Here is a 112667-nt window from a genome sequence, read left to right as displayed (position 1 = left end):
TGCCCCACAACCCCACGGCGCGCAGCCACGTGGCCCGGAGGTCCCGGTGATCGACGCGCTGACGATCGCGGTCGCGGTGACCGCTCTCGCCCTCGCCGCCTGGTGCGGCTTCGCCGCGTTCCGCGACCAGCCCACCAAGGACTGGCACTTCATCGGCATGGCTCTGGTGTCGCTGCTCGGCGTCGTCCAACTGGTCATCGCCGTCGTGCAGTTGACGCGCGGAGTGTCGCCGGACAAGGGCACCGCGCTCTTTGTCGCGTATCTGCTCGGGGCGGCCGCCTGTGTCCCGGCGACCGGGTTCATGTCGCTCTCGGAGCGCACCCGCTGGGGTTCGGCCACCGTCGCGGCGGGCGCCGTGGTGCTGGCCGTACTGGAAGTGCGGCTGTTCGACATCTGGGGAGGCGGCAGTGCCTGAGACCACGGCGACCACGGGGGCGGACGGCACCACCGTCCCCGCCCCGGCGAAGCGTTCCCTGGGCACCGGTCCCGGACGCCTGCTGGTCACGCTCTACGGCGTCTTCACCGTCGCGGCCGCCTCCCGCTCGCTCTACCAGCTCATCGCCCAGTTCGACCGGGCTCCGCTGGCCTACAGCCTTTCGGCGGTCTCCGCGGTCGTCTACGGGTTCATCACCTTCTCGCTGGTGCGCGGTGGTGAGGGCGCCCGCCGGGCCGCGTTCGCCTGCTGCGCGCTGGAGCTGCTCGGGGTGCTCGGCATCGGCACCTGGACGCTGCTCGACCGGTCCGCGTTCCCCGACGCCACGGTCTGGTCGGACTACGGCATGGGCTATCTCTTCATTCCGGTCATCCTGCCCGTCACCGGGCTGATGTGGCTGCGCCGGGCCCGTACGGAGCAGGCGGCCGCCTAGGCGGACGGGGAGGACGGGCCCGGCCATCGCACGGGCCCGTCCTCCCCTTGTCTCACGCCTGGGCGGCGAACTCCCCCTGGCTCGGTCCGTGGGATGTCCCCACGGCGGTGGCCTCGGTGCGGAACTCCTTCTCCAGCGTCACCACGCTCAGCCGGGGGGTGCGCTGCTCGGTGCCCACGGGGGCATAGCCGTGGCTGCGGTACAGCCGCAGATTGCCCTCGCTGCGGTGACCGGTGAACAGGCGGTAGCGCGTGGCCGACCGCTCGGTCGCCAGCCGCCCCTCGACGGCGTCGAGCAGCCGTCCGCCCAGGCCGTGCCGCTGCATCCGCGGGTGCACGATGAGCTTGGCTATCCGCGCGGTGCCGTCCTCGTCGACCGTGCCGCGCACGGACCCGACCACCTCCTCGCCGAGCCTGGCCACCACGACGCAGCCCTCGCCCAGTTCGGCGCGCAGCGCCTGCAGCGTCTGGGTGAGCGGCTCGATGCCGTAGTCGTCGTACAGCGCGGCTTCCTGCTGGTAACAGAGGTACTGGAGTTTGAGGATCTGCTCGGCGTCCTGGTCGGTCGCCGCAGAGATGGTCACGCTCGTGCCCATGCGCGTATGCCTCCCCTATTCGGTTCGCTGGTCCGGGCGCTGAGGGTGAGAGGGGTGCGCCCGGAACGATGTGCCCTGACAGACGGCGCCGCGGGGTACCCGTCGCCGTCATGGCGTGGCTGACACTGCTTCTTCCGGGTTCCCCGGTATGTGGCAGCGGCAATCTCCGCCGCGAGCATTCTGCGCAGGCATTTGGGACAGGCGGAACGGACCGGCACCGAGCTCTCCTGTGACATTCCCAACTCAGATGAGAGTTCAGGGGAGGTGGTGCCGGTCCGTACTCCACCGCGCAGGCGGTCCGGGCGGCGGGCGGTCAGCCCTTGCGGAACTCCGCGGCCACCAGCAGCGCGGTGTCGGGGTTGTCGGAGAACAGGCCGTCGATGCCGGTGCCCAGGAGCGCCCGGAAGAAGCGGAGGGAGTCCCCGTAGGCATTCGGGTCGGTGCCGCGACGGTAATCGGTCGGCAGGAAGGTGTTCTCGTTGCGGACCGTATACGGGTGCAGCACCAGTCCGGCGGCGTGGGCGTCCTTGACCACGGAGCTGGGCTCGCCGAGCTTGCCGTCGGCGTCCCGCGGGATGATCACGGTCAGGTCCGGGCCGATGCCCTGGGCGAAGCCGGCGAGCCACTTCAGGCCCTCGGGCTTGACGAGGTCGGCGACGGTGCGCGGGTCACCGGACGCCGTGAAGTCCCAGGGGCGGTCCTTGAGCGTGCCCAGCAGGACGACCTTGGGGCAGTCGACGAGCTTGTCCAGACGCTGGATGCTGCTGGGCTCGAAGGACTGCAGGAAGTTCGGGGAGTTCTTCCGGTGCCGGCCGTGCGCCCGCAGGGCCTTGGCCAGCCGCTCCTCCAGGCCCAGGCCGAGCCCCCGGAAGTAGGTGGGGTGCTTGGTCTCGATGTGCAGCCAGACGCGGCGGCCCCGCTTGCGGCCCTCACGCTCGGCCCACTGCAGCACCTCCTCGAAGGTCGGCACCTCCCACACGCCGTCGTAGAGGGTGTTGTGCTGACGGTTGCCCGGTATGCGCTCCTTGGCGCGCAGCGTCTTCAGCTCCGCGAGCGTGAAGTCCTCGGTGAACCAGCCGGTCAGCTTGGCCCCGTCGACGGTCTTGGTGGTCTTGCGGTCCGCGAACTCGGGGTGTGCGGAGACATCGGTGGTGGCGGTGATGTCGTTCTCGTGACGGCAGACCAGATGCCCGTCCTTGGTGGGGACGAGGTCCTGCTCGATGACGTCCGCGCCCATGTCGAGGGCGAGTTGATAGGAGCCGAAGGTGTGCTCGGGGCGGTAGCCGCTGGCGCCGCGGTGGCCGACGATCAGCGGCACCGGCAGCTCCTGGGGCACTCCGGCTCGCTGACCGGCGCTCGCCTGACCGGCCGTGCCGAAGACCGCCGCTCCCGCGCCGAGTGCCGCGGCGCCCAGCACCATCCGTCGTCCCGGCTGCTGCCGATTGTGCATGCCCACACTCCTCGCTCTAGGTGTTCTGTGGTGTTCCAGGTGCTTCCGGGTGTTTTCCGGTGTGCGGTGAGGCGTGTTGCGCACCGGCCCAGGGAACCGGGCCGATCGTAAGCACGGACGGGTCATGCCGGGGAGACGCACGACAACTTCGGAGGGAACATGGTGGTAACACACGTCAACTGTGCGTATCGACCTCGTGAACCCGATGTGCGAGCGGGAGTGACCCGCGAGTATTGTCCTGGGCTGCAGAGTTCTGCGCCCGCTTGACGTTGACCAGTCGCGACCCGGAGGGCCCGTTGTCCCGCATTGTGCTGAAGGCGATTCTCGGATTCCTTATGCGTGTCCTGTACCGCCCGAAGGTCGAGGGCATGGAGCGCATTCCGGCGACCGGACCGGTGATCCTGGCCGGTAACCACGTCACCTTCATCGATTCGCTGTTCCTGAGCCTGGTGGTCAAGCGCCCGGTGTACTTCATCGGCAAGGACGAGTACGTCACCGGCAAGGGCTTCAAGGGCCGGCTGATGGCCTGGTTCTTCACCAGCGCCGGCATGATCCCGGTGGACCGGGACGGCGGGCACGGCGGTGTCGCGGCGCTGATGACCGGCCGCCGGATCCTGGAGGAGGGCAGCGTCTTCGGCATCTACCCCGAAGGCACCCGCTCCCCCGACGGCCGCCTCTACCGCGGCCGTACCGGCATCGCCCGCCTCACCCTGATGACCGGTGCGCCCGTCGTCCCGTTCGCGATGGTCGGCACCGACAAGGTGCAGCCCGGCGGCAAGGGTCGCCCGCACATCGCCCCGGTGACGGTGCGCTTCGGTGAGCCGCTGGACTTCTCCCGCTACGACGGCATGGACCGCGACCGCTATGTGCTGCGGGCCGTGACCGACGAGGTGATGAGCGACGTCATGGAGCTGTCCGGCCAGGAGTACGTCGACATCTACGCCACCAAGGCCAGGGCCGCCTGACCTCCCCCCTCCGCCGCGCCACGGGCCCCCTCCGGTTCTCGGACGGGGCCCGTGGCGCGTGCTGCGCTTTTTTCGCTCAGGTCAGCAGGGCACCCGGAAGCCGCCCGGGGCGCGCTGGCCCTCGGCGCCGCCGGTCAGCGCCGTACGCAGCGCCGCCTCGGGCCGCGGGACCACGCTGCCGTCGGCCTGAAGCAGCTGCTGGCGCTGGGTGATGGTGCCGGTGCGGGCGCCGGGCACCCCCGCGTTCTTGGCCCTCACCCGGTTCAACGGTGCAGGCTTCAGCTGTTTCTTGGCGCGGACGAAGGAGATGAAGCTCTCGAAGTCGCGAGTGTGCCGGACCGGTGCGGTGAAGCCGGTGAAGGCGCTGAAGCCGTCCTGGTTGATGAGGGTGTACGAGGGGGCGGCGAGGCGGTAGCGGCGCGTGAGGTCGAGTGCGGTGCCGTTGATGAAGACCTCGGCCGGGTCGATCCGCCGGCCGACCGGTCCCGCGGCGTCGAAGGTGTAGCGGACGTTGCCGGAGACGGCCAGCGGTGAGAAGCCGAGGCCGCCGCCGGCGGTCGGCGCCCACTGTTCCTCCAGCGCGTCATGGATCTGCCGGCCGCTGACGGTGACGGTCAGGATCGGGTCGCCGAAGCCCACGGAGTTCCAGGCCTGCGCGAAGGTGACGGTGCCGTCCGTCTCCTGGTTGCGGATCAGATCGCCGGCGATCACCGCCTGGCCGACGCGCGGTGCGACCGCGATCACGGCAAGGTCGGCGGGGGTGTTGGGGTGGTCGGCGGGGTCGTCCATCGCACCGTGCGCCTGCCGGCCCGCCCACAGGGCCCAGTCGGCGACGAGGTTGCCCATGGTGCTCTCCCCCACCGCGTTGCGCCGCCGGGTGAAGGAGGCGGTCTGTGTGCCGATCTTGCTGCGGGCGCGCCGGGAGGCGTAGTCCGCCCAGTAGCCGGCGATCGAGCGCAGGTCCGGGTCCGGCGTCACCTCGCGGGTGTTGGGGTGGTTGGTGGAGGTGGTCAGCTCCCGGATCACCGCTCCGGTGTCCGGGTCGAGGCGCAGATTGATCTCGTTGATGAGCTGGCCGTAGCAGCCGGCCTCGACGAAGGGGCGGGGGTCGCCGTTCGGGTCGGGCAGCATCATGGTGAAGGCGCAGTGCCAGTGGCCGGTGACGATGGCATCAATGTCGGGCGAGGCGCGCAGCGCCAGTTCGTATGCGGGTCCCGAGGGGTTCTTGCCGCTGGAGAAGTCGCTGCCGGCCACCGCGCCGTCGTGCATGCTGAGCACGATCGCATGGACGCCGCGTGACTTGAGCTCCGCGGCACAGCGGTTGGCGGTCTCCAGCTCGTCCAGGGTGCGCAGTCCCGGCTGGTAGGAGCCGGGGAAGGACTCGGTGCCGATGGCGGTCAGATGGATGAAGCCGATCGCCAGCCGGCGGCCACGGCCGTTGTCGACGTACTCGATGTTGTAGGGCGCCAGTACGGGCTCGCCGGTCGCGTTCCACACCATGTTGGCGCTGTAGTAGGGGAACTTCGCGCCCTCGAACCGGCGCCCGGTGGAGTCCTTGAAGTCGTCGTCGCGTCCGACGACCGGGAAGGCGTCGCCGTCCGCCATGTGCGAGGTCAGGAAGGTCGCCGACTTGTCGAACTCGTGGTTGCCGGCCGAGGCGAAGTCCATGCCCATGGCGTTGAGCGCCTCGATGGTGGGCTCGTCGGAGAAGGAGGAGGCGTCGAACTCCCACCCGGAGAAGAGGTCACCCGGGGCGAAGAAGAACGAGTTGCTGCGGCCGTCCCTCAGCCGCTCCAGGTGGGCGGCCATATAGGCCACGCCGCCAACGGTGTACTTCTTTCCGCCGGCGCCGGTGATGAGGGAGTTGGCGCCCGGGGCACCCTGCAGATAGCCGTGCAGATCGGTGATGTTGAGGAGCTGGACGTCGACATATTCGTCGGCGGTGGCCGCGTCGCGGGCGTGGCCGGTGGCGTAGGCGTTGCTGCCGATGGCGCTCGCGGTGGCCAGAGCCCCCGCGGCGGTGAAGAAGGAGCGTCGTCCGATGTCGCGCACTGCGTCACTCTCCTGAGCGGGCCGTCCGTAGGGGGACGACGGGAGAGTCAAACGAGCCGCACGGGACGGCCGGTCACCAGAACACCTACCGGGCGTGAACGGGCGAGGGACAGTCGCCCCCAGGGCGTGTCCTGTGGATCATGGCGGGTGCATGGCACCGTGATCCACAGGACACGCCCTGAGGCGCGGTGTGTGCCCGCCGTCCGGCGGATCGGCCCTGCGGCGCTACGGACGTTCCGCCGGGCCGCCGGCCGCGGGGCCGGAGCCGCGGCCCGGCTTCCGGCCGGCCGTGGAGAGCGCCACCGTGGTGGCCGGGGCCGGGCTGTTCGCCAGCTCCTGGCCACGGAGCAGGAACCAGGCGGCCACCGCGGCGGACAGCAGGACCACCGCGCCCACCCCTGCCGCGACGTCCACCCCCTCGACGAAGGAGCCCTGAGCGGCCTTCACCAGCGCCCCGGCCTGGTCGGCGGGGAGATGGCGGGCCGTCTCGAAGGCGCCGCCGAGCGATTCGCGGGCGGCGTCCACGGCCGGCGCGGGGACCCCGGACGGGGTGGCGAAGCCCCGGTAGATGCTGGTGACGATGGAGCCCAGCAGGGCGATGCCGAGCGCGGCGCCCAGTTCGTAGGCCGTCTCGGAGACCGCGGAGGCGGCGCCCGCCTCCTCCTTGGGGACGCTGGAGAGGATCACATCGGCGGTGACGGTGAACGAGAAGCCCGCGCCGATGCCGACGACGAAGAGGATGAGGCAGAGCGCGGCGGTGCCGGTGTCGCCGTGCAGGGTGGTGCAGCCGACGAGCGAGAGCCCGACCACGGCGAGGCCGCCGGCCACCACGATCCGTACGGACAGCCGCCGGGCGACCCAGCCGGCGGCCAGTCCGGCGCCCACCGCGCCGATCGCGGCCGGGAGTTCGACGAGCCCCGCGTTCAGCGGCGAGCGCAGCTGCACCATCTGGAGGAACTGGGAGAGAAAGAAGACCAGGCCGGACAGTCCGAGGATGGTCAGCAGATCGGCCAGCACCGACCCGGTGAATCCCCGGTGGTGAAAGAGCTTCATGTTCAGCAGCGGCGAGGGGAGGGTGAGCTGCCGGCGGACGAACACGAGCAGGGCGAGCACGCCGATGACGGCCGCCAGCGCGATGTCCCAGCGGTAGCCCTCCACCGCCGCTTCCTTGATGGCGTAGACGACGGCGACGATGCCGACCAGGGCCAGCAGAACGCTGGGGAGGTCCCACGGGCCGGGATCCGGATTACGCGACTCCGGGATGACCCTGGCGCCGACGGCCACCAGCAGCGCCATCACCGGCAGGTTGATCAGGAAGACCGAGCCCCACCAGAAGTGCCCCAGCAGAAAACCGCCCAGGACCGGCCCCACGGCCATACCGGCCGAGGCCATCGCGCCCCAGATGCCGATGGCCAGGCTGCGTTCCTTGGGATCGTGGAAGAGATTGCGGATCAGCGCCAGGGTGGACGGCATCAGCGTGGCGCCGGCCACGCCCTGCAGCGCTCGGGCGACGATCATCATCTCCGGGGTGGCGGCGTACGCGGCGAGCACCGACATCGCGCCGAAGCCGACGGAGCCGATCAGCAGCAGCTTCTTGCGGCCGATGCGGTCGCCGAGGCTGCCCATGGAGACCAGCAGGCCGGCGATGACGAAGGAGTAGATGTCACCGATCCACAGCAGCTGCGTCCCGGACGGCCGGAGGTCTTCGCTGAGGAAGGGGGTGGCGAGGCCGAGGACCGTGGCGTCGACGCCGACCAGCAGTACGGCGAGGACGAGGACGGCGAGCGCGAGCCAGCGTCCCGGCCGGGGCTGGTCGTCCACATGAGCCGAACCGGCCGGTTCTGACGCTATGGTCTCGGTCATTTCTCCATGCTCCGTCGGATGCCGCCGAGCAGCAGCTCGGCGATCGAGTGGTTGAGGTCGTTGCGGGCGACCCGCCCTTCGTGCACGGCCCAGGCGCCGGCGCCGATCAGGCCGTAGAGCGCTTCGGTGAGCCAGGCGGCGCTCAGATCGATCCGGAAGTCGCCCTCCTCCTGGCCGCGTCGGAACAGGTCGGTGATCCGGCCGTCGAGCCGGGCCCAGCCGGCGTTGACCTCGGCGCCCTCGAAGAGCTGATTCTCGGTGGAGAGGAAGGCCAGCATGGCGGCGACCGGTTCGGTTTCGGCGATCAGCCGGCGCAGCGCCCCGGCGGCGTCCCCCTCATCCAGCCTCGCCGCGTCCATCGCCTGCGTGAACTGCGCGATCCCTTGCTCCTCAAGGGCTCTGATCAGGGCGTCCCGCCCCGCGAAATGCCGGTGCAGGGTCGCGCGGCTGATCCCCGCGGCCCGCGCGATCTCGTCCATCGAGGTCGTCGCCCGCCGCGTGAGCAGCGCGGCGGCTTCCTTCAGAACCCGTTCGTGGTCCACAGCCATGAGACACACACTATCCGAATGAGACGTCGATGTCTCACTGTATCTTCCGTCCCCGCACCTTTCCGCACCCCCGGACAAACGAAGACGGCCCGCCCCCGGTCTCTCCCGGGGGCGGGCCGCCTTCCACACACACTCTTACGACCAGGGCAAGTCCTACGGAAGCGCAGTGGCCTTCCTGGCCGCCGCCCACTCCTGCTGCTTCACCAGGTCGGCCCGCACCTCGGCGAGCTGGACCGCCACCGCCGAGGGCGCGGTACCGCCCCGGCCGCTGCGCGAGGCGAGGGCACCGGGGACGTTGAGGACGCCGCGGACCTCGGGGGTCAGATGCGGCGAGATCTTGGCGAACTGCTCGTCGGTGAGCTGGTCCAGCTCGATGCCGTGCGCCTCGCACTCCTTGACGCACTCGCCCGCGACCTCATGCGCCACCCGGAACGGCACGCCCTGCTTGACCAGCCACTCCGCGATGTCGGTGGCCAGCGAGAAGCCGGCCGGGGCCAGCTCTTCCATCCGCTCACGGTTGACGGTCAGGGTGGCCATCATGCCGGTGAACGCCGGGAGCAGCACCTCCAGTTGGTCACAGGAGTCGAAGACCGGCTCCTTGTCCTCCTGCAGGTCGCGGTTGTAGGCGAGCGGCAGCGCCTTGAGCGTCGCCATCAGACCGGTCAGATTGCCGATGAGGCGGCCCGACTTGCCCCGCGCCAGTTCCGCGATGTCCGGGTTCTTCTTCTGCGGCATGATCGACGAGCCGGTCGAGAAGGCGTCGTGGAGCGTGACGAAGGAGAACTCCTTCGTGTTCCAGATGATGACTTCCTCGGCGATCCGGGAGAGGTTCACCCCAGTCATCGCCGTGATGAAGGCGAACTCCGCGACGAAGTCACGGGAGGCCGTGCCGTCGATGGAGTTGCCGGCCGAGCCGTGCTCGAAGCCGAGGTCGGCCGCGACCGCCTCCGGGTCGAGGCCGAGCGAAGAGCCGGCCAGCGCGCCCGAGCCGTAAGGAGAGACCGCGGTGCGGTCGTCCCACTGCCGCAGCCGCTCCGCGTCGCGCGACAGCGACTGCACATGCGCCAGCACATGATGGGCGAAGAGCACCGGCTGGGCGTGCTGGAGGTGGGTGCGGCCCGGCATCGCGACGTCCGGGTGGGCCTCGGCGAGCTGGACCAGTGCCTCCTGGAGGTCGGCGATCAGCCCGCCGATGATCCGGGCGTGGTCACGCAGGTACATCCGGAAGAGCGTGGCGACCTGGTCGTTACGGGACCGGCCGGCCCGCAGCTTGCCGCCGAGGTCCGGGCCGAGCCGCTCCAGCAGCCCGCGCTCCAGGGCGGTGTGGACGTCCTCGTCTGCGATGGTGCCGGTGAACGAGCCGTCGGCGACGTCCGATTCGAGCTGGTCGAGCCCGGCGAGCATGCGGGTCAGCTCGTCCTCGGTGAGCAGTCCCGCCTTGTGGAGCACCCGGGCGTGCGCACGGGATCCGGCGATGTCGTAGGGGGCCAGCCGCCAGTCGAAGTGGACGGACGCCGACAGTTGGGCCAGCGCCTCGGCCGGTCCGTCGGCGAACCGGCCGCCCCAGAGCCGGACATCACCGGTGTTGCTGCTCACTGCTGCTCCTCAGGCTGCTTCGGATGTGCCACCTTCCCCACGGTCTCAAGGACCAGGGGGTGCCCCCACTCCGCCACGACGGCGGGGAGGGGGCGTCATACGGAAGTAACGAGACGGGATCAGGCCAGGTCGCGCTTGGCCGCAATCTTGCTCGACATGCCGAAGAGCTCGATGAAGCCCTTCGAGAGCGACTGGTCGAAGGTGTCGCCGGTGTCGTAGGTCGCGAGGTTGAAGTCGTACAGCGAACGGTCGGACTTCCGGCCGGTGACGACCGCGCGGCCGCCGTGCAGGGTCATCCGGATGTCGCCGCTGACCTGCTGGTTGGCCTCGTTGAGGAAGCCGTCCAGGGCACGCTTGAGCGGCGAGAACCACAGGCCGTCGTAGACCAGTTCGCCCCAGCGCTGCTCGACCTGCCGCTTGTAGCGGGCCAGTTCGCGCTCGACGGTGACGCTCTCCAGCTCCTGGTGCGCGGTGATCAGCGCGATGGCGCCGGGCGCCTCGTAGACCTCACGGGACTTGATGCCGACCAGCCGGTCCTCGACCATGTCGATCCGGCCGATGCCCTGGGCGCCGGCGCGCTCGTTGAGCTGCTGGACGGCCTGCAGGACGGTGACGGGCTTGCCGTCGATGGCGACCGGGACACCCTCCTTGAAGGAGATGATGACCTCGTCGGCCTCGCGCTGGGTGGCCGGGTTCTCCGTGTACTCGTACACGTCCTCGATCGGCGCGTTCCAGATGTCCTCCAGGAAGCCGGTCTCCACGGCCCGCCCGAAGACGTTCTGGTCGATGGAGTACGGCGACTTCTTGGTGGTCGCGATCGGCAGGTTCTTCTCCTCGCAGAAGGCGATCGCCTTGTCCCGGGTCATCGCGTAGTCGCGGACCGGGGCGATGCACTTCAGGTCGGGGGCGAGGGAGGAGATGCCGGCCTCGAAGCGGACCTGGTCGTTGCCCTTGCCGGTGCAGCCGTGGGCGACGGTGGTGGCGCCGTGCTTCCTGGCGGCGGCGACCAGGTGCTTGACGATGGCCGGCCGGGAGAGCGCGGAGACCAGCGGGTAGCGGTCCATGTACAGGGCATTGGCCTTGATCGCCGGGAGGCAGTACTCATCGGCGAATTCGTCCTTGGCATCCGCGACCTCGGCCTCGACCGCGCCGCAGGAAAGCGCCCGCTTGCGGATGACGTCCAGGTCCTCGCCACCCTGGCCGACATCCACGGCAACGGCGATGACCTCGGCGCCCGCCTCCTCGGCGATCCAGCCGATGCAGACAGAGGTGTCCAGGCCGCCCGAGTAGGCGAGTACGACGCGCTCGGTCACGGGTTTCTCCTTACGGTGCCTTCGCTGATAGGTATAAGTATGCACTCCACCGTATGTTTCGTCAACGAGCAGATGAACATGCAGGTCAGCGGGGAGGGCGACGGGACGGCACGGGCCTTACGCCCCCTCCCGCAGCACCTCCGTCAGCACGGCCGTATGACTTGCCGACACCTCCTTCGTCGCCGTCAGCAGCGTCAGCGGCCCCTGCTCGGCGAGCTCCCGCAGCCGTTCCAGCGCACGCTGCGCCGACTCCCGCGCCAGCTCCTCGCGATAGCGCTCGGCGAACGCCTCGAACCGCTCCCCCTGGTGGCCGTACCAGCGCCGCAGCTCGGACGAGGGCGCCACGTCCTTGCACCACTCGGTGAGCTGCGCATCCGCCTTGGACAGCCCGCGCGGCCACAGCCGGTCGACCAGCACCCGGGCACCGTCCGCCGACTCCGGCGGCTCGTACACCCGGCGCACACGGAGGGCGTCCTTTGCCGACATATCACCCATATGCGTATGGAATCACGTAAGCACACCCCTTGCAGGAGGCCCGAAAGGGCACGGCGAGGGACCCGCTTTGGATTCATGGCCCAGGACAGGGTATTTTTCTTCTGCACGCCCCGGCCGGGAGTCCTCCGGCCGGAATGAGCACCGGGACGTGGCGCAGCTTGGTAGCGCACTTGACTGGGGGTCAAGGGGTCGCAGGTTCAAATCCTGTCGTCCCGACGGTGTTTTCGCAGGTCAAAGGCCGCTTCCGAAATATCGGAAGCGGCCTTTGCCGTTGCTTTGGCCGCTCTCGCACGGGAGCCTCGCCCCGGCCGGCCCGGTGGGCGGACGCGGAGCGAGGCGTGCGCGAGGCCGCTGGGCGGCCCACACGGCGTGGCCGACGCCGGCCGACGCCCCGCTACGGCACGGGATCCGACACTGCACGCGGGTGCGGTATCGCTATCTCCTCCGGCTTCTGCAATGCCACGGTCCGGGCCGGGGAGGGAATCCTGATGCCCTCGGTCCGGTAGCGCTGGTGCAGGCGCTTGATGAACTCGTGCTTGATCCGGTACTGGTCGCTGAACTCGCCGACGCCGAGGATCACGGTGAAGCTGATCCGGGAGTCACCGAAGGTGTGGAAGCGGACGGCCGGTTCGTGGTCGGGGACGCCGCCGCTGATGTCGGTCATCACGCTCTCGACGACCTCGGTCGTGACCCGCTCGACATGTTCGAGGTCGCTGTCGTAGCCGACCCCCACCTGCACGAGGATCGACAACTTCTGTTCCGGCCGGCTGAAGTTGGTCATGTTGGTGTCGGCCAGCTGGCGGTTGGAGATGATCACCAGGTTGTTGGAGAGCTGACGCACCACGGTGTTACGCCAGTTGACGTCGACGACATAGCCCTCCTCACCGCTGCTGAGCCGGATGTAGTCACCGGGCTGCACGGTCTTCGAGGCGAGGATGTGCACGCCGGCGAAGAGGTTGGCGAGGGTGTCCTGCAGTGCCAGCGCGACCGCGAGGCCACCCACACCCAGCGCCGTCAGCAGCGGGGCGATGGAGATGCCCAGGGTCTGCAGGACGACGAGAAAGCCCATCGCCAGCACCACGATGCGCGTGATGTTGGCGAAGATGGTGGCCGATCCGGCGACGCCGGACCTGGACTGCGCCAGGGTCTTCACCAGACGGGTGATCACCCGGGCCGCGGTGAGCGTGACGACCAGGATGAGCAGCACGGTCAGCGTCCGGTTGACGGTGTGTCCGACCGCCTCCGTCAGCGGCAGAGCGGCGGCCGCCGCCGCCAGACCGGCAGTGATCGCCGCCCAGGGCACCACGGTCCGCAAGGCGTCGACGATGATGTCGTCCCCGCTCCACCGCGTCCTGAGCGCGTGCTTCCCCAGCCACCGCAGGGCCACGCGCAGCAACAGGCCCGCCGCGATGCCGACGGCCAGCGCGGCCCCGGCGACGATCATGTCGTGCATCGTGAAAGCCCGGTTCACCGGCCGGCTCCCGCTGCCCGGAGGAACGGATCGGCTGTCAGCCGGATGTGAAGTGTCGTCACCTGTCACCTGCTTGTCTCTGAGGCTGCGAATGCGCCGGGACATCCGCGGACACCCCGACGCGAACTGCCATCCTGCCGTATGCGGTTCGGCGTGCGGCGGGTGGCTCGGGGAGGAACCCGGCGTGACCGCCTCCCGGGGAGACGGCCGTTGCCCAGAGTGCTGGTGTGACGGATGAGCAGCGCGAAGGGCGGCCTCGCGCGCGGCTCAGTGCGGCTTCTGCGCCAGGCGCAGCAAATGGTCGGCGAGCGCCTGGCCGCCCGCCGGGTCGCGGCTGATGAGCATCAGGGTGTCATCGCCCGCGATGGTGCCGAGGATGTCGTGGAGTTCGGCCTGGTCGATGGCCGAGGCCAGGAACTGGGCGGCGCCCGGCGGGGTGCGCAGGACAACGAGGTTGGCGGAGGCCTCGGCGGAGATGAGGAGCTCGCCGGAGAGACGGCGCATCCGCTCCTCCTTGACCGACTCCCCCAGCGGTGCCCGCGGCTTGCGGTCGCCGCCCTCGCTGGGCACCGCGTAGATCAGCTCGCCGCCGGTGTTGCGGATCTTCACCGCGCCCAGCTCGTCCAGATCGCGGGAGAGCGTCGCCTGGGTGACGGACAGGCCGTCGTCGGCGAGCAGCTTGGCGAGCTGGCTCTGGGACCGGACCGGCAGCCGGTTGAGGATGTCCACGATCCGGCGGTGGCGTGCGGTGCGGGTCTGCGGTACGGCCTGGCCACCGTTGTGCGACTCGTTGTCCTGCAGCTCGGTCATCGTTGTCGTCAGTCTCCGGCTCGTCGTTCCCCGTCGGCCCCTTGGCGGGCCGTGTTCAGGACGGCGGGGAGCTTCCGGAGGAACACTTCCGCTTCGTCGTCGGAGACGATCAGCGGCGGGGCGAGCCGGATGACGTCCGGCGCGACCGCGTTCACCAGGAGACCCGCGTCCTGAGCCGCCTGCTGCACCTGCGGCGCCAGCGGCTCCGTCAAGACGATACCCAGGAGGAGGCCCGCACCGCGGACCTGGCTGACCAATGGGTGACCCAGGGCCTCGGTCCCGTTCCTCAGCCGCTCGCCGACCCGCTTGACGTTCTCCAGGATGCCGTCCGCCTCGATGGTGTCCAGGACGGCGAGGGCGCCGGCGCAGACGACCGGGTTGCCGCTGAACGTCGAGCCGTGCGAACCCGGCGTGAGCAGCTCGGCGGCCGGGCCGAAGGCCAGCGTCGCGCCGATCGGCAGACCGCCGCCCAGGCCCTTGGCGAGGGTGATGATGTCGGCCTCGACGCCCTGTGCCTGGGACTCCAGCCAGTGTCCGGTCCGGCCGATGCCGGTCTGGATCTCGTCGAGGACCAGCAGGGTGCCCGTGGCGGCGGTGATCTCGCGGGCCGCCTGGAGGTAGCCGGGCGGCGGGACGATGACGCCGCTCTCGCCCTGGAGGGGCTCCAGGATGACGAAGGCGGTGTCGGTGGTGACGGCGGCGCGCAGGGCCTCGACGTCCCCGTACGGGACGTAGTCGATGTCGCCGGGCAGCGGCGCGAAGGGCGCCTGCTTGGCGGGCTGGCCGGTGAGGGCGAGGGCGCCCATGGTGCGGCCGTGGAAACCGCCGGCCGTGGAGACCATATGGGTGCGCCCGGTCAGCCGGCCGATCTTGAAGGCGGCTTCGTTGGCCTCGGCGCCGGAGTTGGAGAAGTAGACCCGGCCGGGGCGTCCGGCCAGCGCGAGCAGGCGCTCGGCAAGGGTCACGGTGGGCTCGGTGACGAAGAAGTTCGAGACGTGGCCGAGGGTGGCGACCTGGTCGGAGACGGCGCGGACCACCGCGGGGTGGGCATGGCCGAGGGCGTTGACCGCGATGCCGCCGAGGAAGTCGAGGTACTCGTTGCCGTCGGCGTCCCACACCGTGGCGCCCTCGCCGCGGACGAGCGGGATACGGGGGGTGCCGAAGTTGTCCATCATGGCGCCCCGCCACCGTCCGGTGAGGCCTGCGTTGGTCACCGGGCCGTGGCTGTGTCCTGCGTCGCTCATGTCGCCCCCTCGATCGTGTTCGCGTCCGGCACGACCATCGTGCCGATTCCTTCGTCGGTGAAGATCTCCAGCAGGATCGAGTGCTGGACCCGCCCGTCGATGACCCGGGCGGTGTGGACGCCGTTGCGGACGGCGTGCAGACAGCCCTGCATCTTGGGGACCATGCCGCTGGCCAGGTCGGGCAGCAGCTTCTCCAGTTCGGTGGCGGTGAGGCGGGAGATCACCTCGTCGCTCTGGGGCCAGTCCTCGTAGAGGCCCTCGACGTCGGTGAGCACCATCAGCGTCTCGGCGCCGAGGGCCGCGGCCAGGGCGGCCGCGGCGGTGTCGGCGTTGACGTTGAAGACGCCGGTGGCCCCGGAGGCAGCGTCCTCCGCGTCGCTGCTGCGGGCGATCGAGGAGATGACCGGGATCCGGCCGTCGTCCAGGAGCGCGTGGACCGCTCCCGGGTCGATGCCGGTGATCTCGCCGACCCGGCCGATGTCCACCCGCTCACCGTCGATGTCGGCGAAGTGCTTGGTCGCGGTCATCAGATGGGCGTCCTCGCCGGTCATGCCGACGGCGAGCGGGCCGTGCTCGTTGAGCAGTCCGACCAGCTCGCGCTGCACCTGGCCGGCCAGCACCATCCGTACGACGTTCATCGCCTCGGGCGTGGTGACCCGCAGGCCGCCCTTGAACTCCGACTCCAGGCCGAGCAGGTCCAGCTGGGCGCTGATCTGCGGGCCGCCGCCGTGCACGACGACGGGGCGCAGTCCGGCGTGCCGCAGGAAGACCACGTCCTGGGCGAAGGCCCGCTTGAGCTCCTCGTCGATCATGGCGTTGCCGCCGAACTTGATGACGACGGTCTTGCCGTGGTGCCGGGTCAGCCAGGGCAGCGCCTCGATGAGGGTGCGGGCCTTGGGGAGCGCGGTGTGCTTGCGGGTGCTCATGCGCGGGCCTCGCTTCTGTCGGCGGGCTGTGAACACAGCACGCGCCTGTGATGGATGCGCTCGCTCATGAGGAGTACGCGCTGTTCTCGTGGACGTAGTCGGCGGTCAGGTCGTTGGCCCAGATGACCGCGGACTCGGTGCCGGCGGAGAGGTCGGCGGTGATGCGTACCTCCCGGTAGCGCATGTCGACCAGCTCGCGGTCCTCGCCCACCGAGCCGTTCTTGCAGACCCAGACGTCGTTGATGGCGACGTTGAGCTGGTCGGGCTCGAAGGCGGCGGAGGTGGTGCCGATGGCGGAGAGCACCCGGCCCCAGTTGGGGTCCTCGCCGTGGATGGCACACTTGAGGAGGTTGTTGCGGGCGATGGAGCGGCCGACCTCGACCGCGTCGTCCTCGCTCGCCGCACCCACGACCTCGATCCGGATGTCCTTGCTGGCGCCTTCGGCGTCCCCGATCAGCTGCCGTGCCAGGTCGTCGCAGACCGTGCGCACCGCCTCGGCGAACGCGGCGGTGTCCGGTACGACGCCGGAGGCGCCGGAGGCGAGCAGCAGCACCGTGTCGTTGGTCGACATACAGCCGTCGGAGTCGACGCGGTCGAAGGTGGTGCGGGTCGCGGCCCGCAGCGCCGTATCGAGTTCGGCGGCCGGCAGCTCGGCGTCGGTGGTCAGGACGACGAGCATGGTGGCCAGGCCCGGGGCGAGCATGCCGGCGCCCTTGGCCATTCCGCCGACGGTCCACCCGTCGACGGTGACCTGGGCGGTCTTGTGCACGCTGTCGGTGGTCTTGATCGCGATGGCGGCCTTCTCGCCGCCGTGCTCGGTCAGTTCGGCCGCGGCCCGGTCGATTCCGGGCAGCAGCTTGTCCATCGGGAGCCGCAGGCCGATCAGCCCGGTGGAGGCGACCGCCACCTCGCCGGCGCTGTGCCCCAGCGCCTCGGCGGCCTGCTCCGCGGTGGCGTGGGTGTCCTGGAAGCCGAGCGGGCCCGTACAGGCGTTGGCGCCACCGGAGTTGAGGACGACGGCGGAGACCGTGCCGCCCTTGAGGACCTGCTCGGACCAGACGACCGGTGCGGCCTTGACGCGGTTGGAGGTGAAGACACCGGCGGCGGCCAGTCGCGGCCCGTTGTTCACCACGAGGGCGAGGTCCGGGTTGCCGTTCTCCTTGATCCCGGCGGCGATGCCCGCCGCCGTGAACCCTTGTGCTGCCGTGACGCTCACTGCTTCTTCTCCTCCATCGCTTCTCCGGCCCCGCCGGTCACGCCTTGCCGCCCGCTGTCCGCCCGTGTCACGGGGCGACCCCCACCCTCGGGAGCCCGGTCTCCTCGGGGAGGCCCAGGGCGATGTTCATGCTCTGTACCGCGCCGCCCGCGGTCCCCTTGGTGAGGTTGTCGAGGGCGCTGATCGCGATGATCCGGCCGGCCGCCGCATCGAGCGTCACCTGGATCTGGGCGGTGTTGGAGCCGTACACGGCGGCGGTCGACGGCCACTGGCCCTCGGGCAGCAGCCGCAGGAACGGCTCGTCGGCCAGCGCCTTCTCGTACGCGGCCCGTACGGCGCCGGCGTCCACGCCGGGCTTCGCCCTGGCCGAGCAGGTGGCGAGGATGCCGCGCGACATGGGGGCCAGGGTCGGGGTGAAGGAGACACTGATCCGCTCGCCGGCCACCGCGCTCAGGTTCTGGATCATCTCGGGGGTGTGCCGGTGCCCGCCGCCGACGCCGTACGGGCTCATCGAGCCCATGACCTCGGAGCCCAGCAGATGCGGCTTGAGGGCCTTGCCGGCGCCGGAGGTACCGGTGGCCGCGACGATCACGGCCTCGGGCTCGGCGAGCCGGTCCGCGTACGCGGGGAACAGGGCGAGCGAGACGGCGGTGGGGTAGCAGCCCGGGACCGCGATACGCCGGGTTCCCTGGAGCGCGGCGCGGCCCCCGGGCAGCTCCGGGAGGCCGTACGGCCAGGTGCCCGCGTGGGCAGAGCCGTAGAACGCCTCCCAGTCGGCGGAGTCGGTGAGCCGGAAGTCGGCGCCGCAGTCCACGACGAGCACCTCGGGACCGAGCTCCTCGGCGACCGCGGCGGACTGGCCGTGCGGCAGTGCGAGGAAGACGACGTCGTGCCCCGCCAGCACCTCGGCGGTGGTCGGCTGGAGCTCCCGGTCGGCCAGCGGCGCCAGATGCGGCTGCAGCCCGCCCAGGCGCTGCCCGGCATGGGAGTGCCCGGTCAGCGCGCCGATCTCCACCTCCGGGTGCCCCAGGAGCAGGCGCAGCACTTCACCACCCGCATACCCGCTCGCACCGGCCACTGCTGCTCGTACCGTCATGGACCTCTCCTCCTTGATGGCATGACTATACGGATAGTGGCAGTTTTATGCAATGACCTGGGGCCGGGGCCGGGTCGGGGGGTGCGGTCGAGCGGCCGAGTTGGCCCACGAGCGCTTGAGCCGGCCCCGCTGAGCGTCGTCGCTGGCCCGCAGGGTAGCGGTCAGCGCCCTGACCTGCGGAAAGACACACCTTCGTCGATCAGTCGACGGACGCGGCCGACTGTCGGGCACGCCGCCCACCCCCTGCATGCCGGGTAACGCGTGGCGGGCGGATCAAGCCTCAGCCCCTGACGGCCTCCACGATCTGCAGGGCGGCCTGGGCGGGCGTGAGGTGCGTGGTGTCGACGACCTCGGCCTCGCCGTGCAGCCACGTGCGGGCCGCCTCGGCGTAGGGCTCAAGGTATTTGAGACGGAATGGGGAGTTAGGCCCAAGGACAGTGTCCTCCGCGATGCGCCCGCGGAGGGTGTCCTGGTCAGCATGGAGGACGAAGTGCCGTACCGGAATGGCATGTTGGGCCAGGCCCGTGCTGATCTCGCGCCAGTACTGCTCGACCAGGACGGTCATGGGCATCACCAGAGTGCCGCCGGTGTAGTCGAGTACGCGGCGGGCGGTCTCGACCACGAGCGGCCGCCACGGCGGCCAGTGCTGGAAGTTGTCCGTCCCGGGCAGCCCCGGCGTGATGTCCATGAGCGTCTCGCCGACCTTCTCGGCGTCGAACACCCGTGAATCCGGGATCAGCTGCTGCACGAGTGCGCTGGTCGTCGTCTTGCCTGCCCCGTGGGTGCCGTTGAGCCATACGATCATGGGCCCAACGCTAGCGGTGTGCGGGCCGTGGCCGGTGCCGATCACAAGACAAAGGCAAGGAGTTACCCACTCCTTGCCACTCTCAACATATAGCGCGCCGGGGGCCTTGCGGCAAGGCCCGGGTCGTGCTGCAGAATCTCCGCTCGAAGCCAGAAACTGCGGAAATCAGGGGTTCGCGAAGTACGTGCGCTTTTGTCGAGGCATGGGTCTCGTGCGGACGTCGAACCGCCCGTGGGACTCGCGGTGCGGTTGCGGGCACTCGGCGCGGAGGTGCGGGTGTGCGCGCCGCAGGGCCGCGCGGAGCAGCCGGCCGAAAGGCAGGCTTGCGGAACGAGGGGGATTTCATGATTGACGTGATCATTGCCGGCGGCGGACCGACCGGCTTGATGCTGGCCGGCGAGTTGCGGCTGCACGGCGTGCACGCGCTCGTGCTGGAGAAGGACACGGAGCCGACCACGTATGTCCGCGCGCTCGGCCTGCACGCGCGCAGCGTCGAGGTGATGGACCAGCGCGGTCTGCTGGAGCGGTTCCTCGCGCTCGGCCGGCAGCACCCGGTCGGGGGGTTCTTCGCGGCCCTCACCAAACCGTCGCCGGACCGGCTGGACACCGCACATCCGTACGTCCTCGGCATCCCGCAGCCCACCATCGACCGCCTGCTGACCGAGCACGCCATCGAACTCGGCGTCGAGCTCCGGCGCGGCTGCGAACTGGTCGGGCTGAGCCAGGACGACGACGGGGTGACCGTCGAGGTGGCCAGTGGGGGCACCCCTGACCGTGAGGGCGTAGCCGGCGGGGGAGGCACGCAGCTGCGCTCGCGCTACCTCGTCGGCTGCGACGGCGGCCGCAGCACCGTGCGCAAGCTGCTCGGCGTCGGCTTCCCCGGTGAGCCCACCAGGGTCGAGACGCTGCTGGGTGAGACGGAGGTGGCCGTGCCGCCGGAGACGCTGGCCGCCGTGGTGGCCGAAGTCCGCAAGACCCACCTTCGGTTCGGCGCCGGGCCTCTCGGGGACGGGGTGTACCGCGTCGTCGTGCCCGCCGAGGGGGTGGCCGAGGACCGCACAGTCCCGCCGACCTTCGAGGAGTTCAAGCAACAGCTGAGGGTGTTCGCCGGCACCGACTTCGGCGTGCACTCACCGCGCAGGCTCTCCCGCTTCGGCGACGCCACCCGGCAGGCCGAGCGCTACCGGGTCGGCCGGGCGCTGCTGGCCGGCGACGCGGCGCACATCCACCCGCCGACCGGCGGGCAGGGGCTCAACCTCGGCATCCAGGACGCGTTCAACCTCGGCTGGAAACTGGCCGCCGAGGTCAACGGCTGGGCACCGGAGGGGCTGCTGGACAGCTATCACACCGAACGGCACCCGGTGGCCGCCGACGTGCTGGACAACACCCGCGCGCAGATGGCGCTGATGTCCCCGGAGCCGGGCTCCCGGTCGGTGCGCCGGCTGGTGTCGGAACTGATGGACTTCGAGGAGGTGAACCGGTACGTGACCGAGAAGATCATCGCGATCGGGGTCCGCTATGACTTCGGCGAGGGACATGAACAGCTCGGCCGGCGGCTGCGGGACGTGAAACTGAAGCAGGGTCGCCTCTACGAGCTGATGCACGGCGGCCGCGGGCTGCTGCTCGACCAGACCGGCCGGCTCTCGGTGGCGGGCTGGGCAGACCGGGTCGACCACGTCGTCGACGTCAGCGAGGAACTGGACGTGCCCGCGGCGCTGCTGCGGCCGGACGGCCATGTGGCGTGGGTCGGTGAAGACCAGCAGGAGCTGCTCGGTCAGCTGCCCAAGTGGTTCGGCGCTTCCGTCAGCTGAGCGCATGCAGCAGGTCAGGAACGGCGAGCTCGATGTTCTGCGTCCATGAACACCCCCGGCCGGGCTCGGCCGGAACTGATCTTCGTCATCCTGCTGCGCGCCGAGGCCGTACGAGCTGAGTACGTCAGTGGGCGAGTCCCGCCCGATGGCTAGTAGTTGAGCGTGGGGAACCAGCTGCCTCGCCCTTGGCGCGTGAGGTCGAGGAGGTGCCACACCGGGCTGAGCAGGTCGATGCCCCGCTGATCGATGTCGTCGGACATCCGGGGGTGCGCCGAGTAGAAGTGGCGCAGCGACCCGTTGTCGTCGCGGGTGAACACCGACACCGTCGAGTCCTGGTTGCCCTCGGCGTCCTCGCTGCCGAGGTCGTACTTGAAGGTGCTGGAACCGGCGCTGAGCAGCCGCAGGTTCGTCCACTGCCGGCTTCGGGCGTGTGCGCGGAGGGTCGGCAGGTCGGCCGCGGCGACGATCGCGAAGTCGACGTTCTGCGCGACGTGGTGAGCGATTCCGTTGAACCCGTCGATCCACATGGTGCACATGGGGCACGCCTGAGCCTGCTGCTTGCCGTACATGAAGTGGTAGATGACCAGGTCGCGTCCGGGCCGCGTGAACAGTTCGCTCATGCGCACGGTCGATGCCGGCGCGTCACCGGCCCGCAGGTCGGCAGGGCCCTCCTCGAACACGTAGTCGTCGACGGCAGGTCCCGGGGGCAGTCGGCGGCGCAGGTCGCTGACGCGTTCGCGATGGCGCATCAGCTCGGTTTCGGCTTGTCGCAGTTCCTCGCGGGCGTCGGCGTATGCGGCCGGCTCCCCGGTGAGACGGGTTTGCTGCATCGCTACCTCCTGGGCGATGACCGATGTAGCTGACTGGTTTGCCACCTTCTGCAGTGGCCACCATTGTGTGCTGGTCCACGAGGGCCCGCCAGGCGACGACACGACCGGGCCGGGCCGCGTCTGGGCAGGTCAGGGCCGGTGAGCCGGTGCGGTCCGCAGGCGTGGGGCCCGGCCGGTCCTGGCAGGCGGGTCAGGGAGGACCGCCTGAGGTGCCGACGGCGCGGCGGCCGGGCGCCAGAGCGGTCAGGACTTCCTGGGCGGCCCGCTCGCCGGAGCGCACCGCTCCCTCCATCAGGCCGTACATCAGCGTTGCCGACTCGGTACTGGCCCAGTGGATCCGGCCGACCGGCTTGCGCAGCGCGCTGCCGTAGTTGGTCAGGACGCCGGGCGGGAAGTGGCCCACCATCCCGCCCAGCGACCACTGTTGGGAGGACCAGTCGGTCTCCAGATACTGGGTGGGGTGGCGCGCCTCGGGACCGAACCGCTCGGCCAGCGCGTCCAGCCAGATCTCCCGCCGCGCGGCAGGGGCCAGGCGCTCCAGGCGCAGGGCTCCGGTGCTGAACGCATAGCTGCTGAGCACTCCGGGGTGTCCCGACCGCGGCGTCTGGTCGATGGTGATCGGGACGGCCGAGTGGGGCGCGAGCGTCTGCCCCGACAGCTGCTGTTCGCGCCAGAACGGCTGGTCATACACCGTGTGGACCCGGATGATCGCACCCGGTACGACTCGCTGCAGCAGATGGCTGCACGCGGTGGGAAGCGGCGGGTCGAAGGAGATCCGCCCGGCCAGTACCGGCGGCGCTGCCACGATCACCCGCTGCGCCCGCACGGCGAGCGAGGAGGAAACGATCTTCACAGCGCTGCCGCCGTGGGTGATCCGCTGAACGGGGCTGGACAGGTGCACCCGCTCCCCCAGCTGCTCGGCCATGCGCCTCGCCAGTTCGGGGGCGCCGCCGTCCACGAGGTGGGATTCGGTTCTGCGGGAGTCGGTGTAGTAGCCGAAACCGCCGCCGCCCCGGGCCAGGGTGAGGGCGCCCAGCAGTGAGACCTCCGCCGGGTCGGCGCAGAACAGCAGATTCATGGTCGCCCTGAGCAGGGTGCGGGCGGTGGGCGAGGGCACGTTGAGCGGGTCGGAAAGCCACTGCCCGAGGGTGCGGGCGTCCCACGTCCGGGCACCCGGGGCGCGCCAGGGGGCGTCCGCCGGGAGGCGCCGGGCCATCAGACGCAGACGCGACAGCGCCAGGCCGAGGGCGATCAGCGTCCGCGGGCCCACGGTGGGGAGGGCACCGTGGTAACGGTGGTTGACTCCGTCCAGGCGCAGGATCTGATCGCCCCGCTCGTACTGGGGATACACCTCAAGTCCCAGTTCCCGGCAGAGCTGGAACATGCGGTCCTGCCCCTTGCCCAGCCAGGTGCCGCCGGCCGACACCACCGTCCCGTCGGGAAGCTCCCGGTTCCACACCCGGCCGCCCACCCGGTCCCTGGCCTCGACCACCACCACCTCATGGCCGGCTCGGACCAGGCGTCTCGCGGCCGCGAGTCCGGCAAAACCGGCGCCCACCACGCACACGTCCGCCTTCACCCGTTCCATGACCCACCTCCACGGCTCACCCTCGCCCACCGGGCCCGGCTCCGCCCGGCGGGTGATCCATAAGGGCGCGTCAGACTGCGGCGCTGCCGGGCCCCGAGGGCGCCTCGTCATCTGCGGGGCCGTGACGCCACCGAGCTGTGGGGGATGGTTCGGGGTGGCTAGCGGGCGGTGGTACGTCCGGCGCGGATCACATGACCGCTGAACGCGTCGGCTTCGGGCGTGGGCTCGCCGAGGTACCGGGCGAGCAGTTGTGGGCCCGCGAGGTCCTCGATGTCGTCCAGCTCCATCGCGCGCAGCTCGTCGGCCATGCGGTCAGGGGTGAAGTAACTGAGCCAGGGTTCGCCGAGCTCCGCCACCAGCGTTGTTGCGGCCCGGTGCGCGGCGCGCAGCTCTGGTGACATCGCCGGGGACGGTTCGAGGTAGTAGTCGAACACCACGTGTACCGGCGCGGTGTGCCCGGCCACGAACCGCAGTGTGGCGAGGACGGCGTCTCGTGTCAGATAGGGCGTGACCCCGAGCCACATGAAGAACGCCGCTCGGGTGCGGTCCAGGCCGGCCGAGTCCAAGGCCTCGGCGAGGGTGTCGCGTTCGAAGTCGATCGGGGCGAAGGTCAACGACGGTGGGCGGGCGATGCCGGCCGCTGCCATCTGCTGCCGCTTCCACTCCTGGGTGTCCGGGTGATCCACCTCGAACACCGTCAGGCCGGGGTGGGGGTTGCGGTAGGCGAAGGTGTCCAGGCCGGCGCCGAGGACCACGATCTGCCGGGTGCCGGCGGTCACGGCGGAGGCGAGCGAGTCCTCGGCGAAGCGGCTGCGTGCGGCGACGAACCGGGTGTTGTACCGGGCGACCGGGTCGTCGGGCAGCGGCATCGGCGCCTCGGGGCCGAGGTGGAGGATCTTCGACGCCAGGGGGTCGGTGAAGACCCGCCGGGGATCGGCCTGGTGGCGGGCACGGGCGTGCGCCGCCCGCATCGCGGTCCGACTCGGCTGACCGGCTTCCATGAGACCTCCTCGACTTCCTGCGCAGTGACCGCAGTCTTTCGTGAGTGACGCCGTCCGTACGGGCTTCGGCCGGATCCGCGCCCGCTGCGACAGCACGGACGGCAGCCCACTCGGCACGCCCCGAGGGAGCGGGTCAGCCTTCGGGGTGGGAGGCCGCCCAGCCGTGTTCGAGCAGCGCGAAGGCCTCGTCGGCGGCGCGTCGCGGGTCGGGGTGCCGCTGGATGAGCCCGCGGGCTTCCAGGGCGAAACGGGCCAGGGCGGCGCAGGTGAGGTCGTCCTCGGGGGCGCCGGCCTCGTCGGCGATGGCCCGTGCCACGGCCGCTTCGTGGCGCATCCACATGCGGTGGGCGTAGTCGCGCAGCGCCGGGGTGTCCGCCACCAGGCGCATGAACGCGGCGAACCGCGGGTCCGCGGCATGGGTCTGCGTCAACAGGACGTGCTCGCGCAGCGCTTGCGGGATCGACTGCCCGGGGGTGCGGTCCCGCACGGCGGCGACGAGCGCTGCCTCGATGTCGTCCTCCTGGTCGAAAACCAGCGCTTCCTTGCTGGGGAAGTGCTTGAACAGGGTGGTCACCGACACATCGGCGGCGTCGGCGACGTCCTTGACGCCCACCCGGTCGTAGCCGCGGTCGAGGAAGAGCTGCAGCGCGGCTTCGGCCAGGGATGTGCGGGTCTGGGCCTTCTTGCGCTCACGGCGCCCGGTCGGTTCGGTCACGGGCACACCGTATCCCGAAGTGGACCCACTGCGAAAGTTTAGTGATTGCGCTTATTTAGTGAGTGTGCTTTCTTGGTGGTGCCGGACATCCCGGCACTCACCCACCTTCCGAGGGGACAGCCCCATGAACTCCGCTCGTGACCCCCGCGTCGCGGTCGTCGGCGCCGGCCTGGGCGGCCTGGTCTGCGCCCGCGTCCTGCAGCGCCACGGCCGCTCCGTCACCGTCTTCGAACGCGAGGCTTCCGCCGCGGCCCGCGCTCAGGGCGGGACTCTCGACATGCACGCCGGCACCGGTCAGACCGCCCTGCGCGCGGCCGGCCTGCTCGACCGGTTCCACGCCCTCTCCCGTCCCGAAGGCCAGGAGTGGCGCCTGCTCGACCCCGCCACCGCCACCGCCCTGCCCCCTCAGGGGCCCCCGGCGGACCACGGCGAGGACGACCGGCCGGAGATCGACCGAGGTCAGTTGCGCGGTCTGCTCCTGGAGTCCCTCACGGCGGGAAGCGTGCGGTGGGACCGCAGCGTCAGCGGGGTCACCCCGCTCGGGGAGGGCACCGGCCGCCTGTTCTTCGGTGACGGCACCTCCGAGGACTTCGACCTGGTGGTCGGCGCCGACGGCGCCTGGTCACGGGTCCGCCCGGCCCTGTCGGACGCCACACCCGACTACACCGGTGTCGCCTTCGTCGAGGCCGGCTTCGACGACTGCGACACCCGCCATGCCGGCCTCGCGCGGATGGTCGGCGCCGGCACGATGGTGGCGAAGGGCGGTGGCAAGGCCCTGTTCGCCCAGCGCAACAGCAACGGCCATATCCGCGCCTACATAGCCTTCCGCGCCCCGGAGAACTGGCACCTGACCGCCGGTGTGGAGCTCGATGACACGGCGGCCGTGCGGACGCACCTGCTGACGATGTTCGACGGCTGGGACGAGCGCCTGCTCCGTCTCCTGCGGTACAACGACGGCGCGTTCGCCAACCGGCCGCTGTTCGCGCTGCCCGCCCCGCACACCTGGGAGCACGTCCCCGGCGTCACCCTGCTGGGCGACGCCGCGCACCTGATGCCGCCCCTCGGGCTGGGCGCCAACCTCGCCATGCTCGATGGTGCCGACCTCGCCCACGCCCTCCTCGGCGAACCCACCGTCGACGACGCCGTCCGTGCTTACGAGAGCGTCATGCTGCCGCGCTCGGCCGAGGCCGCCAAGGGCTGCGCGGAGGGGCTGGAGCACCTCATTCCGTCGACGGGCGGCTGAGCACGCCCCGCTGCCGCTGCGTACGGACGGCGCTCAGCCGTCCGTAGTGCGGGGCACGGGCCCGCCCGGCCGACGGTCGGGCAGCGAGGTCAGGAACGCGGTCCGCCGGGCTGCTCGTCCCGCGCCGCGTTCTTCTCCTTGATCCGCGCCGCCTCCTTCCGGACCTCGGCCTGGGTGGCGCGCTCCTGCTGCAGCCACTCGGGACCGTCCTGCTTCAACGCGTCGATCTGTTCCGTGGTGAGGGGCTCGGTGACACCGCCCCGCGCGAGGCCCGAGATGGAGATGCCCAGCTTCGCCGCGACCACCGGCCGGGGGTGCGGGCCGTTGCGTCGCAGGTCCTGCAGCCACTGGGGCGGATCGGCCTGCAACGCGTTCAATTCGGTGCGCGAGACGACACCCTCCTGGAACTCGGCGGGGGTGGCCTCGAGGTACACACCCAGCTTCTTCGCCGCGGTCGCGGGCTTCATCGTCTGGGTGGTCTGGTGCGACGTCATGGTGTCAAGGGTATCGATCGTGTGCGCTACCTCCGACCACGACCGGTAGCCTGTCCACGTGACTGGCTCGGAAGTATCCCCTTCGTTCCGGCTCGCGTACGTCCCGGGGGTGACGCCCGCGAAGTGGGTGCGGATCTGGAACGAGCGGCTGCCCGACGTCCCCCTGACCCTCGTCGCGGTGTCCGCCGCCGAGGCGTTCGACGTCTTGCGGGGCGGTGGCGCCGACGCGGGTTTCGTGCGGCTGCCGGTCGACCGGACGGACCTCAGCGCGATCCCCCTCTACACCGAGACGACCGTGGTCGTGATCCCGAAGGACCACGTCGTCACGGCCGCCGACGAGGTGTCCGCCGCGGACCTGGCCGATGAGATCGTGCTGCATCCCCTCGACGACACCCTCGACTGGGAACACCGTCCGGGACGGCCCGCGAACGAGCGCCCCGCCACGACGGCGGACGCCGTGGAACTGGTGGCGGCAGGAGTGGGAGTCCTCCTCGTCCCGCAGTCCCTCGCCCGACTGCACCACCGCAGGGACCTCACGTACCGGCCGGTGTCGGACGCCCCGGCGTCACGTGTCGCGCTGTCGTGGCCGCAGGACGAGACCACCGATCTGGTGGAGGACTTCATCGGGATCGTCCGCGGGCGGACCGTCAACAGCTCGCGAGGGCGCCGCCCCGGCCCGGCCCCGGCGCAGCCGAAGGGCAAGCGCCCCGATACGGGCGGTGCGCGGCGCAAGCCCGCGGCCGGCAAGTCGGCCGGCAAGAGCCCCCGGAGCGGTGCCGGCGGTGCGAAGGGCGGCAAACGCGGCAAGCCTCGCCGCCGTTCGTAGCCCGCACCCGCCGCGGTACGTACGCTCGCCCGCACCCGGACACCAAGGGGCCGCCGCCCCGGGTCAGGGGCGGCGTGCCGCTGTCCCGCACCTCAGGCGTGCTGCGGTACCTCGTCCTTCATGGACGCCCTGATCTGTTGCCGCAGCTCCGGGCTGTCCTCGTGCCCGTGGACGGATATGGCGTGCTCGCTGGCGGCGCGGACCACTTCCTCCTCCTCGCCGGCGATGACGAGGGTGCAGTTCATTTCACTGGGGTAATCCCGGCAGTCGACCTTCTTGCGCATGGTGCACCTCCTCCCCTCCAGTGTCGGCCGCTGCCGTCACCTCGCCGTATACGGCGAATCCCGTATGGCGCGCGGGGCGGCCGCCCTGCTGCAGTGAGAGGACGAGGAAGTGGGAGAGGGAGGTGAGAGCCATGACGACCTCCGCCGATGTCACACCCGGCGTGGTGGACGAAGACCGGGTGCAGCAGTTCCTGGAGAAAGTGATCACCGACAGCGGGGCCGCGGTCGCCGGCCTGTGCACCTCGCTCGGCGACCGGCTCGGCCTCTACAAAGCCATGGCGGGCGCCGGTCCGCTCACCTCCGCACAGCTCGCCGCCCGCACCGGGCTGAACGAGCGCTACGTCCGCGAATGGCTCGCCGCCCAGGTCGCCGGCGAGTACCTCGACTACGCGCCCGGCACCGACACGTATCTGCTGCCCGACGAGCACGCCGCCGTGCTGGCGGACCCGGAACGGGCGACGTACGCGGCGGGCTTCTTCACCGTGCTGCAGGCGCTCTACGCCACCGAGGACACCCTCATGGAGGCCTTCCGCACCGGCGAGGGCGTCGGCTGGGAGGAACACGGCCCGGCGCTGTTCGCCGGCACCGCGAAGTTCTTCCGCCCCGGTTACTCGGCCGCGCTGGTACCGGAGTGGCTGACCGCGCTGGACGGCATGGTGGAGAAGCTGGAGCGTGGCGCGCGCGTCGCGGACGTCGGATGCGGCTACGGCTACTCCACGACGCTCATGGCACAGGCCTTCCCCCACTCGCACTTCGAGGGCTTCGACTTCCACCGCCCGTCCATCGAAGCGGCCCGCGACATCGTGGCCGAGCAGGGACTGGACGACCGGGTCAGCTTCCGGGTCGCCACCGCCCAGGACTTCCCCGGCGAGGACTTCGACCTGATCACGTTCTTCGACTGCCTGCACGACACCGGCGATCCGGGCGGCGCACTGCACCACGCCGAGCAGGCACTGGCCGACGGCGGAACATGCATGGTCGTCGAGCCGAACGCCTCGGCGAACGCCCAGGAGAACGCCAACCCCATCGGCCGGGCGGCGACCGCCTCCTCGGTCGCCATCTGTCTGCCGTCCGCGCTGGCCCAGCACGGTCCGCAGGCACTGGGAAACCACGCGGGTGAGGAGGCGATGCGGCAGATCGCCGAGGAAGCCGGGCTCCACCACTGGCGACTCGCCGCAGAGAGCCCCGTCAACCGCGTCTATGCCGTCGGGCGTTAACCCGCCTGACGCGCCCCCGGCCGGTCTTCCCCCGGCCGGCCGGGCGGCCCTCGCTTGACTGGCCCGGACCCCCTCGGCACGCTGGATGTATGAGCGCGGCCGCGGAGGCCGGCCTGCGACGCATTCTCGCCGTCGTGGACCTCCTGATCGATGCCGTCGACGAGGACACCCTTGTCCCGGCACTGCTGCCGCTGTTGCTCGGTGCGGTTCCCGGCGACAGCATCATCTGGTCCCCCCGCGCCGGCTCCGCCGACCGGCCGCTCACCCTGCCCGCAGACCTCCTGACCCAGGACGTACGGGACGCCTTCGCCCGCGAATCGGCGGCCGACTCCCTCGTCACCCACACCACCCTCGGCTCCGGCACCCCGATGCGCCGCTCGACGCTGCAGACCCGCGGCGAATTCCACGCCCTCGCCGCCTATACCGATGTCTACCGGCCGCTGGACGCCGAGCAGCAGCTCGCGATGTCGTTCCCGGCGGGCTACGCCGCCGGCGTTCCGCGGAAGGTGTGCGTGGCGATCAGTCGCAGCGGCAGCGACTTCTCCGACGACGATGTGGCGGCCGCCGCCCTGCTGCGCACCCGGCTCAGCCACGTCCTCAACCGGCTCGCTCCGCCGACGTCTCCGCCGTCCCCCGTCACCCACCGCGAATCCGCCGTACTCGCCCTGCTCGCCCGCGGCCTGACGAACCAGCAGATCGCCAGCCGACTGGCGATCAGCCCGCGCACCGTCGACAAGCATCTGGAACACGCCTACGCAAAGCTGCAGGTGGGCGGCCGGGTCGAGGCGGCGAACGCCTGGCTGACCCGGGGGCCGGCGGCGGTGCGGCTCGCGCCGTAGGGCCGGCCCCGCCGCACGTGGTTCCGCCGAGGCCCGAAAGCGCTCCCGCCTAGGCGCAGGCGTCTACCCGTTGCACGGAGATTCCGGGCGCCGCGGCGCCGTCCGACGGGAGGGCCCCTCATGACCACCGACATCGCACGTAAAGCGGACGAGGCGCAGATCAGGGAGCTGCTGGAGGACCGGGCGGCCGCAACTACGGAGCGGGACGCGCGGCGGTTCCTCTCCTCCTGCGCGCCGGACATGGTGGACTTCAGCCTCGCCCCTCCGCTGCAGTTCACGGGTCCGGAGGCGCTGGACCGACATGCCGTCGAGGCCTGGTACGCGACCTGGAAGGGTCCGATCGAGGTGTCGCTGACCCAGGTCGAGATCACGGTCGGCGACGATGTCGCGTTCAGCCACAGCATCAACCGGATGCACGGGACGAAGGCGGACGGCTTCGAGGTGGAGCTGTGGAGCCGGGCCACCGTCGGACTCCGCAAGATCGACGGCACCTGGAAGATCACGCATACGCACAGCTCGGTGCCGTTCCTGATGGACGGGTCGGGACTGGCTGCCCTGGACCTCACGCCATAGGGCGACCGGGGCCTCCTTGCGCCCCGGCGGCCGACGCCGCTCAGCGCGGCAGCGAGTGGCGCCGGTAGGTGACCTGATTGTGGCGGACGCGGGTGACCTCGACGGTCAGGTGGCGGTCCTGGCCGAGCGGGAAGTGCGCCGTACAGCGCACCTCGGCATACGGCACGGGCCGGAGGTCGTCGGAGCAGTGCACCGCGTCGGGCCCGTTGCGGAAGGGCAGGGTGAGCTGGCCGCTGAGCGTTCTGGCGATCTCGGTGCGCAACACGGTGTGGGTCCCGCCGTCGAGTTCACTGGTGGCGTCGCGGTCGCGGAGACGGACGGCGGCGAACGCGAGCACGCCCGCCATGGCGAGGGCGGTGACGAGGCCGAAGACGAGGCCGCGCCGTGGTGGATCTGCGAACACCGCCGTCAGCTCCGGGTGCCGCGGGTGCGCCCCCGGCGGGCGAGGGCTCCCCAGCCGGCCGCGGCCAGCAACAGCACACCGCCCAGGGTCGTGGCGGCCCGGCCGGTGCCGGCCGCGCCGCCGAGGCCGGTGTCCGCGCCGCCCTGGGGCACGACCTCCTCGGCACCGGAGACCATCATGGTGCCGGTGAGGGTCTTCCGGCCGTCGCCGGATTCCTGCCCGTGCCCCTCGTCGCGTCCGCTGCCGTGGTCGTCGCCGTCCGCGCTGCCGCGTGCCTCGCCTTGTTCCTCCTCGCCCGCCGGGCCGGTGTCCAGGGCGCTCTGCCGGGCTCCGGAGGCGCTGCCACAGGTGACGGTGACCTGGTAGGAGCCGGGCGCGGTGCCCTCCGGCACGACCGCGGTGCCACCGAGCCGGCTGCTCTGGGCGGAGAGCTGCATCGTGGGGATGTCCGCGTCGTCGAAGGTGACCTCCGCGGTGTCACCGGAGCAACTGCCGCCGTCGGAGACGGAGAAGGCGGCGCCCGGTGCCACCGGGTCGGGCTGGATGACCACCGCATTCGCGGTGACCGGCGCGGGGCCGGCCTCGGCCGCCGTCCCGGTGACGGCCTCGGTGGCGGCGTCGGCACCGTCGCCGTCACCGAAGAGCGTGACGGACAGCGCCAGGGCGCCGGCCGCCAGCGCGTAGAGAGGAATGTGGCGTATGTGCATAACCCGAGACAAGCGCCCGCCCCGGCGGTGCGCACCTCGATGGTGTGCCGCGTCCGGGGCAACTTCCGGGGAAGACGCCGTAGTGCCGACTGTTCTCGCAGGTCACACGGGTGCGTACGCCCCGGACGGCGGAACGTGCGGGATGGGCTTTCCGGGTGGTGCACCAGGGCGGCCCCGGGACGTGCACCTCACACCGCGTGAGGATGCCCCGCCGCTCACGCCTCCAGCTGGAGGTCCCATTTGCCGGACCGGCCGGTGAGCGTGGTCACCGACAGCGGCCGGACGTCTATGCGCCAGTACGAGTGCGGTGGCGCCTGGAGCGCATAGACCAGGGCGGCGCGGACGACACCGGGCTCGGCGACCGCGAGCAGCCCGTCGGCGTCCTCGACGGGCCGGGTGTCCAGCCAGCTGCCGACGCGGGTGATGAAGGCCAGCAGTGACTCCCCGCCGTGCGGTGCGGAGCGCGGGTCGGCCAGCCAGGCTTCCACCGCGCGCGGTTCGTCGGCGGCCACCTCACCCAGGGTGCGGCCGTGCCAGCGCCCCATGTCGCAGTCCCGCAGCGACGGCTGGGCCAGCGGGCCCAGGCCGAGGGCCTCGCCGGTGTCCCGGCAACGGGCGGACGGCGAGCAGTAGCGCAGTTCGGCGGCGGCGAGCCGGCACAGGACGGGCGCGGCCCGCTCGGCCTCGTGCCATCCCGCGGCGTCGAGCGGACGGTCGTCGCCGAACCGCGTGCCGAGCAGCGAGGAGCTGCGGCCCGCGGCGAGCAGCTTGAGTCGGACACTCATTCGCCGATGGTAAGAGCAGCACCGTCCGAGCGACCCCGGTTGATCAGATCTCGACAGGCCCCGGGTCGATCAGCCCCAGGGTCATCCACTGCTCCGGGGACACCAGGGTCCGGAAGCCGACCTTCTCGTACACGCCGTGGGCGTCCTTGGTGGCGAGCGTCAGCCGGCTCAGCCCGCAGGGCGTCATATGGTCGGCGATGGCCTCGACCAGGGCGGTGCCCAGGCCCTTGCCGCGGTCGTCACGGCAGATGTAGACGTCGCAGAGCCAGGCGAAGGTGGCATGGTCGGTGACCACCCGGGCGTAGCCGGCCTGACGGCCGGAACCGGCCTCGTACAGACCGAAGTTGAGCGAGCCCGCGACGGCGCGGTCATGCAGCTCCCGGGGCCGGTCCACGGCCCAGTAGGAGTCGGTGGACAGCCAGTCGTGGACCAGGCCGGCGTCCAGGCGCGCCGGATCGGTGGAGATCTCGAAGCCGTCGAGGGCGTGATCGTTCATGGCGGGAGGTTCGCAGAAGGGCGGGGGCGGCGTCGAGCCGATTGCCGACGGGCACGGTGCCGGCGGCCCGCCGCGCCCGCGCACCGCCGCCTCCTCCCCGCCCGGCCCGTCAGCGCGCGGGAACGCCCAGCTCCTCGCACGCCGTACGGAGCCTGCGGACGCCTTCGGTGATCTCGCCGGTGCCGGACGCGGCCGCGAAGCTCAGCCGCAGATGCGCGGCCGGCGGCTCGGCGGCGAAGTACGGCCGGCCGGCCGCGACCGCGACGCCCGCCCGCAGCGCCGCACCGGTCAGCGCCGCCTCGTCGGTGCCGTCCGGCAGCCGCAGCCAGAGGTGGTAGCCGCCCGGCGGGAGGTAGGGGCCGCCGGGCGCGGGGTCGTGCCCGTATGCCGCCCCGTGCGCCGGGCCCCGCTCGGCGAGCGCGGGCAGCTGCTGGTGCAGGGCCGCGGTCAGGGCATTCCGGCGGGCGGTCAACTCGGCGGCGATCAGCCGCAGATGGCGGGCCCAGGCGGGCGATCCGACGAGTTCCAGGGCGGCTTCCTGGAGCGGGCCCGGCACGAAGAAGCTGTCGACGACCTGGATGGCGCGGAGCCGGTCGAGAACCGGGCCGTGGGCGGCCAGGGCGCCCACCCGCAGGTTGGGCGAGGTCGCCTTGGTGAGCGAGCGGACATGGACGACCGTGCCGTCCCGGTCGTCCGCGCTCAGGGTCGGCGGCAGCACGGGAGCGTCGTCGTGGACCAGCAGCCGCGCGAAGTCGTCCTCGACCACGAAGGCACCGGCCGCGCGCGCCACTCGCAGCACCTCGCGGCGCCGCTCGGCGGCCAGCACCGCGCCGGTCGGGTTCTGGAACAGCGGCTGGCAGACGAACACGCGCGCGCCGCTGGCACGGAAGGCGTCGGCGAGCAGATCCGTACGGACCCCGTCAGCGTCCACCGGTACGGGCACCGGCCGCAGCCCGGAGGCGCGGGCCACGGCCAGCATGCCCGGGTAGGTCGGGGACTCGACGAGCACCGGGGCGCCGGGCGCGGCCAGGGCGCGCAGCGCGGCGGTCAGCGCGCTCTGGCCGCCCGCGGTGATCAGGACGTCGCTGGCCGCGAGCGGGCCACCGGGGCCGGTGATCTCCCGTGCGAACCAGGCGCGCAGTGCGGGCACGCCCCCGACCGGTGGCCGCGCCCAGGCACCCGGCCGGCGTCCGGCCCGTGCCAGTGCGGCGGCGAGGGCGCGTTCGGGCTGCAGATCGGGGTGCAGATAGCCGCCGTTGAGTTCGATGACGCCGGGGGCGGGGGTGGCGAGCGTGGCCAGCACTCCCGAGGCGTCGACGCTGCGTGGCACCTGGTCGCCGGCCGGCTCCGCGCTCAGCGCGATCTCCTGCCAGGAAGTGTCGGCCGGCCGGGGTGCCTCGCTGCGCGGCTCGGCCCGGAAGGCCCCCGCGCCGGGCCGGGTCACGACCAGGCCCTCCGCCGTCAGCTCGGCGAGCGCCCGGGAGACGGTCACCGGGCTGACGCGATGCCGCTCCACGAGGACACGACTCGAGGGCAGCTTCTCTCCTGGAGAGTAGCGGTTCAGCTCTCTGCGGAGAGTCGCGGCCAGTTCTGCCCCACTGCTACGCTCTTGCATGAGAGACAACGATAGCGCTACCGCTCCGGTCGCGATAGCGGTCAGCACCCCGGGCGCCCCGGCAACTCCCGCCCCGTGCACCCCGCAGACCGCCGCCACCGCCCGCAGCGCCCTCGTCGGCCGTGGCGCCCTGCTCGCCGCACTCGGCGTCGCCGCCTTCTCCCTCACGTTCCCCGCGACCGCATGGGCGCTGGAGGGCATGGGCCCCTGGACGGTGGTGATGCTGCGCAGCGTGCTGGCCACCGTGCTGGCCGGCGGCGCACTGGCCGCGTTCCGGGTACGCCTTCCCGAGCGGCGCCACTGGTCGGGCATCGCGGTCGTCGCGGGCGGTGTGGTCCTCGGTTTTCCGCTGCTGACCACCCTCGCGCTGCAGACCTCCACCACCTCGCACGCGGCCGTCGTCGTCGGCCTGCTGCCGCTGACCACCGCCGCCTTCTCGGCCGTACGGACCGGCGCCCGGCCCTCCCGTACGTTCTGGGTCGCCTCGCTGGTCGGCGCCGTCGTCGTCATCGGTTTTGCGGTGCAGCAGAGCGGCGGGGCGCCGGGTCGCGGCGATCTGCTGCTGTTCGCGGCCCTGCTGGTGTGTGCGGCCGGCTACACGGAGGGCGGCCGGCTCGCCCGCCATATGCCGGGCTGGCAGGTGATCGGCTGGGCGCTGGTGCTGGCGCTTCCGGTGACGGTGGCGGGCGCGGCGCTCGCACTGTCCACGGAGCCGCTGCGGCTCACGGTGCACTCGGTGGGCGGGCTGCTGTGGCTGGCGTTCGGCTCGCAGTTCCTCGGGATGGTCGCCTGGTACCGCGGGATGGCCGCGATCGGCATCTCCAAGGCGAGTCAGCTGCAGCTCGCCCAGCCGCTGCTGACCCTGGTCTGGTCCGTGCTGCTGCTCGGCGAGCGGCTGCCACCGGCCGCCCCCGCGGCGGCGCTGGCGGTCCTGGCGTGCATCGCGGTCACCCAGCGGGCCCGTGGCTGACCGGCCGCCGGGAGGGGATGAGACTGGCGTTACCGGGTGCGGGCGCGGTCCGCGGACGTAAACTTGCCGCGACGGCAGGTACCGCCGTCCGGGTCACGCCAGGCCCGCGAACCGTGGAAATCGTTGGCCGTTCAACCGTCGGCCGTCGCACTGTCGGCTACCGGTCGTACGGCCACCCCGAGGCGGGGAGGACCCTGATGCATGCAAACAGGGGCGACCGGCTGGTGGTGCACGGCAGGACCGTCGGGCATCACGACCGGGTCGTCGAAATAGTCGAAGTCATGGGAACGAACGGCGATCCGCCCTACCGCGTCCGCGCCGAGGACGGACATGAGGCGATCATCTCGCCCGGCCCCGACTCGGTCGTCCGGCACGGCGAGGTCAAGGACGTCAACCCTGACCGGTAGCCACCGGAGCCGGCCGGCAGGCACCGGCCCCGGCCGGTAACGGAAAACCCAGGCGGACCGTCTCAGCGGCCCGCGCGGATCCTTCCGGCACCCGCGCGGGCCGCCCTACGTCCGCGCCGTGGCGGTGTAGTGGTCGCGCACGATCCTCGCCATGGCCCCCGCCCGGTCCTTGGCCACCTCCTTCGCCGAGAAGTAGACATGGCCGCCCACCTGCGGATAGCCGTGGGCGAAGGTGAGATGGCGGGAGAGTTCGGCCGGGTCCTTCCAGGCGGCGGGCTGTGCGTCACCCGCCTTGTAGAGGGCCTCGCCGATGTAGAGGTCCACATCCGTGCCGTCGACGGTCCGCGCCCACCAGGGCACGAGTTCGGCGTAGTCGGCGGCCGTGAAGCCGAGGGGCCAGTAGACCTGCGGCACGATGTAGTCGAGCCACCCCTCGCGCACCCAGCGGCGGGTGTCGGCGTACAGGTCGTCGTAGGTCTGCACCCCGGCCTGGGTGCGGGAGCCCTGCTGGTCGGTGGTGCGATTGCGCCAGACCGCGAACGGGCTGACACCGAACCGCACCCGGCGCCCGGCCCGCCCGCTCCCGTCATGGAGCCTGGTCGCCATCTCGTACACCAGCCGGTCGATGTTGTCCCGGCGCCAGGCCGCCCGGCTCTCGAAGCCGCTGCCGAACTCGTCGAACGCCGCATCGTCGTCGAACCGCTGGCCCGCGACCGGATACGGATAGAAGTAGTCGTCGAAGTGCACGCCGTCGACGGGGTAGCGCTGCACCGCGTCGAACATGGCGTCCTGGACGAAGCCGCGCACCTCCGGCAGGCCGGGGTTGTAGTAGAGCTTGCCGCCGTACGGGAGGACCCAGCCGGGGTGCCGGCGGGCGGGGTGGTCGGGCGTGAGCCGCTTGGGATCGGTGTGGTTGGCGACCCGGTACGGGTTGAACCAGGCGTGAAGTTCGAGATTGCGCCGGTGGGCCTCGCGGACCGCGAAGTCGAGCGGGTCCCAGCCGGGGTCGCGGCCCTGCTGCCCGGTCAGGTACTGCGCCCATGGCTCGTACGGGGAGGGCCACAGGGCGTCCGCGGTGGGCCGCACCTGGAAGAACACCGTGTTCAGCTTGCGGGCGACGGCCGTGTCGAAGTGGGCGCGCAGTTCGCGCTGTTGCTCGGCGGGCTGGAGCTTCGCGCTGGAGGGCCAGTCCAGGTTGGCGACCGTCGCCAGCCACATGCCCCGCATCTCGCGTCGCGACGCGCCGTCCGCGGGCGTCGCCGCCCCCGTGGTGAGCAGCGAAGAGGCCGCGCCCAGCGCGGCCACCGCGAACCCTCTGCGTGTGATACGCCTCATCAAAAGTCCCCAGGTTGTCCGGTTTATCCCTTCCTGAGGGCTCAGAATGCCCGCCCCGGCACCCTTAGCACAGCACCGCGCGGAGTAACGTCGGGCCCGAGGCGGGCGCCGGACCCTTACGGCGTACCGCCGGTCCTGAAGATCAGCGAAAGGCACGATGTGACCGACATCGAACGCGTCGGAGTGGTCGGTTGCGGCCAGATGGGCGCAGGCATTGCCGAGGTGTGCGCCCGCGCCGGACTGGACGTCATGGTCGCGGAGACCACCGGCGAAGCTCTGGAGCTGGGTCGCACCCGTTTGACCAACTCTCTCGGCAAGGCCGCCGAGCGCGGCAAGATCACTGCCGCGGAGCGCGACGCGACGCTCGACCGCCTCAGCTTCACCACCGACCTCGGTGAGTTCGCCGACCGCGATCTCGTCATCGAGGCCGTGGTCGAGAACGAGCAGGTCAAGACCGAGATCTTCCAGGTCCTCGACCAGGTGATCACCCGGCCGGACGCCATCCTGGCGTCCAACACCTCGTCGATCCCGCTGGTGAAGCTGGCGGTCGCCACCTCCCGCCCCGACCAGGTCATCGGGATCCACTTCTTCAACCCGGCACCGGTACAGAAGCTCGTCGAGCTGATCCCCGCCCTGACCACCGGCGAGGAAACCATCAAGCGCGCCGAGGCCCTGGTGCAGGACGTGCTGGGCAAGCATGCGATCCGTGCCCAGGACCGCTCGGGCTTCGTCGTCAACGCCCTGCTCATCCCGTACCTGCTCTCCGCGATCCGGATGTTCGAGTCGGGCATCGCCAGCCGCGAGGACATCGACAACGGCATGGAGCTGGGCTGCGCCCACCCGATGGGCCCGCTCAAGCTGACCGACCTGATCGGCCTGGACACCGTGGCCTCGGTCGCCGCCTCCATGTACGAGGAGTACAAGGAGCCCCTGTACGCCGCTCCCCCGCTGCTCGCGCGGATGGTCGACGCGGGCCGGCTGGGCCGTAAGTCGGGGTCGGGGTTCTACTCGTACTGAGGGAGCGCGCCGGCACCGCCAAGTGGCGCTGTTCCAGGGTGAGTTCATTCTGGAACAGCACCGACGGCCGGCCCGCCCCGGGTGGCTCTTCGCCGCCTGTGCGACCACACGGGGCCGCGCTCTGGCCGGCCGCGAGCTCTACCTGCCCAAGTCCTGGACCGGCGACCGCAAGCCCTGCCGTGCCGCCCGCGTTCCCGGCGAGCGCAACTTCGCCCTCAAGGGCAACCTTGCCCGCGCCATGATCGGACGCCCCGCGGTCTCCCCGTTCCCCATCGCCTGGGTCACCGCCGATTGCGCCTACGGGAAGGACTCGCGTCCTCTCCCGATTCGCGGGGATCGCAGATGTCGATCTAGTATCTGACCTGCTCATGCCATGTGGTGACTGACGTACCGAGCTGCCTGGCATGCGCCGAAGTCGTGACAGGTCGACACAAGCGGGGGCGGAGCCGGATGGGCAGCGAGCTGTCGACCGGGACGACGGAACTGCGCGCGCAGATGGCCGCGTTCCTACGGGGTGAAGGGGATCCGCAGGCGCTGGTCGAGGCCGCGCAGGGCGCGGAGCTTCTGCTCCCCCTGCTCGGTGAAGGCGCCGTGTGGAGTGGCGAGTTGGACGACCTTCGCTGGCTGTTCGCGTTCACCAGCGCAGGTGAGATGCACGCCTTTCTGCAGCAGAAGTGGGAGGCAGCCGAGCCCGGCGAACTGCCCGCCGAACTGGCCCGGTACGCACGCTACCTGCGCGTGAGCGGTGAGGAGCTGTTGCAGGAGCTGCTTCCTGAGCTGGTGGAGCGGGACCGGGTGCCGATGGGGGTCGTGGTGGACGTGTCCTCCGGACTTCGCGCCTTCCTGCCACCCGTGTCCGGAATCGTGCCGGACGGTATTGCGCTCGACAAGGAATCCGTCGTCAAGGGGGAGCTTGCCGCATGGTGAGCGGTGGTGGTTTCGGGGTCGATCCGCAGATCCTGAAGCAGGTGTCCAAGGGCATCAACGATGCGCTGGACGAGCTGAAGAAGATCACGGATGCGACTGAGGCGTCCACGGGTCAGGGCTTCTCCGATCTGTCGGTGTCGCCGACCGTGATGGGGCACTCCGTTGCTTCTCAGATGCTGGACGACTTCGCCGAGCGTTGGGGCTGGGAGGTCCAGGCGCTCCTGGACGAGGGCGACGACGTGGCCGGGACGTTGGATCTGAACGCGGGCTACTACCAGGAGGCGGAAGAGTACGGCACGGGCGTCCTCAAGGACGTGGTGCTGTCCGCGACCGCGGACCCGACGCTGACCTCGGAGAAGGCGGAGAAGATGTCCTGGAGCCAGGTGGGCGGCAAGATCGAGGACGCCTACACCCCCGACTACTCCATGGACAGTTTCAAGGACGCTTCCCAGGAGAGCCGGAAGAACCTCTCCCACGCCTGGACGGACGTCACTGAGACCGGAGTGGTCGGGAGCCACATCGGGGTGGTGAAGGCCGTCGGCTCAGCAACCTTCAGCGGTGACGACGACGGGCAAGACGCCGGCACTTCGGCGAAGGAGAAGTGATGGGCTTCTTCGACGATGTGGACCGCGTCACCCAGTCGGCCCGCGACACGTTCGCCGACGGGGTGCAGACCGTCGCCCACGGTACTGCGGTGATGCTTGATGACGTGGGCGCACACGGCTGGGCGGACAAGGCCGACGCAGCCGGCTCCTGGGCGGCCGACAAACTGGGTGCCCAGACCCGCGAGCTCGAGCTGAACGAGACCGACGACCCCGCCCTGCTGCTGCACGGGGACGCCAGCAGCATCCGTAAGTCCGCCCGGCAGGTGAAGAAGTTGGGCGCGGCCTTCGAGCGTACCGGCCTTGCGCTGCGGAAGATGGATCCCTCGGACTGGCACGGAAAGGCCGCTGACCGCTTTCGCGAGAAGGTGCAGACCCACCCCAAACGCTGGCTGAGCGCCGCCGACTCGTTCGAGGACGCGGCCGATGCGCTGGATCACTACGCCGACACGGTCGAGTGGGCGGGTAAGCAGGCCCGCGAGGCGGTCGAGCGTTGGAAGCAGGCCCAGAAGCAGACCGCGGCGGCCCTGAAGCAGTACCAGCGCAAGGTCGACGAACACACCCAGCAGGCCAACGCCGCCGGGCACCAGCCGGCGCAGGAGCCGGACCCGTTCCACGACCCCGGCACCGAGGGACGCAAGTCCGCAGAGCACCTGCTCAAGACGGCCCGCAGCCAGCGCGACAGCGCCGGCGCCCAACTGACCGCGAAGCTCGCCCGAGGCATCGGCCGGGCACCTGCCGAACCCCAAGGCTTGGACCGCCTCAAGCGCGAAGCCGGCAACATGGTGAAAAACCAGCTGGTCGGGGCCGAGCACCAGCTGGGCGGCATCGTCAAGACCGGCACCTCGTTGCTGCGCCTGGTCCGCACGGTCAACCCCCAGGACCCCTACAACCTGACCCACCCGGCCGCCTACACCACCCACCTCACCAGTGTCGCCGGCGGCCTGATTCACACTGCCAACCACCCCACCGAGCTGGTCAAGGGCCTCATCGGCGAGGGTTGGAGCACCGACCGCAACCAGGCCATCGGCGCCTTCGCGACGAACTTCCTCGGCGGCGGAGGCGCCGTGAGCAAGGTCGGAGCCAAAGCCGTCGCCCACGGCATGGAAAGCGCTGCCGCCAAAGACGCCGCCAAGACCGCCGCCAAGGACTCCGCCGGCGTTGCCAAGCACGCCGATGACGCGGCCGACGCAGCTCGGCACGCCGATGATGTGGCAACGCATTCCGATGATGTGGCCGAGCACCCCGATGATGTGGCCGAGCACCCCGATGATGTGGCCGAGCACCCCGATGACGCCGCCGGGGCAGGTAAGGATCTGGACCCGGACGACCCTCGCAGCCTTCCCGCAGCCGCGGACAAGAACGTCGACGTCGACAGCATCAGCCACACGCCGGTGTGGCGCGAAGACCACGAGCCGCTGTACCGCAACGACAGCCGCCATCCCCAGGAGATCTTCGACCAGGGCTTCCATCCACGCGACCCGTCCAACGCAGACCTTTATGGCTATGTGGAGGGCAACCAGTCGTCGGCCTTTGTGGGCACCACCAAGGACGCCGATGCCGACTGGCTGACCAAATACCGGTACGAGGTGGATGCTCCCGGCGGCATCGACGTCAACCAGACCTTGCCGAACAACAAGTACCGAGGTGAGGAGGAGATCGCCTTCGCCGGCGGCATCGACCGCAAGCACATCAAGGGAGCCTGGGAGATCGACCTCCGCACCGGAACCAAGGGAGAATGGATACCGAACCCCCACTACGAGCCTCATATCCCCAAAAAACCCGTCGCTCCCGCCCCTGAAGCACCGCCCTCCAGTCAACTGCCCGAAGGATGGACCCAATGAGTGGCCACCAGGTCCCCGACCGTTTCGACGTCCTCGCCTTCAACGGCGACCAGCAGGCCGACGCCGTCCTGTGCTGGGAGGGCGAAAACTACGATTTCACCGTGACCGCCGACGGCCCTTGGGGGCATGTCACCGGCAGAGCGGATGACTGCTTCGAGGCGCTCACCCGCACCCGCGAGCAGATCGAACCCCAGGGGTGGCTCCTGGGTGTCAACGGCTCGCGTCGCGACACCTGGCCCTCCGGGATGTGCCGTGACATGGGGGGTTTCCTCGTCTACCGGCTCAGGCCCGGGCTTCGCCCCACCAGCGCCGATCGCATCCAGACATTCCACCCCGCATCCCGCGAGACGCTGGCCACTGTCGCCGAGCAGATCGCCTTCGAAGAGCAGTGGAGCCAGTCGCTGTGACCACCCCGGCCGGCCCTGCCCCCGCCGTTCCCCCGGTCACCGAGGCTCTGCGCGCCCAGGCCGCACAGCAGCGCGGCGGCTACGTGTACGCGATCGACCCGTGCTTCGACCCCGAGGGCGCCGTCCCCCCGTACGGCATCGTCGGCGGCTGGTCCGTCGGCAGCTCCGGCCAGCTCGTTTCCTTCACGCACAACCAGAACTACCGCCCGTCGCCGATGGCGTTGGAGTTCCCGTCCCCTGTCACCGCCCTGGACGAAGCCCTGCAACGCGCCGTCACCGGTTACGGCAGCGAGCAGGAACTCCTCACGGCCTTCCGCGACGCCACGCTCCTCCTGTTCGCCCAGGAGGGGCAGACCGGCTTCTACACCGTCGTCGAGGACGACGGCAGCCGCTACATCCCGGCCTTCACCCACCCCACCCATGCCCCCGACACCTGGCACCAGTGGCAAGAGACCACCGGCCGTCACCTCTCCGCCACCGGCCTCCCGGTCCGCCTCAACCCCGGCCACCGCATCAGCCTGACCATCCCGGGCGAGGCCGGGAATCAAGCCGGTGGCGAGAACGCCGGCCCCAACTCGTCGTCCCCCACCTCGTCCTCCGGCCTCCCCGAAACCCTCGTGGATGCCCCGCTGCTCGCCGCCGGCCTGCTCGCGGCGCTCGGCCGCCGACGCCGCACGGCCCTGTGGCAGTCCGCCATGGGCGCCAGGGGACGTCGCACCCCGGAGCTTCGCCGGCCAACGGGTGTCGCCGCCGATACCCAAGATGCGCTGCTCGTCGGGGCCGACCCGCAGGCCGTACGCGATCTCGACCATGCCCTGCGGGGACTGGCGTCGGCCTTGACCGTCGAATCGCGCACCCTGCCGACCGTCTATGTTGCCTGGCTCACCGACAGCGAGCTCACCCTCCAGCTCGCCCATCCCGCAGGTAAGCCCCCAGCGCCATGGCAGCTCGGTCAGGACGAGACGATCTGGCGCATCCAACGGGCCGACATCCCGGTGCACGAAACAGACACCGGCACTGCCGCCCCCTACCCGGGCCTGGTCAGCCTCGGCAGCCTCGACGGCGCGCGCCTGCTGCTGAACCTCGAAGCCGCCCCCGGACTCGTCTCACTCACCGGCACGCACGCGGACCAGAGCGCCGTCCTCACGTCGGTCGCCGCGGAACTCGCCACCAGCGGCTGGTCGGACCCAATGACAGTCACCCTCGTCGGCTTCGGCACGGAACTCACCACGCTCGACCCCACCCGCGTCCGCCACTTCGACGACATCGAAGCCCTCCTGGTAACCATGGACGCTGAAACCCGGCAGCGGCGCGGTGCCCTCGCCACGGCGGGCCACGACTCCGTACTCACCGGCCACGCCGGCTCCGCACAGCAGACCCAATGGGCGCCCCACCTGGTCCTCCTCGCCGCACAGCCGACCGAGGATCAGGCAGCGAAGATCGCCGAGCTCGTTGCCGACTCCGGCCGACTGGGCATCAGCTACCTGGCCGCCACCGAGGAGAACGGCCTGCCGGGCGCGACCTGGAAACTCGAAGTCACCCCCGACGGACGCCTCCTGGCCCCGCTCCTCGGCCTGGAACTGCAAGCACAGCTCGTGCCCCGGGCCCAGTACGATGCCGTGGTCCAGCTCTTCGCCGGCGCCACACCCGACGACGGCCGCGACCCGGACCCCAGCACCCCGCAGTTCATGGTTGACATCACCCCGAGCGGACGACCCGCGGTGTACGCACGGCTGGTCGGCACCTACGAGATCACCGGTCTCGACATACCTGACGCCGAGCACAGCCCGCTTCTCCACGAGGCGCTGGTCATGCTCCTGCTCCATCGCGAAGGCGTGCACCCGCGCGTTCTGGCCTCCGGGCTGTGGCCCAGCGGCGTAACCGAGGATGTCCGTGACGCCCTCATCGAACGCCTGCGAACCTGGCTGGGGAGCGACCCCGACGGAACCCCGCGGCTCGGCACCGACACCACCGGTCGGCTCACCCTCGCGCCGTCCGTGGTCTCCGACCTCGACGTGCTCCGCACCCTCCACTACGAGGCCACCGCGGGCAGAGGCGCAAGTAACGCACACATACGGGAACGCCTGCTCAACGACGCCCTGGCACTCGCCCACGGCCCCCTGCTCGCAAACCGCCCACAGGTCCGCTACACCTGGCTTTCCCACGAGATCAGCGAGGCCCAGCTGCCCCTACTGGTGGCAGACGTCGCACTGGCCCTGTCCGCCCACCACTTGGAGGCCGGCAACCCGACACCAGCGCTCAACGCCCTCAACACGGCCTTGACCACCACGCCGACGGACGAGCGACTCTGGAACGAACTTCTACGCGCCGCACACGCCACAGGCGATGCGGCCAAGCTCGAATCGACAGCAGCATCGCTCATTGCCCGCAATCACGAGCACAGCGGCGGCGCCCGTAGCCTCCCGCCCCGCACCGAGGCCCTCCTCGACGAGCTCTTGCCGTCCTGGCGTGACGCCCGGTCTACTGCAGACTGATGCCCCATCTGCAGCAGAACCGCGCGCAGTGGCTTGGGCACACCTCGCCGTAGGCTGGGCCGTAAGTCCGGGTCGGGCTTCTCCTCGTACTGAGCCCCGGGGCCGTCCGCCCGCCGCTCGGGGGAAAACCGGCGGGCGGACCCCGGGCCGGCGGGCGCCCGTCCGCCGGCGTCGGCCCCCGTGGCACCTTCGAGTCAACTCCCGTGCGGGCGCGTACGGGAGCGTGTGAACCGCCCCGGCCGGAGTGCGCTCTTCACACCCCGTACGAATGAGGCCCGTCCGTCACCCCGCGTCACTTCACACGGGGTGCGAACCGCAGACCCGCATATCCCCGCCGCACACGCTCCCGTCCTTCACCGCAGCGCAGTTGACTGATGCCCGTACGGACAACGAAGTCGCTGACTGAAGGAATGAGGAGCGGACCGTGACCGCCCACCCCGAACGCGATCTGGTCACCGCCGACTTAGCGGAGCTGAGGCGTCTCCTGGACGTCCGCACCGCCCGGGTCGACGGCCAACTCGCGCTGCTTGCCCAGCGCTCCGAGCAGAACACACGTGACGCGGACGACGTGCAGGTCCGCGTCACACGTTTGGAGACCACCCGCTGGCCACTGCCGTCCCTCGCCGCGCTCACGGGGCTCGCGGCGCTGGTGGTCGCAGTGTGGCAGGCCATGGGCCGATGACCGCCGGCCGCAGTCACCGGCCAGGTCCGCTCAGCCCAGCCGGATGTGATGCAGCATCAGCAATGCGGCGGCCATGTTGGCGGCCGGCACCTCCCCTCGGGCCACCATGTCGGGTACCAGCTTCAGTGACACCCACTCCCGTCGCTCGGATTCGAAACCGTCCTGGGGCGGGCCGGTGTACGCGCCCTCCTCGGACCAGTAGATGTGATGCCGTGCATCGGTGAGGCCGTTGGAGGGCTCCACCGTCAGGAGATGGTGGAGGGGTCCCGGGCGCCACCCGGTCTCCTCCTCCATCTCCCGGGCGGCCGCCGCCGCGATGTCCTCGCCGTCCTCGACGACACCGGCGGCCAGCTCCCAGCCCCAGGTGTCGGTGATGAACCGGTGCCGCCACAGCAGCAGCACCTCGTTGGCCTCATTGACCACCGTGGCCACGGCGACCGGCCGCATCCGGATCAGATAGTGATCCAGGTGACGGCCGTCGGGCAGTTCCACATCGGCCAGATTGACCCGGAACCAGGGATTCTTGTAGACGGGCTTTTCGCTGAGATTGTTCCAACGCACGTAACTGCCACCTTCCGCTGAGGAGCCGGCAAGGTGACACGAGCCCGGTCACAGCGGAACGCGCAGCACCTCGTCGATGAGATCGGCAGCCTCGTCCGTCGCGGAGCTCCCGGTCTCCGCCAGATGCTCGCGCACCGCCCGCAGCCGGTCCCGCAGCCGTTGCGACTCCATGCCCCGAGCCTGCTCCGTCATCTGCGCGGCATTGGCCACGGCCCGGTCCGCATCGCCTTGGCGCAGCTCGATATGGGTGAGCATGGCCAGCCGGTGGACCCGGCCGCGGTCGTGTGCGGGGGTGTCGACGGCGGCGTCCGCCTGCTCCCGTGCGGCCCGCAGGTCACCGAGGCTGAGCAGCGCCTCCGCCACTTGTACGTTCACCAGGCCGGGCTGGACGTAGCCCGTCTCGGCCGGCTCCAGTCCGGGCCGGATGCGCTCCGCAGCCGCCTCCGCACGCCGGATGCACGACAGCGCGCTGGCGCCGTCGCCGAGCCGGGCGTAGGACTTGGCCTGCATCGCGTAGAGGTCCGCGGAGAGCGCCGGGGTGATCTGCGGACCCGCGGCCCGCAGCGCCGCCTCCGCGAAGGCGACCGCCTGGCGGTATTCCCGTACGAAGAGGGACTGGTTGACCAGCAGCGCGATGACATACGCGCCGAGGCCGCGGTCCCCGCTGGCCTTGGCCAGCCGTAACGCCTGGTGTAAATAGCGCTGGGCCAGCCCGAGAGCGTCCGAGTCGTACGCGCAGATGCCCGCGACCGCGACCAGCCCGCCGGTCGCCCGGTGGAGCTGACGCCCCGTCGCATCGCTGTAGCTGCCCCGCAGCAGCGGCGCCGCCTCGGCATTGAGGAACCCCACGATGCGTGCTCTGGTAGCGATACCACCCGCCTTCCGGTACATCGTCTCGTAGTGCGTCCGCGCGGCGCGCAGCATCTCGATGTCGGCCATACCGACCCTCGTCACCCCGTCGCGCGACACATCGGCGTCCTCGGGAGGGTTCTCCCACTCCCACACGGGGATGACCGCCGACGTGCCGGTGAGCGCCGGGGCGTCGAGGATGTGCGGCCGTTGCTGCTCATCGGACCGCCACAGCGCGGTGGCCCGCTCGACGAAACCGGACAGCGGGGTATCGGCGGCACGCCGCGACCCCGGACCGCTGAACCCGATGTCGTCGAGTCCGACCGGCCGGTGCAGCCGTTCGCCGAGGATCTCGCAGATGAGGTCCGGCACCTGCCCGCGGGGCCGCTGCCCCTTCAACCACCGTGCCACCGCCGTGTGTTCGTACCGCAGTGCCAGACCACGACACCGGCCGAGCTGGTTGATGCGCGCCGCGAGCCCGGCATGCGAGATACCGGCCTCGTCGAGAATCGCGTCGAGCAGGGTATTGGGCTCCATACCGGCCTCCCGGTGAGCCGGGCCCGCCCACGGACCATCAGCTCATGGCCTTGTCGACTTCACCACTCCGTCAGATGAGCGTAGTCAAGCGCCCCTCACACGGGGTGTGAAGGGCGTCGACACTCAACGCGGCGCGCAACCCCGCAACATGTACGCGATCACCGCATCGAGGCCGGACTCGACCTCCTCGGCGGAGAGCACACTGCTCACCGCGAAGCTGGCGAAGCCGTGCAGGGTGGTGAACACCGGCATCCCGATGCTCTCGACGGGCCCTTCCCGCACCTCACCGCTGCGCTGCCCTTCGGCGACCAGCTCCGCCGCCATCGCCCCCAGCCGCTGCGCCGCCGTGATCAGCGCCTCGGACGCCGCCGGATCGTGCTTGACCGTGTACATGAGGTCGAGCAGCTCGGCGTTGGCGATGGCGAAGTCCACATAGGCGCGGACGAAGCCGCCGAGCCGGTCGGCGAACGTCTCGCCCGCCGACGCCCCGGACGCGGCCAGGGCCTCGTCCAGCCGCTCGAACCCGGCCAGCGCCAGCGCGTCGAGCAGCGCCTGCTTGTCCTTGAAGTGCCGGCTCGGCGCGGCATGGCTGACGCCGAGCTCACGGGCCAACTCCCGCAGGGACAGGGCGCCCGGTCCCTTCTCGCGGAGCGTCTGCTCGGCGCGGGTGAGCAGCGCGGCGCGCAGGTCTCCGTGGTGGTAACGACGAGTCTGCATGACCGCCATCCTATCCCCCGTGTATGCACTGGCTACATTGTTGGCATTGACAGCATTGTTGGCGTTGCCTACATTGGGCCCATGACTCACACCCCGAAATGGAACGCAACCGACATTCCCGACCAGACCGGCCGCACCGCGGTAGTGACCGGCGCCAACAGCGGCCTCGGCATCGCCACCGTCGACGCCCTCACCCGGGCCGGCGCCCATGTCGTCCTCGCCGTACGGGACACCGCTCGAGGGGAGGCCGCCGCCGGCACCGTGCGGGGCGCCCGGGGCAGCGTCGAGGTCCGCCGCCTCGACCTGGCCGACCTCGCCTCCGTACGCGAGTTCGCCGCCTCCTGGCAGCGCCCGCTCGATCTGCTGATCAACAACGCCGGCGTCATGAACATCCCGGAGTCCCGGACCAAGGACGGCTTCGAGATGCAGTTCGGCACCAACCACCTCGGCCACTTCGCGCTCACCGGCCTGCTGCTGCCCTACGTCACCGACCGCGTGGTGACCGTGGCCTCCGGAGCCCACCGGATGCCCGGCAACCGCATTCACTTCGAGAACCTGAACCTGACCGGCGCCTACCGTGCCGTCACCGCCTACAGCCAGTCCAAGCTGGCCAACCTGCTGTTCACCCTGGAGCTGCAACGCCGTCTCACCGCCGCGGGATCGCCGGTGCGCGCCCTCGCCGCGCACCCGGGCTGGGCCGCCACCAACCTCCAGGGCGCCGACGTCAGCGTGCTGCGGCGTGCGGTGATGCGGGTGGGCAACCGCCTGGTCGCCCAGGACAACAAGGCCGGTGCGCTCCCCACGCTCTACGCCGCCACCCAGGACCTGCCCGGCGCCTCCTACCTCGGCCCCGACGGGCTCGGCGAGATGCGCGGCGCACCGACGATGGTCGGCAGGACGGCCGCGGCCACCGACCCGGTGAACGCCAGGCGCCTGTGGCAGGCGTCCGAGGAACTGACCGGCGTCACCTTCCCCCCGTCGATCGGCCAGGAGGTCACCGCGGAAGGCGCACGCCAGTAGGCGGGGCGCCGGGCGGCTGCGCCGGCACCCGCACCCGGTCATTGCTCAGCATCACCAACGCCACGTCATCGGTGAGGCGCCCGCCCGCATGCCGCAGCAGCGCCTCCCGCACCTCCCCGACCACCCCCGCCGGCGAGGGTCCGCACGGCGCCGCGGCCGCCTCGACACTGCTGCGCAGCTGCTGCGCCAGCGGGAAGAACTCCCCCGTCGCATCCCGGGCGTCGGCCGCCCCGTCGGTGTGCAGAAACAGCCCCTCACCGGGACGCAGCCGCCCGCACCGCACCGTGGACAGCTCCTCGGGCAGCGGAAACAGCCCCAGCGGCGGCATCGGCTCGGCCGGTGCGACCGGGGCGACGGCCTGGCTGGCGACCCGGTAGGGCCATGGATGCCCGCAGTTCAGCGCCGTGACGGACCCGTCCCCCGCCACCTCCAGAAGCAACAGGGTCACGAACTCCTCCGCGAGCACACCCGCCGGCTCCCCGCCGCCGGCCGCCGGCCACCCGACGAGCGCCCGCTCCCGCAGATGCCGCTGGTGCGACCGCTCCAACCGGCGCAGCACCTCGCCCAGTTCGGGCTCGTCGTGCACCACCTCACGAAAGCTGCCGAGTATCGCCGCGACCGTACCTATCGCCTCCAGGCCGTGCCCGCGCACATCTCCGATCACCGCCCGCACCCCGTGCCGGGTCCCCACCACCTCGTACAGATCCCCGCCGACCATGGCCCCCTCGCTCGCGGACAGGTGGTCGGCCGCCAGCAGCACACCGTCGATGCGCCGGGGTAACGGCCGCAGCACCACCCGCTGCGCGGCAACGGCGACCTCCCGGGTGCGCTCCAACTCCCGTATCAGCCGCAGCCGCCGCCCGGCCGTCAGATAGCTGGCACCGATCACCGCGAGGATCGCACCGCAGGTCATCATCCGCGTCCCCGCCCCGGCCCCGGGCTCCACCTCGCCGAACGGCACCAGCGCGAGCAGCGCGCACAGCCCGCCGAGCAGCACACACTGGCGACGGCCGGTGCCCGCGCAGGCGATGGCCGGTGCGGCGGCGAGCAGTTGCAGCAACTGGCCGCTGGTCGGACGGCACAGCTCCCAGGCCACCACACCGAGTACCCAGAGGCCGGGCAGGACGAAGACGAAGGCGCGCCGGGCGGTTGCCGCTCCGGCGCGTGCTCCGCCCTTCGCCCAGGTTCGGATCATGCCGATGGCCCCCCTAGCCGGTGGTCCCCTAGCAGGCGTTGAGCGGGTCGGTCGGGCTCACTGCCGCGCTCACGCGGGCCGCCTCGACCGGGTTGATTCTCGCGACGTTACGTGGCCGTCCGACGACGATCCGTACACCATCACCCGATTGAGTGATGGTGTACGGATCTGATCGTCTGGCTGGGGCCGGCGGGCACGCCCACGGTGGCCACGAGGGCCGTCAGCGCACCCCGGCCCGCCCCACCGTGCTCACCGGACCCGCCTGCCGCACAGCGAAAAGGGTGTGGGCGCGAACGGTCTCACCGTCCGCGCCCACACCCTTCCGGCACGCCGTCGCGGGCCACGCCCACGCTCAGCCGCGCAGCGCCGCCCCCGTCCGCTCCACGGCTGCCGCGACCGCCGCGTCACGGGCCGCCGAGGCCTCCTCGGCCGTCAGCGTCCGGTCGGCGGCGCGGAAGCGCAGCGCATACGCCAGCGACTTCTTGCCCGCGCCGATCTGCTCACCGGTGAAGACGTCGAACAGCCGCAGCGACTCCAGCAGTTCACCCGCACCGTCGCGCAGCGCGCCCTCCACCTCCGCGGCCGGAACGGTGTCGTCGACCACGAGGGCGACATCCTGGGTCGCGACCGGGAACGCCGAGATCTGCGGGGCGCGCAGCGGTCCGGCGCCGGCCCGCTCCAGACGGTCCAGGTCGATCTCCATCGCGCAGGTGCGCTCGGGCAGGGCAAGCGTCTTGATGACCCGCGGGTGCAGCTCACCGGCGTTGCCCACGAGGATCTCCTCACCGTCGGCGACGGCGAGCAGCGCCGCGCAGCGGCCCGGGTGGAACGGCGCATGCTGATCCTGACGGACGATCAGCTCGACCCCCGCCTCCCGCGCGACCGCACGGCCTGCCTCGACGGCGTCCGCCCAGGTCGCCGGGTATCCGCCGCCCCACCAGCCGGCCTGCTCACGAGCTCCGGCGAGTACCACGGCGGCGCGCCGCGGCTGCTGGGGAAGGGAGGCGTCCAGCGAGGCGATCTCGTCGTCGGTCGGCCGGCGGTCGACGACCAGCCGGCTGGCCGGCTGCTCGTCACCGGTCGCCCGGAAGACCGGTCCGGTCTCGAAGAGCGCCAGATCGTGCGTGCCCCGGCCGTAGTTGCGGCGCAGCGCGTTCAGCAGACCTGGGATCAGCGTCGTGCGGAGGTCGGGCTCCTCGTCGGAGAGCGGGTTGACGAGGGTGACGGCCGCGCGGCGCGGGTCGTCGGGCTCGATGCCGAGCTGGTCGAGGACGTGCGAGCCGGTGAATGGGTAGTTCAGCGCCTCGACGTAGCCCGCGCCGGCCAGCACCCGGCCGACCCTGCGGTGCAGCCGCTGACGCTCGGTCAGCCCCCGGCCGGCCGGCGGCTTGGGGAGGGTGGAGGGCAGGTTCTCGTAACCCTCCAGCCGGATGACCTCTTCGGCCAGGTCGTTCGGCTCGCTGAGGTCCGGCCGCCAGGACGGCACGGTCACGACCAGCTCGTCCTGCCCGTAGACGTCGCAGCCGACCTGCTGGAGGCGTCGGACGACGGTCTCCCGGCCGTAGGCGACACCGGCGACCTTGTCCGGGTGGTCGGCGGAGACGGTGATCGTGCGCGGCCCGCGGGGCGTGACGATCTCGGTGACGCCTTCCTCGGCGGTGCCGCCCGCGAGCAGCACCAGCAGGTCGACGGTGCGCTGCGCCGCGGCGGAAGCGGCCTCCGGGTCCACCCCGCGCTCGAAGCGCTTGGCGGCCTCCGAGGAGAGCTTGTGCCGACGGGCCGTACGGGCGATGGAGAGCGCGTCGAAGTGCGCGGCCTCGATCACGACGTCGGTGGTGCCGCTGAGCTGACCGGTCTCGGAGTCGGTGGCCGCACCCGCGATCTCGGTGTTGGCGCCGCCCATGACACCCGCGAGGCCGATGGGGCCGCGGTTGTCGGTGATGACCAGGTCAGCGGCGTCGAGCACCCGCTTGGTGCCGTCCAGGGTGGTCAGCTTCTCGCCGGGGTTCGCCCGCCGGACGCCGATCGGGCCGTCCACGCTGGTGCGGTCGTAGGCGTGCAGCGGCTGGCCGAGCTCCAGCATCACGTAGTTGGTGATGTCGACGGCCAGCGAGACCGGACGCATCCCGGCCTTCTGCAGCCGGCGCTGCATCCACAGCGGGGTGCGCGCGCCGGGCTCCAGGCCGGTGACCGTACGGGCGGTGAAGCGGTCGCAGCCCATCGGGTCGGAGACCTGGACGGGGTAGCCGGCCGAGTTGGGCGGCGGCACATCCAGCAGCGCCGGGTCGCGCAGCGGCAGGCCGTAGGCGGTGGCGGTCTCACGGGCGACACCGCGCATCGACAGACAGTAGCCGCGGTCCGGGGTGACGGCGATGTCCAGCACCTCGTCGACGAGCTCCAGCAGCTCGATGGCGTCGGTGCCCACCTCGTGCTCGGGCGGCAGCACGATGATGCCGCCCGAGCCGTCGTCGCCCATGCCCAGCTCGTCGCCGGAGCAGATCATGCCGTGCGAGGTCTTGCCGTACGTCTTACGCGCGGCGATCTTGAAGTCGCCGGGCAGCACGGCGCCGGGGAGCACCACCACGACCTTGTCGCCGACGGAGAAGTTGCGGGCGCCACAGACGATCTCCTGCGGCTCACCGGTGCCGTTGGCGTCACCGACGTCGACGGTGCAGAAGCGGATGGGCTTCTTGAAGCCCTCCAGCTCCTCGATGGTCAGCACCTGGCCGACGACGAGCGGGCCCTTGAGGCCGTCGCCCACCCGCTCGACGGTCTCGACCTCCAGGCCGACAGCAATGAGCTTGGTCTGTACGTCACGGCCGGACTCGGTCGTCGGCAGGTCGACGTACTCCCGCAGCCAAGAAAGCGGGACCCGCATCAGATCTCCATCCCGAACGGCCGGGTGAACCGGACGTCGCCTTCGAACATGTCACGCATGTCTTCCACGTTGTGCCGGAACATCAGCATCCGGTCGATGCCGAACCCGAAGGCGAAGCCGCTGTACTTCTCCGGGTCGACGCCGCAGGCGATGAGCACCTTGGGGTTGACCATTCCGCAGCCGCCGAGCTCGATCCAGCCTTCGCTGGAGCAGGTGCGGCAGGGACGGTCGGGGTTGCCCACGGACGCGCCACGGCAGACGTAGCAGACCATGTCCATCTCGGCGGACGGCTCGGTGAACGGGAAGTAGTTCGGCCGCAGCCGGGTCTTCATGTCCGGGCCGAACAGCGCCCGGACCATGTGGTCGAGGGTGCCCTTGAGGTCGGCCATGGTCAGGCCCTCGTCGACGGCGAGCAGCTCGATCTGGTGGAAGACCGGGGAGTGCGTGGCGTCCAGCTCGTCGGTGCGGTAGACCCGCCCCGGGCAGACGACGTACACCGGCGGCTCGCGGTCGACGAGCGTACGGGCCTGGACCGGCGAGGTGTGGGTACGCAGCACGACGCCGGACTCGTCGTCGGTGCTGTTGCCCTGGACGAAGAAGGTGTCCTGCATCTGGCGCGCCGGGTGGTCGGGCACGAAGTTGAGGGCGTCGAAGTTGAACCACTCCGCCTCGACCTCGGGGCCCTCGGCGACCTCGTAGCCCATGGCCACGAAGACGTCCGCGACCCGCTCCATGAACGTGGTCAGCGGGTGCCGGGCACCGGCCGGGGTGCGGTCGTAGGGCAGCGTGACATCCACCGCCTCCTCGACCAGCACGCGGGCGTCGCGCTCCGCCTCCAGCTCCTCCTGGCGGGCCTTGAGCGCCTGGTTCACCCGGCCACGGGCCTGGCCGACGCGCTTGCCGGCGTCCGCCTTGGCGTGCGGCGGCAGGGCGCCGATCTCACGGTTGGCGAGCGCGAGCGGCGAGCGGTCGCCGGTGTGCGCGACCTTCACCTCACGCAGCTCCTCAAGATCGGCCGCGGCGGCGATGGCGGCCAGCGCCTCGTCCAGCCGTGCGGTGATCTCTTCCGGTTTCAGGGCTTCGACCTCGACAGGGTCGTACGACTTATTGGGTGCGGACATCTCTTCCCGTGCTTCCGGTGGACTGGCTTGGCTTGGCTCGCGTCGCCTCGGCTCCTCGATCACAAAGGCCGGAGGCCGAGCCCGCGCTGTGCCCGCGATGCCTGTGCGCCAAAGGTGCCAATGGTCAAGTCTAAGGGGGACGGGCCGCGCGGCCGGCCCGCACCCCGTGCGGGGCGCCCGCCGCTTCCTCCTCAGGCCATGAAGGCCGGGGCCGCGACGGGCAGGCTAAATCGGAACTGCGCGCCGCCGGCCGGCGCCCGGCCGACCGTGATCGTCCCGCCGTGGGCCTCGACGATGCCCTTGACGATGTAGAGGCCCAGGCCCGTGCCGCCGCGCTTGCTGCCCCGCCAGAAGCGGGTGAACACGCGGCTCATCGATTCCTCCGGGATGCCGGGGCCCTCGTCGCTCACGGTGACGCTCGTCCCCTCCACGCTGGTCGCATCCGATACCGGTCCGACCTCGATGGTGACGGTTCCCTCGCCGTGGCGCACCGCATTTTCCAGCAGGTTGCCCAGCACCTGGTCGACCTTGTCCGGGTCCGCCCACAGATCGGGCAGCGGTTCCAGCATCCGGATCAGGAAGCGGTCCGGGCGCTGGCCCGCCGTGGTCTGCGCCTGGACGTGCCGGCGGACCGCGGCGCTCATGTCGACCCGCTGGCGGCGCACCTCCAGCCGACCGGAGTCGATCCGGGAGATGTCCAGCAGCTCGGCGATCAGGCGGGTGACGCGGTTGGCGTCGGCGTCCACCGTCTCCAGCATCAGCCGCTTCTGGTCGTCGGTGAAGCGTTCCCACTTCTGGAGGAGGGTGGCGGTGAAGCCCTTGACGGAGGTCAGCGGCGAGCGCAGTTCATGGGCGACGGTGGCGATCAGCTCGGCGTGGCTGAGCTCCGTACGGCGCCGGGCCTCGGTGCCGCGCAGCGCGATCACCAGCCGCTGCACGGGACCCGTCGGCCGGCTGCGGACATAGCGGGCGGAGACCAGCACCTCCCGGCCGCCGAGCAGCAGATTGCGCTCGGGCTGGCCGCGGCGGATGGCGAGCCCGCCGTAGGGATCGGTGAGCCGCCACCAGCGGCGGCCCTCGATGTCCTGCAGCGGCAGGGCGTGCTCCAGGGGGCGGCCGAGCGCGTCCTCGGGGGTGATGTCGGTGATCTTGGCGGCCGCGGAGTTGAAGCAGATCACCCGGCCGGTCTCGTCGGCGACGACCAGACCGTCGGGCAGATCGTCGGGATCCAGCCCCAGACCGGCTCCCAGGGCGTCCGGTCGCGCGGCGGTGGCGGGCGACGGCCCCCGTTCCGGTCCGTCGGACGGGCAGCTGTCGGCCGTCACTGCGGTGCCGGAAGTCCTCACACTCATCCCCGTTACCCCCTTCCGGGCCCCCGAGCACGCAAGCCTACTAGCTCGGATCGGAAGTGCCGCGGAGTTCCGGAGGACGCCCCTCAGGCGGGTGACACCGCGCGGCATCCGCCGGGGCTGCGCTGGGCCCGGGCGGAGGCGTAGAGGCAGACCGCGGCGGCCGTCGCGAGGTTGAGGCTCTCGGCCCTGCCGTGGATGGGGACCCGCACCACCGCGTCCGCCAGCGCCCGGGTCTCCTCCGGCAGCCCCCATGCCTCGTTGCCGAAGACCCAGGCGGTGGGCCCGCCCATCGAGCCGGTGTCCAGCTCGGCGTCCAGGTCGCGGTCCCCCGCACCGTCGGCGGCGAGGATCCGTACGCCGGCGGCCTGGAGCCCGCCCACCACCCGCTCGACCGGGACGCCCACCGCGACCGGGAGGTGGAAGAGCGAACCCACCGAGGCCCGTACGGACTTGGGGTTGTACAGGTCCACGGAGGCGTCGGTCAGCACGACGGCGTCCGCGCCCGCGGCGTCCGCGCAGCGCAGCACCGTGCCGGCGTTGCCGGGGTCGCGGACGTTGGCCAGCACCGCGATCAACTGCGGGCGGGCGGCGAGGATTTCCTCGAACGGCGAGTCGAGGAACTCGCAGACGCCGAGAAGGCCCTGCGGGGTGACCGTCTGGGAGATGTCGGCGACGGTCCTGTCATCGGCGAAGTGGACCCGCACCCCGCCCGCGCGGGCCGCCTCGACGATCTCGGTGTGCCGGTCGGCGGCCTCGACGGTGGCGAACAGCTCGGTGAGCGTGGGCGCGCCGCCCGTGCGGTGCGCGATCGCCTCGCGTACGGCCTGCGGGCCCTCGGCGATGAACCGGCGCTCCTTGCCGCGGAAGGCGCGGCGGGCCAGCCGCCGGGCGGCGGTGACACGCGGGGAACGCGGGGAGATCAGCTCGGGGGTGCCCATGGGCGGCGGCTCGCTTCTGTGGTTCGGTGCGTGGGGGCCCGGCCCGTCGGGAGCGGGGGGGGGGCGGTTGGGTTGGGGGGGGGGGGGGGGGGCCGCCGCGCCGGGGGGGGGCGCGGCGGCCCGCGCCCACCGGGCGCCCCCCGGGCGGGGGGGGCCGGCGGCCCCCCACCACTACGTCGTCAGACCGAAGTTCAGGCAGCCTTCGGGGCGTTGACGTCGCTCGGAAGCGCCTTCTGGGCCACCTCGATGAGCGCGGCGAACGCGTTGGCGTCCGTCACCGCGAGGTCGGCCAGGATCTTGCGGTCCACCTCGACGTTGGCGGCCTTCAGACCCTGGATGAAGCGGTTGTACGTCATGCCGTTGGCGCGGGCAGCGGCGTTGATGCGCTGGATCCACAGCTGACGGAAGTCGCCCTTGCGCTTCTTGCGGTCGTTGTAGTTGTAGACGAGGGAGTGGGTGACCTGCTCCTTCGCCTTGCGGTACAGGCGGGAGCGCTGGCCACGGTAGCCGCTGGCCTGCTCGAGGATCGCCCGGCGCTTCTTGTGGGCGTTGACTGCCCGCTTGACGCGTGCCACTTGTTAACTCCTTGTAGCGGGGCCGTGGCTGTCGTCACACGGCCCGAATCGATTGAGTCCCGGTCCGAGTCGCGCGCCCCCTCTTGTCAGTGGGGCGCGGCGGCTCACTTGCCGAGAAGCTTCTTGATCTTCGCGGCGTCGCCCGGGGCCATCTCGGCGTTGCCGGTGAGGCGACGCGTCACGCGGGACGACTTGTGCTCGAGCAGGTGGCGCTTGCCGGCGCGCTCACGCAGCACCTTGCCGGAGCCGGTGATCTTGAAGCGCTTGCTGGCACCGCTGTGCGTCTTGTTCTTCGGCATGCGCCGTTCTCTCCTCGTCAGTGGCGCCCCCACCGGCACGGACCGGGCAGGCGGGAGCGTCATGTATCGATTGGTGTCCGGGCGAGGTGCCCCGGCGGCAGCCGGGGCTCACGCCTCGGGGATCACGCCTGGGCGTGCTCCTCGGTGGGCTCCTCGGCGGGCTCCTCCACGGACTGGTCCGCGGCGACTCCGCCCTGGCGCTCCGCCTTGCGGGCGGCCTGCGCCTCGCGGGCCTCGGCCATCGCCTCGGTCTTCTTCTTGTGCGGACCGAGGACCATGATCATGTTTCGGCCGTCCTGCTTCGGATTCGACTCGATGAAGCCGAGGTCCTCCACGTCGGACGCGAGCCGCTGCAGCAGCCGGAAGCCCAGCTCGGGGCGGGACTGCTCGCGACCACGGAACATGATCGTGATCTTGACCTTGTCACCCTGCTTGAGGAACCGGACGACGTGACCCTTTTTGGTGTCGTAGTCGTGCGGGTCGATCTTCGGCCGGAGCTTCATCTCCTTGATGACCGTGTGCGCCTGGTTCTTGCGCGCCTCACGGGCCTTCATGGCCGACTCGTACTTGAACTTCCCGTAGTCCATGAGCTTGCAGACGGGCGGGCGAGCGTTCGCCGCCACCTCGACCAGGTCGAGGTCGTACTCCTGAGCAAGCTCAAGGGCCTTGGCAAGCGGAACAATCCCGACCTGCTCGCCGCTGGGACCGACAAGTCGCACTTCGGGAACGCGAATCCGGTCGTTGATGCGGGGCTCGGCGCTGATGGATCCTCCTCGGTAGCACCACGCGACGGCCTGGCGGACTGCCGCGTAACGTCTTATTCGGTGTGACCAACCGCGCCGGTACATGAAAAACGCCCCGGACGGGACACAGGCGGGGCTCCACATAGATCTGGAGCACCGTCGCGAAGTCTCCGCGGGGCGCAGCCGGACCGTTGACCCGCCAACCTGAGGTCGGCCGGGTGGGAGATCGGAGCCTCCACTTGTGGGCCGGTCACATGCGTGTCCGGCCGGTCGGAACACCAGAATACACGAGTCAAGGGGGTGGCACCCACTCCTGTGCTGACGCGGCCGCGCCCCGCGTCCAGGATGACACTCCCGGACGCGGGGCCCGGTCTCCCTGCCCATAGGCTGGAGCCGACCCCTCAGCAGGAAGAAGCCCGAAGACATGAGCGACCAGACACCGCAGCAGCCCGACGTGCCGAACGCGGCGAACCCTGACTTCGACTCCATGACCCGTGACATCGCCGAGGTGCCCGCGGTCGAGGTGATCACCACGGTCGCGGTGCATCTGATGAGTTCGGCGGCGGTCAACCTCGGACTCGCCGAGGAGGGCGCGGCGCACAAGGACCTGGACGAGGCGCGCAAGCTCATCCAGGCGCTGGCCGGGCTGGTCACCGCCAGTGCCACCGAGATCGGCTCGTACCACGCGGCGCCGCTGCGGGACGGTCTGAAGTCGCTGCAGCTGGCGTTCCGCGAGGCCTCGGTCGTGCCGGACGAGCCGGGTCAGGGCCCCGGGGAGAAGTTCACCGGCCCGGTCCACGGCTGAGCCGCGCACCGAGATCGGCGGACGACGAGCCCCGGCCGGGGAACGGCCGGGGCTCGTCGTGTGTGGGGCGTCCGCCGGGCGTGCCCGTCAGTCGGATTCCGTCGTGGGTTGGTGCGGCATCGAGTCGTCGGCGACGAGGACCGGCTCGTGCGGCGGGTGGGTGATCTGGTGGACCACCGCCGCGATGGCGCCGCCGATCAGTGGCGCGATGATGAACAGCCACAGCTGGGTGATGGCCGCGCCGCCCGCGAACAGCGCCGGGCCGATGGAGCGTGCCGGGTTCACGGAGGTGCCGTCCAGGGGGATGCCGATGAGGTGGACGGTGGACAGGGCCAGGCCGATCGCCAGACCGTTGAAGCCGATCACGGCCACCTTGTGGGTGACCGACAGCCACACGTAGACCAGCAGGAAGGTCATCACTATCTCGGCGACGAACGCACCGCCGAGGTTGAGGTGCACCGCCGAGCGGTCGCCCCAGCCGTTCGTGCCGAAGGACGCATGGGTCTGCAGTCCCGGGACCTGCCGGGCCACCAGGAAGAGCAGCGCCGAGCCGACGATGGCGCCGACCACCTGGGCGATCCAGTACTCGGCGGCCGTCCGCAGCGTGAGCCGGCGGGCCAGCAGCATGCCGAGCGTCACGGCGGGGTTGAGGTGGCAGCCCGAGATCGGGCCGAGGGCGTAGGCAAGCGCCACCAAGGTGAAGCCGAAAGCCAGGGCGATGCCGAAGGTGCCGATGTATTCGCCCGCCAGCACGGCCGAGCCGACGGCGAAGAACACCAGGAGCAGCGTGCCGAGGAACTCGGATACGACCGTGCGGGTCAATACCCTCGAGATCTCCGTTTTCTCCATGGGGGGCTCTCCTCGCGTGGATCTTGAGCTCTCCTCGCATTGTGCGGCCCTGGAGACGAACCCGCCCGTCGGCGGACGGGAGCCCGGCCGTCGCACCCGCGCCCCGGCCGTGGTGGGTCAGCGCCGGTAGAGCGGTTCACCGGCCGTCGTGGCACCGGGCGGCAGCAGGGCCAGATCCAGGCCGCGTACGAGCCGGGCGCGCAGGACCTCGTCGGCGGCCAGTACCCGGGCGAGGCGCTGGGCGACCTCGGCGGCCGGGGCGTCGGGGGCGAGGCCGAGGGCGAGGGTGGCGTCGGTTTCGGCGGACGGCGCGAGACGGGCGACGAGCACACCGGGCTCGGCGTCGAGCAGGGCGCGCAGGGCGTCGGTGACGGCCGGGTCGGCGAGCGGGTCGGCGCTCGTACGGCCCTCGGCCAGTGCGCGCAGGGCCGGTCCGGTGAGCTGGTAGGTGACCGGGCCCGCCAGGTCGACGACGACGGTGTCGGCCTGCTCGTGGGAGGCGGCGAGCAGGGCCTGCGGCAGCGGGACGGCGACGGGGCGGGCGTCGGCGCGCCAGCGCTGCAGGGTCTCCATGGAGGTGAAGGCGGGGAGGGCGCGGCGGCCGTCCGGGGCCTGGAGGGTGGGGACGGCCATGTCGCTGGTCTTCTCGCGGCGCAGGCCGTCGGGTCCGGTCTCGACCTCGCCGAGGACGGCCACCACGGGCACGAGGACGCGTGCGCCGGCCAGCGCCGACAGGAGCTCGGGCTCGGTGCTCCGGTCGGATCCGTACGCCGCCAGGGCTGCCGCGAGCGCGGGGTCGGCGGAGCCGTCGTCGTCGGAGAAACCGGGGTCCGGGATGTTCTTCTGCACGACGTGAGCGTATCGGCCGGGGGTGGAGCCCTTGCCGTGCGGGCCGGTGGGGCGCCCGCGGTGGGCGGGTACCGGTCAGTGCTGCGCGGGGCGGCGGCGCCAGAGGACGACGGCGGCCGTGAGGAGGACCAGGCCGGCGGCGCCGGCGGTCCAGGGCAGCCAGGTGGCGGAGGTGTCCTCGGCGTCGTCGGCGGTGGGACCGGGGCCGAAGTAACGGGTGGCGTAGCCGGCGGGGGCCGGCTTCTGCGGGGTGGGCTTGAGGTCTGCCGCGGCCTGGAGGGCGGCGGCGGGGTCGATCAGGCCGGCGCCGTAGTCGTCGTCGCGGCCGCCCTCGGGCTTGTCCTGGGCGGTGGAGGTCAGCAGCCGGCGGATCTGGGCCGGGCTCAGATCGGGGTGTGCGGAGCGGATCAGGGCGACGGCGCCGGAGACGAACGCGGCGGCGGGGCTGGTGCCCCAGCCCGAGAGGTAGCCGTCGTCGGTGTCGGCCATGACGATGTCGAAGCCGGGCGCGCTGACCGTGGCGTACCAGTGACGGGTGGAGAACCGGGCCCGGCCCCCCAGGTGGGTGACGGCGGTGGCCGCGATCACGCCCGGGTAGGCGGCCGGGTAGGAGACGTGGTTGCCCTTCAGGCCGCCGTTGCCCGCGGAGGCGACGACGGGGATGCCCTTCCCGAGGGCGTACTGGATGGCGGCGTCCTCGCGCGGCTCGGGGTGCGCGGATTCGCTGTCGTCACCCAGCGACATATTGATCACGTCGGCGCCGTGGTCGGCGGCCCAGCGGATGCCGTCGGCGAGCGCGCCCGCCTTCTCGGTGCGGGCCCGCTCGCGCTGGGAGTCGCTGTCTTCGAGGATCACCCGTACCGGCAGGACCTTGGCGGCCGGGGCGAGTCCGAGCACTCCGTTCTCGCGGCCCGCGCCATGGCCGTGCCCCACGATGATGCTGGCCATTCCGGTGCCGTGCCGGGCCCAGGCGGAGTCCCCGGGTCCGGCGCCGAAGCCGACCAGGTCCTGCTCGGGCCGTACCTGGCCTTCGAGGTCGGGGTGGTTGGCGTCCACACCGGTGTCAAGGACCGCGACGGTGACGCCCTCGCCCTTGGTGGTGCGCCAGGCCTGCTGGGCGTGGACGGCCTGGAGGGCCCACTCCTGGGCGCGCAGGGCGTCGGCCTGTGCGGGGACGGCGGGCAGTACGGCGAGCGCCGCGGAGCCCAGGGCAAGGGCGGTGCCGCGCAGCACGGTCTTCGTCATGACGAGGCGTCCCTTTTCTGTGTCGGGCTGCCGGCCGCCTTGCGGAAGTCCGCCTCGATCCGGTCCGCCAGGTCCTTCGCGTCGTGGCCCAGGCCGGATTCGGCCGGGGCGGTGGTGGTGCCGGGCCGGATCGCGGCCTCGGCGGGCTGCGGCTCGCTGAACGTGCGGCCGTCGGCGAAGCCGGAGACGGCGTAGACGACGGCCGGGATGTCGGTGAGCACCCGGACGGTCCAGCTGGCCCGCTGGGCGCGCCCGAAGTCCGCGGCCGGGGTGTCCTTGGCCGCGTACGGCAGCGGCATCAGGTCCGTGCGGATGCCAAGGTTCTTGGTGCTGAAGCGGGTGTTGAGGGCCATCATCCCGGCCTGGTCGGCCTTGGTGATCTGCGCGCCGACCGTGATGACCGCGCTGCGGGTGGCATCGGCGTAGGTGGCGCGCAGCAGACGGACGCAGCCTGCCGGGGCGAGCGCGGTGGCCAGCTTCGGGTCGTACGCGCCGGTGCAGCCGCTGTCGGGGGCGACGGCGATCCGGGTCCAGGTCCGGTCGGCGCCGCCGGGGCCGACGCCCAGGCCGTTGACGGTGCGCGGGAAGAGCGTGTCGACGGGGGTGTCGTGCCAGACGTCCCGGCCCTTGGCGAAAACGGCCTCGGCCGTGGGCGGGGCGCCGGAGGCGTCCTCGGTGAGCCGGCTCCCGGCGACCGCGCCGCCGATGAGGCCGATGCCGAGGACCAGGCAGACCGCGGCGGCGGGCACCTGGCGGCCGGGACGGCGGGAGGGGGCGGGCGGTGCGCCGGGGGCGGGCACAACTCCCTGCGGAGGGAGCGGAGTCCGGGGCCACGGCACCGCTGACGGGCCCCCTGCCGCCGGCCTGGGCGGCACGCTGCCGGGCGCCGCGGGCGGGGTGGCGGAGGCGGACCTGCGGGTGCGCGGCCCAGTGCCCGGCCCGGCACCGGCGCCGCGTTCACCGGCCCCGCTCCACAGCTCCTGGCTGTTGGCCAGATGGAAGGCGGCGGTGTCGCGGAAGGCGGCGGGTTGTGAGCGGCCGGGGCCGGCCGGACCGGGGGCCGAGGGGCCGGGTGCGCGGTCCGGGCGGGGCGGCAGCGGCGCACCGGCGGCGGGTGGCCGGACACGGGGCGGGGCGGTGGGGCGGGGCGGGACGGTGTGCGCGCCGGGGCCGGACGGGGCGGCGGGCGCGGACGGCGGTACCGGCGGCTCGGGCGGCACCTGGCGCAGCACGGCCGTCTGCGGGTCCTCGGCCGGCTCCGGCGCCGCGGCAGCGGAGGGCCGCCGGGGTGGCTGCGGGGGTATGGGTGGGATGTGTCGCGCATCGGCGAATTCAGCGTCGGTGCTCACCCGCGCTCCCCCTTGCGCCGCTGACCTCCGGGCCCGATCCGCAATCGGGGCACGGTGGTTCGTATCCGGACAACACGCCGCTGACCTGCTGTTGCGGTGTCGAGCCACTCTAAGGGCTGGCGCCGTCGGCGCTCCAACCCATGTCCGCTCTGTCGCAATCTCCCCCCTACCCAGGGGTGGGGGTACCTCCTACACCCTTCTGGTAGTGGGGGAGGTTCTGGCAGGCTGCGGCCATGCCCCCGCACACAGTCGATACGTATGGCGACAAAGCCCGTTACGACCGGGCCACCGCCCACCTCGACGCGCCGCTGGCCGTCGTCGACCTGCAGGCCTTCGACGCCAACGCCGCCGATCTGGTGCGCCGTTCGAAGGGGAAGCCGGTCCGGGTGGCGAGCAAGTCGGTGCGCTGCCGGGCGCTGCTGGAGCGGGTGCTGGCGCGGGACGGCTTCGCGGGGGTCATGAGTTTTACGCTCGCGGAGTCGCTGTGGCTGGCGCGCTCGGGCTTCACGGACATCCTGCTGGCCTATCCGTCGGTGGACCGGGCGGGCTTCGCCGAGCTGACCGGTGACCCGAAGCTAGCCGCCGCGGTGACGGTGATGGTCGACGATCCGGCGCAGCTGGATCTGATCGATGCGGCCCGGCCGGCCGGCGGGGCGGGCGAGGAGGTGCGGGTGTGCCTCGAACTCGACACCTCCTACCGACTGATGAGCGGGAAGGTGCGGGTCGGCGCGCGCCGTTCACCGCTGCGGGCGCCCGCCCAACTGGCCGCGCTGGCCCGGGCGGTGGTGCGCCGGCCCGGTTTCCGGCTGGTGGGACTGATGGCGTACGAGGGACATGTGGCCGGTGTGGGCGACGAGGTCGCCGGCAAGCCGGTGTTCTCGCGGGCGATCCGGGTGATGCAGGCGGCGGCGCGCAAGGAGCTGGCGCAACGACGCTGGGAGGCCGTACGGGCGGTGCGGGCGGTGGCACCGCGCCTGGAGTTCGTCAACGGCGGCGGGACCGGCAGCGTGCAGCACACCGCAGCGGAGGCGGCGGTCACCGAGATCGCGGCCGGGTCGGGGCTGTACGTTCCGCGGCTGTTCGACAACTTCCGTTCGTTCAGCGGGCGTCCGGCGGCGCTGTTCGCCCAGCCCGTGGTGCGCCGCCCGGGTGCCGGAGTGGTCACGGTGCTGGGCGGCGGCTATCCGGCGTCGGGGGCGGCGGGTCCGGACCGGCTGCCGGTGCCGTATCTGCCGGCCGGGCTGCGCTACGACCCGCAGGAGGGCCCCGGCGAGGTGCAGACCCCGTTGCTGGGCCCGGCCGCCGACGGGCTGCGGATCGGCGACAAGGTGTGGTTCCGGCATGCGAAGGCCGGTGAGCTGTGTGAGCGGTTCACGGAGCTGGCGCTGATCGACGGGGACCGGGTGGTGGAGACGGTGCCGACCTACCGCGGAGAGGGCCACGCCTTTCTCTGACCTGGCGCGGCCCTCGCCCTGCGAGCGGTGCGCTCAGTACACCGTGTCCTTCTGGTCCGGGATCACCGAGCCGCCGGGGCGGTGGACCGGGCCGAGGGTGCCGTCCGGCCGGGTGTAGCCCGTGGTCGCGCACGGGTACGGGTCGGCCTGGCGCTTCTTCGGCTCGATGAACATCGGGTTGACGAGCCAGCGGTGGTCGCTGTTGTCGTACGCCCGGCACATCAGCTCGGCCTTGTTGCGGTTGATGGCCAGGTGCCCGGCGGTGGCATCGCCGACGAAGGTCACATCGGTCTCGGCGTCGCCCGCCGCGAAGGCGGGACGGTGCGCCCGGTCCTGCTTCTGCCAGGCCTTGGCGCCCTTGACGTGGAAGATCTCCTGGTTGATCCAGCAGCGCTTGCCGTCCATGTACGTCAGGACCTCGCCGTTGGTGCCCTTGACGTCGCCGCAGCCCTGGACGCCGGTGGTGAGCCGGCCGTCGCGGACGAGGTTGCGGATGCCGATGGTGTGCTCGCGGTCGATTCCCACGCCGGGCGCCCAGGCGCGGACCAGCGGCTCTGCCGAAGCGGAGACGATGTAGACGCGGAAGCCGGCCTTCTTGAGGGTGTGGATGAGGTCGCGCTGCTGGTCGTAGTAGCGGACGTACCCCTCCATCGTGTGCGTGCCGACCTTCTGCTGCGTACCGATCGGCGCGGCGAGGTTCTGGGCGCGGGCGGCGCGGGCGAACCCGGTCAGCTGCGCGGGGCTGTGCCCGGCGAACAGCTGGGTGATCCAGACGTACTCGGGGACGGTGCGGCGGTGGTTCCACTCGCCGGTGAACGCCTTCTTGCCGGTGGAGGTCTTGGCGTCCTGGTAGACGTCGAGGATCTCGTCGGTGCAGCCGGTGTCGGTCGACGTCGGCAGCGGGTGGCCGGCGGGCACGGAGGTGCCGCAGGCCTTGGTGAGGGCGCGGGCGGCGTCAGCGGTCAGCCACTTGTTGGTGGCCTTCCAGCTCGCGGGGCGCAGCACCTTGTCGTGCCGCAGCATCCAGGCCAGCGTGGCGTCGGAGATGTCGTTCTTGACGACGGTGTTGTCCCAGTCGAAGGTCGCGACCGGCCGCGCGCCGTCGGAGCCGGTGCAGGTGCCGCGCTCGTCGATCATCTTCTGCAGCTTGGCACGGTTGTCGCCGTACCAGCCCTTGGTCACATGGAGGGTGGGGCAGTGGCGCGGGGCGGGGCCCGCCGTGGCCGTTTGGGCGGCCACGACGCCGCCACCCACGACCGCGAGGGCAGCACCCGCTGCAAGCCAGCGACGCTTGGTGAGCATGGAACGCACTCCTGTCGAACGAGGATCCGAAGGCGGACGCTAGCGCATGGCGGCCGGGCGTCGTGCGACGTCCGGCCGCCATGGTGCTGACGCAGGTGAACGGCGGCCGGTTACACCGGGGTGACGTACGCGCCCGCGATACCGCCGTCGACCAGGAACTCGGCGGCGTTGACGAACGAGGAGTCGTCGCTGGCGAGGAAGGCGACGGCGGCGGCGATCTCCTCGGGCTCGGCGAACCGGCCGACGGGGACGTGCACCAGGCGGCGCGCGGCGCGCTCCGGGTCCTTGGCGAACAGCTCCTGCAGAAGCGGGGTGTTGACCGGTCCGGGGCACAGGGCGTTGACCCGGATGCCCTCGCGGGCGAACTGCACGCCCAGTTCGCGGGACATGGACAGCACGCCGCCCTTGGAGGCGGTGTAGCTGATCTGGGAGGTGGCGGCGCCCATCACGGCCACGAAGGACGCGGTGTTGATGATGGAGCCGCGGCGCTGGTCGCGCATGTAGGGCAGCGCGTGCTTGCAGCAGAGGTAGACCGAGGTGAGGTTGACCTCCTGGACGCGCTTCCAGGCGTCCAGTCCGGTGGTGAGGATCGAGTCGTCGTCGTCCGGGGAGATCCCGGCGTTGTTGAAGGCGATGTCGACCGAGCCGTAGGTGTCGAAGGCGGTCTTGTAGAGCGCCTCGACCTGGTCGGAGTCGGTCACATCGACCTGGACGAAGAGGCCGCCGACCTCCGAGGCGGCGGCCTTGCCCGCCGCCTCGTCGATGTCGGCGCAGACGACGTTGGCACCTTCGGAGGCCAGTCGGCGGGCGGTGGCCAGGCCGATGCCGCTGCCGGCTCCGGTGATCACGGCGGTACGGCCGACGAGGCGGCGGCACACTGCGGTCTGGTCGGTCACTTGGTCTCCTCTGTGCTGATGAAGATGTTCTTGGTCTCGGTGAAGGCGGTCAGCGCGTCCGGGCCCAGTTCACGGCCGAGGCCGGACTGCTTGAACCCGCCGAAGGGGGTCCAATAGCGCACCGCGCTGTGGGAGTTGACGGAGAGGTTGCCGGCCGCGACGCCGCGCGAGACCCGCAGGGCGCGGCCGACGTCACGGGTCCACAGCGAGCCGGCCAGGCCGTAGTCGCCGGCGTTGGCGAGCCGGACCGCGTCGGCCTCGTCGTCGAAGGGGAGGACGACGGCGACCGGGCCGAAGATCTCCTCGACGGCCGTACGGTCCTCGGGGCGTCCCTCCAGGACGGTGGCCGGGTACCAGAAGCCCTTGCCCGCGGGGGCCTCGCCGCGGATGGCGGCCGGGGCGTCCTCGGGGACGTAGGACCGCACCCGCTCGCGCTGGGCGGCGGAGATCAGCGGGCCCATCCGGGTCGCGGGGTCGGCCGGGTCGCCGGCGGTGAACGCCTTGACGGCGGGCTCCAGCAGCTCCATGAAGCGGTCGTAGACGGAGCGTTGGACGAGGATGCGGCTGCGGGCGCAGCAGTCCTGGCCGGTGTTGTCGAGGAAGGAGCCGGGCGCGGCGGCCGCGGCCGCTTCGAGGTCGGCGTCGGCGAAGACGATGTTGGGGCTCTTGCCGCCGAGTTCGAGGGTGAGCCGCTTGGTCTGCGCCGCGCAGCGGGCGGCGATCTGCCGGCCGGTGGTGGTGGAGCCGGTGAAGACGACCTTGGCGACGCCGGGGTGGTCGACCAGCGCGGTGCCGGTGACCGGTCCCTCGCCGGGCAGGACCTGGAAGAGGCCCTCGGGCAGCCCCGCCTCCAGGGCGAGCTCGGCGAGCCGGAGCGCGGTGAGCGGGGTGGTCTCGGCGGGCTTGAGGAGAACGGCGTTGCCGGCCGCGAGCGCGGGGGCGGTGCCCCAGGCCGCGACGGGCATCGGGAAGTTCCAGGGGGCGATGACGGCGACGACGCCCAGCGGCTCCTGGACGGTGATGTTCAGGCCGCCGGAGACCGGGATCTGGGTGCCGTTCAGGCGCTCCACTCCCCCGGCCGCGAAGTGCAGCAGATCGCGGACGTTGCCCGCTTCCCACCGGGCGTTGCCCAGCGGGTGGCCGGCCTCCTTCAGTTCGAGCGCGGCGAGCGGCTCGATGTGCGCGTCGACGACCTCGGCGAAGCGGCGCAGGATGCGGGCCCGGTCCCCGGGTGCCACCGCCGCCCAGGCCTCCTGGGCGGCGGCGGCCCGCCGGACCGCGGCGTCGACCTCTTCGGGGGAGGTGGTGGGGACGGTGGCCACCACCTCCTCGGTCGCCGGGTTGAGGATGTTCAGCTCGTGCAGACCAGTGGACACGGTCAGGTTCCTTACATGCGCTCGAAGGAGCGGAAGCGCTCCCAGTCCGTGACGGCGGCGTCGTAGGCGTCCTGCTCGACGCGCGCCATGTGGCGGTAGTGGTCGACGACCTCGTCGCCGAACGCCGCCCGGGCGATCGGGCTCTGCTCCCACAGCTCGGCGGCCTCGCGCAGCGTCGTGGGGACGTGGGCGGCGTCGCCGGTGTAGGCGTTGCCGGTGGTCGCCTCGGGGAGAGCCAGCTCGTGCTCGATGCCGTACAGGCCCGCCGCGACCATGCCGGCGACCGCGAGGTAGGGGTTCACATCGCCGCCGGGCAGGCGGTTCTCCAGACGGTGGGCGCGGCCGTGGCCGACCACCCGCAGGGCGCAGGTGCGGTTGTCGGGGCCCCAGGCGACGGCGGTGGGCGCGAAGGAGCCGGGGCGGAAGCGCTTGTAGGAGTTGATGTTGGGCGCGTAGAGGAGCGTGAAGTCACGCATCGCGGCGGCCTGGCCCGCCAGGAAGTGCTGCATGGTCTGCGACATGCCGTACGGGCCGTTCTCGTCGGCCAGCACCGGGCGGCCGTCCGCGTCCTGCAGCGAGAGGTGGATATGACAGGAGTTGCCCTCGCGCTCGTCGTACTTCGCCATGAAGGTGAGCGACATGCCCTCCTGGGCGGCGATCTCCTTGGCGCCGGTCTTGTAGATGGAGTGCTGGTCGCAGGTGGTGAGCGCCTCGTCGTACACGAACACGATCTCGTGCTGGCCGAGGTTGCACTCGCCCTTGGCGGACTCGACGGTCATGCCGGCCGCGCCCATCTCGTTGCGGATCCGGCGCAGCACGGGTTCGACCCGGCCGGTGCCGAGGACCGAGTAGTCGGCGTTGTACTGGTTGGCCGGGTTCATCTCGCGGTAGCCGCGTGACCAGGCGTCTTCGTAGGTGTCCTTGAAGAGCATGAACTCCAGCTCGGTGCCCGCGTGGGCGCTCCAGCCGCGCTCGGCGAGCCGGTCGAGCTGGCGGCGCAGGATCTGCCGCGGGGAGGCGACGACCGGCGAACCGTCGTGCCAGGCCAGGTCGGCGGTGATCAGGGCGGTGCCGGGGTTCCAGGGGGTACGGCGCAGCGTGCCGGGGTCGCCGTGCATGGCGAAGTCGCCGTAGCCGCGTTCCCAGGAGGACATCGCATAGCCCTCGACGGTGTTGAGGTCGACGTCGACGGCGAGGAGGTAGTTGCAGCCCTCCGTGCCGTGTTCGAGGACGGTGTCGAGGAAGTATCGGGCCGCGAACCGCTTGCCCTGGAGCCTGCCTTGCATATCGGTGAAGGCGAGGACGACAGTGTCGATCTCCCCGGCGTCGACGAGGACCCTGAGCTCCTCGACGGAGAGTGGGGGCGTGCGGTCTGCCACGGTATTGCCTCCTGTCACTGCATCCGGAGGTCATAAGGTAGGCACACGAACCATTGATTGGGAAGGGGTATCGATGGACGAGGCGGCTGACCGGCTGGCACCCGTACTGCGGCCGGTGCGGGCGGGCAACGGTTTCGAGGAGGCGCTGGAGCAGATACTCCAGATCGTCCGGCTCGGTCTGGTACCCCAGGGCGAACGGCTGCCCGCCGAGCGGGAGTTGGCCGAACGGCTGCAGATCAGCAGGGTCACCCTGCGCGAGGTATTGAAGGTACTGCAGGACGAGGGCCTGGTGGAGAGCCGGCGCGGGCGCTACGGCGGCACGTTCGTACGGGTGCGCACGGAGAACCACGGCGAGGCCGAGCTGCGGCGCCGGATCGAGAAGATCGACGTCGAGGACACCCTGCGCTTCCGGGAGGTGCTGGAGGTGGGCGCGGCCGGGCTGTGCGCGGCCCACGGGCTGTCCGACGAGCAGAGCGGCCGGCTGCGGGCGGCGCTCGCGGCGACCCAGGACGCGCCGCTCGCCGACTACCGCCGGCGCGACACCCTGCTGCATCTGACCCTCGCCGAGCTGTCCGGCTCACCCTCGCTGGCGGCGCAGTACGCGGCGGTACGGGCGGGCGTGAACGATCTCCTCGACTGCATTCCGCTGCTCGTCCGTAACCTGGAGCATTCCCAGACCCAGCACACCGCGCTGGTGGAGGCCGTACTGGAGGGCGATGCGGACGGCGCCCGTGAGGTGATGCGCGAGCACTGCGGCGGCACGGCGGCACTGCTGCGCGGCTTCCTCTCGTGAGGCGCGCGAAACCCGCCTGTTACGAGATTTTCCCGCCGGGGCCTTGCGCTCAGCCGACCCGGAGACAAAGGTATCGGCCCATACCTTTGTTGCGGGGCTGGTAGCGGTTCCCGTACCTGCCGCGGATTATCGAGGCCCTCGGAGGCGTTGTGTCGACCAACGAGCATGTGACGAGCCCGGACCAAGAACATCGAACCCCTCAGCTGTCCAGCGACGAACAACGCCTCCACGAGCTCGGCTACGCCCAGGAGCTGGCCCGCTCGATGTCGGCGTTCTCGAACTTCGCCGTCTCGTTCACGATCATCTCGGTCCTCTCCGGCTGTCTGACGCTGTACGGCTTCGGCATGAACACGGGCGGGCCCGCCATGATCACCTGGGGCTGGCCACTGGTCGGCCTCATGACGCTGTTCGTGGGCCTGGCGATGGCCGAGGTCTGTTCCAGCTTCCCAACGGCGGGTGGCCTGTACTACTGGGCGGCGAAGCTGGCCCCCTCGCACGGCCCGGCGTGGTCCTGGTTCACCGGCTGGTTCAATTTCCTCGGCCAGGTCGCGGTGACCGCGGGTGTCGACTTCGGCGCCGCGTCCTTCATGAACGCGCTGCTGGACCTGCAGTTCGGCTTCACCGCCACCCCGGCGCACACCATCCTGCTGTTCGGCATCGTGCTGCTGGCCCACGGCCTGCTGAACACCCTCGGCGTGAAGCTGGCCTCCCTCCTCAGCAACATCAGCGTGTGGTGGCACGTCTTCGGTGTGCTGGTCATCGTGGGCGCCCTGGTCGTGGTGCCCTCGAAGCACCAGTCCGCCTCCTTCGTCTTCACCCACTTCACCAACAACACCGGCTGGCACTCCAGCCTCTACGTCGGACTGCTGGGGCTGCTGCTCGCGCAGTACACCTTCACCGGCTATGACGCCTCGGCGCACATGACCGAGGAGACGCACGACGCGGCCAAGGCCGGCCCCCGCGGCATCGTGATGTCGATCCTGGTCTCCCTGGTCGCCGGCTGGGTGCTGCTGGTCGGCATCACCTTCGCCATCCAGAACTACGACGGCGCGCTGGCCAGCAAGACCGGCGTGCCCCCGGCACAGATCTTCATCGACGCGCTGGGCGCCACCGGCGGCAAGCTGCTCCTCCTGGTCGCCATCGGCGCCCAGTTCTTCTGCGGCATGTCGTCGGTCACCGCCAACTCGCGCATGATCTACGCCTTCTCGCGGGACGGCGCGCTGCCCGGCTCGCAGCTGTGGCACCGCATCAACAAGCGGACCAAGACGCCGACCAACGCGGTGTGGCTGGCCGCCGGCGGCGCCTTCGTGCTGGGCCTGCCGTACCTGTGGAACGCCACGGCGTACGCGGCCGTCACCTCGATCGCCGTGATCGGCCTCTACATCGCCTACGTCCTGCCGGTCATCCTCCGCCTGCTCCAGGGCGACCGCTTCGAGCGCGGGCCCTGGCACCTCGGCCGCTGGAGCAAGCCCATCGGCGTCATCGCCGTCGGCTGGACGCTGATCATCTCCGTCCTCTTCATGCTCCCGACCACCAGCCCGGTCACGGCGGAGACCTTCAACTACACCCCGCTCGCCGTCCTCCTGGTCCTCGGCTTCGCCGGCACCTGGTGGCTGGTGTCGGCCCGCAAGTGGTTCACCGGCCCGAAGGTCCAGGGCACGGCGGAGGAGCTGGCCGCCATCGAGCACGAACTGGAATTCTGACGGCCGAGCCGGAACGCAGAGCAGGAACGCACCAGCGCCACATCGGAGGATCCGTGTCCCAGCCCCTCATCGGCATCAGCACGTACCAGGAAGAGGCCCGGTGGGGGGTGTGGACCCTGCCCGCCGCTCTGGTGCCCGCCGGATATCCGAAGCTGGTGCAGCGCTCGGGCGGGCTGGCCGCGCTGCTGCCGCCGGGCGATCCGGCCACGGCCGCCGCGGCCGTGGCCCGCCTGGACGGGCTGGTGATCGCCGGCGGCGCGGATGTGCAGCCGGCGCGCTACGGCGCGGAGCCGCACCCCAGGACCGGCCCGCCCGCCCTGGACCGGGACGCCTGGGAACTGGCCCTGATCGAGGCCGCGTTGGCGGGCGGAGTACCGCTGCTGGGCATCTGCCGCGGGCTCCAGCTGCTGAACGTGGTGCTGGGCGGCACCCTCGTCCAGCACCTCGACGGGCATGCCGGTGCCCCCGGAGTCTTCGACCGGCACGACATCAAGCCGGTCCCCGGGACGCTGCTCGGCCGGACGCTGCCCGAGCCGGTCTCCGTGCCGACCTACCACCACCAGGCCGTGGACCGGATCGGCCGCGGGCTGGTGCCGTCCGCCCATGCGGAGGACGGCACCATCGAGGCGCTGGAACTCCCGGGCGCGTACGGCTTCACCCTGGCGGTGCAGTGGCACCCGGAGGCCGGGGACGACACCCGGGTGATGGACGCCCTGGTGGCGGCGGCGCGCGGGGCGGCCCCCGGGCAGTGACCGGGACGGGCCGGTCCGAAGGGCCGCGGCGGCCCGCTCACGGCGCCCGGCGGGTCAGCCCCAGCAGCTCGCGGGCCGGTCCTGCGGGCCGCTGACCGGCGGGCCACACGGCGCGCAGCTCGCGGGCGAGCCGCAGCTCGCGCACCGGAATCTCGACCAGCCGACGAGCGGTCAGCTCCTCACCGACGGCGAGCTCGCTGAGGACGGACGGTGCCGCCTCGCTCACCACGGCCGCCTTCACGGCGGTGGTCGAGGCGAGTTCGAGGAGCGGTTCGGCCAGCCCGCCGTGCCGGGCGAGCGCCGCATCCAGTACCTGGCGGGTCCCCGAGCCCCGCTCGCGCAGGATCAGCGGGGTGGCGGCGAGTTCGGCGGCGGTCAGGTCCGTCCGGCGCCGGGCCCAGGGGTGGGACGGGGCGGCGACCACGACCAGCCGGTCATGCCCGATGACCGTCCCGTCCAGCCCCGCCGGGATCTGCAGCCCCTCCACGAATCCGAGGTCCGCCTCACCCCCCAGCAGCCGCTCGGCCACCGCGCTGGAATTGCCCGCAAGCAGCGATACGGCGGTCCCGGGCCGCTGCGCGCGCAGGGCGATCAGCCACCCCGGGAGCAGATACTCGGCGATGGTCATGCTGGCCGCGACCCGCAGCCGCGAATCGCGCTGCCCCCGCAGCGCCTGCGCACCGGCGTCGAAGGCCTCGGCGGCCTCCACCACCCGGCGCGCCCAGTCCGTCACCAGGGCGCCGGCGTCCGTCAACCGGGAGCCGCGCGGCGAGCGTTCGACCAGCGCCACCCCCAACTGCCGCTCCATCGACCGGATCCGGCTGCTGGCCGCGGGCTGGGAGATGCCCCGCGCCCTTGCGGCCCGCCCCAGACTGCCGAGCCGGGCGACGGCGAGCAGCAGCTCCAGCGCACCGAGATCCGGGACCCGGTGCGACAGCGACACGACGGCGGGCTCGGCCTCACCACCCATAAGTCCCCCTGCACATAACCCCAGCTTATGCCCTCATAGACACGAGGTCCCTGGTGGCGGCCGTTCGGGGCGACGACGCTGTTCTCATGGCAACCCTCGCGCAAGCACCTTCCCGCAGCACCGCCGCCACCGGTCCCCGCGTACCCGGCTCCGCGGCCTCGGTCCGCCATCTCGGGCCGAACTGGTACGCCGCCGTCATGGGCACCGCGATCGTCGCCAACGCCGGCGCGGTCCTGCCGCTCACCGCACCCGGCCTGCATACCGCCTACCAGGTCGTCTGGGCCCTGTCGGCGCTGATGCTGCTGACGCTGCTGACCGCCCGAACCGTGCACTGGGTCCGCCACGGCGACCAGGCGCGCCGCCATCTCCTCGACCCGGCCGTCGCCCCCTTCTACGGGTGTCTGGCGATGGCGCTGCTGGCGGTGGGCGGCGGCACCCTCACCGTGGGCCGGGAGGTCATCGGCGAGCCGGCCGCGCTGGCCGCCGACGCCGTCCTGTGGACCCTGGGCACCCTCGTCGGCCTCACCTGCGCCGCGGCGATCCCGTACCTGATGGTGACCCGGCACCGTATCGAGACCGGCAGCGCCACTCCCGTCTGGCTCCTGCCGCTGGTCGCCCCCATGGTCTCGGCGGCGCTGGGCCCGGCCCTGGTGCCGCATCTGCCGGGCGGCCAGTGGCAGGCGGCCCTGCTGTTCGCCTGCTACGCCCTGTTCGGGATGTCCCTGCTGGCCACGCTGCTCGTCCTGCCGCTGATCCTTTCCCGGCTGATCCACCACGGCCCCCTCCCCCTGGCGCTCACCCCCACGCTGTTCCTCGTCCTGGGCCCCCTGGGGCAGTCCACCACCGCGCTGGCCAACCTCGCCCATGTCGCACCGGGCGTCGTGGACGCCTCCTCCGCACACGCCATGGGCGCCTTCGCGGTGCTCTACGGCATCCCGGTGATGGGCTTTGCCCTCCTCTGGCTGGCGATCGCGACCGCGCTGGTGGTACGCGCCTTCCGCAACGGCATGGGTTTCGCGCTGACCTGGTGGGGGTTCACCTTCCCCGTCGGGACCTGCGTCACGGGCGCCGCGGGCCTGGCCCGCCGCACCGGCCTCGACGCCTTCGACTGGCTCGCGGTGGGCCTGTTCGCGCTCCTCGTGGCCGCCGTGGCGGTGGCCGGCACCCGCACCGTCGTCGGCCTGGCCCGCGGACGCCTGCCGGCGCCGCCCCGGCCGGTCACGGCGTAGCCGTCGCCCGCCCCCTCAGCGGGCCCCGGCCAAGGCCTGGGCCAGGACGTCCGGAGCACACCCCAGCGACGGCCCGTACCAGGTCAGATACCGGCCGCTGACCAGCGCGGCGGGCAGGCCGGGGAACGCCTCGGGACCGTCCTCGGCGCTGAAGCGGTACGGCTCGTCGGGCAGCACCACCAGGTCGGCGGCGCAGGCGTGGAGGACGTCCAGCGGGACACGGGGGTAGCGCTCGGCATGGTCCGCGTAGAGATTGCGCACGCCCAGGCGGGCCAGGACATCGCCGGCGAAGGTGTCCCGGCCCAGCACCATCCACGGGCGGCGCCAGACCGGCACCACCGCGGTCCGCTCCGCCGTCCGGGCCGGCAGCTCCCGCCAGGCGGCCTCGGCGGCGTCCAGCCAGCCGGGCCGGGCCAGCCCGCAGCCGTGTACGAGGACCCGCTCCAGCTCCCGGAACGCCTGCGGCAGGGTCCGTACTTCGGTGACCAGCACCGCGATCCCGGCGGCGCGCAACGCGGCGAGATCCGGCTCCCGGTTCTCCTCCTCGTTGGCGATCACGAGGTCGGGGGCGAGGGCGGCGATCCGCTCCGTGTCGGGGTTCTTGGTGCCGCCGACGCGCACCACATCGAGTCCGGCCGGCTCGCTGCACCAGTCGGTGGCCCCCACCAGCAGGCCGGGCGCGGTGCGGGCGACCGCCTCGGTCAGTGAGGGAACGAGCGAGACCACGCGGCGTGGCGGAGTGCGGCTCATCATGGTGCCAGCGTACGCAATTCACCGTCGGCGACGGGTGGTGATGCACCATCGGACAATAGCGGCGGAAGTCCTCGCGTCCTTAGGATGACGGTGAGTTGATCAAGCATCCGCAAGGGAGAACAGAGGGATTTTCTGCATGCACAGCCACCGCCGAAAGGGCACTCTCCTCAGCGTGTTGGCCACGGGCTTCGCGCTCGTTTCGCCTTTGGCTCTCAGTGCGCCGGCGCATGCCGCGCCGGTCAAGGGATTCCATTCCAAGTCGGACGGCACGGGCTGCCCGGCCGCCGATGACACGGCGTTCATCTACGTCAAGGGCGCCGCGAAATTCCGGGTCAGCTGGCGGGTACCCAGCGGGAAGGTGCACACCCAGGAGTACTGGAACGACCCCGCCGGTATCTCGTCCAAGGCCATTCCGACCTGGCGGCACCAGGTCTTCTGGAAAGTGACATCGGTCTGGGGCACGAAGAAGAACCTGGTCAAGGTGTACGGATTCTGCAGCGAGAAGGGAAACCGGTGACGCCCCGCACGAAGAAGAAGTTCACTGCGGTGCTGGCCGCCGCCGGTGCCACGCTGCTCCTCGCACCGGGCGCCGCGCACGCCACCGAGAAGGAAGGCGGCTACAAGCGCTGCGGCAAGGGCCAGGAAGTCATCATCACGTCCAAGGCCGTCGGCCACATCGTGCACAAGTTCAAGATCCCGGGTAAGGGACACCACGTCTACACCCAGGATTTCGGCCGCAAGAGCTATCTGCTCTCGGACCGGCCCACCCCGACCGGACTGCGTTCGGTGAAATACCGGATCTATGCGCTGGACGTGCCGGGAAAGTTCGACGGGGCCAAAGTCCAGAGCTTCAAGCTGCTGTGCCGCACGTTCTGAGGAATGTCCCACCGCACCGCTGATCCGTGCGCACCGCATCGCGCACCGCGGGCCGGAAACAGCCGGGCCCCGCCACCGAAGTCCGGTGGCGGGGCCCGCCGTGGCGAAGTGGGAGCCGATCAGGCTTACTTCACGGGTGCCATCTTGTCGACGATGCCCGGATGGGCATCGATCCACTTCTGGACGCCCTTGTCCTCGTTGCCCTTGCCGGCCGCCTGAATATCCTTCTCCAGGCTGCCGAGCTCATCGGAACTCATCTTCCAGTTCTTCAACCAGCCGTTGAACTCCTGGAATTTCTTCGGGAAGCTCTTGTTGCCGATCGTCTTGATCTGGTTGTTGGCGCCCCACGTACCCTGCGGGTCCTTGAGCTTGGTGAGGTGGTACTTGCTGTACGCCCAGTGCGGGGACCAGAGGACCACCGCGATGGGCTCCTTCTGCGCGTAGGCCCGCTCCAGCTCGGTGAGCATGGCGCTGGTGCCCGCCTCGGTGACGTCGAAGCCGCCCAGACCGTACGCGGGAGACACCACGCTCTTGAGGCGCTTCATCTCGCCGGTGCCCGGCTCGATTCCGATGATCTTCCCGCCGAAGGTGTCCTTGTGCTTGCGCAGATCGTCGAGGGTCTTCACGCCCTTGACGTAGGACGGTACGGCGATCTCCAGTGAGGTCTTGTCGTACCAGGCGCCGACATCGACAAGATCGTCTTTGTACTTGTCCCAGTACTGCTTCTGCGCCACCGGAAGCCAGGCGTCGGTTTCGACGTCGATCTGCCCCGTCGACAAGCCGGTCCACATCGGGCCGACATCGAGGTTCTGCATCTTCGGCCGGTAGCCCCGCTTCTCCAGAATGTTCTTCCAGAGGTAGGTGGTGGCAATGCCCTCGTCCCACGCCGGGTAGCCCATGGTCGGGGTCTTGCCCGCGTCCTTGCCCTTGGCGTAGTCGGCCTTCGCGGACGGCGCCAGCTTGTTGACCATGCCGGGGTGCTGCTTGAGCCAGGCGCGCACGCCCTCCTGCTCATGCCCCGTACCGGCGTTCTTGACCTCGCTCTCCAGGCTGGTGAGCTGCTTCTCGTCCAGATGGAACTTCTTCATCCAGGCGGCGACCTGCGGCTCGTCATGGGAGAAGCCCTTGCGGCCCAGCATGTGCAGGCTGTCCCCGGAGCCGAAGGAGCCCTTGGGGTCCTTGAGCTTGGTCAGCTTGTACTTGTCGTAGGCCCAGTGAGGCGACCAGAGGGTGACGGCGATCGGCTTCTTGTCGTGGATCGAGCGGTCCAGCTCGGTGAGCATGGAGGAGGTGCTCGACTCCACGACCTTGTACTCGCCGCCGAGGCCGTAATCCTTGAGGACCTTGTCCTTGAGGATCTTCATCTCGCCCGCGCCCGGCTCGATACCGACGATCTTGCCGCCGAACGTGCCGCCCTTGCCCTTGAGGTCGTCCAGGGTCTTGACGTCCTTCATGTAGGACGGGACCGCGATCTCCAGGGAGGTCTTGTCGTACCAGGCGCCCAGGTCCTCGAGCTTGTCCTTGTACTTCTTCCAGTACTCCGCGTGGGTCGTCGGCAGCCAGGCGTTGGTCTGCACGTCGATGTCACCACGGGCCTGGCCGGTGAAGAGCGGGCCGGCGTCCAGGGCCTGGGCCCTGGGCTTGTATCCGCGCTGTTCGAGGATCTCCTTCCACAGGAACGTGGTGGACTTGCCCTCGTCCCAGTTGACGTAACCGAGGCTGATCGGCCGCCCGTTGCCGTCGGTGCCCCCCGCGCCGCTGCCGCTGTCCTTGCCGAAGACACTCAGCCCGCCGGCGACCAGCGCGAGCACGACCACGGCGACCGTCGCCAGGGAAGTGGCGGGCTTCCAGTGGAGGAACTTCAGACCGCCGAGCGCGGCCTGCGCCTTCGCCAGCGCGCGCCGGCCGAGCGGGGAGACCCGCTGGTTGAGCGCGCTGGTCATCCGGTCCAGGTACACCGCGAGGATGACGACCGCGAGACCGCCCTCCGCGCCCAGCTTCACATCGACCGAGCTGAGCGAGAGGTAGACGGTGCCGCCGAGACCGGCGCCGCCGACCATGCCGGCGATGACGACCATGGACAGCGCCAGCATGATGACCTGGTTGATACCGGCCATGATCGTCGGCAGGGCGAGCGGCAGCTGTACGCGGAAGAGCGTGCGCCGTGGGTGCGTACCGAACGCGTCGGCGGCCTCGACCAGTTCACCGTCGACCTGCCGGATGCCCAGTTCGGTCATGCGGACCGCGGGCGGCATGGAGAAGACGATGGTCGACACGATGCCGGGCACCGCACCCAGGCCGAAGAAGAGGATGCCCGGGATCAGGTAGACCATCGCGGGCATCGTCTGCATCAGGTCCAGAACCGGACGCACCGCTCCGCTGACGGCGCGGCTGCGGGCCGCCCAGATACCCAGGGGTACGGCGACCGCGATCGTGATGATGCAGGCCACGAGCACCAGCGAGAGCGACTGCACGGTCTGGTGCCACTGCTCGATCGAATCGATCAGCGCGAAGCCGATGAACGTCAGCAGGGCGGCCGGCAGACCCCGCAGCCACCAGGCGATCACCGCGAAGATGCCCGTCAGGAGCAGCGGCGCGGGACCGGAGAGGACCGTGAGGATGGCGTCGTAGAAACCGCCCAGCACGGTCGTGACGAAGTGGAAGAGCCACTCGGCATGGTCCCGCAGCCATTCGACCAGGCTGTCGGCCCAACTGCCTATCGGAATCCTAGGCACCGGCGCTCACCTTGTCCTCGGGGTCGTTGTCGCCCGTGTTCCCGGAGGTGGGCACGGATGTCTTGTCCGCCGGGGTCGCGTCCGCGGGTATCGCGTCGCCGGTCCCGTCCTGGCCGGGGACGGCCGGCGTCGGGCTCTCCTCCGCGGATTCACCGAGGACGGCGAGCAGTCGCTCGGCCGTGACGGCACCGACCAGACCGCCCTTGTCATCGATCACGGCGACCGGAACGGTGCTGGCCGAACAGGGCGTGAACAGCTCGACGAGCGGGGTGTCCACACCGACCGTCGCAGGCGCGGCGGCCCGGAACTCCGCCGCGGTGGCGAGCTTGTCGCCCTCCGGGGTCGTGGCGCCGAGCACGGTCCCGACCTCGGCCATGATCGCGCCCGCGGTCAGCACCCGGGAACGGTCCACGTCCTGGGTGAAGGAGGCGACATAGTCATTGGCCGGTGTGACGAGGATGTCCTCGGCGCTGCCGATCTGCACGATCCGGCCGTCGCGCATCACGGCGATCCGGTCGCCGAGCCGCATGGCCTCGTTCAGGTCGTGGGTGATGAAGACGATGGTCTTCTTCAGCGACTTCTGCAGCTCCAGCAGCTGGTCCTGCATATCGCGGCGGATCAGTGGGTCGAGCGCGCTGAAGGACTCGTCCATCAGCAGCAGATCGGCGTTGGTGGCCAGCGCACGGGCCAGGCCCACGCGCTGCTGCATGCCGCCGGACAGCTCGTCGGGCCAGGACTTCTCCCAGCCCTTGAGGCCGGTGAGTTCGAGCGCTTCGGTGGCGCGCGCGATGCGCTCGGCACGCGGTACGCCCTGCACTTCGAGGCCGTAGGCGGCGTTCTCCAGGACGCTCCGGTGCGGGAAGAGCGCGAAGTGCTGGAAGACCATGGAGATCTTCTCGGAGCGGACCTTGCGCAGTTCCCTGTCGCTGAGCGAGGTGAGGTCCTGGCCGTCGATGCGGACGGTTCCCGAGGTCGGCTCCAGCAGCCCGTTGAGCGTGCGCAGCAGCGTGGACTTGCCCGATCCGGAGAGACCCATGACGACGAATATCTGGCCTTCATCCACCTCGATCGAAGCGTCGATCACCGCAGCGGTGGTGCCTTCGGCCCGCAGCTCCTCCCGGCTCGCGCCGGCTTCGAGCCTGCGGACCGCGTCCTCCGGTCGTCTGCCGAACACTTTGTACAGGTGCTCGGCTTGCAGCCTGGACACATATGCCTCTCTTGTCGATCGAGTGACGACCTGCCACCCCCGTAGCCAGGTCGTGGAGCGGCACGGATTCCGCCCGCCTTTACCGGTCGAATAGTTGAATCCCGACCGGGTCCACTCCGGATGCGCGCCTGCCCTTCTTTATCTGGCTCAAACAAGGCAGTGATCCAGCTCACATCCGCGTGACGTATGGGGCATACGGCAAGATGCGGGATGTGACTCGACGCCTGATGCTCCTCGACACCGCCTCTCTCTACTTCCGCGCCTATTTCGGAGTACCGGAATCAGTCAGGGCCCCGGACGGCACCCCGGTGAACGCGGTACGCGGCCTGCTGGACTTCATCGCCCGGCTCGTCCAGGACCACCACCCCGATGACCTGGTCGCCTGCATGGACTTCGACTGGCGCCCCCAGTGGCGGGTCGATCTGATCCCCTCCTACAAGGCGCACCGGGTCGCCGAGGAGGCCCCGGCGGGCTCCGCGGAGCCCGACGAGGAGGAGATCCCCGACACCCTCTCGCCGCAGGTCCCGGTCATCGAGGACGTCCTGGACGCCCTGGGCATCGCCTGTATCGGGGCGGCCGGCTACGAGGCCGACGACGTCATCGGCACCCTGACCGCTCAGGCGAAGGGCCCGGTGGACATCGTCACCGGCGACCGCGACCTCTTCCAGCTCGTCGACGACCGGCGCGGCATCCGCATCCTGTATCCGCTCAAGGGCGTCGGCACCCTCCAGATCACCGACGAGGCGCTGTTGCGCGAGAAGTACGGCGTGGACGGCCCCGGTTACGCCGATCTGGCGCTGCTGCGCGGCGACCCCAGCGACGGCCTGCCCGGCGTACCGGGGATCGGCGAGAAGACCGCGGCCAAACTCCTGGCCGGCTACGGCGATCTGGCGGGCATCATGGCCGCCGCCGACGACCCCGCCTCGAAGGTGACCCCCGCTCAGCGCAAGCGGCTGCTGGAGGCGCGCCCCTATGTCGCGATCGCGCCGAAGGTCGTGAAGGTGGCCACCGACGTGCCCGTCCCCGCCCTCGACCACGCCCTGCCGGCCGAACCGGCCGACCCCGAGCGCCTGGAAGCACTGGCCGCCCAATGGGGCCTCGGCGGCGCCCTGCAGCGCCTGCTCCTCACCCTCCGCCGATGACCTGTTAAGTTAGGTATACCTAATAAATATCGCGTCAGGGGAGATCGCCGTGGCAGCAGAGCGTCCGTCCCGCAAGAAGCCCACCCTGCACCTCGCCCGGGTGCAGCGCACCGAGCAACTCACCCCGCACATGGTCCGCGTGGTGCTGGGCGGTGAAGGGCTGGCGGAGTTCACGGCGGGCGAGTACTCCGACCATTACGTCAAGCTGGTCTTTCCGCTGCCCGGCGTGCGCTACCCCGAGCCGTTCGACATCACGCAGATCCGCGCCGAGTTCCCGCGCGACCAGTGGCCCAGAACCCGTACGTACACCGTCCGCGCCTGGGATGCCGAAACCCGCGAGCTGAGCGTGGACTTCGTGGTGCACGGCGACGAGGGCCTGGCCGGCCCGTGGGCAGCCGCGGCGAAGCCGGGCGACGAGATCCGCTTCCTCGGCCCCGGCGGCGCCTACGTCCCGGAGGCCGGCGCCGACTGGCATCTGCTGGCGGGCGACGAGAGCGCGCTGCCGGCCATCGCGGCCTCCCTGGCCCGGATGCCCGCGGGCGTGCCGGTGCACGCCTTCATCGAGGTGGCGGGCCCGGAGGAGCGCCAGGAACTGGACGTACCGGCCGGCGCCGAGGTCAGCTGGCTGTACCGCGGCGCCACACCGGTCGGCCGCGAACTGGCCGCCGCCGTACGGGCGCTGGAGTTCCCGGCCGGCCAGGTCCAGGCGTTCGTGCACGGCGAGGCCGGCTTCGTGAAGGAGCTGCGCCGCCTGCTCCGCGTCGAGCGCGAGATCCCCCGCGAGGCGCTGTCCATCTCCGGCTACTGGCGCACCGGTCACGACGAGGACGGCTGGCAGGCCGCCAAGCGCGACTGGAACCAGCAGGTCGAGGCGGAGCAGGAGTCCGCGACAGCGGCGGCCTCCTGAACCGGCCACCTCCGGGCCGACATGACGGCCACCACCCGGACGGACGGATTCCGCTGCCCCCACCGCCGGCCATGTCGGCTGGCCCTCTCCACGGCCTTCCGCCCCGCCTCCGCGCCGCCTCCCGGTGCGGAGGCGGGGCGGTCGGCCGATCGCCCCTCCCCCGCGCCGGGCCCGTGCCCGGCGCTTCGTCGTTTCCGGGGCGCGCCGACCGGCCCTCTCACACCCCATGCCCCTCATGCCCCGGCAAGCTCCCCACCGGCATCCACACCGACAACATTTTCAATCCTTGACAAGAAAGTTTTTCGGTCGCACTCTGAGGGCGTGATGGATGTAGCAGTGATCGACGACCCGGCCGCCGCCGGAGTCTCGCTGGATCCGGTGCGGGCGCGGCTGCTGGCCCTGCTCGCCGCACCGGGTTCGGCGACGACGCTGGCCGCGCAGGCCGGACTGTCCCGGCAGAAGGTCAACTACCACCTGCGGGCCCTGGAGCGGCACGGTCTGCTCGAGCTGGTCGAGGAGCGCCGCAAGGGCAATGTCATGGAGCGGATCGTGCAGGCGACGGCCGCGTCCTATGTGATCTCGCCCGCCGCGCTGGCCGACGTCGCGCCCGACCCCGGCCGGGCGCCGGACCAGCTCTCCGCCCGGTGGCTGCTGGCTCTCGCGGCCCGGCTGGTGCGCGAGGTGGGTGAGCTCATCAAGCGCTCGACCAAGGCCGAGCAGCGGCTGGCGACCTTCGCCATCGACGGCGAGATCCGGTTCGCCTCGGCCGCCGACCGGGCCGCGTTCGCCGAAGAGCTCGGCGCCACCGTGAACCACCTCGTCGCCAGGTACCACGACGAAAAGGCGGCGGGCGGACGGAAGCACCGCCTGATCGTCGCCCTGCACCCCAGCATCACCCGCCCCGCCGACGGGCCCGGCCCGGCCGCCGCGCCCGGCCCCACCGCACCCACCGAGGAGTAGTCATGCCCAGAGAGTTCGAGCTCCGCCGGGAGGTCGTGCTGCCGGCCGCCCCCGAAGAGGTCTTCGCGGCCGTCACCACCGGCACGGGCGGGTGGATGTTCCCCACGGAGAAGGTCTCCGGCGTCGGGGGCAGCGGCCCGGAGGACTCCCCGGTCACCGCCTGGGAGCCGCCGCACCGTTTCGCGGTCCGTGTGGAGGGTGAGGACGGCTGGTTCAACGCGCTGGAGTACCTCATCGAGGCCCGCGATGGCGGCACCGCCGTACTCCGTTACGTCCACAGCGGCGTGATGAACGACGACGACTGGGACGGCCAGTACGACGGCGCCTCGCTGCACACCGACTTCTATCTGCACACCCTCGGGCAGTACCTCCGGTACTTCAGCGGCCGTCCCGCGGCCTTCGCCGACATCCAGGGCCCGGCGGCGTCGCTCACCCACGACGGGTTCGAGGTGCTGCTGCGCGCCCTGGGCGTCACGGCCGCGATGGCGGCGGGCGACCGACTGCGCGTCGAACTGCCGGGCGTGGACCCGCTGGACGCGGTCATCGACTACCGCACCGAGCACTTCCTCGGCCTGCGGACCGAGGGCGGGCTGTACCGCTTCTTCGGCCGCAACGCCTTCAAGGCACCGGTCGGCATCTCGCTCCATCTGTTCGACGGCACCGGCGACCGCGAGAAGGCGGGACAGGCGTGGCAGAGCTGGCTGGACGGGGTCTATGCGACGGACAGCACCGGCTGACGGGCCGCGCACCGGGCGCCGGGCCGGGTGACACGCGCGCAAGCAGAAGACGCACGTTCACCGAAGAACGGCGGGCGGCGTGGCCGGCGCACCTGGACCGGGATCGCCACGCCGCCCCGGGGGGGGCCGCCGCGGGGCTACGGCGTATGACAGACCGCCTCGATGTTGTTGCCGTCGGGGTCACGGACGAAGGCCCCGTAGTACGACGCGTGGTACTCGGGCCACAAGCCTGGCGCGTGCAGGGACTCGGCGCCGGCCGCAACGGCGGCGGCGTGGAAGGCGTCGACGGCCGGGCGGCCGGCAGCGGCGAAGGCGAGGTGCACCTCGCGGGCCGGGCCGTCCTCGGTGGCAGGGACGAGCCAGAGGGTGTGCCCGGTGGTACCGAAGCTGATGAACTCGCCGAACTCCTTGGTCCGTTCGCCCCCGAGCGGCGCGAGGACACGGTCGTAGAAGTCCGCGCTCGCCGCGACATTGCTGACCTGGATCGCGATGTGATCAATCATGCCGTCAGCGTTTCACCGGCCCCGGGAGCCTGTCGCGGCGTTTTCCGCCGGGGACGGCACCGGCCGGCTCAGTCGTGGTGGAAGACCTCCCGCATCGGCGTCCACCACTCCCCCGGTACGGCGCCCGCGGTCTGCTCCTGACAGGGGTCGGTGAGCTGCCACCACCGCCGGGTCACGGGGTCGGCGGCCATCCTCGCCATGTCGGCGGCGTAGTCCTCACCGACGTACTCGGCATACGAGAACAGCACCTCGCCCTCAAGGAAGATCGAGTAGTTGCGGAGATGGCAGGCGCTGATCATCTCCAGCACCTCCGGCCAGACCTCCGCATGCAGCCGCAGATACTCCGCACGCTGTTCCGGGCGCAGCTTGATGAGCTTTCCCAGGCGCCGCACCGGGGCGGCGCCCTCGTCGCTTGTCGCAGGCATGGCGGCATCCTCCCCCACCGCCCCGGACACCGCACCCGGTCGTCCGAACCGCCGTGAACTCATCGCGCCGCGGCAGGAATTGGTTGACGGCACATACATCTACCTGTTCCACTGAGCCCATGCGTCCTCAGCAGCGGCTGGTCACCCGTGACCACATCGACTTCGGTCGGGTGTGGTCGGCCTCCTGTTGCCGCTGACTTCTTCGTAGCGCAGCACCCCCTCCCCGTACGGCGATTCCGTACGCCCGCATGCCCCACGCGCATGCCCATGAGCGCACGACCTACGAGAAGACGAGGCCCTACCCATGCCTGTCGAGTTCCTCGGCATTGCCGCCACCAACGACGGTTCCGAAGTCACCCCCCGCTCCGGGGCATCCTTCGACAAGGACTACACGCTGAAACTGGCCCGGGCCCACGAGGAGTACGGCTGGGACCGGGTCTTGTTCGCCTACGGTTCCGGCTCCCCCGATCCCTCCCCGGCCGCCGCCTATGTCGCGGCCCGCACCGAGACCCTGCAGATCCTGGTGGCGCACCGCCCCAACGTCTCGTATCCCACGTTCGCCGCGAAGACCTTCGCGACGCTGGACCGGATCAGCGACGGGCGGCTCGCGGTGCACTTCATCACCGGCGGCAACGACCACGAGCAGGGCCGGGAGGGCGACACGCTCACCAAGGACGAGCGCTACGACCGCACCCGCGAATACATCCGCCTCGTCAAGAAGATCTGGACCACCCACGAGCCCTTCGACCACGAGGGCACCCACTACCGCTTCCATGACTTCGTCTCGGACACCTTCCCCGTCCAACAGCCGCACCCGCAGGTGTCGTTCGGGGGTTCCTCGGCGGCGGCGTACGCGGCGGGCGGCGCCGAGGCGGACATCTACTGCCTGTGGGGCGAGCCGCTGGCGCAGACCGCCGAACAGATCGCCTCGGTGCGGGCCGCGGCGCAGGCGGCGGGCCGCAGCGAACTGCCCAGGATCCAGGTCGCGTTCCGGCCGATCATTGCGCCCACGGAGGAGCTGGCCTGGGAGAAGGCTCATCGCACCCTGGAGCGGATCAAGGCCCGCAAGGCGGGCGGCACGCTCAGCCGCCGGCACCCGCTGACGAGCCCGCAGAACGCCGGTTCACAGCGGCTGCTCGCGGTGGCCGCCGAGGGCGAGCGGCACGACCGGGCGCTGTGGACCCCGACCGCAGCGGAGACCGGCGGCGCGGGCAACTCCACCGCCCTGGTCGGCACGCCGGAGACCGTCGCGCGGGCCCTGCTCGACTACTACGACCTGGGCGTGGACATCCTCTCCGCGCGCGGCTACGACCTGCTCGACGACGCCATCGACTTCGGCCGGAATGTCATCCCGCTCGTACGCGAGGAAGTCGCCAAGCGCGACGCGGAGCGGGCGGCCACCGACGGCCGGCAGGCGTCGTAACGTCCCTTTGGCGACAGCAGTCGGCGCCGCACCCCGCCGAAGGGGGGGGGGGCGCCCGTGGCCACGCCGGGGCGGGCCCCGCCCCGGGGGGCAGCGCCCCCCCCAAAAACCCCCCACCCCCCCCCCCACCCCCGGCCGAAGGGGGGTGCGGCGCCGTTGCACTGCCAGGGCCGGGCCCGGCCCTGGGGCTCAGCGCACCGACGAATACGCCACCACGCCGCGCAGCACGCCGTCCACGGCCTTGCGGGCCGTACGCGCCACCGTGCCGCCGGGCGGGGCCGCCGCCGCGATCTGGCCGAGGACATCGATCAGCTGCTTGCACCAGCGGACGAAGTCACCGGCCGGCATCTCCGCCTCCCTGAGCACCTCGTCGAGGCCGAAGCCGGAGGCCCAGCGGTACGCGGCCCAGGCGAAGCCGAGGTCCGGCTCGCGCTGGCCGACGCCCTCCGCCTGGTTGATCCTGTGGTCCTCCTCCAGGGCGTCCAGGCGGCCCCAGATGCGGACCATCTCGCCCAGCGCGTCCCTGGCCTTGCCGGCCGGCAGCTTGGGAGCCACCGCATCGTCCGCCTGCCGTGCCTCGTACACCAGCGCCGAGGCACAGGCCGCCAGCTCCGCCGGGCCGAGGCCCTCCCAGACGCCCTCGCGCAGGCACTCGCTCGCCAGCAGATCCAGCTCGCCGTAGAGGCGGGCCAGCCGGCGGCCCTCGTCGGTGACCGTGTCGCCTTCGAGGTAGTCCAGCTCGGTCAGCAGGGCGCAGATCCGGTCGAAGGTACGGGCGATGGTGTTCGTCCGGCCCTCGATCCGGCGCTCCAACTGGCGGGTGTCCCGCTGCAGCCGGTGGTAGCGCTCGGCCCAGCGGGCGTGATCCTCGCGCTCGTCACAGCCATGGCAGGGATGCGCCCGGATCTCCGTACGCAGCCGGGAGATCTCCCGGTCGTCGGCCGCCACCGAACGGGGCTTGCGATGCCGCGACGGCACGACATGGCCGGCCTTCGTCCGCAGCGCGGACGCCAGATCGCGGCGCGACTGCGGGCTGCGGGCGTTGAAGGACTTGGGGATCCGCATCCGGTCCAGCGCCTCGACCGGCACCGGGAAATCGATCGAGGCCAGCCGCTTGACCTGCCGCTCGGCGGTCAGCACCAACGGCCGGGGGCCGTCCTGCGCGTCGAAGCCGCGATGGCCGTTCGTCCGTCCCGAGGGCATACCGGGGTCGAGGACCAGCGCGAGGCCCGCGTACTTGCCGGTCGGCACATGGATGACGTCGCCGGGCTTCAGCTTCTCCAGAGCCGTCGCTGCCGCCACCCGCCGCTGTGCCGCGCCCTGCTTGGCCAGCTCCGTCTCACGCTCCTTCAACTCCCGCCGTAGCCCGGAGTACTCCTCGAAGTCGCCGAGGTGACAGGTCATCGACTCGCGGTAGCCCTCGAGCCCCTCCTCGTTCTTCTGTACCTGCCGCGAGATCCCGACCACCGACTTGTCGGCCTGGAACTGCGCGAAGGACATTTCCAGCAGCTCCCGCGAACGGTGCCTGCCGAACTGCGAGACGAGGTTGACCGCCATGTTGTACGACGGCTTGAAGGAGGACCGCAGCGGATACGTACGTGTCCCGGCGAGCCCGGCCAGCGCGCCCGGGTTCATCCCCCGCTGCCACAGGACCACCGCATGGCCCTCGACGTCGATCCCGCGACGCCCGGCGCGGCCGGTCAGCTGGGTGTACTCGCCGGGCGTGATGTCGGCGTGCTGCTCGCCGTTCCACTTCACGAGCTTTTCCAACACCACGGACCGCGCGGGCATGTTGATGCCCAGGGCCAGCGTCTCGGTGGCGAAGACGGCCTTGACCAGCCCCTTCACGAACAGCTCCTCGACGACCTCCTTGAACGTCGGCAGCATGCCGGCGTGGTGCGCCGCGATGCCCCGCTCCAGGCCCTCCAACCACTCGTAGTAGCCCAGCACATGGAGGTCGTCGTCCGCGATTCCGGCCGTCCGCGCCTCCACTATGCGACGGACCTCCTCGCGGCCCTCCTGGTCATTGAGCCGCAGGCCCGAATACAGGCACTGCTGGACGGCGGACTCACAGCCGGCGCGGCTGAAGATGAAGGTGATCGCGGGCAGCAGGCCCTCGTTGTCGAGGCGGTCGATGACCTCGGGACGGCTCGGCGTCCAGATCCGGGCACGCTGGCGCCGCTCACGCTCGCGGTCCGCCTCGCGCAGATTGCGGCCCCGGCGCTTGTCCCGGCCGAACGTCGGCCGGCTGTTCTCCATCCGCGCCAGCCGCTCCAGATCGGGATTGACCTCGCGGCGGCCGCCGCTCTGGCCGTCCCGCTCCTCGAACAGGTCGTATATCCGGCGGCCCGCGAGGACGTGCTGCCACAACGGCACCGGCCGGTGCTCGGAGACGATCACGGCCGTGTCGCCACGGACCGTGTCCAGCCAGTCACCGAACTCCTCGGCGTTGGAAACCGTCGCCGACAGCGAGACCAGCGTCACCGACTCGGGGAGATGGATGATCACCTCTTCCCAGACGGCGCCACGGAAGCGGTCGGAGAGGTAGTGCACCTCGTCCATGACCACATAGCCGAGGCCGGCCAGCGACCGGGAGCCGGCATAGAGCATGTTCCGCAGCACTTCGGTGGTCATCACGACCACCGGAGCCTCGGAGTTGACACTGTTGTCGCCGGTCAGCAGACCGACCTTCTCGGGGCCGTAACGCTTGACCAGGTCCTGGTACTTCTGGTTGGACAGCGCCTTGATGGGCGTGGTGTAGAAGCATTTTCGGCCCTGCTCCAGGGCCAGGTGGACGGCGAATTCGCCGACGATCGTCTTTCCGGATCCGGTGGGGGCCGCGACCAGCACGCCCTTGCCGGCCTCCAGGGCCTGGCACGCCTCGACCTGGAACCGATCCAGACCAAAGTCGTACATTTCCCGGAAAGGGGCGAGTGCGGTGGCCTGCTCGGCCGCCCGGAGCTTGGCGGCGGCATAGCGCTCAGCAGGGGACATGTCCTCGGTCATCGTGTCTACGAGCCTACCGGCCGCCTCTGACAACGACCCGATCTTTATGTCGGCCCGTTACCGAGTGGGCTCCACCGGGTCGCACACTGCCACGTTGGCCTGGACCGGGGCGGATGCTTCGCGGCAGGAGTCGAAGTGGGTGCTTCGCGGCAGGAGCCGATACACGTTGTGTACCGCCGGGGCTGTTGCGGCTGCGGTGGTATGTGGCTGAAGGCGGGGCGAGGCTGTCGCTTCACGGTCGGGGCCGGTGGCCGGGACCGGGGCAAAGTCGCTTCGCGGCTGGGGCTGGTGCACGTTGCCGGTGGCCGGGGCCGGGCGCCCAGTCATCGTGAGTGGTGGGTTGGAGGGGACGCCCGGTAACCCGTCCTCGGCGCGGGCGGCTCTGGTCCATAGGAAAGGAGCCCCGGCGTTCGCTCCGGTCCTGCGGGCGGGTCACCGGACATCCCCTCCAACCGCCGCACGTTGGCGGCTCTCCCGCCGTACCCATGACCGTCACAACCCCCATCGGCAGGTCCTGGCAGGAACCGGCCAGACGCCGCGCCCGGGAGCCGCCAGCCACGCCGACCATCCCCGCCCCGGGCTTTGGGTCGGCCGGGGTCCGGCAGAGCACTGGGCGATGGCCGGACTCGACCCGCACCAGGACGTGTCAGGGCACTGGCCGGGCAGGAGGGACCGCAACCTCAGGTAGGGAACACGGCCGGCTCGGGCACGGGTGATGCTGGGCCGGACCAGGGCTTGTGGTCGGTGACGGACGGTGCCGCCGGGCTGCAGCCGGGGACGGGCTTAGGCCGGAGGGGATGTACCGGGGACCGCCCGCAGGACCGGAGCGAACGCCGGGGTGCCTTCTGCTCGTACCAGGGCCGCCCGCGCCGAGGACGGGCCCCGGTGCGTCCCCTCCGGCCCCCGAGGCAACCACCAACCCCGCACGCCCCCGGCCCCCACCGACCCCACGCCCCCCACGAAACCCACGCCCAATGCGCCGGCCCCCACGAACCGGACGGCCAAACGGGAACCACACCCAGTACACCGGCCCCCACCCCACCGGAGGCCACACGAAACCCCACGCCCCCACCCCCACCAGCCACAAGGGCACAAGCCACACACAGCCCACCCAAGCAAACGACCCCCGGGCTCAAAGAGCACAGGGGCCGTCCGCACACAACCAGGGCGCCGGATGACGCCGGGTAACCAAGCGTCACGTAACGTCGTCGTAGCCACCGGGACGTCGCGATTCGCTGTCGGCCGCGTCACCGCTCGCCTGCTCCGGCAGCATCCGGCCGGAGGAGACCGACTCGATCTCGCCGACCGCGGAGGGTGCCAGATCGAGCTCAGAGGCCTCGTCGTCGCTCAGCCCGGCATCGGGATTGCCCCGCTTGCGGCGGCGGTCGTTGAACAGGCAGATGCCGACGGCACCGAAGTACAGCACCACGATCGGAGCGGCCAGCAGCCCCATGGTCAGCGGGTCACCGGTCGGGGTGGCGATGGCCGCGAAGACCGTGATGCCCAGCACCATGAACCGCCACCAGCTCAGGATCCGGTGCCCGGTCAGCACCCCTCCGAAGTTGAGCAGCACCAGGAGCAGCGGCAGTTCGAAGGCGAGACCGAAGACCACGATCATGCGCGTGACGATGTCGAAGAAATCGTCGGCAGGGAAGAAGTTGGCCCAGTCGTCAGGGGTCAGGCCGACCAGGGCACCGGCCGTGGTGGGCAACACCGCGTAGGCAAGGTAGGCGCCGGCGAGGAAGAGCGGTACTCCGGCGCCGACGAAGCTCAGCGCGTACTTCTTCTCGCTCCTGTGCAGACCTGGCGCGAGGAAGGCCCAGAGCTGGTAGAGCCAGACCGGGCTGGCGCCGACGACGCCTGTCGTGAGGGACAGCTTGAGCAGGATGGTGAACGGTGCCAGCAGGCCGTTCGCCGTGACCTGCGCACACGGGTGATCGCGCGGGGTGGTGGCCGTGGTACCGCGGGGACAGCCGACCGTGTCGATCACCGGCCCCGTGATGAAGTGGGCGATGGCGTCGTACTGCCACATCGCGATGGCGGTGATCACACCCATCGCCAGCACCGACTTCAGCAGCCGGTTGCGCAGCTCACGCAGATGCGCCGCGAGCGGCATCCGCCCCTCGGGGTCCTTCTCCTGCTTGCGGGCAGACTTCGGCAACCCACGTCCTCGTCTCGTGCGTCAGCCTGTCCCGAAACGGATCGGTGCGGCTGGATCGGTTCGGCTCAGCTCTGGTTGGTGCGGTGCGGCTCGGCCACCGGGCGCGAGCTGTTCACATCACCGGGAGCTGCCTGAATCGTGCGAGGAGCCTGCTGCGCGGCGTCGGCGGGCGCTTCGGACGTGGTGCCGGTCGTGGCACCGTCCGTCTCACCCTCCTTCTTCATCGCCTTGGCCTCACTCTTGAGGATGCGGGCCGACTTACCGAGCGACCGCGCCATGTCAGGCAGTTTCTTCGCGCCGAAGAGCAGCACAATCACGACGAGGATCAGGATGATCTCGGGGGCCCTCAGGTTGCTGAGCATCTGCGACTACCTTCTCGCCGGGGCGGCGTCTGCTGTGGTGCCTGCCGATAGTGGTCGGACTGGCGTCCTGGTGCTAGCTCGATCGTAACGTTCGGTGGTGAACGCCGGGCAATCCCCTCACATACTCCCGATTGCCTCGACCGCCGCGCTGTCTGAACCGCGGATGCAGCGTACCTCTCCGCCCAGCCCCGCAGCAGAGGGCCGACGCCCTGGGCCACCTCTTCAGTCCCTGCCGGTCTCGTGCGTCCGGGACGCGAGCGGAACGGCCGCCCGCTCCAGGTCCTCGGCGGCCCGCTGGATCCGCTCCGAGGACGCACCGACCTGACGGGCCAGCCGCCGCACCTCGGCGAAGACCCGGACGGCCAGGACACCGAGCACGGCGATCCCGGCGAAGCCGAGGGCGATTGCGATCATGGGCCAGAGCATGGGGCGAGCCTATCCGTCAGCCCGTGTGCAGCCGCAGCGTGCGGACCCCGCCGCCGGTGAGCAGCTCGATGATCCGCTCGCCGGCCGGTTTGCGCACCGCACGGCGGCAGTCGGGGCAGGTGAAGGAGTAGAACGTGGTGCGGCTGCTGGCGCCGATCGCCAGCCGGAAGGCCTCCGAGGCCAGTTCGAAGCGGCCCCGGCAGTCCGGGCAGGCCGCTTTGAAGAGCACCGGAGCGGTCGTGCCCGCCAGGGCGGTGGTCGCCATCGTGGTCGTCATCCTTCGCTGCCTCCTCCTTCTCCCCCCGCGGAACGGCGCGCCGCCCGGTTCGCCGCGTTCACTCGCCGTACGCCGCGAGCGCCTGGTCGGCGGCCTGCCGCGCACTGTCCGCGAGCTCCTGCGGCGCCACGATCCGCCCGTCGCGGCCCAGTCGCAGCGCCAGCCGCCGCAGCGAGGCCGGGTCGGGGGTGCGCAGGGTGATGCGCAGTCCGCCGTCGGGGAGCTCCTCGGCGCTGTCGTGCGGGTAGTACTCGGCGACCCAGCGGCCACCGGGCCCGACCTCGATGGACACCTCGGGGTCCTCGGCCGCGGGCTGCACCAGTCCCTCCGACAGATCGCGCAGCTCGACCGGCGGCGGGTCGGACGGGGCGTCCAGCAGCTTGATCTCGGCGACCCGGTCGAGCCGGAAGGTCCGCCGGGCCTCCGAGAGCCGGCACCACGCCTCCATATAGGTGTGGCCGACGGCGAACAGCCGGATCGGGTCGACCTCGCGCTCGGTCAGCTCGTCGCGGGCCGGGGAGTAGTAGCGCAGCCACAGGCGGCGCCGCTCGGCGATGGCGCGGTCCACGTCGGCGAAGACCCCGCCCTCGGACTCGAAGGTCACCGACAGCCGGGCGCTGGCGCCGGCCGCCTCTCCGGCCGCCGCCTCCAGCTTGGCGGTGGCACGCAGCAGCGCCTGCCGGTCGCCCTCGCGCAGCCCGGGGAGGGTGGCCACCGCGCGGGCCGCGACCAGCAGGGCGGTCGCCTCGTCGGCGGCCAGCCGCAGCGGCTCGGCGACATCGTCGGGGTTGTGCCACCAGATGCGGTCGCCGTCGGTGTCGATGTCCAGGAGGTCGCCGCCGCGGAAGCTCGTACCGCACATCGGCAGGACGTCGAGGTCGGCGATCAGCTCGTCCTCGGTGATGCCGAAGGCGCGGGCGACATCCCCGACGCGGGCGCCGGGGCGCTCACGCAGATAGGTCACCAGGGACAGCATCCGGCGGGTCTGGTCGATCGCGTTCGTCGCCATGGTCTCGTATCCCTCTCAGCCCTTGGCCACGGCACGCAGCCGGTCGATGACCTCGGCGCGCAGTTCCGCGGGTTCCAGTACGACCACATCAGGCCCGAACTCCACCAGCCAGGCGTCGAGTCCATGGCCGCTGGGGATCTCCAGCTCGTCCCAGCCGCCGCCCAGCTCGCGGACGCTGAGCGCACGGGCGCGCAGCGGATAGCCGTGCTCGGCGCGGAGCTTGATCCTGGCGGTGCCGGTCGCGGTCTCGCCGGCCCAGCTCTCGACGGTCTCGCGGACGGTGACGTGATCGGGCACCGGCGCGGTGAACGCCCCTTGCCGGGAACGGACCTTGCCGGTGATCCGGGAGAGCCGGAAGACCCGCTCCGCCTGTCGCTCGCGGTCCCAGCCGGCGACGTACCAATGGCCCCGCCAGCATTCGAGGATCCACGGTTCGACCTGCCGCTGCTCGGGGCGGGCGGCATTCGACTTGTGGTAGTCGAAGACGACCGGGCGGCGGTCGCGGCAGGCCAGCATCAACGGCTCGAAGGCGGCTTCATGGGCGGGGATACGGGGTTCCAGAGCGCTGTGCGGCTGCCCGGCGTCGTAGTCCGGGCCGTCCCCGAGCGGCATACCGGCCGCGCGCAGCTTCTGGAGCGCACCGCTGGCGGCACCGGCCAGCCGGGCCTGCTGCCAGATCTTCGCGGCGAGCCCCAGGGCGGCGGCCTCCTCGGCGTCCAGCGTGATCGGGGGCAGCCGGTTGCTGTCGCGGCGGGCGAGATAGCCGATGTCGCCCTCGATGCCTTCGACGGTCTCGATGACCAGGCCGAGCTCGCGCAGATCGTCCTTGTCGCGCTCGAACATGCGGTTGAAGGAGTCGTCGCTGTTGGCCTCGATATAGGCCTCGATGGACGACCTCAGCTCACGCTTGGTCAGCGGGCGTCGCGTCCCCAGCAGGCACAGCGCCAGATTCATCAGCCGCTCGGCCTTGGCAATGGCCATCGACGCCCTTTCTCGTTGAACTCCCGATCGTTGACCGTACCGCTCGGGGAGGTCAGGGCAAAAGCCGGACGGGTAAGCCCTCCCTCCCTTCATCCGCCCGCAGGGCCGGAAGGGAACGAGGGCTTACCCGTCCCGGGGCCCGTGCCATCGCGGCACCGGCCCCGGAATACGTCAGCAGCGGGCGCGCACGGCGACCGGCAGCGGTCTCAGACGGAGACCAGGTCGCAGACGAAGATCAGCGTCTCGCCCGGGGCGATCCGGCCGCCGCCGGCGCCGCGGTCGCCGTACGCGAGGTGCGCGGGGATGGTCAGCCGGCGACGGCCGCCGACCTTCATGCCCTGCACGCCCTGGTCCCAGCCGGCGATGACCTGGCCGGCGCCCAGCTGGAACTGCAGCGGCTTGCCGCGGTTCCAGCTCGCGTCGAACTCCTCGCCGGTGCTGAACGACACGCCGACGTAGTGGACGGAGACGGTGTCCCCGGCCTTGGCGACCGGCCCGTCGCCCTCCGTCAGGTCCACGACCTCGAGCTCGGTGGGAGCCGGGCCCTCAGGAAAGTCGATCTCGGGCTTGTCGATGCTCACGAATGTGCTCCTACTTACGAATCTTTACGATTACCGGGCCAGTCTTGCAGATCTTGTAGGTGCCGCCGTCAGACCGTGCCGACGATGTCGACCGAGAAGACCAGAGTGTTCTTGTCCAGCCCGCTCTGCGGGTTCCCGCCGTAGGCCAGCTTCGGCGGAATCACGATCTCCACCCGGTCACCGACGTGCTTGCCGACCAGCGCCTTGTCCCAGCCCGGGACGACGCTCCCGGTGCCGATCTGGAAGGCGGTCGCGCCACCGTGGTCCCAGGACGAGTCGAACTTCTTGCCGTCCTCCCACTTCACACCGGTGTACTGCGCGATCAGCCCCTCGCCCGCCTTCACCTCGGGGCCCTTGCCCTTGATCAGGACCTGCTCCTTGAGGCCCGTGGGTGCCTTCTCCCCCTTGGGAATGGTGATCTTCGCGGCCTTCTCGTCCGCGGCCGTCACCTCGGGCATCCCGCTCTCCGGCGCCGCCTGCTCGCCCTCGACCTTCGCCTTCTTGTTGATCTTCTTCGCGCCGACCACATCGATGACCCACACCAGGCCGTCCGACGGCTTGATACCGGACTTCGGGTTCAGGCCCGCACCGATCAGCGCCTTGGCGGTGCCCTCGACCTCGAAACGGCTGCCGACCTTCTGCCCGGCGACCGCGGACATCACCTTCGGCGGCAGCATCTGCTGCGTCGGCTGGTCGGAGACCTCCCCGACAACCTGGGTGCGCGGGCCTCCCGGCTTGGCACCGGGCCGCGGCGCCCAGCTGCTGCCCAGGTTCTGACCCTTCATCGACTTCGCCGCGAAGTCCAGCCGGACCACATCGCCCTTCTTGACCGTGGCGCCCTTGCCCTCGACGAGGGTCTTGGTGACGACCTTGTCGGACGGCTTGGCGCCCTTGGGCACCGTAATCTTGGGCTCTGCCCCTGCCTTGCCCTCGACCTTGACGACGGCATCGCCCGACGTGCTCTTGCTGTCCTCGGACCCGCAGGCGGCGGTGAACAGCAGGATGGGCACGGTCAGCGCAGCGGCGGCGGCGCGACGGGTGTTCTTCGTGAGGTTCATTCGACCAACTCGGGCTCGTGGGGTGGGTGGGCAATGCCTGCCACTCTACGACCTGACCCGCCGGAGGATTCTCAGCACAACACGGCAATGTGCCGGGAGCTTCCGCTCCCGGCACACCACCGCATTCCCCGCGGGTCACATACCTGCGATCAGCTTCTCCACCCGGTCGTCCACCGAGCGGAACGGGTCCTTGCACAGGACCGTGCGCTGCGCCTGGTCATTCAGCTTGAGATGCACCCAGTCCACGGTGAAATCACGGCGCTGCTCCTGCGCCCGGCGAATGAAGTCACCACGCAGCCTGGCGCGAGTGGTCTGCGGCGGCACCGACTTGCCCTCGAAGATCTTCAAGTCGTTGCAGATCCGCGCCGCTTGCCCCTTCCGCTCCAGGAGGTAGTAAAGCCCCCGGCGGCGGTGGATGTCGTGATACGCGAGGTCTATCTGCGCCACCCGAGGGTGGGACATGGTGATGTTGTTCTTTGTGCGATAGCGCTCGATGAGCTGATGTTTCATCACCCAGTCGATCTCGGTGGAGATACGGTCGAGATCCTCGTCCCGGATGGCCTCGAGCGTACGGCCCCACAGTTCGAGGACCCGCTCGACGGTGCCCGTACGGATTCCGCGACGGTCGCAGAAATCCACGGCCTTCTCGTAGTACTCCTGCTGGACTTCGAGCGCCGATGCCTCGCGCCCACTGGCCAGCCGCACCTTGCGCTGGCCCGTAATGTCATGACTGACCTCACGGATGGCCCGGATCGGGTTCTCCAGCGTCAGATCCCGCATGACCGTGCCCGCCTCGATCATGCGCAGGACGAGGTCGGTGGCGCCGACCTTCAGCATCATGGTCGTCTCGGACATATTGGAGTCACCGACGATGACATGCAACCGGCGATAACGCTCGGCATCCGCATGCGGTTCGTCGCGGGTATTGATAATCGGCCGGGAACGGGTCGTCGCCGACGAGACACCCTCCCAGATGTGCTCCGCACGCTGGCTGACGCAGTAGACGGCGCCCCGCGGAGTCTGCAGCACCTTGCCCGCGCCGCACAGCAGCTGACGGGTGACGAGGAACGGAATGAGGATGTCCGCGAGCCGGGAGAACTCACCATGGCGGGCGACGAGGTAATTCTCGTGACACCCGTAGGAGTTTCCCGCCGAATCGGTGTTGTTCTTGAAGAGATAGACGTCGCCCGCGATTCCCTCCTCATGCAGGCGGCGCTCGGCGTCGACGAGCAGGCCTTCGAGAATGCGCTCGCCGGCCTTGTCGTGAGTGACCAGTTCGGTCACGTTGTCGCACTCGGGAGTTGCGTATTCCGGGTGCGAACCCACGTCCAAGTACAGGCGGGCGCCGTTCCGCAGGAAGACATTGCTGCTGCGGCCCCATGACACGACACGGCGGAAGAGGTACCGCGCCACTTCGTCAGGCGACAGTCGGCGCTGTCCCCTGAACGTGCACGTGACGCCGTACTCGTTCTCCAGCCCGAAAATGCGGCGGTCCATGACTGAACATTACGCCTGATGCCCTGCTCTGAAACCGGGTTCGACGGCCTCGTTTCGATCATTTTCCGCCGGGGCCGCATCCGCCGTACGCAGCACGGGATCCCCGAGAAATCGCTTCGTCGACAAAAGGACGAGCAGCGCGGCGAGCCCACCGGCGCCGGCCACCGCGAAACCCGCCACCGCGCCACCGTTCTCCACGGCCGGACCCACCACCGATGCGCCCACCGCCGACCCGACACCGAACGTCGTCACCAGCCAGGAAAACGCCTCCGTCACCGTGCCCTGGGGCGCATGACGGTCCACCACCACGAACGCACAGGCCAGGGCCGGCGCCAGGAACACCCCCGCGACACCGGTCAACGCCGTCATCCCGACGACACCCGGCACCAGCACCAGTGGCAGATACCCCAGCGCCAGCAGGCCGATCAGCAGCCGCAGCCGGCTCTCCGGCCGCCCCGGCCACTCGCGGGCGCCGTAGACGAGGCCACCGGCCAGCGCGCCGAAACCGAGCGCGGACAGCAGCCAGCTGGAGACCATCCCCCCGCCGTGCTCATCGGCGTACGCCACCGCCGCGACCGCGATCGACCCGAGCGCCAGCCCCACGAAGAAGAACGCCCCGATCAGCACCAGCATCCCGGCCGAGCGCAATGCCCCCAGCCAGTGCGCCTCACGCGGCCCGCTGCGCCACCGCCGGGACGGCTCGGAGACGACCACGGAGAGCGCTCCGAGCACCCCGAGCAGGTTGATCACCAACAGTGCCGCCCCCGCCGACCAGGCCGCCACGCACAGCGTCACCAGCAGCGGTCCCACCGCGAACATGAGCTCCTGCGCCACCGCGTCCAGCGCATAGGCGGCGTGCACCCGGTCCGCGCGCTGGAGGACCCCGGGCCACAGTGCCCGCAGGCCACCCTCCAGGGGCGGGGTGAAGAAACCGGCGATCACCATGGCGGCGTAGGCCAGCCACAGCACGTCCAGGCCGACGGCCGCGAGCAACGCCATACCGAGCGCCGAGAGCACCGAGGCGGGCAGCATCACTCGCGGCTGGCCCCAGAGGTCCACCGCCCGGCCCAGCAGCGGCTGGCCGATGGCGTTGCAGACGCCGTAGACCGCGGAGAGCGCGCCGGCCAGGGCGTAGCTGCCGCCCTCGGCGCGCACGAAGAGCACCACGGCCAGCGCCGCGGTGGCGTTCGGCAGCCTGCCGACCAGAGTCCCCGTCAGGAGCCGGGCCGCGTGCCGGGTTCTGAGCAGCTCCGCATATCCCGCGGCCATCCCTGCCCCTTTCCCGCCCGGACCGGCCGGACGTGTTACGTATAACCTGTGCCGTTATACGTACCATGACCTTCACCCGCAGTCCACCCCGCAACGGCCGAACGCGAGGAGCGAAACACCCGGTGACCAGCAACGAGACCACCACGCCCGGCCGGCGCCCGGCCGGCGGCCGCACGACCAGCCGGGACGTGGCCCGCGCCGCCGGGGTCTCCCAGGCCACCGTCTCACTCGTCCTGGGCGACAAATGGCACGGCCGGGTCTCCCCCGCCAAGGCCGAAGCCGTCCGCACCGCCGCCCGCGAGCTGGGCTACCGCCCCAACCTCGCCGCCCGCAGCCTGCGGATGGGCCGTACCCGCACCGCACTCCTGGTCGTCCCCGCCCTGACCACCGAATTCTTCGCGCGCGTCTACACCGGCGCGGCCCGGGTCGCCGCCGACCACGACTTCGGAGTGGTCCTCTACCCCTCCCCCGAGGGCATCGGCCCGGCCCGCGACCCCTTCGACTCCGCCGCGGCCACCCTGGACGGCGTGATCGCCTCCTCCATGGCCGCCGAGGCCCTCACCGCGCTCCGCGACGCGGACCTGCCCCTGGTCATGCTGGACAGCGACCCCGACGACGACCGGGCCACCGCCACCGTCAACCTCGACATCGCCGACGGCGTACGACAGTTGACCACCCATCTGACGGCCCTGGGCCACCGCCGCATCACCCACCTCGCCGCCGATGTGGACTCCTGGACCTTCGAGCTACGCGCCCGCGCCGTCACCGAAGCACTGGAGGGCATCCCCGGCGCGGTGCTGCGCCGGCAACCGGCCGCCCTCGGCGTCGATGCCGGGCTGCACGCCGCACACGCCGCCCTGACCGCCCCCGGTCCCCGCCCCACGGCGCTGCTCTGCGACGACGACATCATCGCCGCGGGCGCCTGCAAAGCCGTTCGCCGACTGGGCCTGCGGGTCCCCGAGGACGTCTCCGTCACCGGCTTCGACGACCTGGCCCTGGCCCTCGCCGTCGAGCCGGAGCTGACGACCGTACGACTGCCCGCCGAGGAGTTCGGCGAAGCCGGGATGCGGGCCCTCATGAGCGTGCTCGACGGCCGCCCGGCCGAGGCCCCCACCCTGCCGGTCGAACTGGTCACCCGCGGCTCCACCGCCCCGCCCGCAACCGCCCCCGCAAACGCAGCGCGCCCCGGCGGGCAGTGAGCCACCGGGGCGCGCGATCGGGGCACACAGCCCCTCAGCAGTACGTCAGAGCAGGGGCTCCCCTTCGGGGCCGTCCTCGCCCGAAGCACCCTTGCTCTTGCTTCCGTTGTCCTTGCTTCCGTTGTCCTCGGAGCCCTTGCCCTTGTCGCCGGCTGCCTCGGCGGTGGTCCCGGACTCCCCGGCACCGGCGCCCTCATCGGCGTCCGCGTCCCCGGCGGCCGCTCCACCGCTCTCGTCCAGCAACCGGGACAGCTGCCGGCCCAGGATCCGCTTGAACTTGCGCTGCTGCGGGCGCGTACGGTCCAGCGTCGCGACCTCCAGCTGCTCGGCGGTCAGCGTGCGCTCACCGCCGTTGTTGTCGCGCGACAGCGACTCCATCGCCAGCTTGAGCGCCTCGGCCAGCGTCATACCGTCGCGGTGGCGTTGGTCGAGATAGGTGCTGATCTGGTCCGCATTGCCGCCGACGGCCACCGAGCCGTGCTCGTCGACGATCGAGCCGTCGTGCGGCAGCCGGTAGATCTGGTCGTCCTCGGCGGCCGCGCCCACCTCGGCGACGATCAGCTCGACCTCGTACGGCTTCTCGGCGGCGCTGGAGAAAATCGTGCCCAGCGTCTGGGCATAGACATTCGCCAGGCCCCGCGCGGTCACATCCTCACGGTCGTAGGTGTAGCCCCGCAGATCGGCGTAGCGCACACCGCCGATCCGCAGATTCTCGAACTCGTTGTATTTGCCGACCGCCGCAAAGGCGATCCGGTCATAAATCTCGCTGACCTTGTGCAGGGCGCGGGAGGGATTCTCGGCGACGAAGACCACGCCGTCGGTGTACTGCAGCACCACGACACTGCGGCCCCGCGCGATGCCCTTGCGGGCGTACTCGGCACGGTCGGCCATGGCCTGCTGGGGTGAGACATAGAACGGCGTCGACACCGGCTATCCGTCCCTTCCTGTCAAAAGCTCTCTCGGTAGCTGGGGGAGCATTGCGGAACATCCGTCCCGTCAGAGCAGCGCGGCGCGCGGGCCGTCGGGCTGTTCGAGGCGGCGTTCATGCACGGCACGGGCGATCTCCGAGACCTCGTCCTCGGTGAGCCTTCTGAAGCCGTCTTCGGTGATCACCGTGACGATGGGGTAGATCCTCCGCGCCATATCGGGTCCGCCGGTCGCGGAGTCGTCGTCAGCCGCGTCATAGAGCGCCTGGACGACAGCGGTGGCGGCCTGCTCCTCCGTGAAATCTTCCCGGAAGAGCTTCTTCAGCGCGCTGCGCGCGAAGACCGAGCCGGAACCCGTCGCCGCGAAGCCGTGCTCCTCCGAGCGCCCGCCGGTCACGTCGTACGAGAAGATGCGGCCCTTCTCGCGGTCGAGGTCATAGCCGGCGAACAACGGCACCACGGCCAGGCCCTGCATGGCCATCCCCAGATTGCTGCGAATCATCGTCGACAGACGATTCGCCTTGCCCTCCAAGGAGAGTTGGGCACCCTCGACCTTCTCGAAGTGCTCCAGCTCCAGCTGGAAAAGCTTGACCATCTCCACCGCGAGGCCCGCCGTACCCGCGATGCCGACCGCCGAATACTCGTCGGCCGGGAAAACCTTCTCGATATCACGCTGCGCGATGACATTGCCCATCGTCGCCCGCCGGTCGCCGGCGAGCACCACGCCTCCGGGGAACCCCGCGGCAACGATCGTCGTGCCGTGCGGCGCCTCAATGGCACCCTGCACCGGCGGCAACGGGCGGTTGCCCGGCAGCAGGGCGGGCGAGTGCTCGCCGAGGAAATCCATGAAGGACGAGGATCCAGGCGTCAGGAAGGCAGCTGGTAGACGCCCGGTGCTTCGAGTATTGGCTTCCACACGATTCCTTCCAGATATGCGATCGCCCCCGAGCGTGGCGCCGGGGACATCCCTCAACTTGCCGAGTGCCGAGTCGCAGTTGAAGCACAGTACGACTCGGACCTTACCCGTATCGCGGTCGTGATCCACCTGCCCGGGCACCGGCCCGGGGCGGATCGCGAACTGCTCCTTGCTCACTGCGTCACGCCCGGTCACGACGGTGCCGCGGGGCACCGGGCCGGCAGCCCCTCGCAAGCGGAGCCGTTCCGGTGCCCTGCGGTGTACCGAGCGAGTGCGCCGCGGGTGACCGGGTGCCCGTGGAGGACCGGCCGGCAGCGCACGGAATCCTTCGCCCGTACGCCCGTCCCGCGCCGAAATGCTTTTCCGGACGGGCGCCACGCGGCGGCCCTGACGGTCGTCGGGCCCCCCGCCTGTCGCCCGAAGGCCGCGCACGGTCAGGCTTTCCCGCACCGCGCGCAACGCTTCGGCCCCCCTGAATCGAGCACGTCCGGGTCGCTCTACTCCCCGCCCTTTTGCACGAAGCTTCGAACGAAATCCTCGGCGTTCTCTTCGAGTACGTCATCGATTTCGTCCAGGACGGAATCCACGTCGTCCGACAACTTTTCCTGGCGTTCCTTGAGGTCCTCCGAAGCCTGCGCGTCCTCGGTCTGTTCCTCGACCTCTTCGGTGGAACGCGTGGCCTTGGCCTGTCCGCCGCCGCTGTCCTTGGTCGCCATGTCCCTCACCCCGCTCGGTTCGCCCCGCTCGATGTGACCTTCAAGATCCGACCCTACAAGCAGGGTCCGACATCGGCCCTGCACTTGGTGCAAAGCCCGGGAGTCACCTCGATGATTCCCGCACCGCGACGATTTCAGCCGCGGATCGGCTGTGGATCGTGACGAATTCTGTCGTGCACCTGCCGAAGCTCAGCGGCCGGACAGCGTCCTCACCAGCTCCTCTGCGGTACGGCAGCGGTCCAGCAGCTCCTTCACGTGCTTACGGGTCCCCCGCAGTGGCTCCAGCGTGGGAACCCGTTGCAGGGAGTCACGTCCGGGCAGGTCGAAGATGACCGAATCCCACGAGGCGGCCGCGACATCGTCCGCGTACTGCTCCAGGCAGCGACCGCGGAAGTAGGCCCTGGTGTCCTCTGGGGGCTTCTGCTCGGCCCGCTGCACCTGTGGCTCGTCCAGGAGCCGCTTCATCTTGCCGCGGGCCGCCAGACGGTTGTACAGGCCCTTCTCGGGCCGTACGTCGGCGTACTGCAGGTCGATGAGGTGCAGTCGCGCCGCGTCCCACTCCAGGCCGTCGCGGCGCCGGTAGCCCTCCATCAGCTCCCGCTTGGCGACCCAGTCCAGCTCACCGGACAGGCTCATCGGATCGTTCTCCAGCCGGCCGAGCACGTCTTCCCACCGGGTCAGGACGTCCTTGGTCTGCTCGTCCGCATCCGCTCCGTAGCGGTCCTCGACATATTTGCGGGCCAGCTCGAAGTACTCCATTTGGAGCTGTACGCCGGTGAGCGTGCGGCCGCTGCGGAGCGTGATCAGATGTTGCAGGGTCGGGTCGTGCGAGACCTGATGGAGGGTGCGGACGGGCTGGTCGACGGCCAGGTCGACGGCGATGAAGCCGTCCTCGATCATGGAGAGCACCAGCGAGGTGGTGCCCAGCTTCAGATACGTCGAGATCTCGGAGAGGTTCGCGTCCCCGATGATCACGTGGAGCCGGCGGTACTTCTCCGCGTCCGCGTGCGGTTCGTCGCGGGTGTTGATGATGGGCCGTTTGAGGGTCGTCTCCAGCCCGACCTCCACCTCGAAGTAGTCGGCGCGCTGGCTGAGCTGGAAGCCGTGATCGTGGCCGTCCTGGCCGATACCGACCCGTCCGGCGCCGGTGACCACCTGGCGGGAGACGAAGAACGGCGTCAGGTGCCGCACGATGTCCGAGAAGGGGGTCTCCCGCTTCATCAGGTAGTTCTCGTGCGTCCCGTAGGAGGCGCCCTTGTTGTCGGTGTTGTTCTTGTAGAGGTGGATGGGCTGGGCGCCGGGGACCTGGGCGGCCCGTTCGGCCGCCTCGGCCATGATCCGCTCGCCGGCCTTGTCCCACAGCACGGCGTCACGCGGATTGGTGACCTCGGGGGCGCTGTACTCGGGGTGGGCGTGGTCGACGTAGAGCCTGGCGCCATTGGTCAGGATCACGTTGGCCAGGCCGATGTCCTCGTCCGTGAGCTGGCTGCCGTCCGCATTTTCGCGTGCGAGGTCGAAGCCGCGGGCGTCACGCAGCGGGTTCTCCTCCTCGAAATCCCAGCGGGCACGGCGTGCCCGGTGCATCGCGGCCGCGTAGGCGTTGACGACCTGGGACGAGGTGAGCATGGCATTGGCGTTCGGGTGGCCGGGGACGGAGATCCCGTACTCCGTCTCGATTCCCATTACTCGCCGTACGGTCATGCGGCCCTCCTTGCCCGGCGACGCCCCCGGATGGGGTCGGCGCTCAAGTACCGCTGCGCTTCCGGTCCGTGTGCGTGCCCCACGCCCGCACAGCGTGACGCAGCGGTACCGAAGAGCCTAGAACGCCTTTGCGGCGCTGTGGAGATCATTACAGTCATTGCTCCAGTCCGGTTTTCCCTGGTCCACCGCGCCCTTATGGGGTGCGGCTCTGGCGCCCCCGGAAAAGCGTCCGGCTGCGGACGCCCCGTGCAGGACATCCGCAGCCGGAGAGCGGTGTTACAGGTATTGGCCGGTATTCGCCACCGTGTCGATGGAGCGACCGGTGTCTGCGCCCTGCTTTCCGGTGACAAGCGTACGGATGTATACGATCCGCTCGCCCTTCTTTCCGGAGATCCGGGCCCAGTCGTCCGGGTTGGTGGTGTTGGGCAGGTCCTCGTTCTCCTTGAACTCATCCACGCAGGCCTGGAGGAGGTGGGAGACGCGAAGCCCCTTCTGATTGTGTTCGAGGAAGGCCTTGATGGCCATCTTCTTTGCGCGTCCTACGATGTTTTCGATCATCGCGCCGGAATTGAAGTCCTTGAAGTAAAGGACTTCCTTGTCACCATTGGCGTAGGTGACCTCCAGGAAGCGATTCTCCTCGGATTCCGCGTACATCTGCTCAACGACCGATTGGATCATCCCGCTGACCGCGGCCTTCCGCGAGTCTCCGTGCTCGGAGAGATCGTCGGTGTGCAGCGGCAGACGCTCCGTGAGGTACTTGGAGAAGATGTCCTTGGCGGCCTCCGCGTCCGGACGCTCGATCTTGATCTTCACGTCGAGACGGCCGGGGCGCAGGATCGCCGGGTCGATCATGTCCTCGCGGTTCGAGGCACCGATCACGATCACGTTTTCGAGGCCCTCGACGCCGTCGATCTCGGAGAGCAGCTGCGGGACGATGGTGTTCTCCACGTCCGAGCTGACACCGGACCCCCGGGTACGGAAGAGGGAGTCCATCTCGTCGAAGAAGACGATGACGGGGGTGCCCTCGCTCGCCTTCTCCCTGGCGCGCTGGAAGACCAGGCGGATGTGCCGCTCCGTCTCACCGACGTACTTGTTGAGCAGCTCGGGGCCCTTGATGTTGAGGAAGAAGCTCTTCCCCGCGGGCTGCCCGGTCACCTCGGCGACCTTTTTGGCAAGGGAGTTGGCGACGGCCTTGGCGATGAGAGTCTTGCCGCAGCCCGGCGGGCCGTAGAGCAAGACGCCCTTGGGCGGGCGGAGTTCGTGCTCCTTGAAGAGGTCGGGGTAGAGGTACGGAAGCTCGACCGCGTCCCGGATCAGTTCGATCTGGCCGCCCAGACCGCCGATCTTGGTGTAGTCGATGTCCGGGACCTCTTCGAGGACGAGTTCCTCGACCTCGCTCTTCGGGATGACTTCGTAGACGTAGCCGGAGCGGGGCTCGAGGAGCAGGGCGTCCCCGGGCCGGATGGTGATGTCCAGCAGTGGCTCGGCGAGCCTCACCACTCGTTCCTCGTCGGTGTGCCCGATCACCAGGGCGCGCTCGCCGTCCTCAAGGATCTCCTTGAGGGTGACGATGTCGCCGGCGCTCTCGTACCTCATGGCCTCGACCACGTTGAGCGCTTCATTGAGCATGACCTCTTGGCCACGCCTGAGGTCCTCGGTCTCCACACTGGGGCTGACGTTCACCCGGAGTTTTCTGCCTCCGGTGAAAATGTCGACCGTGTCGTCCTCGTTCGCCTGCAGGAAGACACCGAAGCCGGCCGGCGGCTGCGCGAGCCGGTCGACCTCCTCCTTGAGCGCGACGATCTGGTCGCGGGCCTCGCGGAGAGTATTGGCGAGACGCTCGTTCTGCGCCGAGACGCCGGCCAGGTTGGTCTGCAGCTCGACGATCCGCTCTTCGAGAATCCTCGTGTGACGCGGAGAGTCGGCGAGCTTGCGTCGCAGGACGGCGATCTCCTGCTCGAGATAGGCAACCTGACCGGCGGGATCTTCAGACCCTCGCCCCGGCCGGATGCCGCGGTTGATGTCGTCGTCGTGGGCTGCCACGGTCCTCACCTCCTCCAAGGAGCTGGACGCTTCCTGACCCTACCTGGGCCGGTGCAGGTTGAAACCCCTAGATCGAAAAGACTGTCGGGGTGTGTCCGATCTTCACCCTTGCGCACGTCCTCACGCCAAGGGAATACCCACCCAACAACATCGGAAAGCGAGCGGTTGTATCGTCGAGTCGGTCAACACCCGTCAGGGCTGGCGCCACTTAGGCAAAAACGGTTCACGTACGCAGGAACGGCAGGCGAGATGACCGCGCAGGACGAAGCCCCAGAGCTGGAAGTGTGGATCGACCAGGATCTGTGCACCGGGGACGGCATCTGTGCGCAGTACGCGCCGGAGGTCTTCGAGCTCGACATCGACGGGCTGGCTTATGTGAAGAGCACCGATGACGAGCTGCTGCAGGACAAGGGCGCCACAACGCCCGTCCCGCTGAAGCTGCTCAATGACGTCCGGGACTCCGCGAAGGAGTGCCCCGGGGACTGCATCCACGTCCGCCGCGCCAAGGACCTCGTCGAGGTCTACGGCCCGGACGCGGAGTAGCCGGTGCGGCGCGGAACGCGTCGGCCGGGCACATCATGTGACCGGTTACACACGACCAGTACTCATGGCCGCGGGGGGTTCGCTCTGAACGAACTTCCCGCCCTTCCATTGCCACTTGACGCTCTTGTGCACGTCCGGGCAGCAGCGCGGAACGTCGAGCGTGGAGTAGCCCAGGAGGGCCGCTGAGATCGCGCCATCCTTGATGGTGAGGGTTTGGACGCTGCGCTGCCGGGCGGGCGCGAGGAGTGTCGCCACGATGCGTGGAGCGGCCTTGGCCTCGGTCGGCTGCGCCAGGACGTAGACGCCGCTGGGCGGGGTGCCGGTCCCGCTGTGACAGCGGACCACCGCAACGGTCTCGGTCGTCCCGTCGCCGTCGAGGTCGCCGGAGGCCTTCTTCACCACGTCGAGGCGGTTGGGCCCGCAGTCGACCGGAAAGGTCACCCTGCTCGGGTCAGGGGCGGCCGTGAGGCGGTGGCCGGACGTGGCATCGGGGGAGGTCGTGGCCTTGGCGTCGGGGGGCTGGATGAAGGACGCGGCCGCGACGACCGCCGAGACGGCAGTGGCGGTGGCGAGCCAGTGCATGGGGCGCGGCTGGGTGTGCATGAGGTCCTGGCCTGCCATGGGCTGCACGCGGGGTAACTCCTGTGAAGTGCTGTACCGGTGGGAGTGCCCAGCATCGTTCCACAGGAGGGTGCGCCAAGGAACCGGCCGGGCCGGAGTTTTCCGTGCAGATCCGGTGGTGGAAACGAAGGGGCGCCGCCGGCGGTTCCCGGTGCGGGAACTCGTCGGCGGCGCCTGATGGTTCGATGGCCGGATCCGGGCGGTCAGCCCTGCTCGGCGGAGCTGTCTCCGGAGGCGGCTGCCTGGTCCTTGGCGGGGGCGGCGGCCGCGGCTGTCTCCCGGCCGCCCGACGCGGCTGCTTCCCGCCCACCCGACGCGGCTGCTTCCCGCCCACCCGACGCGGCTGCTTCCCGCCCACCCGGCCCTGTGTAGTCCTCGCCGTAGGCGCCCTTGGCGGGGCGGCGGCGGCGCAGCGGGGGCTCGACGCCGTCGGCGAGGCGGCGGGCGGTCAGCAGGAAGCCGGTGTGGCCGATCATGCGGTGGTCGGGGCGGACGGCGAGGCCCTCGACGTGCCAGGTGCGGACCATGGTTTCCCAGGCCGACGGCTCGTTGAAGGTGCCGTGCTCGCGGATCGCCTCGACGGTGCGGGCCATCTGCGTCGTCGTCGCGACGTAGGCGCAGAGGATGCCACCGGGGACCAGGGCCTTGGAGACGGCCTCCAGGCACTCCCAGGGGGCGAGCATGTCGAGAATGACGCGGTCGACGTCGGCGTCGGAGAGGTTGTCCTGGAGGTCACCTACGGTGAGCGTCCATGCGGGGTGCGGGCCGCCGAAGTAGCGCTCGACGTTCTGCGTGGCGATCTCGGCGAAGTCGGCGCGGCGCTCGTAGGAGTGCAGCATGCCGTCGTCGCCGATGGCGCGCAGCAGGAAGCTGCTGAGCGAGCCGGAGCCCACACCGGCCTCGACGACGCGGGCGCCGGGGAAGATGTCGGCCATCGCCAGGATCTGCCCCGCGTCCTTGGGGTAGACCACGGCGGCGCCGCGGGGCATGGACAGGACGTAGTCGGGGAGCAGCGGGCGCAGCGCGAGGTAGGCGACGTTCCCGGTGGTACGGACAACGCTGCCCTCGGGAGCACCGATCAGCTCGTCGTGGGGGAAAGCTCCCTTGTGGGTGTGGAAGCTTTTTCCCTCTTCGAGCGTGAAGGTGTAGTGGCGTCCCTTGGGATCGGTGAGCTGGACCTGGTCCCCGACCTTGAAGGGCCCGCGACGGCGGGCGGCACCGGTCGGTTCGGACATGTGACCAGCCTACCGGCCCGTTGGGACGCGGCGGACCAGTGGGCGGCCCGGAGGCGGCCGGCGGGGGGTCAGGGCTTACGGGCCATGGCGGAGACGAAGGCCCGCTCGACGTCGGCGGTGGACAGCACGCCGTAGATCTCACCGGTCTCCTCGACGACGAGGTACTCGGTGGCGGGGGTGGCGCGCAGGTACTCCAGGAGGTCCTCACCGGCGAATTCGGCGGAGACCCGCATGCCCTCCTTGAGGTCCTGGGCGAGGGTGCCCACGAAGACCCAGGGGCGGCGGTGGTCGGGGACGCCGACGATGGCTGCCTCACGGACGAGGGCGGTGGGGGTGCCCTGGCGGTCGACGACGACCAGGGCGCGGGCCCCGGAGTCATTGGCGCGGCGCAGCGCCTCGGAGAGCGGGGTGTCGGCCTCGACGGGTACGGCGCGCCGGGTCAGGGTGCGGGCGGTGAGGTCGGGGAGCCGTTCCCGGAGCCGGGCCATGCGCAGGCTGTTGCCGGCGCCGGTCCAGATGATGGCGGCGAGGATCGCGGCGAGCAGGGCGTCGGTGAGCGAGTCGGCGCCGCCGATCTCGGGGCGGGCGGTGCCCAGGACGCCGGTGTGGGTGAGCAACGGCAGGCCGATGAGGACGGTGACGGCGAGCGCGCGGCCGACCCAGGCGGCGGCGATGGTGCCGCTCATGGGCCTGCCGGTGATCTTCCAGACGATGGCGCGCAGCATCCGGCCGCCGTCCAGGGGGAGGCCGGGCAGCAGGTTGAAGATCGCGACGATGAGGTTGGAGATCATCAGGCCGGCCACCAGGACGCCGGGGACGGTGCCGGGTTCGACCAGCTGCATCCCGGCGTAGAAGACCCCGGCGAGGGCGAGCGAGAGCAGCGGGCCGACGAAGGCGAGGATGAACTCCCTGCCGGGGGTCTCGGTCTCCTTCTCGATCTCCGAGACGCCGCCGAAGAACTGCAGCTGGATGCGCCGTACGGGGAGTTTGAAGCGGAGCGCGGCGACGGTGTGGGCCAGCTCGTGGACGAGCACCGAGGCGTAGAAGGCGACCGCGAAGAAGAGCGAGACGAGGTAGCGGGCGGCGCCGAGCTCGGGCAGTACGCGCTCCAGCTGGCCGCCGAAGACCCAGGTGATCAGGGCGGCGACGAGGAACCAGCTGGGGGCGACGTAGACCGGTACGCCGAAGGGACGGCCCATCAGGATGCCGCCGCCGCTGCCCTTCTTCCTGCCCGGTGCGGGTGCCTTGGGCTCCTTGCCGTTCTTGGGCGGCTCGGGCGGCTCGGGCTGCTCGGGCGGCTGGGGCCGCACGGACTCCTCGGGGTCCTGCGACTTCCCGCTCTCGTCCACGGCGTCCCCTCATCGAATACGGCATTCGCCCCTGCTCGGCCTGATATCCCGATCAGACAGGGCGCAGGGGTCCAGGCTCGATGGTATGCGGAGTGCCCTGCCCCGATCCGCTGCGGGGCCCTGCGCCGGTGACCCGTCCGCGCTTGTCAGTGGCGGGCCGTAGGGTTTTGTGGCATGGGATGGAGCACGGAGCAGGCCGAGGCGGGCACACAGGGTGGGGAAGCCGGGTCCGGCGGGGAGGCTGCCGGGGCGCAGGCGCGGAGCGAGGTGCAGCCGCGGCCGCCGGTGGCACTGTCGCCGTCGCGGGCGAGCGATTTCATGCAGTGTCCGCTGCTGTACCGCTTCCGGGTGATCGACAGGCTGCCGGAGAAGCCGAGCGCGGCGGCGACGCGCGGCACGGTCGTGCATGCCGTGCTGGAGCGGCTCTTCGACGCTCCGGCGGCGGAGCGTACGGCCGTCGAGGCGCGGGCGATGGTGCCGGGCGAGTGGGAGAAGCTGCTGGCCAAGCGGCCGGAGCTGGCAGAGCTGTTCGCGGACGACGCGGAGGGCGAGCGGCTGGCGCAGTGGCTGGCGGAGGCCGAGGCGCTGGTGGAGCGGTGGTTCTCGCTGGAGGATCCGACGCGGCTGGAGCCGGCGGACCGTGAGCTCTATGTCGAGACGGTGCTGGATTCGGGGCTGCGGCTGCGGGGGTTCATCGACCGGGTCGATGTCGCGCCGACGGGTGAGGTGCGGATCGTCGACTACAAGACCGGCAAGGCCCCGCGGCCGCAGTTCGCCGAGGGCGCGCTGTTCCAGATGAAGTTCTATGCGCTGGTGGTGTGGCGGCTGCGCGGTGTGCTGCCGCGACGGCTGCAGCTGGTCTATCTGGGCAGCGGCGATGTGGTGACGTACGACCCGGGTGAGGCCGATCTGCGGGGCGTGGAGCGGAAGTTGCTGGCGCTGTGGGAGGCGATCCAGCTGGCGACGGCGACCGGTGACTGGCGGCCGCGGCCGACGAAACTGTGCGGCTGGTGCGACCACCAGGCGCACTGCCCGGAATTCGGCGGTACTCCCCCGGTGTATCCGCTCCGGGTCCGCCCGCCGGAGGGCGGCGGGGTGCCGCAGGGCAGAATGGGAGACATCTAGGCGCTGATCGCCCGGACAGGCCTATCAAAGGAGAGCTCGTGGCCATCCGCGTCCTGCTGGTCGACGACCAGCCCCTGCTGCGTACGGGATTCCGGATGATTCTGGAGGCGGAGCAGGACCTGGCAGTCGTCGGGGAGGCCGGTGACGGTCTGCAGGCGCTGGAGCAGGTGCGGGCCCTGCAGCCCGATGTGGTGCTGATGGACATCCGGATGCCGCGGATGGACGGCGTCGAGGCGACCCGGCAGATCACGGGTCCGGCGAAGGACGGCCCGGCGAAGGTGCTGGTGCTGACGACCTTCGACCTGGACGAGTATGTCGTCGAGGCGCTGCGGGCGGGGGCCAGCGGCTTCCTGCTCAAGGACGCGCCGGCCAACGAACTGGTACAGGCGATCCGGGTGGTGGCGGGCGGCGAGGCGATGCTCGCGCCGAGCATCACGCGCCGGCTGCTGGACAAGTACGCCGGGCATCTGCCGTCGGGCGAGGAGCCGGTCCCGGACACCCTGCACACCCTCACCGAACGCGAGGTGGAGGTGCTGAAGCTGGTGGCGCGCGGGCTGTCGAACGCGGAGATCGCCGCGGATCTGTTCGTGAGCGAGACGACGGTGAAGACACATGTGGGGCATGTGCTGACGAAGCTGGGGCTGCGCGACCGGGTGCAGGCGGCGGTGTACGCGTACGAGAGCGGGCTGGTGCGCCCCGGCGCCCAGTAGCCGGGCGGCCGCTGACAGCCCGTCACGCGCACGACGGCGGGGCCGGACCGGGTTTTGGCGGTGCCGGCCCCCACACGTGTTACACAGTACGGTCACGCCACGGACAACAATGATATAACACAGAAAAG

General features: G+C 70.8%; 107 protein-coding genes, 1 tRNA gene and 1 pseudogene. 38 read left to right on the top strand and 71 right to left on the bottom strand.

Features of this window, described 5'->3' with window-relative positions:
• Window positions 1–46 precede the first annotated feature (46 nt).
• Both ACWGI6_RS17875 and ACWGI6_RS17870 read left to right on the top strand, forming a co-directional pair.
• A complete protein-coding gene (locus ACWGI6_RS17875; RefSeq protein WP_453268382.1) occupies window positions 47–415 on the top strand; it encodes a hypothetical protein in 369 nt (122 codons plus the stop codon).
• Window positions 408–866, top strand: coding sequence for a hypothetical protein (locus ACWGI6_RS17870; protein WP_453268381.1), 459 nt, complete (start codon window positions 408–410; stop codon window positions 864–866). Before ACWGI6_RS17875 ends, ACWGI6_RS17870 begins: the two co-directional genes overlap by 8 nt.
• 52 nt (window positions 867–918) lie before the next feature.
• Here ACWGI6_RS17870 and ACWGI6_RS17865 read toward each other — a convergent pair whose 3' ends face one another.
• Both ACWGI6_RS17865 and ACWGI6_RS17860 read right to left on the bottom strand, forming a co-directional pair.
• Window positions 919–1461 (bottom strand): GNAT family N-acetyltransferase, encoded by a 543-nt coding sequence (locus tag ACWGI6_RS17865; RefSeq protein ID WP_453268380.1) that lies wholly within the window; start codon window positions 1459–1461, stop codon window positions 919–921.
• 313 nt (window positions 1462–1774) lie between these two features.
• Complete coding sequence (locus ACWGI6_RS17860) at window positions 1775–2911, bottom strand: glycerophosphodiester phosphodiesterase (RefSeq protein WP_453268379.1); 1137 nt, start codon at window positions 2909–2911, stop codon at window positions 1775–1777.
• A gap of 296 nt (window positions 2912–3207) precedes the next feature.
• On the opposite strand from ACWGI6_RS17860, the gene ACWGI6_RS17855 reads away from it, so the two are divergent.
• Window positions 3208–3876, top strand: a complete 669-nt coding sequence (locus tag ACWGI6_RS17855; RefSeq protein WP_453268378.1) for a lysophospholipid acyltransferase family protein — start codon at window positions 3208–3210, stop codon at window positions 3874–3876.
• Window positions 3877–3957: 81 nt separating this feature from the next.
• On the opposite strand, the gene ACWGI6_RS17850 is transcribed toward ACWGI6_RS17855, so the two are convergent.
• From ACWGI6_RS17850 to ACWGI6_RS17825, 6 genes are all read right to left on the bottom strand, one after another.
• Entirely contained in the window at window positions 3958–5928 is a 1971-nt protein-coding gene (locus ACWGI6_RS17850; RefSeq protein WP_453268377.1) for a bifunctional metallophosphatase/5'-nucleotidase, read from the bottom strand.
• A gap of 225 nt (window positions 5929–6153) precedes the next feature.
• Window positions 6154–7791, bottom strand: coding sequence for an MFS transporter (locus ACWGI6_RS17845; protein WP_453268376.1), 1638 nt, complete (start codon window positions 7789–7791; stop codon window positions 6154–6156).
• Window positions 7788–8339: a TetR/AcrR family transcriptional regulator gene (locus ACWGI6_RS17840; protein WP_393906139.1), complete on the bottom strand. Its 552-nt coding sequence runs from the start codon at window positions 8337–8339 to the stop codon at window positions 7788–7790. The genes ACWGI6_RS17845 and ACWGI6_RS17840 overlap by 4 nt, the downstream gene beginning before the upstream one ends.
• A gap of 153 nt (window positions 8340–8492) precedes the next feature.
• Window positions 8493–9935 carry an argininosuccinate lyase gene (gene argH / locus ACWGI6_RS17835; protein ID WP_453268375.1) on the bottom strand — a complete coding sequence of 481 codons (1443 nt, stop codon included), beginning with the start codon at window positions 9933–9935 and terminating at the stop codon, window positions 8493–8495.
• Between the two features lie 119 nt (window positions 9936–10054).
• Window positions 10055–11248: an argininosuccinate synthase gene (locus ACWGI6_RS17830; RefSeq protein WP_453268374.1), complete on the bottom strand. Its 1194-nt coding sequence runs from the start codon at window positions 11246–11248 to the stop codon at window positions 10055–10057.
• Between the two features lie 117 nt (window positions 11249–11365).
• A complete protein-coding gene (locus ACWGI6_RS17825; RefSeq protein ID WP_453268373.1) occupies window positions 11366–11743 on the bottom strand; it encodes a DUF488 domain-containing protein in 378 nt (125 codons plus the stop codon).
• A 142-nt stretch (window positions 11744–11885) separates the two neighbouring features.
• Here ACWGI6_RS17825 and ACWGI6_RS17820 point away from each other — a divergent pair.
• Window positions 11886–11959, top strand: a tRNA-Pro gene (locus ACWGI6_RS17820).
• 178 nt (window positions 11960–12137) lie between these two features.
• On the opposite strand, the gene ACWGI6_RS17815 is transcribed toward ACWGI6_RS17820, so the two are convergent.
• From ACWGI6_RS17815 to ACWGI6_RS17785, 7 genes are all read right to left on the bottom strand, one after another.
• The gene (locus ACWGI6_RS17815) at window positions 12138–13214 is read right to left on the bottom strand and encodes a mechanosensitive ion channel family protein (RefSeq protein WP_453268372.1); all 1077 of its coding nucleotides are present in this window, start codon (window positions 13212–13214) and stop codon (window positions 12138–12140) included.
• Window positions 13215–13481: 267 nt separating this feature from the next.
• Window positions 13482–14024 carry an arginine repressor gene (locus ACWGI6_RS17810; protein ID WP_453268371.1) on the bottom strand — a complete coding sequence of 181 codons (543 nt, stop codon included), beginning with the start codon at window positions 14022–14024 and terminating at the stop codon, window positions 13482–13484.
• 8 nt (window positions 14025–14032) lie between these two features.
• Entirely contained in the window at window positions 14033–15268 is a 1236-nt protein-coding gene (locus tag ACWGI6_RS17805) for an acetylornithine transaminase (RefSeq protein ID WP_453268370.1), read from the bottom strand.
• A complete protein-coding gene (argB, locus tag ACWGI6_RS17800) occupies window positions 15265–16194 on the bottom strand; it encodes an acetylglutamate kinase (protein WP_453268369.1) in 930 nt (309 codons plus the stop codon). The genes ACWGI6_RS17805 and argB overlap by 4 nt, the downstream gene beginning before the upstream one ends.
• A 64-nt stretch (window positions 16195–16258) precedes the next feature.
• Window positions 16259–17410, bottom strand: a complete 1152-nt coding sequence (gene argJ, locus ACWGI6_RS17795) for a bifunctional glutamate N-acetyltransferase/amino-acid acetyltransferase ArgJ (RefSeq protein ID WP_393909453.1) — start codon at window positions 17408–17410, stop codon at window positions 16259–16261.
• A gap of 67 nt (window positions 17411–17477) precedes the next feature.
• Window positions 17478–18506 (bottom strand): N-acetyl-gamma-glutamyl-phosphate reductase, encoded by a 1029-nt coding sequence (gene argC / locus ACWGI6_RS17790; protein WP_453268368.1) that lies wholly within the window; start codon window positions 18504–18506, stop codon window positions 17478–17480.
• A 280-nt stretch (window positions 18507–18786) separates the two neighbouring features.
• Entirely contained in the window at window positions 18787–19311 is a 525-nt protein-coding gene (locus tag ACWGI6_RS17785) for an ATP-binding protein (protein WP_453268367.1), read from the bottom strand.
• Between the two features lie 344 nt (window positions 19312–19655).
• On the opposite strand from ACWGI6_RS17785, the gene rox reads away from it, so the two are divergent.
• Complete coding sequence (gene rox, locus ACWGI6_RS17780) at window positions 19656–21122, top strand: rifampin monooxygenase (protein ID WP_453268366.1); 1467 nt, start codon at window positions 19656–19658, stop codon at window positions 21120–21122.
• A 149-nt stretch (window positions 21123–21271) separates the two neighbouring features.
• Here rox and ACWGI6_RS17775 read toward each other — a convergent pair whose 3' ends face one another.
• The 4 genes from ACWGI6_RS17775 to ACWGI6_RS17760 all read right to left on the bottom strand — a co-directional run bounded on the left by ACWGI6_RS17775 (window position 21272) and on the right by ACWGI6_RS17760 (window position 25256).
• A complete protein-coding gene (locus ACWGI6_RS17775; protein WP_453268365.1) occupies window positions 21272–21952 on the bottom strand; it encodes a DUF899 family protein in 681 nt (226 codons plus the stop codon).
• Window positions 21953–22142: 190 nt separating this feature from the next.
• Entirely contained in the window at window positions 22143–23540 is a 1398-nt protein-coding gene (locus ACWGI6_RS17770) for a flavin monoamine oxidase family protein (protein WP_453268364.1), read from the bottom strand.
• A gap of 158 nt (window positions 23541–23698) precedes the next feature.
• Window positions 23699–24541 carry a class I SAM-dependent methyltransferase gene (locus ACWGI6_RS17765; protein ID WP_453268363.1) on the bottom strand — a complete coding sequence of 281 codons (843 nt, stop codon included), beginning with the start codon at window positions 24539–24541 and terminating at the stop codon, window positions 23699–23701.
• 133 nt (window positions 24542–24674) lie between these two features.
• A complete protein-coding gene (locus ACWGI6_RS17760) occupies window positions 24675–25256 on the bottom strand; it encodes a TetR/AcrR family transcriptional regulator (protein ID WP_453268362.1) in 582 nt (193 codons plus the stop codon).
• Window positions 25257–25380: 124 nt separating this feature from the next.
• Between ACWGI6_RS17760 and ACWGI6_RS17755 the strand changes: the two genes are divergently transcribed.
• Entirely contained in the window at window positions 25381–26499 is a 1119-nt protein-coding gene (locus tag ACWGI6_RS17755) for an FAD-dependent oxidoreductase (RefSeq protein WP_453268361.1), read from the top strand.
• Window positions 26500–26588: 89 nt separating this feature from the next.
• Here the strand turns inward: ACWGI6_RS17755 and ACWGI6_RS17750 are convergent, their stop codons facing one another.
• Window positions 26589–26993: a DUF5997 family protein gene (locus ACWGI6_RS17750; protein ID WP_453268360.1), complete on the bottom strand. Its 405-nt coding sequence runs from the start codon at window positions 26991–26993 to the stop codon at window positions 26589–26591.
• 58 nt (window positions 26994–27051) lie between these two features.
• Between ACWGI6_RS17750 and ACWGI6_RS17745 the strand changes: the two genes are divergently transcribed.
• On the top strand, window positions 27052–27819 hold the full coding sequence (locus ACWGI6_RS17745) for a LysR family substrate-binding domain-containing protein (protein ID WP_453268359.1): 768 nt from the start codon (window positions 27052–27054) through the stop codon (window positions 27817–27819).
• A 92-nt stretch (window positions 27820–27911) separates the two neighbouring features.
• Here ACWGI6_RS17745 and ACWGI6_RS17740 read toward each other — a convergent pair whose 3' ends face one another.
• Window positions 27912–28103: a DUF1059 domain-containing protein gene (locus ACWGI6_RS17740; protein ID WP_393909462.1), complete on the bottom strand. Its 192-nt coding sequence runs from the start codon at window positions 28101–28103 to the stop codon at window positions 27912–27914.
• Window positions 28104–28234: 131 nt separating this feature from the next.
• Here ACWGI6_RS17740 and ACWGI6_RS17735 point away from each other — a divergent pair, with 131 nt between their 5' ends.
• The 3 genes from ACWGI6_RS17735 to ACWGI6_RS17725 all read left to right on the top strand — a co-directional run bounded on the left by ACWGI6_RS17735 (window position 28235) and on the right by ACWGI6_RS17725 (window position 30732).
• Window positions 28235–29320: a class I SAM-dependent methyltransferase gene (locus tag ACWGI6_RS17735; protein WP_453268358.1), complete on the top strand. Its 1086-nt coding sequence runs from the start codon at window positions 28235–28237 to the stop codon at window positions 29318–29320.
• Window positions 29321–29409: 89 nt separating this feature from the next.
• Entirely contained in the window at window positions 29410–30159 is a 750-nt protein-coding gene (locus tag ACWGI6_RS17730) for a helix-turn-helix transcriptional regulator (protein WP_393909464.1), read from the top strand.
• A gap of 120 nt (window positions 30160–30279) precedes the next feature.
• Complete coding sequence (locus ACWGI6_RS17725) at window positions 30280–30732, top strand: YybH family protein (RefSeq protein WP_453268357.1); 453 nt, start codon at window positions 30280–30282, stop codon at window positions 30730–30732.
• Between the two features lie 40 nt (window positions 30733–30772).
• Here the strand turns inward: ACWGI6_RS17725 and ACWGI6_RS17720 are convergent, their stop codons facing one another.
• The 5 genes from ACWGI6_RS17720 to ACWGI6_RS17700 form a co-directional block, all read right to left on the bottom strand.
• Window positions 30773–31135 (bottom strand): DUF4333 domain-containing protein, encoded by a 363-nt coding sequence (locus ACWGI6_RS17720; protein WP_393909466.1) that lies wholly within the window; start codon window positions 31133–31135, stop codon window positions 30773–30775.
• Between the two features lie 5 nt (window positions 31136–31140).
• Window positions 31141–31842 (bottom strand): hypothetical protein, encoded by a 702-nt coding sequence (locus tag ACWGI6_RS17715; protein WP_453268356.1) that lies wholly within the window; start codon window positions 31840–31842, stop codon window positions 31141–31143.
• A gap of 215 nt (window positions 31843–32057) precedes the next feature.
• On the bottom strand, window positions 32058–32627 hold the full coding sequence (locus ACWGI6_RS17710) for a histidine phosphatase family protein (protein ID WP_453268355.1): 570 nt from the start codon (window positions 32625–32627) through the stop codon (window positions 32058–32060).
• 43 nt (window positions 32628–32670) lie between these two features.
• Entirely contained in the window at window positions 32671–33123 is a 453-nt protein-coding gene (locus ACWGI6_RS17705) for a GNAT family N-acetyltransferase (protein WP_393909469.1), read from the bottom strand.
• Between the two features lie 109 nt (window positions 33124–33232).
• On the bottom strand, window positions 33233–34738 hold the full coding sequence (locus ACWGI6_RS17700; RefSeq protein ID WP_453268354.1) for an aminotransferase-like domain-containing protein: 1506 nt from the start codon (window positions 34736–34738) through the stop codon (window positions 33233–33235).
• On the opposite strand from ACWGI6_RS17700, the gene ACWGI6_RS17695 reads away from it, so the two are divergent.
• Both ACWGI6_RS17695 and ACWGI6_RS17690 read left to right on the top strand, forming a co-directional pair.
• A complete protein-coding gene (locus ACWGI6_RS17695) occupies window positions 34737–35708 on the top strand; it encodes a DMT family transporter (RefSeq protein ID WP_453268353.1) in 972 nt (323 codons plus the stop codon). The two genes, ACWGI6_RS17700 and ACWGI6_RS17695, sit on opposite strands and share 2 nt — an antisense overlap.
• 197 nt (window positions 35709–35905) lie before the next feature.
• Window positions 35906–36115 (top strand): DUF1918 domain-containing protein, encoded by a 210-nt coding sequence (locus tag ACWGI6_RS17690; RefSeq protein ID WP_453268352.1) that lies wholly within the window; start codon window positions 35906–35908, stop codon window positions 36113–36115.
• A gap of 105 nt (window positions 36116–36220) precedes the next feature.
• On the opposite strand, the gene ACWGI6_RS17685 is transcribed toward ACWGI6_RS17690, so the two are convergent.
• Window positions 36221–37450: a glycoside hydrolase family 10 protein gene (locus tag ACWGI6_RS17685; RefSeq protein ID WP_453268351.1), complete on the bottom strand. Its 1230-nt coding sequence runs from the start codon at window positions 37448–37450 to the stop codon at window positions 36221–36223.
• A 159-nt stretch (window positions 37451–37609) separates the two neighbouring features.
• On the opposite strand from ACWGI6_RS17685, the gene ACWGI6_RS17680 reads away from it, so the two are divergent.
• The 8 genes and pseudogenes from ACWGI6_RS17680 (at window position 37610) to ACWGI6_RS17645 (ending at window position 45424) form a co-directional block, all read left to right on the top strand.
• Entirely contained in the window at window positions 37610–38467 is an 858-nt protein-coding gene (locus tag ACWGI6_RS17680) for a 3-hydroxybutyryl-CoA dehydrogenase (RefSeq protein WP_393909474.1), read from the top strand.
• Between the two features lie 85 nt (window positions 38468–38552).
• A pseudogene (locus ACWGI6_RS17675) lies at window positions 38553–38783 on the top strand (transposase); the annotation flags it as partial.
• Between the two features lie 134 nt (window positions 38784–38917).
• Complete coding sequence (locus ACWGI6_RS17670; protein ID WP_453268350.1) at window positions 38918–39394, top strand: hypothetical protein; 477 nt, start codon at window positions 38918–38920, stop codon at window positions 39392–39394.
• Window positions 39388–39999: a hypothetical protein gene (locus ACWGI6_RS17665; RefSeq protein ID WP_453268349.1), complete on the top strand. Its 612-nt coding sequence runs from the start codon at window positions 39388–39390 to the stop codon at window positions 39997–39999. The genes ACWGI6_RS17670 and ACWGI6_RS17665 overlap by 7 nt, the downstream gene beginning before the upstream one ends.
• The gene (locus tag ACWGI6_RS17660; protein WP_453268348.1) at window positions 39999–41840 is read left to right on the top strand and encodes a putative T7SS-secreted protein; all 1842 of its coding nucleotides are present in this window, start codon (window positions 39999–40001) and stop codon (window positions 41838–41840) included. The genes ACWGI6_RS17665 and ACWGI6_RS17660 overlap by 1 nt, the downstream gene beginning before the upstream one ends.
• On the top strand, window positions 41837–42247 hold the full coding sequence (locus ACWGI6_RS17655) for a hypothetical protein (protein WP_453268347.1): 411 nt from the start codon (window positions 41837–41839) through the stop codon (window positions 42245–42247). The genes ACWGI6_RS17660 and ACWGI6_RS17655 overlap by 4 nt, the downstream gene beginning before the upstream one ends.
• Complete coding sequence (locus ACWGI6_RS17650) at window positions 42244–44742, top strand: type VII secretion system-associated protein (protein ID WP_453268346.1); 2499 nt, start codon at window positions 42244–42246, stop codon at window positions 44740–44742. The genes ACWGI6_RS17655 and ACWGI6_RS17650 overlap by 4 nt, the downstream gene beginning before the upstream one ends.
• A gap of 424 nt (window positions 44743–45166) precedes the next feature.
• Complete coding sequence (locus ACWGI6_RS17645) at window positions 45167–45424, top strand: hypothetical protein (RefSeq protein WP_453268345.1); 258 nt, start codon at window positions 45167–45169, stop codon at window positions 45422–45424.
• A gap of 30 nt (window positions 45425–45454) precedes the next feature.
• Here ACWGI6_RS17645 and ACWGI6_RS17640 read toward each other — a convergent pair whose 3' ends face one another.
• The 3 genes from ACWGI6_RS17640 to ACWGI6_RS17630 all read right to left on the bottom strand — a co-directional run bounded on the left by ACWGI6_RS17640 (window position 45455) and on the right by ACWGI6_RS17630 (window position 48088).
• Window positions 45455–45985 carry an NUDIX domain-containing protein gene (locus ACWGI6_RS17640; RefSeq protein ID WP_393909484.1) on the bottom strand — a complete coding sequence of 177 codons (531 nt, stop codon included), beginning with the start codon at window positions 45983–45985 and terminating at the stop codon, window positions 45455–45457.
• Between the two features lie 48 nt (window positions 45986–46033).
• On the bottom strand, window positions 46034–47371 hold the full coding sequence (locus tag ACWGI6_RS17635) for a transcriptional regulator (RefSeq protein WP_453268344.1): 1338 nt from the start codon (window positions 47369–47371) through the stop codon (window positions 46034–46036).
• A gap of 123 nt (window positions 47372–47494) precedes the next feature.
• On the bottom strand, window positions 47495–48088 hold the full coding sequence (locus ACWGI6_RS17630; protein ID WP_453268343.1) for a TetR/AcrR family transcriptional regulator: 594 nt from the start codon (window positions 48086–48088) through the stop codon (window positions 47495–47497).
• A gap of 81 nt (window positions 48089–48169) precedes the next feature.
• On the opposite strand from ACWGI6_RS17630, the gene ACWGI6_RS17625 reads away from it, so the two are divergent.
• Window positions 48170–49108, top strand: coding sequence for an oxidoreductase (locus ACWGI6_RS17625; protein WP_453268342.1), 939 nt, complete (start codon window positions 48170–48172; stop codon window positions 49106–49108).
• On the opposite strand, the gene ACWGI6_RS17620 is transcribed toward ACWGI6_RS17625, so the two are convergent.
• From ACWGI6_RS17620 to infC, 8 genes are all read right to left on the bottom strand, one after another.
• Window positions 49083–50303 carry a PP2C family protein-serine/threonine phosphatase gene (locus ACWGI6_RS17620; protein WP_453268341.1) on the bottom strand — a complete coding sequence of 407 codons (1221 nt, stop codon included), beginning with the start codon at window positions 50301–50303 and terminating at the stop codon, window positions 49083–49085. The genes ACWGI6_RS17625 and ACWGI6_RS17620 overlap by 26 nt on opposite strands.
• 352 nt (window positions 50304–50655) lie before the next feature.
• Complete coding sequence (pheT, locus tag ACWGI6_RS17615; protein ID WP_453268340.1) at window positions 50656–53181, bottom strand: phenylalanine--tRNA ligase subunit beta; 2526 nt, start codon at window positions 53179–53181, stop codon at window positions 50656–50658.
• Window positions 53181–54302, bottom strand: coding sequence for a phenylalanine--tRNA ligase subunit alpha (gene pheS / locus ACWGI6_RS17610; RefSeq protein WP_453268339.1), 1122 nt, complete (start codon window positions 54300–54302; stop codon window positions 53181–53183). Before pheS ends, pheT begins: the two co-directional genes overlap by 1 nt.
• 191 nt (window positions 54303–54493) lie before the next feature.
• Window positions 54494–55654 carry an ATP-binding protein gene (locus ACWGI6_RS17605; protein WP_453268338.1) on the bottom strand — a complete coding sequence of 387 codons (1161 nt, stop codon included), beginning with the start codon at window positions 55652–55654 and terminating at the stop codon, window positions 54494–54496.
• An 83-nt stretch (window positions 55655–55737) separates the two neighbouring features.
• Window positions 55738–56592, bottom strand: a complete 855-nt coding sequence (locus tag ACWGI6_RS17600) for a TrmH family RNA methyltransferase (RefSeq protein WP_453268337.1) — start codon at window positions 56590–56592, stop codon at window positions 55738–55740.
• 191 nt (window positions 56593–56783) lie between these two features.
• Window positions 56784–57167 (bottom strand): 50S ribosomal protein L20, encoded by a 384-nt coding sequence (rplT, locus tag ACWGI6_RS17595; protein WP_329152794.1) that lies wholly within the window; start codon window positions 57165–57167, stop codon window positions 56784–56786.
• A gap of 104 nt (window positions 57168–57271) precedes the next feature.
• Window positions 57272–57466, bottom strand: a complete 195-nt coding sequence (gene rpmI, locus ACWGI6_RS17590; protein WP_006607578.1) for a 50S ribosomal protein L35 — start codon at window positions 57464–57466, stop codon at window positions 57272–57274.
• A 122-nt stretch (window positions 57467–57588) separates the two neighbouring features.
• Window positions 57589–58314, bottom strand: a complete 726-nt coding sequence (infC, locus tag ACWGI6_RS17585) for a translation initiation factor IF-3 (RefSeq protein ID WP_453268336.1) — start codon at window positions 58312–58314, stop codon at window positions 57589–57591.
• A 319-nt stretch (window positions 58315–58633) separates the two neighbouring features.
• Between infC and ACWGI6_RS17580 the strand changes: the two genes are divergently transcribed.
• The gene (locus tag ACWGI6_RS17580; RefSeq protein ID WP_393321909.1) at window positions 58634–59014 is read left to right on the top strand and encodes a DUF1844 domain-containing protein; all 381 of its coding nucleotides are present in this window, start codon (window positions 58634–58636) and stop codon (window positions 59012–59014) included.
• Between the two features lie 87 nt (window positions 59015–59101).
• On the opposite strand, the gene ACWGI6_RS17575 is transcribed toward ACWGI6_RS17580, so the two are convergent.
• The 4 genes from ACWGI6_RS17575 to ACWGI6_RS17560 all read right to left on the bottom strand — a co-directional run bounded on the left by ACWGI6_RS17575 (window position 59102) and on the right by ACWGI6_RS17560 (window position 63306).
• A complete protein-coding gene (locus tag ACWGI6_RS17575; RefSeq protein WP_393909495.1) occupies window positions 59102–59863 on the bottom strand; it encodes an MIP family channel protein in 762 nt (253 codons plus the stop codon).
• Between the two features lie 117 nt (window positions 59864–59980).
• Window positions 59981–60712 carry an SseB family protein gene (locus tag ACWGI6_RS17570; protein ID WP_453268335.1) on the bottom strand — a complete coding sequence of 244 codons (732 nt, stop codon included), beginning with the start codon at window positions 60710–60712 and terminating at the stop codon, window positions 59981–59983.
• Window positions 60713–60787: 75 nt separating this feature from the next.
• Complete coding sequence (mycP, locus tag ACWGI6_RS17565) at window positions 60788–61957, bottom strand: type VII secretion-associated serine protease mycosin (protein WP_453268334.1); 1170 nt, start codon at window positions 61955–61957, stop codon at window positions 60788–60790.
• Window positions 61954–63306, bottom strand: a complete 1353-nt coding sequence (locus ACWGI6_RS17560) for a hypothetical protein (RefSeq protein WP_453268333.1) — start codon at window positions 63304–63306, stop codon at window positions 61954–61956. Before ACWGI6_RS17560 ends, mycP begins: the two co-directional genes overlap by 4 nt.
• Before the next feature lie 233 nt (window positions 63307–63539).
• Between ACWGI6_RS17560 and ACWGI6_RS17555 the strand changes: the two genes are divergently transcribed.
• A complete protein-coding gene (locus tag ACWGI6_RS17555; RefSeq protein WP_453268332.1) occupies window positions 63540–64760 on the top strand; it encodes an amino acid deaminase/aldolase in 1221 nt (406 codons plus the stop codon).
• A 33-nt stretch (window positions 64761–64793) separates the two neighbouring features.
• Here the strand turns inward: ACWGI6_RS17555 and ACWGI6_RS17550 are convergent, their stop codons facing one another.
• The 4 genes from ACWGI6_RS17550 to ACWGI6_RS17535 all read right to left on the bottom strand — a co-directional run bounded on the left by ACWGI6_RS17550 (window position 64794) and on the right by ACWGI6_RS17535 (window position 69713).
• Entirely contained in the window at window positions 64794–66062 is a 1269-nt protein-coding gene (locus tag ACWGI6_RS17550; protein WP_453268331.1) for an HAD family hydrolase, read from the bottom strand.
• Between the two features lie 110 nt (window positions 66063–66172).
• On the bottom strand, window positions 66173–66958 hold the full coding sequence (locus ACWGI6_RS17545) for a 3-oxoacyl-ACP reductase (RefSeq protein WP_453268330.1): 786 nt from the start codon (window positions 66956–66958) through the stop codon (window positions 66173–66175).
• Window positions 66955–68334, bottom strand: a complete 1380-nt coding sequence (locus ACWGI6_RS17540) for an aldehyde dehydrogenase family protein (protein WP_453268329.1) — start codon at window positions 68332–68334, stop codon at window positions 66955–66957. The genes ACWGI6_RS17545 and ACWGI6_RS17540 overlap by 4 nt, the downstream gene beginning before the upstream one ends.
• Window positions 68335–68345: 11 nt before the next feature.
• Entirely contained in the window at window positions 68346–69713 is a 1368-nt protein-coding gene (locus ACWGI6_RS17535) for a glutamine synthetase family protein (RefSeq protein WP_393909503.1), read from the bottom strand.
• A 73-nt stretch (window positions 69714–69786) separates the two neighbouring features.
• Here ACWGI6_RS17535 and ACWGI6_RS17530 point away from each other — a divergent pair, with 73 nt between their 5' ends.
• The 3 genes from ACWGI6_RS17530 (at window position 69787) to ACWGI6_RS17520 (ending at window position 72961) form a co-directional block, all read left to right on the top strand.
• On the top strand, window positions 69787–70506 hold the full coding sequence (locus tag ACWGI6_RS17530; protein ID WP_453268328.1) for a FadR/GntR family transcriptional regulator: 720 nt from the start codon (window positions 69787–69789) through the stop codon (window positions 70504–70506).
• A gap of 263 nt (window positions 70507–70769) precedes the next feature.
• The gene (locus ACWGI6_RS17525; protein ID WP_393909543.1) at window positions 70770–72209 is read left to right on the top strand and encodes an amino acid permease; all 1440 of its coding nucleotides are present in this window, start codon (window positions 70770–70772) and stop codon (window positions 72207–72209) included.
• 53 nt (window positions 72210–72262) lie between these two features.
• Entirely contained in the window at window positions 72263–72961 is a 699-nt protein-coding gene (locus tag ACWGI6_RS17520) for a gamma-glutamyl-gamma-aminobutyrate hydrolase family protein (RefSeq protein ID WP_453268327.1), read from the top strand.
• A 37-nt stretch (window positions 72962–72998) separates the two neighbouring features.
• On the opposite strand, the gene ACWGI6_RS17515 is transcribed toward ACWGI6_RS17520, so the two are convergent.
• Window positions 72999–73931: a LysR family transcriptional regulator gene (locus ACWGI6_RS17515; RefSeq protein ID WP_453268326.1), complete on the bottom strand. Its 933-nt coding sequence runs from the start codon at window positions 73929–73931 to the stop codon at window positions 72999–73001.
• Window positions 73932–74017: 86 nt separating this feature from the next.
• Between ACWGI6_RS17515 and ACWGI6_RS17510 the strand changes: the two genes are divergently transcribed.
• Window positions 74018–75160 (top strand): TDT family transporter, encoded by a 1143-nt coding sequence (locus ACWGI6_RS17510; RefSeq protein WP_453268325.1) that lies wholly within the window; start codon window positions 74018–74020, stop codon window positions 75158–75160.
• Between the two features lie 15 nt (window positions 75161–75175).
• Here ACWGI6_RS17510 and ACWGI6_RS17505 read toward each other — a convergent pair whose 3' ends face one another.
• Window positions 75176–75913, bottom strand: coding sequence for a helical backbone metal receptor (locus tag ACWGI6_RS17505; protein WP_453268324.1), 738 nt, complete (start codon window positions 75911–75913; stop codon window positions 75176–75178).
• A gap of 136 nt (window positions 75914–76049) precedes the next feature.
• Between ACWGI6_RS17505 and ACWGI6_RS17500 the strand changes: the two genes are divergently transcribed.
• Both ACWGI6_RS17500 and ACWGI6_RS17495 read left to right on the top strand, forming a co-directional pair.
• Complete coding sequence (locus ACWGI6_RS17500) at window positions 76050–76430, top strand: hypothetical protein (protein WP_453268323.1); 381 nt, start codon at window positions 76050–76052, stop codon at window positions 76428–76430.
• Window positions 76427–76789, top strand: a complete 363-nt coding sequence (locus ACWGI6_RS17495; RefSeq protein ID WP_453268322.1) for a hypothetical protein — start codon at window positions 76427–76429, stop codon at window positions 76787–76789. Before ACWGI6_RS17500 ends, ACWGI6_RS17495 begins: the two co-directional genes overlap by 4 nt.
• A 125-nt stretch (window positions 76790–76914) precedes the next feature.
• Here ACWGI6_RS17495 and ACWGI6_RS17490 read toward each other — a convergent pair whose 3' ends face one another.
• Both ACWGI6_RS17490 and ACWGI6_RS17485 read right to left on the bottom strand, forming a co-directional pair.
• Complete coding sequence (locus tag ACWGI6_RS17490; protein ID WP_453268321.1) at window positions 76915–79524, bottom strand: ABC transporter permease/substrate binding protein; 2610 nt, start codon at window positions 79522–79524, stop codon at window positions 76915–76917.
• Window positions 79517–80731, bottom strand: coding sequence for a quaternary amine ABC transporter ATP-binding protein (locus ACWGI6_RS17485; protein ID WP_453268320.1), 1215 nt, complete (start codon window positions 80729–80731; stop codon window positions 79517–79519). The genes ACWGI6_RS17490 and ACWGI6_RS17485 overlap by 8 nt, the downstream gene beginning before the upstream one ends.
• A 227-nt stretch (window positions 80732–80958) precedes the next feature.
• On the opposite strand from ACWGI6_RS17485, the gene ACWGI6_RS17480 reads away from it, so the two are divergent.
• From ACWGI6_RS17480 to ACWGI6_RS17465, 4 genes are all read left to right on the top strand, one after another.
• Window positions 80959–81873: a 5'-3' exonuclease gene (locus ACWGI6_RS17480; protein WP_453268412.1), complete on the top strand. Its 915-nt coding sequence runs from the start codon at window positions 80959–80961 to the stop codon at window positions 81871–81873.
• A 49-nt stretch (window positions 81874–81922) separates the two neighbouring features.
• Entirely contained in the window at window positions 81923–82780 is an 858-nt protein-coding gene (locus ACWGI6_RS17475) for a siderophore-interacting protein (RefSeq protein WP_453268319.1), read from the top strand.
• Between the two features lie 321 nt (window positions 82781–83101).
• Entirely contained in the window at window positions 83102–83740 is a 639-nt protein-coding gene (locus ACWGI6_RS17470) for an ArsR/SmtB family transcription factor (RefSeq protein ID WP_453268318.1), read from the top strand.
• 2 nt (window positions 83741–83742) lie between these two features.
• Entirely contained in the window at window positions 83743–84477 is a 735-nt protein-coding gene (locus ACWGI6_RS17465; protein ID WP_453268317.1) for an SRPBCC family protein, read from the top strand.
• 137 nt (window positions 84478–84614) lie between these two features.
• Here the strand turns inward: ACWGI6_RS17465 and ACWGI6_RS17460 are convergent, their stop codons facing one another.
• Both ACWGI6_RS17460 and ACWGI6_RS17455 read right to left on the bottom strand, forming a co-directional pair.
• Window positions 84615–84980, bottom strand: a complete 366-nt coding sequence (locus tag ACWGI6_RS17460) for a VOC family protein (protein WP_453268316.1) — start codon at window positions 84978–84980, stop codon at window positions 84615–84617.
• Window positions 84981–85048: 68 nt separating this feature from the next.
• Window positions 85049–85405 carry an L-rhamnose mutarotase gene (locus ACWGI6_RS17455; RefSeq protein WP_453268315.1) on the bottom strand — a complete coding sequence of 119 codons (357 nt, stop codon included), beginning with the start codon at window positions 85403–85405 and terminating at the stop codon, window positions 85049–85051.
• Between the two features lie 304 nt (window positions 85406–85709).
• On the opposite strand from ACWGI6_RS17455, the gene ACWGI6_RS17450 reads away from it, so the two are divergent.
• Window positions 85710–86828, top strand: a complete 1119-nt coding sequence (locus tag ACWGI6_RS17450; protein ID WP_453268314.1) for an LLM class flavin-dependent oxidoreductase — start codon at window positions 85710–85712, stop codon at window positions 86826–86828.
• Between the two features lie 189 nt (window positions 86829–87017).
• Here ACWGI6_RS17450 and ACWGI6_RS17445 read toward each other — a convergent pair whose 3' ends face one another.
• The 11 genes from ACWGI6_RS17445 to ACWGI6_RS17395 all read right to left on the bottom strand — a co-directional run bounded on the left by ACWGI6_RS17445 (window position 87018) and on the right by ACWGI6_RS17395 (window position 99455).
• A complete protein-coding gene (locus ACWGI6_RS17445; protein WP_453268313.1) occupies window positions 87018–89834 on the bottom strand; it encodes a DEAD/DEAH box helicase in 2817 nt (938 codons plus the stop codon).
• Between the two features lie 1195 nt (window positions 89835–91029).
• Window positions 91030–91995 carry a twin-arginine translocase subunit TatC gene (gene tatC, locus ACWGI6_RS17440; protein ID WP_453268312.1) on the bottom strand — a complete coding sequence of 322 codons (966 nt, stop codon included), beginning with the start codon at window positions 91993–91995 and terminating at the stop codon, window positions 91030–91032.
• A 65-nt stretch (window positions 91996–92060) separates the two neighbouring features.
• Window positions 92061–92357 (bottom strand): Sec-independent protein translocase subunit TatA, encoded by a 297-nt coding sequence (gene tatA, locus ACWGI6_RS17435; RefSeq protein WP_393909521.1) that lies wholly within the window; start codon window positions 92355–92357, stop codon window positions 92061–92063.
• A gap of 222 nt (window positions 92358–92579) precedes the next feature.
• Entirely contained in the window at window positions 92580–92783 is a 204-nt protein-coding gene (locus tag ACWGI6_RS17430; RefSeq protein WP_393909522.1) for a hypothetical protein, read from the bottom strand.
• A 16-nt stretch (window positions 92784–92799) separates the two neighbouring features.
• Complete coding sequence (locus tag ACWGI6_RS17425) at window positions 92800–93060, bottom strand: hypothetical protein (RefSeq protein WP_453268311.1); 261 nt, start codon at window positions 93058–93060, stop codon at window positions 92800–92802.
• A 58-nt stretch (window positions 93061–93118) separates the two neighbouring features.
• On the bottom strand, window positions 93119–94069 hold the full coding sequence (locus ACWGI6_RS17420) for a helix-turn-helix transcriptional regulator (protein ID WP_393909524.1): 951 nt from the start codon (window positions 94067–94069) through the stop codon (window positions 93119–93121).
• A gap of 15 nt (window positions 94070–94084) precedes the next feature.
• Window positions 94085–95050 (bottom strand): helix-turn-helix transcriptional regulator, encoded by a 966-nt coding sequence (locus tag ACWGI6_RS17415; RefSeq protein ID WP_453268310.1) that lies wholly within the window; start codon window positions 95048–95050, stop codon window positions 94085–94087.
• Window positions 95051–95256: 206 nt separating this feature from the next.
• Entirely contained in the window at window positions 95257–95631 is a 375-nt protein-coding gene (locus ACWGI6_RS17410) for an FKBP-type peptidyl-prolyl cis-trans isomerase (RefSeq protein ID WP_393909526.1), read from the bottom strand.
• A gap of 68 nt (window positions 95632–95699) precedes the next feature.
• Window positions 95700–96689: an FKBP-type peptidyl-prolyl cis-trans isomerase gene (locus ACWGI6_RS17405; protein WP_453268309.1), complete on the bottom strand. Its 990-nt coding sequence runs from the start codon at window positions 96687–96689 to the stop codon at window positions 95700–95702.
• Window positions 96690–96824: 135 nt separating this feature from the next.
• Entirely contained in the window at window positions 96825–98186 is a 1362-nt protein-coding gene (pafA, locus tag ACWGI6_RS17400; RefSeq protein WP_453268308.1) for a Pup--protein ligase, read from the bottom strand.
• A 9-nt stretch (window positions 98187–98195) separates the two neighbouring features.
• Window positions 98196–99455 carry an MFS transporter gene (locus tag ACWGI6_RS17395; RefSeq protein ID WP_453268307.1) on the bottom strand — a complete coding sequence of 420 codons (1260 nt, stop codon included), beginning with the start codon at window positions 99453–99455 and terminating at the stop codon, window positions 98196–98198.
• 122 nt (window positions 99456–99577) lie between these two features.
• Here ACWGI6_RS17395 and ACWGI6_RS17390 point away from each other — a divergent pair, with 122 nt between their 5' ends.
• Window positions 99578–100654, top strand: coding sequence for a LacI family DNA-binding transcriptional regulator (locus tag ACWGI6_RS17390; RefSeq protein ID WP_453268306.1), 1077 nt, complete (start codon window positions 99578–99580; stop codon window positions 100652–100654).
• Between the two features lie 45 nt (window positions 100655–100699).
• Here ACWGI6_RS17390 and prcA read toward each other — a convergent pair whose 3' ends face one another.
• The 5 genes from prcA to arc form a co-directional block, all read right to left on the bottom strand.
• Window positions 100700–101581 carry a proteasome subunit alpha gene (gene prcA, locus ACWGI6_RS17385; RefSeq protein ID WP_453268305.1) on the bottom strand — a complete coding sequence of 294 codons (882 nt, stop codon included), beginning with the start codon at window positions 101579–101581 and terminating at the stop codon, window positions 100700–100702.
• 69 nt (window positions 101582–101650) lie between these two features.
• Window positions 101651–102673 (bottom strand): proteasome subunit beta, encoded by a 1023-nt coding sequence (gene prcB, locus ACWGI6_RS17380; protein WP_453268304.1) that lies wholly within the window; start codon window positions 102671–102673, stop codon window positions 101651–101653.
• Window positions 102674–102993: 320 nt separating this feature from the next.
• Complete coding sequence (locus ACWGI6_RS17375) at window positions 102994–103212, bottom strand: ubiquitin-like protein Pup (RefSeq protein ID WP_159747643.1); 219 nt, start codon at window positions 103210–103212, stop codon at window positions 102994–102996.
• 189 nt (window positions 103213–103401) lie between these two features.
• Complete coding sequence (dop, locus tag ACWGI6_RS17370) at window positions 103402–104913, bottom strand: depupylase/deamidase Dop (protein ID WP_453268303.1); 1512 nt, start codon at window positions 104911–104913, stop codon at window positions 103402–103404.
• Window positions 104914–105189: 276 nt separating this feature from the next.
• Entirely contained in the window at window positions 105190–106956 is a 1767-nt protein-coding gene (gene arc / locus ACWGI6_RS17365) for a proteasome ATPase (RefSeq protein ID WP_453268302.1), read from the bottom strand.
• A gap of 249 nt (window positions 106957–107205) precedes the next feature.
• Here arc and ACWGI6_RS17360 point away from each other — a divergent pair, with 249 nt between their 5' ends.
• Window positions 107206–107499, top strand: a complete 294-nt coding sequence (locus ACWGI6_RS17360) for a ferredoxin (protein ID WP_393909535.1) — start codon at window positions 107206–107208, stop codon at window positions 107497–107499.
• A 45-nt stretch (window positions 107500–107544) separates the two neighbouring features.
• On the opposite strand, the gene ACWGI6_RS17355 is transcribed toward ACWGI6_RS17360, so the two are convergent.
• From ACWGI6_RS17355 to ACWGI6_RS17345, 3 genes are all read right to left on the bottom strand, one after another.
• On the bottom strand, window positions 107545–108120 hold the full coding sequence (locus tag ACWGI6_RS17355) for a hypothetical protein (RefSeq protein ID WP_453268411.1): 576 nt from the start codon (window positions 108118–108120) through the stop codon (window positions 107545–107547).
• Window positions 108121–108323: 203 nt separating this feature from the next.
• Entirely contained in the window at window positions 108324–109355 is a 1032-nt protein-coding gene (locus ACWGI6_RS17350; protein WP_453268301.1) for a tRNA (adenine-N1)-methyltransferase, read from the bottom strand.
• Between the two features lie 68 nt (window positions 109356–109423).
• Window positions 109424–110704: a site-2 protease family protein gene (locus ACWGI6_RS17345; protein WP_453268300.1), complete on the bottom strand. Its 1281-nt coding sequence runs from the start codon at window positions 110702–110704 to the stop codon at window positions 109424–109426.
• 174 nt (window positions 110705–110878) lie between these two features.
• On the opposite strand from ACWGI6_RS17345, the gene ACWGI6_RS17340 reads away from it, so the two are divergent.
• Both ACWGI6_RS17340 and ACWGI6_RS17335 read left to right on the top strand, forming a co-directional pair.
• On the top strand, window positions 110879–111829 hold the full coding sequence (locus tag ACWGI6_RS17340; RefSeq protein WP_453268299.1) for a RecB family exonuclease: 951 nt from the start codon (window positions 110879–110881) through the stop codon (window positions 111827–111829).
• A gap of 38 nt (window positions 111830–111867) precedes the next feature.
• Window positions 111868–112539, top strand: a complete 672-nt coding sequence (locus ACWGI6_RS17335) for a response regulator (protein ID WP_020929992.1) — start codon at window positions 111868–111870, stop codon at window positions 112537–112539.
• Window positions 112540–112667: the final 128 nt, after the last annotated feature.

The sequence above is a fragment of the Streptomyces sp. NPDC054786 genome (assembly GCF_053611685.1).
Note: the sequence above shows the minus strand (reverse complement) of the source record. Positions and strands in the feature narration are given on the sequence as shown.

Coding starts and splice junctions, on each gene's coding strand:
- ACWGI6_RS17865 (WP_453268380.1), bottom strand. CDS start 1,461: ATGGGCACGAGCGTGACCATCTCTGCGGCGACCGACCAGGACGCCGAG.
- ACWGI6_RS17860 (WP_453268379.1), bottom strand. CDS start 2,911: ATGCACAATCGGCAGCAGCCGGGACGACGGATGGTGCTGGGCGCCGCG.
- ACWGI6_RS17845 (WP_453268376.1), bottom strand. CDS start 7,791: ATGACCGAGACCATAGCGTCAGAACCGGCCGGTTCGGCTCATGTGGAC.
- ACWGI6_RS17840 (WP_393906139.1), bottom strand. CDS start 8,339: ATGGCTGTGGACCACGAACGGGTTCTGAAGGAAGCCGCCGCGCTGCTC.
- ACWGI6_RS17825 (WP_453268373.1), bottom strand. CDS start 11,743: ATGGGTGATATGTCGGCAAAGGACGCCCTCCGTGTGCGCCGGGTGTAC.
- ACWGI6_RS17810 (WP_453268371.1), bottom strand. CDS start 14,024: ATGACCGAGCTGCAGGACAACGAGTCGCACAACGGTGGCCAGGCCGTA.
- ACWGI6_RS17805 (WP_453268370.1), bottom strand. CDS start 15,268: ATGAGCGACGCAGGACACAGCCACGGCCCGGTGACCAACGCAGGCCTC.
- argB (WP_453268369.1), bottom strand. CDS start 16,194: ATGAGCACCCGCAAGCACACCGCGCTCCCCAAGGCCCGCACCCTCATC.
- argC (WP_453268368.1), bottom strand. CDS start 18,506: ATGACGGTACGAGCAGCAGTGGCCGGTGCGAGCGGGTATGCGGGTGGT.
- ACWGI6_RS17785 (WP_453268367.1), bottom strand. CDS start 19,311: ATGATCGTATGGCTCAACGGCACCCACGGGGCAGGCAAGACGACGACC.
- rox (WP_453268366.1), top strand. CDS start 19,656: ATGATTGACGTGATCATTGCCGGCGGCGGACCGACCGGCTTGATGCTG.
- ACWGI6_RS17775 (WP_453268365.1), bottom strand. CDS start 21,952: ATGCAGCAAACCCGTCTCACCGGGGAGCCGGCCGCATACGCCGACGCC.
- ACWGI6_RS17770 (WP_453268364.1), bottom strand. CDS start 23,540: ATGGAACGGGTGAAGGCGGACGTGTGCGTGGTGGGCGCCGGTTTTGCC.
- ACWGI6_RS17765 (WP_453268363.1), bottom strand. CDS start 24,541: ATGGAAGCCGGTCAGCCGAGTCGGACCGCGATGCGGGCGGCGCACGCC.
- ACWGI6_RS17755 (WP_453268361.1), top strand. CDS start 25,381: ATGAACTCCGCTCGTGACCCCCGCGTCGCGGTCGTCGGCGCCGGCCTG.
- ACWGI6_RS17750 (WP_453268360.1), bottom strand. CDS start 26,993: ATGACGTCGCACCAGACCACCCAGACGATGAAGCCCGCGACCGCGGCG.
- ACWGI6_RS17740 (WP_393909462.1), bottom strand. CDS start 28,103: ATGCGCAAGAAGGTCGACTGCCGGGATTACCCCAGTGAAATGAACTGC.
- ACWGI6_RS17735 (WP_453268358.1), top strand. CDS start 28,235: ATGACGACCTCCGCCGATGTCACACCCGGCGTGGTGGACGAAGACCGG.
- ACWGI6_RS17730 (WP_393909464.1), top strand. CDS start 29,410: ATGAGCGCGGCCGCGGAGGCCGGCCTGCGACGCATTCTCGCCGTCGTG.
- ACWGI6_RS17725 (WP_453268357.1), top strand. CDS start 30,280: ATGACCACCGACATCGCACGTAAAGCGGACGAGGCGCAGATCAGGGAG.
- ACWGI6_RS17715 (WP_453268356.1), bottom strand. CDS start 31,842: ATGCACATACGCCACATTCCTCTCTACGCGCTGGCGGCCGGCGCCCTG.
- ACWGI6_RS17710 (WP_453268355.1), bottom strand. CDS start 32,627: ATGAGTGTCCGACTCAAGCTGCTCGCCGCGGGCCGCAGCTCCTCGCTG.
- ACWGI6_RS17705 (WP_393909469.1), bottom strand. CDS start 33,123: ATGAACGATCACGCCCTCGACGGCTTCGAGATCTCCACCGATCCGGCG.
- ACWGI6_RS17695 (WP_453268353.1), top strand. CDS start 34,737: ATGAGAGACAACGATAGCGCTACCGCTCCGGTCGCGATAGCGGTCAGC.
- ACWGI6_RS17700 (WP_453268354.1), bottom strand. CDS start 34,738: ATGCAAGAGCGTAGCAGTGGGGCAGAACTGGCCGCGACTCTCCGCAGA.
- ACWGI6_RS17690 (WP_453268352.1), top strand. CDS start 35,906: ATGCATGCAAACAGGGGCGACCGGCTGGTGGTGCACGGCAGGACCGTC.
- ACWGI6_RS17685 (WP_453268351.1), bottom strand. CDS start 37,450: ATGAGGCGTATCACACGCAGAGGGTTCGCGGTGGCCGCGCTGGGCGCG.
- ACWGI6_RS17670 (WP_453268350.1), top strand. CDS start 38,918: ATGGGCAGCGAGCTGTCGACCGGGACGACGGAACTGCGCGCGCAGATG.
- ACWGI6_RS17665 (WP_453268349.1), top strand. CDS start 39,388: ATGGTGAGCGGTGGTGGTTTCGGGGTCGATCCGCAGATCCTGAAGCAG.
- ACWGI6_RS17660 (WP_453268348.1), top strand. CDS start 39,999: ATGGGCTTCTTCGACGATGTGGACCGCGTCACCCAGTCGGCCCGCGAC.
- ACWGI6_RS17655 (WP_453268347.1), top strand. CDS start 41,837: ATGAGTGGCCACCAGGTCCCCGACCGTTTCGACGTCCTCGCCTTCAAC.
- ACWGI6_RS17635 (WP_453268344.1), bottom strand. CDS start 47,371: ATGGAGCCCAATACCCTGCTCGACGCGATTCTCGACGAGGCCGGTATC.
- ACWGI6_RS17630 (WP_453268343.1), bottom strand. CDS start 48,088: ATGCAGACTCGTCGTTACCACCACGGAGACCTGCGCGCCGCGCTGCTC.
- ACWGI6_RS17625 (WP_453268342.1), top strand. CDS start 48,170: ATGACTCACACCCCGAAATGGAACGCAACCGACATTCCCGACCAGACC.
- ACWGI6_RS17620 (WP_453268341.1), bottom strand. CDS start 50,303: ATGATCCGAACCTGGGCGAAGGGCGGAGCACGCGCCGGAGCGGCAACC.
- pheT (WP_453268340.1), bottom strand. CDS start 53,181: ATGCGGGTCCCGCTTTCTTGGCTGCGGGAGTACGTCGACCTGCCGACG.
- pheS (WP_453268339.1), bottom strand. CDS start 54,302: ATGTCCGCACCCAATAAGTCGTACGACCCTGTCGAGGTCGAAGCCCTG.
- ACWGI6_RS17605 (WP_453268338.1), bottom strand. CDS start 55,654: ATGAGTGTGAGGACTTCCGGCACCGCAGTGACGGCCGACAGCTGCCCG.
- ACWGI6_RS17600 (WP_453268337.1), bottom strand. CDS start 56,592: ATGGGCACCCCCGAGCTGATCTCCCCGCGTTCCCCGCGTGTCACCGCC.
- rpmI (WP_006607578.1), bottom strand. CDS start 57,466: ATGCCGAAGAACAAGACGCACAGCGGTGCCAGCAAGCGCTTCAAGATC.
- infC (WP_453268336.1), bottom strand. CDS start 58,314: ATGTACCGGCGCGGTTGGTCACACCGAATAAGACGTTACGCGGCAGTC.
- ACWGI6_RS17580 (WP_393321909.1), top strand. CDS start 58,634: ATGAGCGACCAGACACCGCAGCAGCCCGACGTGCCGAACGCGGCGAAC.
- ACWGI6_RS17575 (WP_393909495.1), bottom strand. CDS start 59,863: ATGGAGAAAACGGAGATCTCGAGGGTATTGACCCGCACGGTCGTATCC.
- mycP (WP_453268334.1), bottom strand. CDS start 61,957: ATGACGAAGACCGTGCTGCGCGGCACCGCCCTTGCCCTGGGCTCCGCG.
- ACWGI6_RS17555 (WP_453268332.1), top strand. CDS start 63,540: ATGCCCCCGCACACAGTCGATACGTATGGCGACAAAGCCCGTTACGAC.
- ACWGI6_RS17550 (WP_453268331.1), bottom strand. CDS start 66,062: ATGCTCACCAAGCGTCGCTGGCTTGCAGCGGGTGCTGCCCTCGCGGTC.
- ACWGI6_RS17530 (WP_453268328.1), top strand. CDS start 69,787: ATGGACGAGGCGGCTGACCGGCTGGCACCCGTACTGCGGCCGGTGCGG.
- ACWGI6_RS17525 (WP_393909543.1), top strand. CDS start 70,770: ATGTCGGCGTTCTCGAACTTCGCCGTCTCGTTCACGATCATCTCGGTC.
- ACWGI6_RS17515 (WP_453268326.1), bottom strand. CDS start 73,931: ATGGGTGGTGAGGCCGAGCCCGCCGTCGTGTCGCTGTCGCACCGGGTC.
- ACWGI6_RS17510 (WP_453268325.1), top strand. CDS start 74,018: ATGGCAACCCTCGCGCAAGCACCTTCCCGCAGCACCGCCGCCACCGGT.
- ACWGI6_RS17505 (WP_453268324.1), bottom strand. CDS start 75,913: ATGATGAGCCGCACTCCGCCACGCCGCGTGGTCTCGCTCGTTCCCTCA.
- ACWGI6_RS17500 (WP_453268323.1), top strand. CDS start 76,050: ATGCACAGCCACCGCCGAAAGGGCACTCTCCTCAGCGTGTTGGCCACG.
- ACWGI6_RS17480 (WP_453268412.1), top strand. CDS start 80,959: ATGCTCCTCGACACCGCCTCTCTCTACTTCCGCGCCTATTTCGGAGTA.
- ACWGI6_RS17465 (WP_453268317.1), top strand. CDS start 83,743: ATGCCCAGAGAGTTCGAGCTCCGCCGGGAGGTCGTGCTGCCGGCCGCC.
- ACWGI6_RS17460 (WP_453268316.1), bottom strand. CDS start 84,980: ATGATTGATCACATCGCGATCCAGGTCAGCAATGTCGCGGCGAGCGCG.
- ACWGI6_RS17455 (WP_453268315.1), bottom strand. CDS start 85,405: ATGCCTGCGACAAGCGACGAGGGCGCCGCCCCGGTGCGGCGCCTGGGA.
- ACWGI6_RS17450 (WP_453268314.1), top strand. CDS start 85,710: ATGCCTGTCGAGTTCCTCGGCATTGCCGCCACCAACGACGGTTCCGAA.
- ACWGI6_RS17445 (WP_453268313.1), bottom strand. CDS start 89,834: ATGACCGAGGACATGTCCCCTGCTGAGCGCTATGCCGCCGCCAAGCTC.
- tatA (WP_393909521.1), bottom strand. CDS start 92,357: ATGCTCAGCAACCTGAGGGCCCCCGAGATCATCCTGATCCTCGTCGTG.
- ACWGI6_RS17430 (WP_393909522.1), bottom strand. CDS start 92,783: ATGCTCTGGCCCATGATCGCAATCGCCCTCGGCTTCGCCGGGATCGCC.
- ACWGI6_RS17425 (WP_453268311.1), bottom strand. CDS start 93,060: ATGACGACCACGATGGCGACCACCGCCCTGGCGGGCACGACCGCTCCG.
- ACWGI6_RS17420 (WP_393909524.1), bottom strand. CDS start 94,069: ATGGCGACGAACGCGATCGACCAGACCCGCCGGATGCTGTCCCTGGTG.
- ACWGI6_RS17415 (WP_453268310.1), bottom strand. CDS start 95,050: ATGGCCATTGCCAAGGCCGAGCGGCTGATGAATCTGGCGCTGTGCCTG.
- ACWGI6_RS17405 (WP_453268309.1), bottom strand. CDS start 96,689: ATGAACCTCACGAAGAACACCCGTCGCGCCGCCGCCGCTGCGCTGACC.
- pafA (WP_453268308.1), bottom strand. CDS start 98,186: ATGGACCGCCGCATTTTCGGGCTGGAGAACGAGTACGGCGTCACGTGC.
- ACWGI6_RS17395 (WP_453268307.1), bottom strand. CDS start 99,455: ATGGCCGCGGGATATGCGGAGCTGCTCAGAACCCGGCACGCGGCCCGG.
- ACWGI6_RS17375 (WP_159747643.1), bottom strand. CDS start 103,212: ATGGCGACCAAGGACAGCGGCGGCGGACAGGCCAAGGCCACGCGTTCC.
- dop (WP_453268303.1), bottom strand. CDS start 104,913: ATGACCGTACGGCGAGTAATGGGAATCGAGACGGAGTACGGGATCTCC.
- ACWGI6_RS17360 (WP_393909535.1), top strand. CDS start 107,206: ATGACCGCGCAGGACGAAGCCCCAGAGCTGGAAGTGTGGATCGACCAG.
- ACWGI6_RS17355 (WP_453268411.1), bottom strand. CDS start 108,120: ATGGCAGGCCAGGACCTCATGCACACCCAGCCGCGCCCCATGCACTGG.
- ACWGI6_RS17350 (WP_453268301.1), bottom strand. CDS start 109,355: ATGTCCGAACCGACCGGTGCCGCCCGCCGTCGCGGGCCCTTCAAGGTC.
- ACWGI6_RS17340 (WP_453268299.1), top strand. CDS start 110,879: ATGGGATGGAGCACGGAGCAGGCCGAGGCGGGCACACAGGGTGGGGAA.